119 protein-coding genes and 2 pseudogenes (2 of these 121 running past the window's edge) are annotated in these 115,343 nt (G+C 47.2%); 108 read left to right on the top strand and 13 right to left on the bottom strand.

Going from position 1 to position 115,343, the window contains the following annotated elements; translation table 11 throughout:
* The 22 genes from LCM29_RS02690 to LCM29_RS02795 all read left to right on the top strand — a co-directional run.
* Positions 1 to 1,449 carry the 3' end of a PolC-type DNA polymerase III gene (locus LCM29_RS02690; RefSeq protein WP_263600809.1) on the top strand. 2,826 nt of this gene lie to the left of the window's left edge, so only the last 1,449 of its 4,275 coding nucleotides appear in the window; its start codon lies beyond the left edge, outside the window; the stop codon is at positions 1,447 to 1,449.
* 113 nt (positions 1,450 to 1,562) lie between these two features.
* On the top strand, positions 1,563 to 2,039 hold the full coding sequence (gene rimP / locus LCM29_RS02695; protein ID WP_193343250.1) for a ribosome maturation factor RimP: 477 nt from the start codon (positions 1,563 to 1,565) through the stop codon (positions 2,037 to 2,039).
* A gap of 14 nt (positions 2,040 to 2,053) precedes the next feature.
* Positions 2,054 to 3,217 carry a transcription termination factor NusA gene (gene nusA / locus LCM29_RS02700; protein WP_214691843.1) on the top strand — a complete coding sequence of 388 codons (1,164 nt, stop codon included), beginning with the start codon at positions 2,054 to 2,056 and terminating at the stop codon, positions 3,215 to 3,217.
* Positions 3,214 to 3,489 (top strand): RNase P modulator RnpM, encoded by a 276-nt coding sequence (rnpM, locus tag LCM29_RS02705; protein ID WP_214875499.1) that lies wholly within the window; start codon positions 3,214 to 3,216, stop codon positions 3,487 to 3,489. Before nusA ends, rnpM begins: the two co-directional genes overlap by 4 nt.
* On the top strand, positions 3,486 to 3,782 hold the full coding sequence (locus tag LCM29_RS02710; RefSeq protein WP_015881428.1) for a YlxQ family RNA-binding protein: 297 nt from the start codon (positions 3,486 to 3,488) through the stop codon (positions 3,780 to 3,782). Before rnpM ends, LCM29_RS02710 begins: the two co-directional genes overlap by 4 nt.
* A 21-nt stretch (positions 3,783 to 3,803) precedes the next feature.
* On the top strand, positions 3,804 to 6,005 hold the full coding sequence (infB, locus tag LCM29_RS02715; RefSeq protein ID WP_224860699.1) for a translation initiation factor IF-2: 2,202 nt from the start codon (positions 3,804 to 3,806) through the stop codon (positions 6,003 to 6,005).
* Between the two features lie 18 nt (positions 6,006 to 6,023).
* Positions 6,024 to 6,371, top strand: coding sequence for a 30S ribosome-binding factor RbfA (gene rbfA / locus LCM29_RS02720; protein ID WP_015881430.1), 348 nt, complete (start codon positions 6,024 to 6,026; stop codon positions 6,369 to 6,371).
* Positions 6,372 to 6,413: 42 nt separating this feature from the next.
* Complete coding sequence (gene truB / locus LCM29_RS02725) at positions 6,414 to 7,328, top strand: tRNA pseudouridine(55) synthase TruB (protein WP_224860700.1); 915 nt, start codon at positions 6,414 to 6,416, stop codon at positions 7,326 to 7,328.
* 16 nt (positions 7,329 to 7,344) lie between these two features.
* Positions 7,345 to 8,271, top strand: coding sequence for a bifunctional riboflavin kinase/FAD synthetase (locus tag LCM29_RS02730; protein WP_214745417.1), 927 nt, complete (start codon positions 7,345 to 7,347; stop codon positions 8,269 to 8,271).
* A gap of 124 nt (positions 8,272 to 8,395) precedes the next feature.
* A complete protein-coding gene (rpsO, locus tag LCM29_RS02735; protein WP_074034662.1) occupies positions 8,396 to 8,665 on the top strand; it encodes a 30S ribosomal protein S15 in 270 nt (89 codons plus the stop codon).
* A 130-nt stretch (positions 8,666 to 8,795) separates the two neighbouring features.
* Positions 8,796 to 11,012 (top strand): polyribonucleotide nucleotidyltransferase, encoded by a 2,217-nt coding sequence (gene pnp, locus LCM29_RS02740; RefSeq protein ID WP_224860701.1) that lies wholly within the window; start codon positions 8,796 to 8,798, stop codon positions 11,010 to 11,012.
* A 51-nt stretch (positions 11,013 to 11,063) separates the two neighbouring features.
* Positions 11,064 to 12,281: a M16 family metallopeptidase gene (locus LCM29_RS02745; RefSeq protein WP_224860702.1), complete on the top strand. Its 1,218-nt coding sequence runs from the start codon at positions 11,064 to 11,066 to the stop codon at positions 12,279 to 12,281.
* A gap of 84 nt (positions 12,282 to 12,365) precedes the next feature.
* Complete coding sequence (locus LCM29_RS02750) at positions 12,366 to 13,826, top strand: UDP-N-acetylmuramoyl-L-alanyl-D-glutamate--2,6-diaminopimelate ligase (protein ID WP_224860704.1); 1,461 nt, start codon at positions 12,366 to 12,368, stop codon at positions 13,824 to 13,826.
* Positions 13,827 to 13,829: 3 nt separating this feature from the next.
* Positions 13,830 to 15,083 (top strand): lipid II:glycine glycyltransferase FemX, encoded by a 1,254-nt coding sequence (locus LCM29_RS02755; protein WP_224860706.1) that lies wholly within the window; start codon positions 13,830 to 13,832, stop codon positions 15,081 to 15,083.
* The gene (locus LCM29_RS02760; protein ID WP_224860708.1) at positions 15,080 to 15,733 is read left to right on the top strand and encodes a M15 family metallopeptidase; all 654 of its coding nucleotides are present in this window, start codon (positions 15,080 to 15,082) and stop codon (positions 15,731 to 15,733) included. The genes LCM29_RS02755 and LCM29_RS02760 overlap by 4 nt, the downstream gene beginning before the upstream one ends.
* A 94-nt stretch (positions 15,734 to 15,827) precedes the next feature.
* A complete protein-coding gene (locus LCM29_RS02765; RefSeq protein WP_074034657.1) occupies positions 15,828 to 17,495 on the top strand; it encodes a ribonuclease J in 1,668 nt (555 codons plus the stop codon).
* Positions 17,496 to 17,557: 62 nt separating this feature from the next.
* A complete protein-coding gene (locus tag LCM29_RS02770; protein ID WP_224860710.1) occupies positions 17,558 to 19,762 on the top strand; it encodes an FtsK/SpoIIIE family DNA translocase in 2,205 nt (734 codons plus the stop codon).
* Positions 19,763 to 20,163: 401 nt separating this feature from the next.
* A complete protein-coding gene (locus tag LCM29_RS02775; protein WP_074034655.1) occupies positions 20,164 to 20,883 on the top strand; it encodes a GntR family transcriptional regulator in 720 nt (239 codons plus the stop codon).
* A gap of 130 nt (positions 20,884 to 21,013) precedes the next feature.
* Complete coding sequence (locus LCM29_RS02780; RefSeq protein WP_214693960.1) at positions 21,014 to 22,102, top strand: BMP family lipoprotein; 1,089 nt, start codon at positions 21,014 to 21,016, stop codon at positions 22,100 to 22,102.
* 63 nt (positions 22,103 to 22,165) lie between these two features.
* On the top strand, positions 22,166 to 23,692 hold the full coding sequence (locus LCM29_RS02785; RefSeq protein ID WP_214745406.1) for an ABC transporter ATP-binding protein: 1,527 nt from the start codon (positions 22,166 to 22,168) through the stop codon (positions 23,690 to 23,692).
* Complete coding sequence (locus LCM29_RS02790) at positions 23,689 to 24,753, top strand: ABC transporter permease (RefSeq protein WP_214691853.1); 1,065 nt, start codon at positions 23,689 to 23,691, stop codon at positions 24,751 to 24,753. Before LCM29_RS02785 ends, LCM29_RS02790 begins: the two co-directional genes overlap by 4 nt.
* Positions 24,750 to 25,709 (top strand): ABC transporter permease, encoded by a 960-nt coding sequence (locus LCM29_RS02795; protein ID WP_074034652.1) that lies wholly within the window; start codon positions 24,750 to 24,752, stop codon positions 25,707 to 25,709. Before LCM29_RS02790 ends, LCM29_RS02795 begins: the two co-directional genes overlap by 4 nt.
* A 158-nt stretch (positions 25,710 to 25,867) precedes the next feature.
* On the opposite strand, the gene LCM29_RS02800 is transcribed toward LCM29_RS02795, so the two are convergent.
* Positions 25,868 to 26,116, bottom strand: coding sequence for a ferredoxin (locus tag LCM29_RS02800; RefSeq protein ID WP_074034651.1), 249 nt, complete (start codon positions 26,114 to 26,116; stop codon positions 25,868 to 25,870).
* A 142-nt stretch (positions 26,117 to 26,258) separates the two neighbouring features.
* On the opposite strand from LCM29_RS02800, the gene LCM29_RS02805 reads away from it, so the two are divergent.
* The 7 genes from LCM29_RS02805 (at position 26,259) to LCM29_RS02835 (ending at position 33,004) form a co-directional block, all read left to right on the top strand.
* Entirely contained in the window at positions 26,259 to 27,281 is a 1,023-nt protein-coding gene (locus tag LCM29_RS02805; protein ID WP_214875520.1) for a helix-turn-helix domain-containing protein, read from the top strand.
* The gene (locus LCM29_RS02810; RefSeq protein ID WP_224860712.1) at positions 27,265 to 28,692 is read left to right on the top strand and encodes a RecQ family ATP-dependent DNA helicase; all 1,428 of its coding nucleotides are present in this window, start codon (positions 27,265 to 27,267) and stop codon (positions 28,690 to 28,692) included. Before LCM29_RS02805 ends, LCM29_RS02810 begins: the two co-directional genes overlap by 17 nt.
* 41 nt (positions 28,693 to 28,733) lie before the next feature.
* On the top strand, positions 28,734 to 28,934 hold the full coding sequence (locus LCM29_RS02815; RefSeq protein ID WP_074034648.1) for a hypothetical protein: 201 nt from the start codon (positions 28,734 to 28,736) through the stop codon (positions 28,932 to 28,934).
* A gap of 128 nt (positions 28,935 to 29,062) precedes the next feature.
* Positions 29,063 to 29,926, top strand: coding sequence for a MerR family transcriptional regulator (locus LCM29_RS02820; protein WP_224860714.1), 864 nt, complete (start codon positions 29,063 to 29,065; stop codon positions 29,924 to 29,926).
* A 60-nt stretch (positions 29,927 to 29,986) separates the two neighbouring features.
* Positions 29,987 to 30,565: an adaptor protein MecA gene (locus LCM29_RS02825; protein ID WP_074034646.1), complete on the top strand. Its 579-nt coding sequence runs from the start codon at positions 29,987 to 29,989 to the stop codon at positions 30,563 to 30,565.
* Between the two features lie 97 nt (positions 30,566 to 30,662).
* Positions 30,663 to 31,589 carry a D-alanine--D-alanine ligase gene (locus LCM29_RS02830; RefSeq protein ID WP_224860716.1) on the top strand — a complete coding sequence of 309 codons (927 nt, stop codon included), beginning with the start codon at positions 30,663 to 30,665 and terminating at the stop codon, positions 31,587 to 31,589.
* A 146-nt stretch (positions 31,590 to 31,735) separates the two neighbouring features.
* Positions 31,736 to 33,004: a Glu/Leu/Phe/Val family dehydrogenase gene (locus LCM29_RS02835; RefSeq protein ID WP_015881453.1), complete on the top strand. Its 1,269-nt coding sequence runs from the start codon at positions 31,736 to 31,738 to the stop codon at positions 33,002 to 33,004.
* A 39-nt stretch (positions 33,005 to 33,043) separates the two neighbouring features.
* Here the strand turns inward: LCM29_RS02835 and LCM29_RS02840 are convergent, their stop codons facing one another.
* Complete coding sequence (locus LCM29_RS02840; RefSeq protein ID WP_224860718.1) at positions 33,044 to 34,024, bottom strand: YpdA family putative bacillithiol disulfide reductase; 981 nt, start codon at positions 34,022 to 34,024, stop codon at positions 33,044 to 33,046.
* A 51-nt stretch (positions 34,025 to 34,075) separates the two neighbouring features.
* Positions 34,076 to 35,047, bottom strand: a complete 972-nt coding sequence (locus LCM29_RS02845; protein WP_214745390.1) for an asparaginase — start codon at positions 35,045 to 35,047, stop codon at positions 34,076 to 34,078.
* 107 nt (positions 35,048 to 35,154) lie between these two features.
* Here LCM29_RS02845 and prsW point away from each other — a divergent pair, with 107 nt between their 5' ends.
* The 27 genes from prsW to LCM29_RS02980 all read left to right on the top strand — a co-directional run bounded on the left by prsW (position 35,155) and on the right by LCM29_RS02980 (position 56,834).
* Positions 35,155 to 35,811: a glutamic-type intramembrane protease PrsW gene (gene prsW, locus LCM29_RS02850; protein WP_074034642.1), complete on the top strand. Its 657-nt coding sequence runs from the start codon at positions 35,155 to 35,157 to the stop codon at positions 35,809 to 35,811.
* 14 nt (positions 35,812 to 35,825) lie between these two features.
* Positions 35,826 to 36,491: a flagellar brake protein gene (locus LCM29_RS02855; RefSeq protein ID WP_224860720.1), complete on the top strand. Its 666-nt coding sequence runs from the start codon at positions 35,826 to 35,828 to the stop codon at positions 36,489 to 36,491.
* 74 nt (positions 36,492 to 36,565) lie between these two features.
* On the top strand, positions 36,566 to 37,240 hold the full coding sequence (cmk, locus tag LCM29_RS02860; RefSeq protein ID WP_224860722.1) for a (d)CMP kinase: 675 nt from the start codon (positions 36,566 to 36,568) through the stop codon (positions 37,238 to 37,240).
* Entirely contained in the window at positions 37,237 to 37,860 is a 624-nt protein-coding gene (locus LCM29_RS02865; protein ID WP_224860724.1) for a lysophospholipid acyltransferase family protein, read from the top strand. Before cmk ends, LCM29_RS02865 begins: the two co-directional genes overlap by 4 nt.
* 156 nt (positions 37,861 to 38,016) lie before the next feature.
* Entirely contained in the window at positions 38,017 to 39,165 is a 1,149-nt protein-coding gene (gene rpsA / locus LCM29_RS02870) for a 30S ribosomal protein S1 (protein WP_214691862.1), read from the top strand.
* A gap of 138 nt (positions 39,166 to 39,303) precedes the next feature.
* Complete coding sequence (der, locus tag LCM29_RS02875) at positions 39,304 to 40,614, top strand: ribosome biogenesis GTPase Der (protein ID WP_214691863.1); 1,311 nt, start codon at positions 39,304 to 39,306, stop codon at positions 40,612 to 40,614.
* A gap of 17 nt (positions 40,615 to 40,631) precedes the next feature.
* Positions 40,632 to 41,657, top strand: coding sequence for an NAD(P)H-dependent glycerol-3-phosphate dehydrogenase (locus LCM29_RS02880; RefSeq protein ID WP_074034637.1), 1,026 nt, complete (start codon positions 40,632 to 40,634; stop codon positions 41,655 to 41,657).
* 94 nt (positions 41,658 to 41,751) lie between these two features.
* Entirely contained in the window at positions 41,752 to 41,952 is a 201-nt protein-coding gene (locus LCM29_RS02885; protein WP_074034636.1) for a DUF2768 family protein, read from the top strand.
* Between the two features lie 3 nt (positions 41,953 to 41,955).
* Positions 41,956 to 42,666 carry a hypothetical protein gene (locus LCM29_RS02890; RefSeq protein WP_214783674.1) on the top strand — a complete coding sequence of 237 codons (711 nt, stop codon included), beginning with the start codon at positions 41,956 to 41,958 and terminating at the stop codon, positions 42,664 to 42,666.
* Positions 42,667 to 42,775: 109 nt separating this feature from the next.
* The gene (locus tag LCM29_RS02895) at positions 42,776 to 43,048 is read left to right on the top strand and encodes an HU family DNA-binding protein (protein ID WP_074034634.1); all 273 of its coding nucleotides are present in this window, start codon (positions 42,776 to 42,778) and stop codon (positions 43,046 to 43,048) included.
* A 125-nt stretch (positions 43,049 to 43,173) separates the two neighbouring features.
* Entirely contained in the window at positions 43,174 to 43,746 is a 573-nt protein-coding gene (locus LCM29_RS02900; protein WP_214745382.1) for a heptaprenyl diphosphate synthase component 1, read from the top strand.
* 20 nt (positions 43,747 to 43,766) lie between these two features.
* Positions 43,767 to 44,468 (top strand): demethylmenaquinone methyltransferase, encoded by a 702-nt coding sequence (locus LCM29_RS02905; protein ID WP_214691866.1) that lies wholly within the window; start codon positions 43,767 to 43,769, stop codon positions 44,466 to 44,468.
* Positions 44,469 to 44,471: 3 nt separating this feature from the next.
* The gene (locus LCM29_RS02910; protein WP_224860726.1) at positions 44,472 to 45,434 is read left to right on the top strand and encodes a polyprenyl synthetase family protein; all 963 of its coding nucleotides are present in this window, start codon (positions 44,472 to 44,474) and stop codon (positions 45,432 to 45,434) included.
* 91 nt (positions 45,435 to 45,525) lie between these two features.
* Positions 45,526 to 45,945, top strand: coding sequence for a nucleoside-diphosphate kinase (gene ndk, locus LCM29_RS02915; RefSeq protein WP_214691868.1), 420 nt, complete (start codon positions 45,526 to 45,528; stop codon positions 45,943 to 45,945).
* 103 nt (positions 45,946 to 46,048) lie between these two features.
* On the top strand, positions 46,049 to 46,828 hold the full coding sequence (locus tag LCM29_RS02920) for a CheR family methyltransferase (protein ID WP_224860728.1): 780 nt from the start codon (positions 46,049 to 46,051) through the stop codon (positions 46,826 to 46,828).
* Between the two features lie 9 nt (positions 46,829 to 46,837).
* The gene (aroC, locus tag LCM29_RS02925; RefSeq protein WP_224860730.1) at positions 46,838 to 48,001 is read left to right on the top strand and encodes a chorismate synthase; all 1,164 of its coding nucleotides are present in this window, start codon (positions 46,838 to 46,840) and stop codon (positions 47,999 to 48,001) included.
* Positions 47,995 to 49,047: a 3-dehydroquinate synthase family protein gene (locus tag LCM29_RS02930; protein WP_224860732.1), complete on the top strand. Its 1,053-nt coding sequence runs from the start codon at positions 47,995 to 47,997 to the stop codon at positions 49,045 to 49,047. Before aroC ends, LCM29_RS02930 begins: the two co-directional genes overlap by 7 nt.
* The gene (aroA, locus tag LCM29_RS02935; protein ID WP_224860734.1) at positions 49,047 to 50,297 is read left to right on the top strand and encodes a 3-phosphoshikimate 1-carboxyvinyltransferase; all 1,251 of its coding nucleotides are present in this window, start codon (positions 49,047 to 49,049) and stop codon (positions 50,295 to 50,297) included. Before LCM29_RS02930 ends, aroA begins: the two co-directional genes overlap by 1 nt.
* Positions 50,298 to 50,326: 29 nt before the next feature.
* A complete protein-coding gene (locus LCM29_RS02940; protein WP_224860736.1) occupies positions 50,327 to 51,601 on the top strand; it encodes a tetratricopeptide repeat protein in 1,275 nt (424 codons plus the stop codon).
* Positions 51,602 to 51,624: 23 nt separating this feature from the next.
* Positions 51,625 to 52,158, top strand: a complete 534-nt coding sequence (locus tag LCM29_RS02945; protein ID WP_214691878.1) for a ReoY family proteolytic degradation factor — start codon at positions 51,625 to 51,627, stop codon at positions 52,156 to 52,158.
* A 160-nt stretch (positions 52,159 to 52,318) separates the two neighbouring features.
* On the top strand, positions 52,319 to 52,759 hold the full coding sequence (locus LCM29_RS02950) for a DUF2487 family protein (protein WP_224860738.1): 441 nt from the start codon (positions 52,319 to 52,321) through the stop codon (positions 52,757 to 52,759).
* Between the two features lie 110 nt (positions 52,760 to 52,869).
* Entirely contained in the window at positions 52,870 to 53,373 is a 504-nt protein-coding gene (locus LCM29_RS02955; protein WP_214691882.1) for a ubiquinol-cytochrome c reductase iron-sulfur subunit, read from the top strand.
* 15 nt (positions 53,374 to 53,388) lie between these two features.
* Entirely contained in the window at positions 53,389 to 54,060 is a 672-nt protein-coding gene (qcrB, locus tag LCM29_RS02960) for a menaquinol-cytochrome c reductase cytochrome b subunit (RefSeq protein WP_015881478.1), read from the top strand.
* Positions 54,061 to 54,093: 33 nt separating this feature from the next.
* Entirely contained in the window at positions 54,094 to 54,888 is a 795-nt protein-coding gene (locus tag LCM29_RS02965; RefSeq protein ID WP_074034621.1) for a menaquinol-cytochrome c reductase cytochrome b/c subunit, read from the top strand.
* 88 nt (positions 54,889 to 54,976) lie between these two features.
* Positions 54,977 to 55,594 (top strand): DUF1405 domain-containing protein, encoded by a 618-nt coding sequence (locus LCM29_RS02970; RefSeq protein ID WP_214691884.1) that lies wholly within the window; start codon positions 54,977 to 54,979, stop codon positions 55,592 to 55,594.
* 38 nt (positions 55,595 to 55,632) lie between these two features.
* The gene (locus tag LCM29_RS02975; RefSeq protein WP_214745364.1) at positions 55,633 to 56,316 is read left to right on the top strand and encodes a zinc metallopeptidase; all 684 of its coding nucleotides are present in this window, start codon (positions 55,633 to 55,635) and stop codon (positions 56,314 to 56,316) included.
* Positions 56,317 to 56,378: 62 nt separating this feature from the next.
* Positions 56,379 to 56,834 (top strand): GreA/GreB family elongation factor, encoded by a 456-nt coding sequence (locus LCM29_RS02980; RefSeq protein WP_224860740.1) that lies wholly within the window; start codon positions 56,379 to 56,381, stop codon positions 56,832 to 56,834.
* A 41-nt stretch (positions 56,835 to 56,875) separates the two neighbouring features.
* Here LCM29_RS02980 and LCM29_RS02985 read toward each other — a convergent pair whose 3' ends face one another.
* Complete coding sequence (locus tag LCM29_RS02985; RefSeq protein WP_074034617.1) at positions 56,876 to 57,751, bottom strand: YitT family protein; 876 nt, start codon at positions 57,749 to 57,751, stop codon at positions 56,876 to 56,878.
* A 112-nt stretch (positions 57,752 to 57,863) separates the two neighbouring features.
* Here LCM29_RS02985 and bshB1 point away from each other — a divergent pair, with 112 nt between their 5' ends.
* The 14 genes from bshB1 to nth all read left to right on the top strand — a co-directional run bounded on the left by bshB1 (position 57,864) and on the right by nth (position 71,497).
* Entirely contained in the window at positions 57,864 to 58,547 is a 684-nt protein-coding gene (gene bshB1, locus LCM29_RS02990) for a bacillithiol biosynthesis deacetylase BshB1 (protein WP_214745360.1), read from the top strand.
* A complete protein-coding gene (bshA, locus tag LCM29_RS02995; RefSeq protein WP_214783643.1) occupies positions 58,544 to 59,665 on the top strand; it encodes an N-acetyl-alpha-D-glucosaminyl L-malate synthase BshA in 1,122 nt (373 codons plus the stop codon). Before bshB1 ends, bshA begins: the two co-directional genes overlap by 4 nt.
* Positions 59,662 to 60,801 (top strand): CCA tRNA nucleotidyltransferase, encoded by a 1,140-nt coding sequence (locus tag LCM29_RS03000; RefSeq protein WP_214745356.1) that lies wholly within the window; start codon positions 59,662 to 59,664, stop codon positions 60,799 to 60,801. The genes bshA and LCM29_RS03000 overlap by 4 nt, the downstream gene beginning before the upstream one ends.
* Positions 60,774 to 61,736 carry a biotin--[acetyl-CoA-carboxylase] ligase gene (locus LCM29_RS03005; RefSeq protein WP_214691900.1) on the top strand — a complete coding sequence of 321 codons (963 nt, stop codon included), beginning with the start codon at positions 60,774 to 60,776 and terminating at the stop codon, positions 61,734 to 61,736. The genes LCM29_RS03000 and LCM29_RS03005 overlap by 28 nt, the downstream gene beginning before the upstream one ends.
* A 224-nt stretch (positions 61,737 to 61,960) precedes the next feature.
* Positions 61,961 to 62,794, top strand: coding sequence for a 3-methyl-2-oxobutanoate hydroxymethyltransferase (panB, locus tag LCM29_RS03010; protein WP_224860742.1), 834 nt, complete (start codon positions 61,961 to 61,963; stop codon positions 62,792 to 62,794).
* A complete protein-coding gene (gene panC, locus LCM29_RS03015) occupies positions 62,794 to 63,624 on the top strand; it encodes a pantoate--beta-alanine ligase (protein WP_224860744.1) in 831 nt (276 codons plus the stop codon). Before panB ends, panC begins: the two co-directional genes overlap by 1 nt.
* Before the next feature lie 5 nt (positions 63,625 to 63,629).
* The gene (gene panD / locus LCM29_RS03020; protein WP_015881490.1) at positions 63,630 to 64,013 is read left to right on the top strand and encodes an aspartate 1-decarboxylase; all 384 of its coding nucleotides are present in this window, start codon (positions 63,630 to 63,632) and stop codon (positions 64,011 to 64,013) included.
* A gap of 106 nt (positions 64,014 to 64,119) precedes the next feature.
* Positions 64,120 to 66,930, top strand: coding sequence for an ATP-dependent DNA helicase DinG (dinG, locus tag LCM29_RS03025; RefSeq protein WP_224860746.1), 2,811 nt, complete (start codon positions 64,120 to 64,122; stop codon positions 66,928 to 66,930).
* 63 nt (positions 66,931 to 66,993) lie between these two features.
* On the top strand, positions 66,994 to 67,179 hold the full coding sequence (locus tag LCM29_RS03030; RefSeq protein WP_015881492.1) for a YpmA family protein: 186 nt from the start codon (positions 66,994 to 66,996) through the stop codon (positions 67,177 to 67,179).
* On the top strand, positions 67,176 to 67,661 hold the full coding sequence (locus LCM29_RS03035; protein WP_224860748.1) for a hypothetical protein: 486 nt from the start codon (positions 67,176 to 67,178) through the stop codon (positions 67,659 to 67,661). The genes LCM29_RS03030 and LCM29_RS03035 overlap by 4 nt, the downstream gene beginning before the upstream one ends.
* 20 nt (positions 67,662 to 67,681) lie before the next feature.
* Positions 67,682 to 68,869: a pyridoxal phosphate-dependent aminotransferase gene (locus tag LCM29_RS03040; RefSeq protein WP_224860750.1), complete on the top strand. Its 1,188-nt coding sequence runs from the start codon at positions 67,682 to 67,684 to the stop codon at positions 68,867 to 68,869.
* Between the two features lie 20 nt (positions 68,870 to 68,889).
* On the top strand, positions 68,890 to 70,191 hold the full coding sequence (gene asnS, locus LCM29_RS03045; RefSeq protein WP_224860752.1) for an asparagine--tRNA ligase: 1,302 nt from the start codon (positions 68,890 to 68,892) through the stop codon (positions 70,189 to 70,191).
* 62 nt (positions 70,192 to 70,253) lie between these two features.
* The gene (locus LCM29_RS03050; RefSeq protein ID WP_074034606.1) at positions 70,254 to 70,838 is read left to right on the top strand and encodes a DnaD domain-containing protein; all 585 of its coding nucleotides are present in this window, start codon (positions 70,254 to 70,256) and stop codon (positions 70,836 to 70,838) included.
* A complete protein-coding gene (gene nth, locus LCM29_RS03055; RefSeq protein WP_214691920.1) occupies positions 70,838 to 71,497 on the top strand; it encodes an endonuclease III in 660 nt (219 codons plus the stop codon). The genes LCM29_RS03050 and nth overlap by 1 nt, the downstream gene beginning before the upstream one ends.
* 38 nt (positions 71,498 to 71,535) lie before the next feature.
* On the opposite strand, the gene LCM29_RS03060 is transcribed toward nth, so the two are convergent.
* Positions 71,536 to 72,387, bottom strand: coding sequence for a DUF3800 domain-containing protein (locus LCM29_RS03060; RefSeq protein ID WP_198930015.1), 852 nt, complete (start codon positions 72,385 to 72,387; stop codon positions 71,536 to 71,538).
* Between the two features lie 357 nt (positions 72,388 to 72,744).
* On the opposite strand from LCM29_RS03060, the gene recU reads away from it, so the two are divergent.
* The 8 genes from recU to LCM29_RS03100 all read left to right on the top strand — a co-directional run bounded on the left by recU (position 72,745) and on the right by LCM29_RS03100 (position 81,503).
* Positions 72,745 to 73,371 carry a Holliday junction resolvase RecU gene (gene recU, locus LCM29_RS03065; RefSeq protein WP_214783619.1) on the top strand — a complete coding sequence of 209 codons (627 nt, stop codon included), beginning with the start codon at positions 72,745 to 72,747 and terminating at the stop codon, positions 73,369 to 73,371.
* A gap of 20 nt (positions 73,372 to 73,391) precedes the next feature.
* Positions 73,392 to 75,998, top strand: coding sequence for a transglycosylase domain-containing protein (locus LCM29_RS03070; RefSeq protein ID WP_224860754.1), 2,607 nt, complete (start codon positions 73,392 to 73,394; stop codon positions 75,996 to 75,998).
* 80 nt (positions 75,999 to 76,078) lie between these two features.
* Positions 76,079 to 76,639, top strand: a complete 561-nt coding sequence (locus LCM29_RS03075) for a hypothetical protein (RefSeq protein ID WP_214691926.1) — start codon at positions 76,079 to 76,081, stop codon at positions 76,637 to 76,639.
* Between the two features lie 16 nt (positions 76,640 to 76,655).
* Positions 76,656 to 78,905, top strand: a complete 2,250-nt coding sequence (locus LCM29_RS03080) for a DEAD/DEAH box helicase (RefSeq protein ID WP_224860756.1) — start codon at positions 76,656 to 76,658, stop codon at positions 78,903 to 78,905.
* Positions 78,902 to 80,065 carry a ribonuclease H-like domain-containing protein gene (locus tag LCM29_RS03085; RefSeq protein ID WP_224860758.1) on the top strand — a complete coding sequence of 388 codons (1,164 nt, stop codon included), beginning with the start codon at positions 78,902 to 78,904 and terminating at the stop codon, positions 80,063 to 80,065. The genes LCM29_RS03080 and LCM29_RS03085 overlap by 4 nt, the downstream gene beginning before the upstream one ends.
* A complete protein-coding gene (locus LCM29_RS03090; RefSeq protein ID WP_214691931.1) occupies positions 80,062 to 80,607 on the top strand; it encodes a DUF1273 domain-containing protein in 546 nt (181 codons plus the stop codon). The genes LCM29_RS03085 and LCM29_RS03090 overlap by 4 nt, the downstream gene beginning before the upstream one ends.
* Before the next feature lie 4 nt (positions 80,608 to 80,611).
* Positions 80,612 to 80,908, top strand: a complete 297-nt coding sequence (gene gpsB, locus LCM29_RS03095; protein WP_214691933.1) for a cell division regulator GpsB — start codon at positions 80,612 to 80,614, stop codon at positions 80,906 to 80,908.
* 19 nt (positions 80,909 to 80,927) lie between these two features.
* The gene (locus LCM29_RS03100; protein ID WP_214783608.1) at positions 80,928 to 81,503 is read left to right on the top strand and encodes an NERD domain-containing protein; all 576 of its coding nucleotides are present in this window, start codon (positions 80,928 to 80,930) and stop codon (positions 81,501 to 81,503) included.
* Positions 81,504 to 81,536: 33 nt separating this feature from the next.
* Here LCM29_RS03100 and LCM29_RS03105 read toward each other — a convergent pair whose 3' ends face one another.
* Entirely contained in the window at positions 81,537 to 81,824 is a 288-nt protein-coding gene (locus LCM29_RS03105) for a hypothetical protein (RefSeq protein ID WP_224860760.1), read from the bottom strand.
* 95 nt (positions 81,825 to 81,919) lie between these two features.
* Between LCM29_RS03105 and LCM29_RS03110 the strand changes: the two genes are divergently transcribed.
* On the top strand, positions 81,920 to 82,171 hold the full coding sequence (locus LCM29_RS03110; protein ID WP_214691944.1) for a hypothetical protein: 252 nt from the start codon (positions 81,920 to 81,922) through the stop codon (positions 82,169 to 82,171).
* Between the two features lie 50 nt (positions 82,172 to 82,221).
* Here LCM29_RS03110 and LCM29_RS03115 read toward each other — a convergent pair whose 3' ends face one another.
* A complete protein-coding gene (locus tag LCM29_RS03115) occupies positions 82,222 to 83,760 on the bottom strand; it encodes an FAD-dependent monooxygenase (protein ID WP_224860762.1) in 1,539 nt (512 codons plus the stop codon).
* A 112-nt stretch (positions 83,761 to 83,872) separates the two neighbouring features.
* On the opposite strand from LCM29_RS03115, the gene LCM29_RS03120 reads away from it, so the two are divergent.
* From LCM29_RS03120 to LCM29_RS03180, 13 genes and pseudogenes are all read left to right on the top strand, one after another.
* The gene (locus tag LCM29_RS03120) at positions 83,873 to 84,496 is read left to right on the top strand and encodes an NUDIX hydrolase (RefSeq protein ID WP_224860765.1); all 624 of its coding nucleotides are present in this window, start codon (positions 83,873 to 83,875) and stop codon (positions 84,494 to 84,496) included.
* A gap of 40 nt (positions 84,497 to 84,536) precedes the next feature.
* Positions 84,537 to 84,737, top strand: coding sequence for a DUF2187 family protein (locus LCM29_RS03125; RefSeq protein ID WP_012726121.1), 201 nt, complete (start codon positions 84,537 to 84,539; stop codon positions 84,735 to 84,737).
* Between the two features lie 16 nt (positions 84,738 to 84,753).
* On the top strand, positions 84,754 to 85,938 hold the full coding sequence (locus LCM29_RS03130; RefSeq protein WP_224862730.1) for a DUF2157 domain-containing protein: 1,185 nt from the start codon (positions 84,754 to 84,756) through the stop codon (positions 85,936 to 85,938).
* Positions 85,935 to 86,387: a GDYXXLXY domain-containing protein gene (locus tag LCM29_RS03135; protein WP_224860769.1), complete on the top strand. Its 453-nt coding sequence runs from the start codon at positions 85,935 to 85,937 to the stop codon at positions 86,385 to 86,387. The genes LCM29_RS03130 and LCM29_RS03135 overlap by 4 nt, the downstream gene beginning before the upstream one ends.
* A gap of 238 nt (positions 86,388 to 86,625) precedes the next feature.
* On the top strand, positions 86,626 to 87,351 hold the full coding sequence (locus tag LCM29_RS15235; protein ID WP_318247813.1) for a 3D domain-containing protein: 726 nt from the start codon (positions 86,626 to 86,628) through the stop codon (positions 87,349 to 87,351).
* A gap of 106 nt (positions 87,352 to 87,457) precedes the next feature.
* A pseudogene (locus tag LCM29_RS03145) lies at positions 87,458 to 88,174 on the top strand (ABC transporter ATP-binding protein); the annotation flags it as partial.
* A 10-nt stretch (positions 88,175 to 88,184) separates the two neighbouring features.
* On the top strand, positions 88,185 to 89,690 hold the full coding sequence (locus tag LCM29_RS03150; RefSeq protein ID WP_214783590.1) for an ABC transporter permease/substrate-binding protein: 1,506 nt from the start codon (positions 88,185 to 88,187) through the stop codon (positions 89,688 to 89,690).
* Complete coding sequence (locus LCM29_RS03155; protein ID WP_224860771.1) at positions 89,687 to 90,559, top strand: diacylglycerol/lipid kinase family protein; 873 nt, start codon at positions 89,687 to 89,689, stop codon at positions 90,557 to 90,559. Before LCM29_RS03150 ends, LCM29_RS03155 begins: the two co-directional genes overlap by 4 nt.
* Positions 90,560 to 90,681: 122 nt before the next feature.
* A complete protein-coding gene (locus LCM29_RS03160) occupies positions 90,682 to 92,034 on the top strand; it encodes a sodium-dependent transporter (RefSeq protein WP_224860773.1) in 1,353 nt (450 codons plus the stop codon).
* A gap of 197 nt (positions 92,035 to 92,231) precedes the next feature.
* On the top strand, positions 92,232 to 92,954 hold the full coding sequence (locus tag LCM29_RS03165; RefSeq protein WP_214691961.1) for a 5-bromo-4-chloroindolyl phosphate hydrolysis family protein: 723 nt from the start codon (positions 92,232 to 92,234) through the stop codon (positions 92,952 to 92,954).
* Complete coding sequence (locus tag LCM29_RS03170; RefSeq protein ID WP_224860775.1) at positions 92,938 to 94,167, top strand: toxic anion resistance protein; 1,230 nt, start codon at positions 92,938 to 92,940, stop codon at positions 94,165 to 94,167. The genes LCM29_RS03165 and LCM29_RS03170 overlap by 17 nt, the downstream gene beginning before the upstream one ends.
* Before the next feature lie 51 nt (positions 94,168 to 94,218).
* A complete protein-coding gene (locus tag LCM29_RS03175; RefSeq protein WP_224860777.1) occupies positions 94,219 to 94,794 on the top strand; it encodes a deoxycytidylate deaminase in 576 nt (191 codons plus the stop codon).
* Between the two features lie 200 nt (positions 94,795 to 94,994).
* Positions 94,995 to 95,345 carry a hypothetical protein gene (locus LCM29_RS03180; protein WP_074034584.1) on the top strand — a complete coding sequence of 117 codons (351 nt, stop codon included), beginning with the start codon at positions 94,995 to 94,997 and terminating at the stop codon, positions 95,343 to 95,345.
* 151 nt (positions 95,346 to 95,496) lie between these two features.
* On the opposite strand, the gene hisJ is transcribed toward LCM29_RS03180, so the two are convergent.
* Entirely contained in the window at positions 95,497 to 96,315 is an 819-nt protein-coding gene (hisJ, locus tag LCM29_RS03185) for a histidinol-phosphatase HisJ (RefSeq protein WP_224860779.1), read from the bottom strand.
* A 110-nt stretch (positions 96,316 to 96,425) separates the two neighbouring features.
* On the opposite strand from hisJ, the gene LCM29_RS03190 reads away from it, so the two are divergent.
* The 9 genes and pseudogenes from LCM29_RS03190 (at position 96,426) to hisIE (ending at position 103,376) form a co-directional block, all read left to right on the top strand.
* A complete protein-coding gene (locus LCM29_RS03190; RefSeq protein WP_224860781.1) occupies positions 96,426 to 97,349 on the top strand; it encodes an ATP phosphoribosyltransferase regulatory subunit in 924 nt (307 codons plus the stop codon).
* A complete protein-coding gene (hisG, locus tag LCM29_RS03195; RefSeq protein WP_224860783.1) occupies positions 97,346 to 97,954 on the top strand; it encodes an ATP phosphoribosyltransferase in 609 nt (202 codons plus the stop codon). The genes LCM29_RS03190 and hisG overlap by 4 nt, the downstream gene beginning before the upstream one ends.
* Positions 97,951 to 99,168, top strand: a complete 1,218-nt coding sequence (hisD, locus tag LCM29_RS03200) for a histidinol dehydrogenase (protein WP_224860785.1) — start codon at positions 97,951 to 97,953, stop codon at positions 99,166 to 99,168. The genes hisG and hisD overlap by 4 nt, the downstream gene beginning before the upstream one ends.
* Positions 99,165 to 100,181, top strand: a complete 1,017-nt coding sequence (locus tag LCM29_RS03205) for a pyridoxal phosphate-dependent aminotransferase (protein WP_224860787.1) — start codon at positions 99,165 to 99,167, stop codon at positions 100,179 to 100,181. Before hisD ends, LCM29_RS03205 begins: the two co-directional genes overlap by 4 nt.
* Positions 100,168 to 100,755, top strand: a complete 588-nt coding sequence (gene hisB, locus LCM29_RS03210; protein ID WP_214783567.1) for an imidazoleglycerol-phosphate dehydratase HisB — start codon at positions 100,168 to 100,170, stop codon at positions 100,753 to 100,755. The genes LCM29_RS03205 and hisB overlap by 14 nt, the downstream gene beginning before the upstream one ends.
* Positions 100,752 to 101,339: an imidazole glycerol phosphate synthase subunit HisH gene (hisH, locus tag LCM29_RS03215; protein WP_224860790.1), complete on the top strand. Its 588-nt coding sequence runs from the start codon at positions 100,752 to 100,754 to the stop codon at positions 101,337 to 101,339. Before hisB ends, hisH begins: the two co-directional genes overlap by 4 nt.
* Positions 101,317 to 102,030, top strand: a complete 714-nt coding sequence (hisA, locus tag LCM29_RS03220) for a 1-(5-phosphoribosyl)-5-[(5-phosphoribosylamino)methylideneamino]imidazole-4-carboxamide isomerase (protein WP_214745297.1) — start codon at positions 101,317 to 101,319, stop codon at positions 102,028 to 102,030. The genes hisH and hisA overlap by 23 nt, the downstream gene beginning before the upstream one ends.
* Entirely contained in the window at positions 102,023 to 102,790 is a 768-nt protein-coding gene (hisF, locus tag LCM29_RS03225) for an imidazole glycerol phosphate synthase subunit HisF (protein ID WP_224860792.1), read from the top strand. The genes hisA and hisF overlap by 8 nt, the downstream gene beginning before the upstream one ends.
* A pseudogene (gene hisIE, locus LCM29_RS15240) lies at positions 102,739 to 103,376 on the top strand (bifunctional phosphoribosyl-AMP cyclohydrolase/phosphoribosyl-ATP diphosphatase HisIE). Before hisF ends, hisIE begins: the two are co-directional and overlap by 52 nt.
* Before the next feature lie 37 nt (positions 103,377 to 103,413).
* Here hisIE and LCM29_RS03240 read toward each other — a convergent pair.
* Positions 103,414 to 104,337, bottom strand: a complete 924-nt coding sequence (locus LCM29_RS03240) for a haloacid dehalogenase-like hydrolase (RefSeq protein ID WP_224860794.1) — start codon at positions 104,335 to 104,337, stop codon at positions 103,414 to 103,416.
* A gap of 85 nt (positions 104,338 to 104,422) precedes the next feature.
* Here LCM29_RS03240 and LCM29_RS03245 point away from each other — a divergent pair, with 85 nt between their 5' ends.
* The gene (locus LCM29_RS03245; RefSeq protein ID WP_285800662.1) at positions 104,423 to 104,977 is read left to right on the top strand and encodes a maltose acetyltransferase domain-containing protein; all 555 of its coding nucleotides are present in this window, start codon (positions 104,423 to 104,425) and stop codon (positions 104,975 to 104,977) included.
* Positions 104,978 to 104,999: 22 nt separating this feature from the next.
* Here LCM29_RS03245 and LCM29_RS03250 read toward each other — a convergent pair whose 3' ends face one another.
* The 4 genes from LCM29_RS03250 to LCM29_RS03265 all read right to left on the bottom strand — a co-directional run bounded on the left by LCM29_RS03250 (position 105,000) and on the right by LCM29_RS03265 (position 107,939).
* Positions 105,000 to 106,013, bottom strand: a complete 1,014-nt coding sequence (locus LCM29_RS03250; RefSeq protein WP_224860796.1) for a pyridoxal phosphate-dependent aminotransferase — start codon at positions 106,011 to 106,013, stop codon at positions 105,000 to 105,002.
* Positions 106,010 to 106,777: a transporter substrate-binding domain-containing protein gene (locus LCM29_RS03255; RefSeq protein ID WP_214745287.1), complete on the bottom strand. Its 768-nt coding sequence runs from the start codon at positions 106,775 to 106,777 to the stop codon at positions 106,010 to 106,012. Before LCM29_RS03255 ends, LCM29_RS03250 begins: the two co-directional genes overlap by 4 nt.
* A 118-nt stretch (positions 106,778 to 106,895) precedes the next feature.
* Positions 106,896 to 107,399, bottom strand: a complete 504-nt coding sequence (locus LCM29_RS03260) for a DNA topology modulation protein (protein WP_224862732.1) — start codon at positions 107,397 to 107,399, stop codon at positions 106,896 to 106,898.
* 33 nt (positions 107,400 to 107,432) lie between these two features.
* Positions 107,433 to 107,939, bottom strand: coding sequence for a hypothetical protein (locus LCM29_RS03265; protein ID WP_214783540.1), 507 nt, complete (start codon positions 107,937 to 107,939; stop codon positions 107,433 to 107,435).
* Positions 107,940 to 108,077: 138 nt separating this feature from the next.
* Here LCM29_RS03265 and LCM29_RS03270 point away from each other — a divergent pair, with 138 nt between their 5' ends.
* The 6 genes from LCM29_RS03270 to LCM29_RS03295 form a co-directional block, all read left to right on the top strand.
* On the top strand, positions 108,078 to 109,544 hold the full coding sequence (locus tag LCM29_RS03270; protein WP_224860798.1) for a phytoene desaturase family protein: 1,467 nt from the start codon (positions 108,078 to 108,080) through the stop codon (positions 109,542 to 109,544).
* Between the two features lie 10 nt (positions 109,545 to 109,554).
* Positions 109,555 to 110,013 (top strand): GNAT family N-acetyltransferase, encoded by a 459-nt coding sequence (locus LCM29_RS03275; protein ID WP_224860800.1) that lies wholly within the window; start codon positions 109,555 to 109,557, stop codon positions 110,011 to 110,013.
* Between the two features lie 58 nt (positions 110,014 to 110,071).
* Positions 110,072 to 110,503 (top strand): RicAFT regulatory complex protein RicA family protein, encoded by a 432-nt coding sequence (locus tag LCM29_RS03280; protein WP_012726155.1) that lies wholly within the window; start codon positions 110,072 to 110,074, stop codon positions 110,501 to 110,503.
* A 53-nt stretch (positions 110,504 to 110,556) separates the two neighbouring features.
* Positions 110,557 to 113,085, top strand: coding sequence for a DNA mismatch repair protein MutS (gene mutS, locus LCM29_RS03285; RefSeq protein ID WP_224860802.1), 2,529 nt, complete (start codon positions 110,557 to 110,559; stop codon positions 113,083 to 113,085).
* Positions 113,086 to 113,089: 4 nt separating this feature from the next.
* On the top strand, positions 113,090 to 114,907 hold the full coding sequence (gene mutL / locus LCM29_RS03290) for a DNA mismatch repair endonuclease MutL (RefSeq protein ID WP_224860804.1): 1,818 nt from the start codon (positions 113,090 to 113,092) through the stop codon (positions 114,905 to 114,907).
* Positions 114,908 to 115,072: 165 nt separating this feature from the next.
* Positions 115,073 to 115,343 carry the 5' portion of a 50S ribosomal protein L25/general stress protein Ctc gene (locus LCM29_RS03295; protein WP_224860806.1) on the top strand. It continues 383 nt past the right edge of the window, so the window shows 271 of its 654 coding nt (coding positions 1-271); it begins with the start codon at positions 115,073 to 115,075; its stop codon lies off the right edge, out of view.

The following is a 115,343-nucleotide window of genomic DNA, read 5'->3' on the forward strand; positions in this document are numbered from 1 at the left end:
AAAGGGGACAAAGTGCCAGATATCGATTTGAACTTCTCGGGTGAATATCAACCGCATGCCCACGCCTATACAAAGGTGTTGTTCGGAGAAGAATATGTATATCGTGCCGGCACGATCGGAACGATTGCGGATAAGACGGCATATGGGTACGTGAAAGGATATGCGACCGAGAACGACAAGATTTATCGAAACGCTGAGGTCGATCGTCTCGTCTCCGGGGTCACCGGCGTGAAACGGACGACGGGGCAGCACCCGGGTGGAATCATCGTTGTCCCTGACTATATGGACATCGCGGACATCTCACCGATTCAATATCCGGCGGATGACAACTCGTCTGAATGGAAGACGACACACTTCGACTTCCATTCCATCCATGACAACTTATTGAAGCTCGATATTCTCGGGCACGATGACCCGACCGTCATTCGGATGCTTCAAGACTTATCCGGGATCGATCCGAAAACGATTCCGACAGACGATCCGACCGTCATGAAAATTTTCTCCTCGCCAGAAGTGCTCGGAGTGACACCGGAACAGATCGAGTCGAAAACCGGCACACTCGGGATTCCTGAGTTTGGGACGAAGTTCGTCCGTCAGATGCTTGAAGAGACGAAACCGTCCACGTTCTCGGAGCTCGTTCAGATTTCAGGTCTGTCTCACGGGACGGATGTGTGGCTTGGGAACGCGAACGAACTGATTTATAACGGGACGTGTGAACTGAAAGACGTTATCGGTTGTCGTGATGACATCATGGTCTACTTGATTTACGCAGGGCTCGAACCATCGTTCGCCTTCAAAATCATGGAGTCCGTCCGTAAAGGAAAAGGTCTCACAGACGAGATGGAGTCAGAGATGCGAGAGAACGACGTGCCGGAATGGTATATCTCTTCTTGTAAGAAGATCAAATACATGTTCCCGAAAGCGCACGCGACGGCATACGTCTTGATGGCCGTTCGTATCGCGTATTTCAAAGTGCATCATCCTATCCTGTACTATGCGACCTACTTCACCGTGCGCGCCGGAGACTTTGACTTATCTGCAATGATCAAAGGTCCTCAAGCCGTCCGTAAAGCGATGTCGGATATTCGGGAAAAAGGTTTCGACGCGACAGCGAAAGATAAAGGACTGCATACGGTCCTCGAACTTGCCCTTGAGATGCTTGAGCGGGGCATGAAGTTCCAAAACATCGACTTGTATCGTTCAAGCGCGACAGAGTTCTTGATTGAGGACAATACGTTGATTCCTCCGTTCAATGCGGTCGATGGGCTCGGAACGAATGCGGCAAAAGCGATTGTCGAAGCGAGGGAGGAAGGACAGTTCCTTTCGAAAGAAGATTTACGCAAACGAGCGAAGTTATCGAAAACGGTCATCGAGACACTTGATACGATGAAATGTCTTGAAGGCTTGCCTGATGAGAACCAACTCTCATTCTTTGATTTTGGGGTGTAAGTTGCGATTTGTCGGGAAAATATGATATATTGGTATCGAACAAAGTTGGATACTACGACGGAAAGGAGTAGGGAACCCTACTCCTTTCTTGTATGTAAAAGCCAGAAGGAGGGATGAGAGTGTCCAAAATAACAGAAGTCGTTGAATCGATTGCGTTGCCAATCGTCGAACGAGAAAACATGGAATTGGTCGATGTGGAATTCGTAAAAGAAGGTCCAGACTGGTTCTTGCGCGTTTATATCGATAAACCAGGGGGCGTCGATTTAGACGATTGCGTCAATATCAATGAACAACTCTCGGAAAAACTGAACGAAACCGATCCGATTGAACAGGCTTATTATCTTGATGTCTCGAGTCCTGGTGCGGAGCGTCCGCTGAAAAAGCCGAGTGATTTCGAACGTGCTGTAGGCAAAAACGTCTACATGAAAACGTTCGCTCCGATCGATGGTGCCAAGGAGTTTGAAGGAATTTTGACGGCATATGATGGGGAAACGGTCGTGATCGAGACACGCATCAAGACGAGAAAAAAAGCGGTATCGCTACCGGTAGACAAAATTGCACAAGCCCGCTTAGCGGTCACGTTTAGTTAAGGAGAGGGAAGAAGATGGGTCCACAATTACTCACTACAATCGATCAGATTGCCAAAGAAAAAGGAATTGACAAAAATATTATTATCGACGCTCTCGAACAAGCGCTCATTTCTGCATATCGCCGAAACGTCGCGAACCCGAACGAGCATGTGAAAGTCGAATTCGACCAAGTGACGGGAGACATTCGTGTCTACGCACTTTTAGAAGTCGTAGAACGTCTCACACAACCAGACCAACAGCTCTCGCTTGAGGAAGCACATGAAATCGACCCGAACTATGAGCTCGGTGATTTCCATAAAGAAGAAGTCACACCAAGTGATTTCGGACGTGTTGCAGCGATGACGGCGAAACAAGTCGTGACACAGAAGATGCGTGAAGCGGAGCGTGAACGCATCTACAACCACTTCGCAGATAAAGAAGACGAAATCATGACAGGGATTGTGGAGCGTTTTGATCCACGCAACTTGTATATCGGTCTTGAGAACAACATCGAAGCAGTCCTTACTCCGAACGAACAAATGCCGAACGAGTCGTATCAGATTCATGACCGTATCAAGGTATACGTGACAAAAGTTGATTCGACGACAAAAGGTTCAGGTGCTGCGATTCAAGTGTCGCGTACGCATCCGGGACTTTTGCGCCGTTTGTTCGAACTCGAAGTGCCTGAGATTTCAAACGGAACAGTCGATGTCATGTCTGTATCGCGTGAAGCAGGTGACCGTTCGAAAATTGCTGTGCACTCGGATATCGTTGACCCGGTCGGCGCATGTGTCGGACCGAAAGGGCAACGTGTCCAAACGATCGTCGACGAGTTGAACGGCGAAAAGATTGATATCGTTCGTTGGTCTGAAGATCCGAAAGAATTCGTTCGAAACGCACTCAGCCCGGCGCAAGTCGTTGCCGTCTATGTCAATGAGCCTGCGAAGTCGACGACAGTCGTCGTACCGGACTACCAACTGTCACTCGCGATTGGAAAACGTGGTCAAAACGCTCGTCTCGCAGCAAAATTGACTGGTTGGAAAATCGACATTAAGAGCGAGACAGATGCGGAAGCACTCGATTTGTTCGATACGTTCGCTGAAAAAGTTGAATCAGAACCAGAAATTGTTCAAAATGAAGTTGAACAAGACTTATCAGATGCTTCAGTTGAAACAGCTGTGGTGAAAGAAGAGGAATGACCATGAAGCAAAAGAAACTTCCTTTGCGTAAGTGTGTGGTCACACAAGAAATGCTCCCGAAGAAAGAATTGATTCGTGTCGTTCGAACGCCTGAAGGTGACGTGGTCATCGATCAGACGGGTAAAGTGAACGGTCGCGGTGCCTACTTATCAAAAGATATCGATGTTGTTCGTCAAGCAGAGAAAAAACGAACGCTCGACCATCATTTGAAAGTGAAAACGAGCGATGACTTGTATGAGCAGTTGAAAGCTGCCGCAGGTGACGAATCATGAGTCAGTGGGAATCATTGTTAGGCCTTGCCGCTCGAGCAAGGAAAGTAACGATGGGAGAAGAGTTTGTATTAAAGGATGTGCGAGCGGGTCGTGCCAAGCTCGTCATTCTAGCCGGAGATGCAGGTGCCTCGACGAAAAAACGAGTCACCGACAAATGTGCATCTTATCAAGTGCCGCTGATTGAAGTGAGCGATCGCTATACAATCGGTGCTGCACTCGGTAAAGATATGCGTGTCGTCGTATCGGTGACAGAATCCGGATTTGCGAACAAGCTTAAGCAACTTCTCTCTTAACTATTAACGGAGGTGGATGCTTTGGGAAAACGCGTCTATGAATTTGCAAAAGAACAGAATGTAACGAGTAAGCAAGTCATTACTCAATTAGAAAAATTGAACAAACCGGTGAAAAACCACATGGCCGTCCTCGATGATGAGACAGTCAAACAGTTGGACCGTGTGTTCAATCCAGAAAAATATCGTGCTGAGAAGCAAGTTGAAGCGAAAGCGACTTCAACTTCGAACGAGCCGAAACAAGAGAAAAAAGAACAGTCACGTCCGCAAGCAACGCAACAAAACCGTGGCGGTCAAAACAACCGCGGTGGTCAAAATCGTAACGACAACCGTAACAACGATCCACGCAATAAAAAACGTGGAAAAGGGAAAGGTAAAGGCAAGCCGGTAAAAGCGGCCGTGCCACAAGAAGCCGATCCAAATTCGAAGACAAGTCAGCGTAAAGCGGCTCGTCTCGCTCAAGAAGCAGAGATGGGGAACGTCATCAAGTATGAGGATGTGCTCAGTGTCTCTGACCTCGCAGAGAAAATGAACAAAAAACCAAACGAAATCATTATGAAGTTGATGGGTCTTGGTGTGATGGCGACAATCAACCAGACACTCGATGACGAAACAATCGAGTTGCTCGCTTCAGAGTTTGGTTTTGAAGTAGAAAAAGAAGTCGTCGTCGATGAGACAGACTTCGAAACAGTTGAGATTGACTTCTCACAATATGACCTTGAAGAGCGCCCAGCGGTCGTGACAATCATGGGTCACGTTGACCACGGTAAAACGACACTTCTTGACTCGATTCGTAACACGAAAGTCGTTGCAGGAGAAGCGGGTGGAATCACGCAGCATATCGGTGCGTACCAAGTGTCTGTAAACGACAAGAAAATCACATTCCTCGATACGCCAGGTCACGCGGCGTTCACAACGATGCGTGCACGTGGTGCGGAAGTGACAGATATCGCCATTATCGTCGTTGCGGCTGACGATGGCGTCATGCCACAAACAGAGGAAGCGATCTCGCACGCGAAAGCAGCGAACGTTCCAATCATCGTTGCGGTCAACAAAATGGACAAAGAAGGGGCAAACCCTGACCGTGTCAAACAAGAGTTGACTGAGTTCGGTCTCATTCCGGAAGAGTGGGGCGGCGAAACGATTTTCGTTCCGATCTCTGCGATTAAAGGTGAAGGAATCGATGAGTTGCTCGAGATGATTCTTCTCGTATCTGAAGTCGAAGAATACAAGTCGACGCCAGACATGCCAGCTCGTGGATCAGTCATCGAAGCAAAACTCGACAAAGGTCGTGGACCTGTTGCAACGCTTCTCGTTCAACACGGTACGCTTCGTATCGGTGACCCAATCGTTGTCGGTAGCACGTTCGGTCGCGTCCGTGCAATGGTCAACGACATCGGTCGTCGTGTGAAACAAGTCGGTCCATCTACACCGATTGAAATCACAGGTTTGAACGATGTTCCACAAGCCGGTGATCAGTTCATCGTGTTTGAAGATGAGAAGAAAGCACGTGCAATCGGGGAAAAACGTTACCAACGTTACCTCGAGTCACAACGCCGTGAATCAGCGAAAGTCAGCCTTGACGATTTGTTCAGCCGTATTCAAGAAGGTGAAGTGAAAGACTTGAACGTCATCATTAAAGCAGACGTACAAGGTTCAGCTGAAGCATTGGCTGGTTCACTCCGCAAGATTGATGTCGAAGGCGTCAAAGTTAACATCGTTCACCAAGGTGTCGGTGCCATCACAGAAGGTGACGTCATTCTCGCATCAGCTGCGAACGCCGTCATCATCGGTTTCAACGTACGTCCTGACGGTAACGCTCGTTCGATGGCTGAACAGGAAAATGTTGAAATGCGTCTCCACCGCATCATCTACAACGCGATCGAAGAAATCGAGAGCGCGATGAAAGGGATGCTTGACCCTGAGTTCGTCGAAGAAATCACTGGTCAAGTCGAAGTCCGTGACGTCTTCAAAGTATCGAAAGTCGGTACGATTGCAGGTTGTTATGTGACTGAAGGTAAAATCACACGCGACGCTGGTGTCCGTGTCATTCGTAACGGAATCGTCGTATATGAAGGCAAGCTCGATACGCTTCGCCGCTTCAAAGATGACGTAAAAGAAGTTGCGACTGGTTATGAGTGTGGGATTAAAGTAGAGAAATTTGATGACATCAAAGTAGAAGATGTTATTGAAGCGTTCGTCATGAAAGAAGTCGAACGTAAATAATGTGAGGAGGGATCACGTATGAAAATTCGTGCCCAACGTGTTGCCGAGCAAATGCGTAAAGAGATTACAGATGTCTTGTTACGGGAAGTGAGTGACCCACGTACAAAGAACGCTACAATTACGAGCGTTGATGTGACAGGGGACTTACAACAAGCAACGGTCTACTATACGGTGCTCGGTGATGAGGAAGATGTGAAAGCAGAAACGCAAGCAGGTCTCGACAAAGCGAAAGGATTTATCCGTCGCGAAATCGGGAACCGCATCCGTCTTCGTAAAACACCAGAAATCTCGTTTGAATACGATTCTTCGGTCGCATATGGTAGCCATATCGATTCATTGATTCGTGATTTGAACAAAGACCAATAATTTGAAAGGGGAGACATCGTTCTCCCTTTTTTGTATGGAGGGATGAAGTTGGAACCGAACGGAGTGCTTGTACTCGATAAGGACCGAGGCATGACGAGTCATGACTGCGTGTTCAAGTTACGAAAGTTGTTTCAAACGAAAAAAGTAGGTCATACGGGCACGCTTGACCCGGAAGTGACAGGCGTATTACCAATCTGTTTAGGACGTGCCACGAAGTTATCTCGTTTTATCACGGATGAGGGCAAGCGTTACGTGGCCGAGGTGACAATCGGGACGGCCACTTTGACCGAGGACGCTCACGGCGAGGTCGTAGAACAGAAGACAGTCAAACGGAATGAGTTGGACGAGTCACAGATTGATCAAGCGATGCGGCAACTGGTCGGAACGATTGAACAGATTCCACCTTATTATTCAGCGGTCAAGGTCAATGGGAAGAAACTGTATGAGTACGCCCGCAAAGGCCAAACCGTGGAACGCCCCCGTCGGATGGTCGAGATTCACCGTCTGGAGCGGACGAGTGAGTTAACGTTTGAAGAAGGAGTATGTCGTTTCCAAATGGAAATCGATTGCGGAAAAGGGACGTACATTCGTACACTCGCTGTACAAATCGGTGAGAAGATCGGTTACCCTGCCCATATGAGCGAACTGAGACGCACGAGCTCCGGCTCTTTCGAAGAAGCGAACGCTATATCCCTCGAACAGCTACAGGCATTAGAGACGGTCGAAGAACGAATGGCGCATGTCATCCCACTCGAAGAGGTCATCAAACGTTGGCCAGCCATCACGATTCCAAAGAATCGGGAGCGGTATATTCGGAATGGTGGCAAGCTGAACGGCGTTTCGCTCGAATTTGATTTATTTACTGTCTATAATGAAGAAGGAATCCCTCTTGCTTTATATCGAAGACAAGATGGAACGACAGACGCTACAGTCGAGGTCATGCTGGCCATCGACTAAGGGGGAAATTGACAGTATGGAAACAAGACATCTCACCTATCCAGAAACGCCTGACCTGTATCCATCGGTCATGGTACTCGGTTTTTTTGACGGTGTTCATAAAGGACATCAAGCCGTGATCAATCATGCGAAGCGTGTCGCGGCGGAGCATAACCTTCCGGTGACGGTCGTCACGTTCGACCCACACCCGAAACAAGTGCTCTCAAACAAACCCGACGCGGTCCGTTATATTACACCGCTATCCCGGAAATTAAAACGAATCGAAGCGCTCGGGGTCGAGCGATGTCTCGTCTTGACGTTCACAAAAGAGTTGGCTGGATTATCTCCTCAACAGTTTGTCGATGATTATTTGATTGCTGCTGGAGCCGTACATGTGACGGCAGGATTTGATTACTCGTACGGCAAGTTCGGTGAAGGGACGATGGAGACTCTCCCATACCATTCTCGCGATCAGTTCACGACGTCCATTGTTACAGAACAGACGATAGATGGAGAGAAGGTATCATCGACGCGAATTCGTAAGCTATTGGCTGAAGGCCACGTTGATGCAGCTCAAGAGTTACTTGGTGCCCCATATGTCATCTGCGGTGAAGTCATTCACGGAGACGCGAGAGGCCGTACAATCGGGTTCCCGACAGCAAACGTGTTAATGGACGCCTCATATGTCATGCCACGGCTCGGCGTGTATGCGACACGTGTCACGCTCCCTGATGGTCGGACGTTCGAGGCAATGACCAATGTTGGGCGTCGCCCGACGTTCTATGAGACGGGAGCGGTCTCTGTCGAAAGTCATCTCTTTGACTTTTCGGAGGATTTGTACGGGCAAGTGATCGAGATCGAGTGGGTTCAGTATATTCGTAACGAGCGAGCGTTCGATGGATTAGATGCATTGGTCGCTCAACTGAAACAGGATGAGGTATCGGCACGCTCAATCCTATCTTGACTTTCGGTTGCGGTTACGCTATCCTTGTCAAGTACGCAAAGTACACCGTTTCGCTTGGCTGGTCGATTCACCAACGCCGGCTCGGCAACGCGGCAATTTTTAATTAAATGGAGGTGGAGAGGCAATGGCACTCTCAAAAGAACGTAAAAACGAAATTATCGCGGAATACGCGACTAAACAAGGTGACACTGGTTCACCGGAAGTACAAGTGGCAGTGTTGACTGAACAAATCAACACATTGAACGCTCACCTTCGTACACACAAGAAAGACCACCACTCACGTCGCGGTCTCTTGAAAATGGTTGGACGTCGTCGTAACTTGCTTACGTACCTTCGTAACAAGGACGTTACGCGCTACCGTGAATTGATTCAACGCCTCGGTCTCCGTCGTTAATCGATCGAGACTGTTTAACGGGCTGGGACAACGTCCTAGTCCGTTTCTTGTTTGTTAAGAGGAAAATGATTAGACATTCGTAAGATAGAGTTACATAATAAACTAGATAAGGTTTGAGAGGAGAATGTACATGTTAGGTACGAAACAAGTATTCTCTACAGAGTGGGGCGGACGCCCATTGTCTGTAGAGGTCGGTCAACTTGCGAAGCAAGCAAACGGATCGGCGCTCGTTCGCTATGGTGACACGGTCGTCCTTGCGACAGTAACGGCTTCAAAAGCACCAAAAGATTTAGACTTTTTCCCATTGACGGTCAACTATGAGGAAAAACTTTACTCGGTAGGTAAAATTCCAGGAGGATTCCTTCGCCGTGAAGGACGTCCAGGGGAAAATGCGATTTTGACATCACGTCTCATCGACCGTCCGATTCGTCCACTCTTCCCAGATGGATTCCGTCATGACATTCAAGTCATGATTTACGTCATGTCGAACGATCCAGACTGCTCGGCTGAAATGGCAGGAATGCTCGGAACGTCAATCGCACTTTCGATTTCAGATGTACCGTTTGATGGTCCAATCGCAGGTGTGACGGTCGGACGTGTTGACGGCGAATTCGTCGTTAACCCAACGACGGCTCAAATGGAGAAAACGGATCTTGAGCTTCAAGTCGCAGGTACATCGACTGCCATCAACATGGTTGAAGCTGGCGCGAATGAAGTACCAGAAGATATCATGCTTGAGTCGATCTTGTTTGGGCATGAAGAGATCAAGCGTTTGATTGCATTCCAACAAGAGATTGTTGATGCAGTCGGCAAACCGAAGTTTGAATATACGGTCTCGAAATACGATGAGGCACTCACAGCAGAACTTGAAGCAGCTCGACCTGAAATCGTTGAAGCGGTTCAAGTGGAAGAGAAACATGCTCGCGACGAAGCCATCAACGAAGTGATTGCGAAATACGTGGCGATGTATGAAGAGCGCCTTGCTGATGAGCCATCAAAACTTGGAGAAGTTTCAGGCATCTTGAACAAATTCGTCAAAGATGAAGTCCGTCGCTTGATCACGGTAGACAAAGTCCGTCCAGACGGTCGTCGCCCGGATGTCATTCGTCCGCTCGCATCAGAAGTCGGATTGCTTCCACGCGCACACGGTGTCGGTCTCTTCACACGCGGTCAAACACAAGTCATGTCGGTCGCAACACTCGGTGTCATCGGTGATGCGCAAATCATCGACGGAATCGGCTTAGAAGAGAACAAGCGCTTCATGCACCACTATAACTTCCCGCCGTTCTCGGTCGGTGAAGCACGTCCAGTCCGTGCACCAGGTCGTCGTGAGATTGGTCACGGGGCACTCGGTGAGCGCGCACTCTTGCCAATCATTCCGAAAGAAGCAGACTTCCCTTATACGATTCGTCTCGTCTCGGAAGTACTTGAATCAAACGGATCAAGTTCACAAGCTTCAATCTGTGGCTCGACACTTGCCTTGATGGATGCAGGTGTACCAATCAAAGCGCCGGTCGCTGGGATTGCCATGGGTCTCATCATGGAAGGGGAGCACTACACGGTCTTGACAGACATTCAAGGACTCGAAGACCACCTCGGCGATATGGACTTCAAAGTTGCCGGAACGAAAGATGGGATCACTGCCCTTCAAATGGATATCAAGATTGCTGGAATCACGCGTGAAATCTTAGAAGAAGCGCTTGAGCAGGCACGTGTCGGTCGTCTACACATCCTTGACCATATGCTTGAAACATTAGACACACCACGTACACAATTGTCGAAATATGCACCGAAAATCGTGACGATGACAATCAATCCGGATAAGATCCGTGATGTGATTGGACCAGGTGGTAAGATGATCAACAGCATCATCGACCAAACAGGCGTCAAGATTGACATCGAACAAGATGGTACGGTGTTCATCGCCTCGACAGACCAAGAAGGCATTGATCTTGCCATGAAGATGATCGGGGACATCGTTCGCGAAGTCGTCGTCGGTGAAGTATTTGATGCAACGGTACGCCGCATCGAGAAGTTCGGCGCGTTCGTCGAACTCTTCAAAGGAAAAGATGCACTCGTACACGTTTCAGAATTCAGTCTCGAGCGTGTCGCAAACGTTGAAGACGTTGTGAAGCTCGGTGATACGATTCAAGTTAAAGTCACGGAAATCGATGATAAAGGTCGTGTCAACGCATCGCATAAAGCGCTCATCTTAGAAGGATTGTCTCCTGAAGAGCGTGAAGCGTATGAAGCGAAACGGAAGGCTGCACGTGAAAGCCGTCCACCTCGTGAAGGCCGTCCGCCACGTCGTGACGGGGACCGTCGTCCACCGCGCTCGACAAATTAATTATTCTGGCCATCGTCTTGGTGCGATGGCCTTTTTCATAGGAGTGAGAATATGGAATGGATGACACTACAAAATGGTATCCGCGTCATCATCGAACCGATTGAAGGTTCTCGCAGTACGTCAACAGGTGTCTTTATTAAAGCTGGGACACGAACAGAGTCATTTGAAAACATCGGAATCAGTCATTTGATTGAACATATGTTATTTAAAGGAACATCGACGAAAAACGCGAAAGAAATCGCTTCCTTTTTCGATGAGCTTGGTGGAAGCGTCAATGCCTTCACCTCAAAAGACCATACTTGTTTTTACGTGAAGACGCTCGACGAGCATGCGGTCATGGCGCTCGACGTCTTGACGGACATGTTGTTTGATTCGGTACTCGATGAGACAGAACTTGAAAAAGAGAAACGTGTCGTCGTGGAAGAAATCAAAATGTATGAGGATACACCTGAAGATCTCGTACATGAGCTATTGGCAGTTGCGGCATATCGTGACGATATTCTCGCACAACCGATCCTTGGAACGGAGGAGAGCGTCAATCGATTGACACGCGACCAACTCGTCGACTATTTACAAGAACGGTACGTGGCAGAAGAAATCGTCGTCTCCATCGCAGGACATGTCTCTGAAGAGTTGATGGAGGCAGTGAAGCGTAGGTTTGCCAACATCCCTTCTAGGGAATCGTCGAAAGAACTCAATCAACCAGAACTGTTCCATGATACGTTGACGAAACGTAAGGAGACAGAGCAAGCACATCTCTGTTGGAACTATGAAGCCATCTCGGCAACGGATGATCGTTTACCGCACTTGGCACTGATGAACAACGCCATCGGTGCAACGATGTCCTCACGGTTATTTCAATCGATTCGTGAAGAAGAAGGATTGGCCTACTCGATTTACTCGTACTATACGACGTTCGCCGATCATGGGACGTTTACCATCTATGTCGGAACATCTCCAGACACGTTGAATCAAGTCGAAATCATTCTAGAAAGAGAATTGAAGCGTTTGTTCGAAGAAGGATTGACGGATGAAGAAGTCGATAAAGGGAAACGCCAATTGAAAGGTTCGCTCGTTCTCGGGAATGAAAGCTCGAGCGCACGGATGAATCGGAATGGTCGGAACTTGTTACTACTTGATGAAGTGGAGCCGATTGAACAAGTGATTCAAAAAGTGGAGAAAATCAAGCGTGATGAGGTCAATGCGTTGATTCGTGAAGTGTTGACACATCAGCCAGCGAAGTCATATGTCCTCCCAAACGAAGCGTGACTTGAAACCGAATTGTAAGTTCTCTACACTGATTAAGAGGTATTCTTTAGTTTGGATAGGATACAGGTGAAAGAAGGGAAAGACTTGAACTTAACGGACTTAGTGAAGACGATACAACTCATTAACCAACCAAATCTTGAAGGCATCGTGGTGACTCACGTGACAACCGATTCTCGGGAAGTTGTCCCGGGGACGTTGTTTGTCGCCATCAAAGGCTATACGGTCGATGGACATGAATATGCGGCTCAAGCTGTGGAACGAGGGGCAGTAGCGATTGTCAGTGAACGACCGCTCGAACTTTCCGTTCCAAACTTGATTGTGCGCGATAGTTCTCGTTCAATCGGTCTTTTGGCTTCGGCGTTTTATGCGTATCCTTCTGAACAGATGCGACTGTTTGGAATCACTGGAACGAATGGTAAAACGACGACGACCACGATTTTACGGGATGTCCTAGACGTCCTCGGACACTCGACTGGCCTGATCGGCACCGTCGAGGTACGAATCAATGACAAGGTCGTACCGAGCAAGAATACGACACCGCAAAGCTCAGAACTGCAACAACTACTGGCACAAATGCGTGATGAAGGTGTGACGGACGTCATGATGGAAGTCTCTTCACACGGTCTTGAGCTCGGTCGTGTCATCGGAACGGATTTTGATATCGTCGGATTCACGAATTTGACGCACGATCATCTCGATTTCCATGGAACGTTCGAAAACTATGCACGCGCAAAGGGATTGTTGTTCGCTCAACTCGGTCAAATGGCATCACGCGGGAAGGTTGCCGTCTTGAATGCGGATGATGCACAGAGCGCTCTCTATGAGACGATGACAGGTGCTAAAGTGTTGACATACGGAATCGACACAACGGCCGATTTGATGGCGTCAGAGATTGAACAGACGTTGTCTCAAACGAGCTTTGTGTTGAACTATCAAGGCACACGCCTACCGGTGACCGTACAGTTTATCGGTCGTTTCAACGTGTATAATTTATTGCTGGCGACAGGCTGTCTCCTCGCAGCAGGATACTCATTGGAGCAAATCGCTAAAGCACTTGAAATGATTCATCCAGCCAAAGGACGCATGCAGCGCCTAGACGTGCCTGGGTATAACGTATACGCAGACTATGCCCATACACCCGACGGCATCGAACAATGTTTGAAATCGCTCGTCGGTGTACCAAAAGAGAAGATTGTTTTTTTAATCGGTACAGGCGGAAACCGTGACGTGACAAAACGTCCGGCAATGGGTGAGATGGCATCGACTTACGCTGGGACAGTCATCATTACAACGGACGACCCGCGTTTCGAAGCATATGAATCGATTACAAAAGGAATTGCGGCCGGAATGACGCATGACAACTATGTGGAGATCGGTGACCGGGAAGAAGCAGTCCGATACGCAGCAACTTTAGCCAAACCAGATAATATTATCGTGTTAGCAGGAAAAGGGCACGAAAAATATCAAATTATCGGTAACGAGAAATTGCCACTCGACGAAGAGGCAATTGTCCGATCGACCATTTTGAATACGGAGGAAGCATGATTTATGGCAGTACAACCAGTTACGTTGACAGAAAAAGAACATGACGACTTCGTCAAAGCTCATGATCGTGGTGATTTATTACAACTATCAAGTTGGGGAGATGTAAAACGACAGAACGGATGGACGTCGGAGCGCGTTGCGGTTGCCCGTGATGGTTTAACGACTGGTGTGGCGTTATTGTTATTTAAGCGCGTGCCGAAGTTACCGTATACGTTATGTTATGCCCCACGCGGATTTGTAGTGGATTATGATGACGTGGCGTCTCTCCAGGCACTTGTAAAAGAAACGAAGCGAGTCGCTGCAAATCACAAGGCGATTGTCGTCAAAATCGATCCAAACATCGACCGTGATGAGATACCGGGTCTCTTAACGGAAATGGAAGCCGTCGGATTTCATCATAAAGGGTACGGGGGTGGCTTTGACTATGCGCAACCTCGTTTCACGATGGAGACGGATTTACGTCCAAGTGAAAAAGAAATCTTTGCGAAATTCCATCATAAATTTCGTTATAACGTCCGGTTAGCGGAGAAGAAAGGAATCGTCTGTAAAGAAGTCGGGCGAGATGGATTAAAGACGTTTGCCGACCTCATGAAAGTGACGGGAGAACGTGATGGATTTGCCATTCGAGGACTCGATTATTTTGAGAATCTATATGATTGTCTCCAACCGAATGATGCGCGACTCTTTTTGACAAAGCTCGAACCGAAAATTGCGCTTGATCAGCAACAAGCGACGCTTGAAAAAGCAAAAAAAGAGTTGGAAAAGATTGAACGTGGGTTAGAGAAGGAGACGGTCGAAAAGAAACGGACAAGCCTTCTTAACCGCAAAGAACAGACGGTGGCACAAATTCAAAAAGCTGAGCAGGCGTTACCTGAGCTCATCGAACTGAATAAGACTTATCCGGATGGACTCGTGTTGTCAGGTGGATTATTAACACTTGCAGGACGACGTTCGTATTACTTATATGGTGCCTCATCGAATGAGTTCCGTGAGTTCATGCCGAACCATTTGATGCAGTGGACGATGATGCAAGCGGCGAAAGAGAGCGGAGCTGAACGATATGACTTCGGCGGTGTCTCAGGCAGCACAGACCCAGATGATGAATATGCGGGTCTCTATGCCTTCAAGTCTGGATGGGGAAGTGACATGATTGAGAAAGTCGGAGAGTTCGACCTCGTTTTAAACCGTCCTCTTTATATGGCACTCGAAAAAGGATTACCAATCCTTAAAGGACTGCGGAAACGGTTAAGAAGATGAGGTGGACCGGCGTATTATCACTTGCGATGGTCGCCTTCTTGATTGGGATTGTGCTGGCTTATTTTTATATGCAGCCCCAACCTGTACCTTGGGTGGATGAGCCGACCTTTGAAGCGGACATGTGTGTGCGGGACATAGAGGCAGAAAATACAATTTTGGCAAGAACCAATATTGATTTCGACCGCCTTCACCCACAAGTTGCGGAACGGGGAGCAACCTTTGTGCGCTTGGCACATTCTTGTCTCGATCTCGAAGTTCGATTGACGTCAGGGTATCGTTCAGCAAAAGAACAGAACGCATTATATGCGCAAGGTCGGTCTGAACCTGGACAAGTTGTGACGAACGCAAAAGCAGGTCAGAGCTATCATAATTATGGACTTGCAGTCGACTTTGTCATCATCCATGACAATAAAACGGATTATGACTTAAGTACGGATCGCAATCGTAACGATATACCAGACTGGCAAGAGCTCGGAGAATTAGGAAAGGCGCTTGGTTTCGAATGGGGAGGCGACTGGAACTCATTCCCTGACTATCCACATCTCCAAATGGACTTTGACTTGTCCATCCGACAACTTGACGCAGGGAAACGCCCGGACAAAGAAGCGGTCGCACCGCTTGCCGATACTCTAAAACCTCTACTAGATTGAACGGAAATGTTGGCAATGAAGCCGTTTTCCGATACAATATTCAGTAGCGATAAGGGACGAAACAGAATATGAAACATTTAGGAGGTTTTTGTTAGTGTCAAAAAAGAAGACAGAGAATATTAGCGTCTTTGCGCTTGGAGGCGTAGGCGAAATCGGAAAGAACATGTACGTCGTGGAGCTAGACGACGACATCTTCGTCATCGATGCCGGTCTCATGTTTCCAGGCGATGAGATGCTCGGGATTGATATCGTCATCCCAGACATCACTTATTTAAAAGAAAACAAGGATCGCGTCCGTGCGATTTTCATCACACACGGTCACGAAGACCACATTGGTGGACTCAGCTACGTCTTACGCGATTTAAAACACGTTCCGGTATACGGGACAAAATTGACTCTCGGGTTAATTGAACTGAAATTAAAAGAGGCCGGTTTGTTGAAAGAAGTCGACCTTCGCATGATTGATGCCAAAACGAAATTGACTATCGCTGATCATCTCGTCACGTTCTTCCGCGTCAATCACTCGATTCCCGACTGTGTCGGTGTTTGTATTCAAACATCTCAAGGTGCGATCGTCCATACCGGAGATTTCAAGTTTGATTATACGCCAGTCGATGGGAAACAATCCGATTTCAATAAATTAGCAGCGATTGGACAGCGCGGTGTACTCGCGTTACTTTCTGATTCGACAAACGCAGAGCGGCCGGGTCAGACTGGTTCAGAATCGATTGTCGGTGCTGAATTGAACGATGTGATTTATCAAGCCGAAGGTCGTGTCATCGTAGCGTCATTCGCGTCGAACGTCCATCGCTTACAACAAGTTTTTGCAGCTGCAGAAGCGAATGACCGTAAAGTCGCGGTCGTTGGCCGTAGTATGGTCAATATCGTCGAAGTCGCACAAAAATTAAACTACTTACGTTTCAAAGCGAAGACGCTCGTCGAGTTGTCGCAAGTGAATCGTCTACCTGACAACAAGGTCGTCATCTTGACGACAGGGTCTCAAGGTGAGCCGATGGCTGCTTTGACGCGTATGGCACGTAACGCGCATAAGCAAGTGAACATTCGTTTGAACGACACAGTTGTCATTGCGGCGACACCGATTCCAGGGAATGAAAAGTCGGTTTCAAAAACGATTGATCTATTGTTCCGTTCTGGGGCAAACGTCATTTACAACCAACGTAAAGTCCACGTATCCGGACACGGTTCGGCTGAAGAGTTGAAGTTAATGCTCAACCTCGTCAAACCAAAATACTTCTTACCGATTCACGGGGAATACCGGATGCAAATGGCACACTCAAAACTCGCTGAACAAGTAGGTGTCAAACCGAACAACATCTTCATCGTCGAAAAAGGAGATGTCGTCGAGTTCACTGGTCGAAAAGCCCGGATGAGCCGAAAAGTTCCTGCAGGTAATGTATTGATTGATGGGATTGGCGTCGGTGACGTCGGGAACATCGTCTTACGAGACCGTCGTTTGTTGTCACAAGATGGGGTCGTGCTTTGCGTGGTCACATTGAATCGGAAACAGAAGAAATTGATTTCAGGACCTGAACTTATCTCACGTGGATTCGTGTATATGCGCGAATCAGAAGAAATGATTTCAGAGGCAAACCGTATTGTCACGAAACAGATTGAAAAGAGTCTGCAAGCTGGCAGTGATTGGACCGAATTGAAATCAAATATCCGCGAGCGACTTAGCGTCTTCTTATTCGAGCAGACGAAACGTCGTCCGATGATCTTGCCGATCATCATGGAGATTTAATGGAATGAGAGTGAGGCAAAAGTCATCTGACTTTTGCCTTCTTTTTTTAGGAGGAACTAAAAGTGGCTCAAAAAACGAGAAAGACACCCGTGAAGCGGAAGCGACCCGCAGCGCGAAACACGAGAAAACGGAAAAAACAACCGATTGCGCCACGTACATATGGATGGGGGATTTTCGTTCTTTCCATCGTCGCATTCGTATTTGCCTTTTTCGATTTCGGATGGATTGGTCGGCAACTCTCTGACTTGTCCGAATACCTGTTTGGTGGCTGGGGTGCGCTTACCTATTTGATGATTGCCATCCTGTTATGGATTATATTAAAACCGATGAAGCCGATGGAGCGGGCAGGACTGCTCAGTATGACCGCCTCATTTCTACTATTTGGAGATTTACTTTGGGGAGATAAGCGCGGTGGGGTCAACGGTGGACTTTATGACTTAAACCAATACTTATTTTCTGATTTCGGTCTCATCTTTTTAGGCATCGTCTGTTTTATCCTCGGTGTCTCCCTCTATGTGCCAACGATTTGGGGAACCATCTATCATCGCCTAGAGGAATCCGTAATGGCCGTGAAAAAAGAATGGCAATCGAGACCAAAAACAGAGAAAAAACAAGACAACAAGCAAAATCACGAACCGAAACGGTCGCGAAAACCATCGCCTGAGCCGATGCCGACGGAAGCCGATTTAGAGGTGGAGTCAGAATCAGATGTGGTCACGATGAATGACATCCCAATCGTCGGATTCAGTGAGAAAGTTGTCGCGGAGAAAAAAGAGGAGCCTAAAACGGAACCGTCTACGGAAACGGATGGATCCATCTCGACCGAGGAGATGATGATGACCGCGGCGCAAGACGTCTCAGACACGTATGAGCTCCCGCCGTTCACGAATCTGAAGGAACCGGTGATCACCGATTTATCTGGGGAAAATGCACGTTTGAAAGAGAATGCAGCTAAGTTAGTGAAGACGTTAAAATCGTTTGGTGTAGGGGTGAAAGTATTGAAAATTCACCTTGGTCCGACGGTCACGAAGTATGAGTTACAGCCGGACATCGGTGTGAAGGTCAGTCGAATCACGTCGCTTAGCGATGATCTCGCACTTGCGCTTGCCGCGAAAGATATCCGAATCGAAGCACCGATTCCGGGCAAGGCGGCGATTGGTATCGAGGTACCGAACCAGGAAGTCGCTCCAGTCTGTCTTCGTGAAGTGCTTGAAGCAGACCCAGTGAAACAAGACGATTCAAAACTGCTCGTCGCACTCGGACGAAGCATTAGTGGCGAGACTGTCGGCATCTCACTAAACAAAATGCCGCACTTACTCGTGGCAGGGTCGACAGGTTCCGGTAAATCAGTCTGTATCAACGGGATGATTGTATCCATCTTGATGCGTTCTCGACCGGATGAGGTCCGTCTCATGATGATTGACCCAAAAATGGTCGAACTCAATGTTTATAACGGTGTGCCACATCTGTTGACGCCGGTTGTCACAGACCCGAAAAAGGCGGCACAGGCTTTGAAACAAGTCGTTGCCGAGATGGAAAGACGATATGAGCTCTTCAGTCGATATGGTGTCCGTAACATTGAAGGATACAATGAACTCGTCGATAAGTCCGATGATGAGGATGCAAAACGTCTACCGTTCATCGTCGTCATTGTCGATGAGTTGGCAGATTTGATGATGGTCGCTTCAAATGACGTTGAGGACGCCATCATGCGACTCGCGCAAATGGCACGGGCCGCAGGGATTCATATGGTACTGGCGACGCAACGCCCGTCGGTTGACGTCATTACAGGGGTCATCAAAGCAAACATCCCGTCTCGCATCGCATTTGCGGTCTCATCACAAACCGATTCCCGGACGATTTTGGACGGAGGTGGAGCAGAAAAACTGCTTGGGCGTGGCGATATGCTCATGCTTGCTAATGGGATGAACAAGCCGGTACGTGTCCAAGGAGCGTTCGTCTCCGATCAAGAAGTCGAAACGGTCGTCAATCACGTCATCGCACAGCAACGTGCGCAGTACGTAGAAGCGATGATGCCGAAAGAAGAAGAGGTGACGACGATTGACTCGGACGATTCATTGTTCGGAGAAGTCATTCAATTCATCGTTACCCAGGAAACGGCTTCGACCTCAATGATTCAACGAAGATTTAGAATTGGTTATAATCGGGCAGCGCGTTTGATTGACTCGCTTGAAGAGGCGGGATACGTAGGTCCATCAGAAGGTTCGAAACCAAGGAAAGTATTAATTCATGAACAAGACGAATAAATTTAAAAACGAACGATTGTATACATAGATATACAATCGTTCGTTTTTTGTTCCTTTTTCTACGATATGGAAATATTCGCGCAAATCAGAGAGGTTCGCTATAATATAAATGTAATATAGCACATATGTCCTATAACGTTTATTAGTACATACTTTTAAAAACTACTGAAACGATTACATTTTTTAATAACGTTTACATTTTACAAAAGTTTTTCAAACTGAATCGAAATGGGTAAAATGGACTCAGAGGTACGGTTGGAGATGGTTTTTTAAAATATTTCCTTGATTCCGAACAAAAACTATTGCGTTCTAATTCTCGAATCCCTATACTTAATATTGGCAAGGACATTCATACGTCAGATGTCTGAGCACTGGTAAGTAAATTAAAGGTGGTGAGGCCAATGTCGATTAAGCTCGATCATCGATTGCTCTATCTTCGAGTGATTGAGAAAATTAAGCAAGATATCGACGCTGGTGTCTATCGTGAAGGTGAGAAGTTACCTTCAGAGTTCGAGCTTTCGAAGCAACTCGGAGTAAGTCGAGCGACACTTCGTGAAGCGCTAAGAATTCTCGAAGATGAGAAATTTGTCGTGCGAAAACATGGGGTAGGGACATTTATTAGTTCTAAACCGCCATTCACGTCAGGAATTGAAGAATTGTTCAGTGTCACTGATATGATCACACGTGCAAAAATGACACCAGGAACGAAAGTATTGGTGGCCGAGAAAGTGTTGGCAACAGAGAGAGAAGCCGAGCGTCTCAAGATTGAGCCGAACTCACCGATTTATCGGATTGTTCGAATTCGATATGCGGATGACACACCGGTCGTTTATTGTGTCGACAAAGTGCCGGCCCATCTCGTCTCGAATCCCGAGGCATTGACTGAAGGGAAGTCTTTGTTTGACTCTCTCGAAAAAGAGGTAGGACGTCGAGTCGCATACGCAATCACGCACATCGAACCGAGCGTCAGCTCTGAAATTTCGTCACAACTTCAGACGGACCAACCGTTACTCGCTTTAAAACAATTGCATTACGATGAGAGTGATTTACCATTGCTCGATTCGGCCAACTTTTTCCGAGCTGATCGATTCGACTTCCACGTCGTACGTAAACGAGTGTAACCGAACAGTTTTTTGACGGAAAAGTTATTTTTGGGGAACAGCGTGAAAGCGCTTTCTTATACCGGTGTAAAGACTACTGATAACATGACAACAAAATTTGTTATGAACCGAAAGGGGAAACACGACGATGATGAACAAAAAGAAAACGATTCTCTCAGCTTTAGCAGCAGGACTCACACTCTCTACAGTACTCGCAGCATGCGGTGGAGATGACAACGAAGGCGGCTCATCTTCAAACGGCGAAGGCGGCGAGGGCGGCGACTTCAAAGTAGCAATGGTTACAGATACTGGCGGTGTTGATGACAAATCATTCAACCAATCTGCTTGGGAAGGTCTCACGAAATTCGGTGAAGACAACAACTTGACTGAAAACGAAGGATACAAATACCTTCAATCAGCTAAACAAGCGGACTACCAGCCAAACTTGCAACAATTGGCTCGTGACAACTTCAACTTGATCTACGGTATCGGCTTCTTGATGGCTGAAGACGTACAAAAAGTTGCTGAGCAGTTCCCAGACAATAACTTCGCAATCGTTGATATGGTTGTTGACGCTCCGAACGTTGCTTCAATCACGTTTAAAGAGCAAGAAGGTTCATTCCTCGTTGGTGTCATTGCCGGTCTCACAACGACAACTGATAAAGTCGGTTTCATCGGTGGAGTAGAATCAGACTTGATCAAGAAGTTTGAAAATGGATTTAAAGCGGGTGTCATGGCTGTTAACCCAGAAGCAACAATCGACGTGAAGTATGCAGAAGACTTCAACTCGGCTGAAAAAGGAACAGCAATCGCTTCAGGTATGTACGGTTCTGGATCGGACATCATCTATCATGCAGCTGGTGGTACAGGTGTAGGGGTATTCACAGAAGCGAAAAACCGTAAGAAGAACGGCGAAGAAGTTTGGGTAATCGGGGTTGACCGTGACCAGTACGAAGAAGGTCTTCCAGAAGACGTTACGTTGACTTCAATGGTTAAACGTGTAGATACAGCTACTTATGATGTATCGAAACAGACGATGGACGGAGAATTCCCAGGCGGCGAAATCATCGAGTTCGGTTTGAAAGATGACGGTGTCGGCATCGCAGAAACTTCTGACAAGCACGTTTCACAAGAGATTCTCGATAAAGTTGAAGAATACCGTACACAATTGGTTGACGGAGAACTCACTGCACCAGCAACTGACGCTGAGTTCGAAGAGTTCATGAAAAACGTAAAATAATTCATTTGAGTGAAGGGGGGACCCATGTGGTCTCCCTTTACTTAAAGTTAGGGGTGAACTTCCTTGGAATATGTAATTGAAATGCTAAATATTCGCAAAGAGTTCGGTACGTTCGTTGCGAACGACAATATCACACTCCAATTGCGCAAAGGAGAAATCCATGCGCTTCTCGGAGAGAACGGGGCGGGGAAGTCGACGCTCATGAACGTGTTATTCGGTCTCTATCAGCCTGAAGGCGGAGAGATTCGTGTGCACGGAAAGAAAGTGGATATTGAAAACCCGAACATCGCCAACGAACTTGGGATCGGGATGGTCCACCAACACTTTATGCTAGTTGAAAAATTCACAGTCACTGAAAACATCATCCTTGGACTTGAGCCAAAGAGCGGTGTGACGATAGACCGTGCGACAGCCCGTAAAAAGGTCATGGATATTTCAGAACAGTATGGACTTAAGATTGATCCAGACGCGAAGATTGAAGATATTTCAGTCGGCATGCAACAGCGTGTAGAAATCTTGAAGACGCTCTATCGCGGGGCGGATATTTTGATCTTCGATGAACCGACGGCAGTGTTGACACCACAAGAGATTCAAGAACTTATCCAAATTATGAAACGTCTGATTGCTGAAGGTAAGTCGATCATCTTGATTACGCACAAGCTGAAGGAAATTATGCAAGTCGCAGACCGATGCACGGTCATTCGCCGCGGACGTTATATTGGTACCGTTGAAGTGGACGAGACGGTTAACGAAGATAGTCTTGCTGAAATGATGGTCGGGCGTGAAGTTAATTTCGATGCAGAGTATTCGAAAGCCGACCCGCAACAAGTCGTTCTCGACGTTCAAGGGCTTGTCGTCAAAGACAGTCGTGGTTTGAAAGTTGTTGAAGGATTAGACCTTCAGATTCGTGCTGGAGAAGTGCTTGGTATTGCCGGAATTGACGGTAACGGTCAGACGGAACTGATTGAAGCGATCTCTGGGCTCAAGAAACCGGAGTCGGGTAAAGTTTTGCTCAATGGAAAAGATGTGACGGGGCATACGCCACGTAAAATGACGGAAGCTGGAATCGGACACATTCCACAGGACCGTCATAAACATGGTCTCGTCCTTGACTACTCGATTCGTGACAACATGGTTCTTCAAACTTATTATAAAGAACCATTCTCGAAACGAGGACTCATGAATTATAAAGCTGTGGCAGAGAAAGCGAAGGCGTTGATTGAGAAGTTTGACGTCCGAACTCCATCCATCGATGTCCCGGCTCGTGCCCTTTCTGGTGGTAACCAACAGAAAGCAATCATTGCCCGTGAGGTCGATCGTTCACCTGATTTACTCATCGCAGCACAGCCGACGCGCGGTCTTGATGTCGGTGCGATTGAATTTATTCACGAACAACTCGTTAAAGAACGTGAAAAGGGCCGTGCCGTCTTGCTCATTTCGTTCGAACTTGATGAGATTTTACACGTATCAGACCGCATCGCCGTTCTTTATGAAGGAAAAATCGTAGGAATTCGTGATCCGAAAGAGACGACGGAACAAGAGCTTGGTTTCTTGATGGCCGGCGGTCAGAGAGGGGACGACAAAGAATGAAAAAATTAAGTTTAAATCAACTTCTCATTCCATTCCTATCAATCATTTTAGGACTTCTCGTCGGAGCCATCGTCATGCTGATTGGTGGATACGACCCGATTCAAGGCTTCATCTCCTTGTTTGAAGGGATGTTTGGAAGCCCATATGCCGTCGGGGAGACGCTACGAGCAGCAGCACCACTTATCTTCTCGGGTCTCGCGGTTGCTTTCGCATTCCGGACGGGGTTATTCAACATCGGGGTAGAAGGTCAAGTATTAATCGGATGGGTAGCAGCTGTATATGTAGGGATCAACTTCGATTTGCCGATGTTCATCCATTTACCGCTTGCGCTTCTCGCAGCGATGGTCGCGGCCGCACTTTGGGCTTTCGTTCCTGGATTCTTGAAAGCGAAGTTTTACGTCCACGAAGTTATCACATCCATCATGATGAACTATATCGCGCTATACACGACGAATGCGATTTTGCGTAGCGTCATCGGTGTGACGAACGAGCGTACTGACTCAATCAATGAATCAGCATCGCTTGCATCACCTTGGTTGCAAGAGTTGACGACGTACTCACGTCTTCACTGGGGTGTCCTCGTTGCAGTACTCGCGGCGATTGTGTACTACTACATTCTTCAGCGTACGACACTCGGTTATGAGTTGCGTGCAGTCGGTTTCAACAAACATGCCTCTCAATATGCGGGGATGAGCGTTGACCGTAACATCGTCCTTTCGTTTGTTATCTCAGGGATGTTTGCAGGTCTCGCTGGTGCGATGGAAGGTCTCGGGACGTTCGGTAGTATGACGCTCTCTGCATCGTTCACAGGTGTCGGTTTTGACGGGATCGCAGTAGCCCTTCTTGGTGCCAACACAGCAATCGGTGTCATTCTCGCAGCGATTCTATTTGCTGGATTGAACATCGGTGGATTGGCGATGCAGCTCGGTGCGAACGTACCGTCTGAACTTGTCAAAGTCATCATCGCAGCAATCGTCATCTTTGTGGCATCTGGTTATGCCATCAACTATGTCATTGAGAAACTTAAAGGAAATCGTAAGAAAGGAGTGGAGAAAAAATGAGCTTCTTAGAAGTCCTCTATATCGTCGTACCGGTTGCACTTGCCTATGCGACTCCACTCATTATCGCAGCACTCGGTGGGATTTTCAGTGAACGCTCTGGTGTCGTCAACATTGCCCTTGAAGGGATTATGATCATCGGTGCCGCAACAGGGATCATCACGACGCTCACGTTAACAGACTTAGGAGCCGGTGTATTTAGCCCATGGATCTCCTTGCTCGTTGCGATGGTAGTCGGTGCACTATTCTCTCTCTTCTTGGCTGTCCCGGCCATCCTATGGCGTGCAGACCAAACAGTTCTTGGAGTAGCAATCAACATGCTTGCGATTGGTCTCGCCATCTTCGTTGTGCGTGTGCTTTACAACAAAGGTCAAACTGACTTTATCGAGTACCGTATTGCGAAAGAAAATGTACCATTTTTATCAGATATTCCTGTTCTAAAAATGTTCTTCATTAACGTGCAATACACGTCATTCGTTGCCATCGCTTTAGCGTTTGTCGTCTGGTTCGTTATCTTCAAGACGCCATTTGGACTTCGTCTTCGTTCAGTCGGAGAACACCCGATGGCCGCTGACACGATGGGGATCAACGTCACAAAAATGCGCTTTATGGGCGTCATGCTCTCTGGTGCATTTGGTGGTCTTGCCGGAGCGGTATACGCCGTCACGGTTACGACGAACTTCAGTGGAACGACAATCGTTGGTCAAGGGTTCTTGGCGATTGCTGCAATGATCTTTGGGAAGTGGAATCCGCTCGGAGCGCTCGGCGCTGGATTGTTCTTCGGGTTCGCCCAAGCGTTATCGATTATCGGAAGCAACTTGCCTGTCATCAATAACGTGCCGCAGCTTCTACTTTTGATTGCACCTTACGCACTCACGATTCTTGCGCTCGCTGGACTCGTCGGTCGTGCAGATGCACCGAAGTCGGTCGGTATTCCATATATTAAAGGAAAACGTTAATCCAGAATAGGACATATGTCCATTTCGGAAAGGTTGTTTGGTGCTTAAGCCAAACAACCTTTTTTGTTATACTTGGCTAGAGCTGTCATGATTAGAGTGGGATAGAGCAGTGAATAAAAAAGACATATCGGTCATTTGACCAATATGTCTTTGCAAGTTTATTCGTACTTTAATGCATCGCCATCGAACGATTCATCTGCCACTTTGATTGAATCGGTCGGGCACCCTTCGAATGCATCCATCATGTCTTCGTACAACTCATCAGGGATTTCCACAGTACCTGTGTTGTCATCCATCAAGTTGAATGCGAGACCCTCATCATCGTAATCGTAAATATCTGGTGCTGCTGCGCCACAAGCTCCGCATGCGATACATGTATCTTTATCGACGATAGTAAATTTTGCCATGATAATAACCCTCCAAACGGTTCGTTTCTCTTAGAAATCAATCTACTGTCTACGAGTAATTGTAGTCTACATACCCAATTATTTCAATGAGGAAACGAGTGTCTTTTTGGTAGGATAATGATTTTTTTAAGGATGTGACGACTTGGTTCATTTAGCAGATGGAGTTTTACTGCTGGCCATTAAGCGATTAAATGGGGAACGGAGTGAACGTAGCCTGTTCCATGTCTTGAACGGAAAGCGCTCGGCAACGACGTTACAAGATGCGTTCTTTTATGAGCTAGAGCCTGTTTTTGGTCAATTTCCTCAAACGACGTACTCATATGAATCTTTGTTAAAAGGATTTGAAAAGCGGGGATGGCTGGACCGTAAACAGTTTAAACTGACAGAAGCGGGAAACCTATTGTCTTCACCTGAAACGGTAAAGGATTTATTCAATCGTTTAGGGGGAGAGCGCCGTGATTATAATGCGACGACGTGGAAACGTTTGAGCCTCTTTGTCCAGACATTCATGTCTAGGGAACATGAGAGGACGTTTTATCCCGTTCAAGCCGATCGACCTGCGGAACAGTGGGTCAAACAGTTGTTACAGATCGATCGAGATTGGAAGGTGCTTATGCAAACATTCCATCATGAGATCGAGGATGCACTTGACATCATTGGGGACCCATATGCGACAGCGGTCGTCTATCGATTCACGGGAGCCTTCGAGACCGGTCTGACCTATGAACAAATCGCCAGTCTACTTGATGTCGATGCAGAGACGGCTCGCCTCTATTTTTTAGCAGGATGGAATGAGCTGTTAACTGTGTTACCGAAAGAGGCGAAGCTTCGGGGTTTCACGTACGGACTATCGACTGAACGTATGACCTATTCAGCACGTGAATCGTATGATCTCTTCCTCAAAGGCTATTCGTTTCAACAAGTTCAATCGAGCCGCCGACTACGAACGAGCACGATTGAGGATCATGTGGTAGAGATGGCGATGTATTTAGATATCTTTCCCCTCGATCAATTTGTTCCGAGCGACGATATCGTCACCATCGAGAAACTGCGAGACCCAGAGAGCTGGGCTTTGAAACCTATATTTGAAAAGATGGGCAACGTGAGTTACTTTCAAATACGCCTTGTGTTCGCAAGGTTGAAACGAGGTGAGACATTTGTATGAATCGACATTGAAACGCGTGTTCGGATATGATTCATTTCGTCCTGGGCAGCATGAAATCATCCACTCCGTTGTAGAGGGACAAGATGTATTAGCCGTCATGCCGACAGGGGCAGGGAAGTCGTTGACGTTTCAACTCCCTTCGTACATCAAGAACGGGGGATTGACGGTCATCGTCTCGCCTCTCCTCTCCTTGATTGAAGACCAAATGCTCCATATCCGAGAGCGGGGAGAACGTGGCGTCGCACGTTTGACGTCGATGGAGTCTTCTGAAGAAAAGCAAGAAATCATCAATCACTTGAAACGTTATCGATTTTTATATCTCTCCCCCGAACAGTTGGCCGTTCCGTACGTTACACGCGCACTCTCAAACGTGAAGATTCAAATGCTCGTCATTGACGAGGCGCACTGTATCTCACAATGGGGTCATGAGTTCAGACCGGAATATGCGCGTTTAGGCGAACTACGTAAACAAATCGGGAGTCCTCAGTGCATGGCCGTCACGGCGACGGCACCGGAGAGTGTGAAGCAAGATATTATTGAAAAGTTGGCACTCTTTTCACCTGAGCAGTTCGTCCATTCCGCGAATCGACCAGAAATTCGATTGATGGTCGAACGACTTGAAAAAGAGAAGAAACTTGATCGGCTAAAAGAATTGGTCCGAGATGTTCCAAAACCTGCAGTCGTCTATACGGCGACACGTCGGGAAGCCGAGGCATTGGCGTTTGAACTAGAGGACGCGTTGTTTTATCACGGTGGTATGTCAACGGAAGACCGGCGGCTCGTACAATCTCAATTTTTACGGAATGAAGTGTCGGTCATGGTGTGTACGAGTGCATTCGGGATGGGCGTGAACAAAGACAACGTCCGCTCTGTCATCCACTATCAAATCCCTGCGACGGTGGAAGCATATATGCAGGAGATTGGTCGTGCAGGTAGAGATGGAGCAGCGGCGTTTGCTGTTCTCCTTTATGCGGATGGGGATGAACGCATTCAGCAGTTTTTAATTGACGGTCAATATCCAAAAGACGAAGAGATCCGCTTAGCATACTTTGAGTGTGAGAATGGCACGAAACTTTCGCAATTACCCCGTTTATTAAGAATGAACGAAGAAGACCCGAAATTCCTTCTTTTGAAGCAGATGCTGTCTGAACGCTCGCTTCAAGAGGCGCTCGATTGGGTAAAAGAAAGAAAACGTGATCGCTATCGTCAGCTCGGACAGATGATGGATTATGCACTTATCCGAACGTGCCGACGTGATTATTTACTCCGTTATTTTTCGGAGCCGACAATCGACCAAGAGGAATGTTGTGATGTGTGTGGGACGATTGAGTTCCCTGAGACACCGCAAATCGTTCGAAAAAATGTGACAGAATGGAAAATACGGTTGACGCAAATCTTTTCCTTTGAATAATATCATAGTAAAATGATAAAAAAGGTAAAGGAGGGCATACGTTGCGACATCGGAATCAGGCAGATTCTTTGCGCGAGCAGTTGGCGGACACGTTGCCGTCTCGATCGGAGAGGCAAGAGCATGAACGGAAGAGGAAGTTAAATGATAACTTGATGAAGCGCCCGTTGGCGATGACTCTAACTTTCGCCATGTTAGCGATTATTCTCATTTTCATATATATCGGGCGAGATGCCATTTTTTAAGAAGGGTACGGACATGGTCCGTGCCTTTTTTTATTTTGGGAAAATACTCGATTGCACAATAAAAGGGGTAAACCTTTTCAATTGAGGATATACTTATATCATAGAACGAATAAGAGAGGAGGGCGGAGATGCCGAAATACTCCATTAAGACTGTGGCGACGTTGACCGGTGTCAATCCAACGACCATTCGAGCATGGGAACGGCGATATCAATTTATCGTACCGAGCCGAACCGAATCAGGTCACCGCCTGTATTCAGATCAAGATGTCGAGAAAATTAAGTGGGTGGTAGACAAGCAAAAAGAGGGATTGACGGTCTCTCAAGCCATTCAACAACTCCACCAAGCTCCTGAACCAGAACCGAAGTTTGCGAAGCTTTACGATGAAGAGTTGAAGGATGCCCTGCTTCAGGCATTGCTTTCTTTTGATGAGCGGACCTCGCATGATCTAATTAATCGTGCGTTTAATACGTTCAGTTTTGAAAAGGTGACAAAAGATATCATCGGACCGTTACTGATGGATATTGGTTCAAAGTGGGAGCAAGGAACGATTACGATTGCCCATGAGCACTTCGCCACGGCGTTTTTACGAGCGCGTCTTTCTACGTTGTCACTTCAAATGCCGATGAATCCGTTTCTTCCACGAGTCACTTGTGTCTGTGCACCGGGTGAGATGCATGAAATTGGATTGCTGTTCGTCACACTTTATTTGCGTCAACATGGGTACGACGTCATCTTTTTAGGAGCGGGCTTCCCGAAAGAAGATTTAAGTAAGGCGCTGCACGACATTAACACATCGTGCCTTATTTTTGCATGCACCTTGACGGACAATATCCCGAACTTGTTAGAGGCGATGGAATATATTCAAGAAGAGCATCCTACATTAAAGATTGGGGCGGGTGGATACGCGGTCAGCCTCGAACGGAGTCAGTTCGATGATGCATTTCTTGGCGATGCGCCAGAAGAGTGGACGAAATGGTTATCAACTATTTGACACGGGATTAAAACGGGAGTAGCTTATTAGTAGGATTGAATATTCACTGGAGGTTTTCGATTGAGATTTGAAAAACAAACAAAAGAACATCTTCGTGTATATGTGACTGCGAATGAGCTTTCGTTACGTGGAATCGCCATCGATACGATCGTGGGGGAAAACGGTCAACAGCTGTGGAAAGAATTACTTGAGACAGCAGAGAGTGAATACGGGTTTTCTCCGCAAGGAGCGGTCGATTTGAATGTGACGATGTTTCCACGCGATGGTCTCGTCATCGATGTTCAAAAAGGTGAGGCCATAGCAGAGCTTGATGTCGAGCAAGTTGAGATTCGACTCACAATTGATGTCATTCATCATTTGATTTATCAGTTTGATGATATCGAAGATGTGATTAACGCGTCGATTCAACTGTTTCCACATATACATGAAACTGAGCAGGGTGGAGCACTTTATCACTATGAGGGACGGTACTATCTCCACTTCGTGGAAGTGCTACCCGAGAAAGTGGAAGAACGTCTCGCTGCCATTTTGTCCGAATATGGTAAAACGACTACGGTCAGTCCGTACGTCATGATGGAATATGGAAAAACGATTCAAACTGAACAGGCTGTGAAAGAGCTGTACGATGCATTCGCATAAGTACGGCTTTTTTTACTTTTCTGTTTCTATTGTTTTTGATATGTCCGTGTTATGATTAGACATGAATTTTCAGTAGTTAGTTGAAGGAGAGATTGGAATGAAGGTCGCTGTATTGTATGGTGGAGTGTCAGGAGAACGTGAGGTATCCCTCACAAGTGGACAAGGGATGATTGAGGCATTGACGGAGCGTGGCCATGAGGTCACGGCAATCGATTTTCATCCAGAACGCGCGAACGAGTTATTGACGTTAGATGTCGATGTCGTCGTCAGCGCATTACACGGGAAATATGGCGAAGATGGTCGCGTCCAATCGTTGCTTGAAATGGCGGGAATCCCTTACACGGGGTCAGGTGTCCTAGCATCTGCTCTTGCGATGGATAAGGCACGAGCGAAAATCATCTTCGCAGCATCAGGCATCCGTGTGGCGCGCGACGTGTTAATTGAATCTGTGGATTCGATTGATGCGAAAGTAGCTGAGTGGGGAAATGAGTTTCCGTGTGTCGTCAAGCCTGCACAAGAAGGTTCTTCGAACGGTTTGACAATTGCGATGGACGAGTCGATGTTACGTGCGGGAATTAATCGAGCATTTTCATGTGATTCAGCAGTATTAGTCGAGCAGTACATTAAAGGAAAAGAATTGACGGTACCGGTCATCGGAAACTTCGGGAAAGAAGAAGCACTTCCTGTTATTGAAATCATTCCAAAAAATGAGTTTTACGACTACGAGTCGAAGTATACAGAAGGTGGTTCGATTCATGTTTGTCCAGCCGAAATCTCGGATGAGTTGACGATGGAAGTGCAACAAGCGGCTGTCATGGCTCACCGTGCGCTCGGTTGCTCAGGGTACTCACGTTCAGATTTCCTCGTATCGGAATCGGGTGAAGCGTATATTTTAGAAACGAACACGCTGCCTGGAATGACGCCGTTGAGTCTCTTCCCGGACAGTGCGAAAACAGTCGGAATCTCGTATGGCGAGCTTTTAGAACGCTTTATGGAGCTAGCACTCGAACGCGAGTCGAAGTAAGACATCTGGATCATTCCACACTTCAAGAAAACGCTTTCATTATTTTTGTAAAACCCTTTCAAATTGAGCGTGTATCAGCTATACTTTTAAACGAATACGAGGTTAATTCTTGGGGGAGAATTGACAATTTAGGGGAGGAAACCTTCATGATTACGGATCAAGAAAAAGGTCATCAAAAACGAAAAAACATCTTGGAATCGACACAAGAGGTAATTCACGAAGCTTTAGATAAACTCGGCTATCCAGATGAGATGTACGAGTTATTGAAAGAACCGCTTCGCATGCTGACCGTTCGGATCCCAGTTCGCATGGATGACGGCTCGACAAAAATCTTTACGGGTTATCGCGCTCAACATAACGATGCGGTCGGACCGACAAAAGGGGGAATTCGGTTCCACCCGAGCGTAACTGAAGTAGAAGTCAAAGCATTATCTGTATGGATGAGTTTAAAGGCGGGGATTGTTGACTTGCCATACGGTGGGGGGAAAGGCGGAATCGTCTGTGACCCACGTGAAATGAGTTTCCGTGAAATCGAACGATTAAGCCGTGGTTATGTGCGTGCCATTAGCCAAATTGTAGGACCGACAAAAGATATCCCTGCTCCGGACGTGTTCACGAACTCGCAAATCATGGCATGGATGATGGATGAGTATAGCCGAATCGATGAATTCAACTCACCAGGTTTTATTACAGGTAAACCGCTTGTACTTGGCGGTTCGCACGGTCGTGAAACTGCGACTGCGAAAGGTGTAGCCATCATGATTCGAGAAGCGGCACTCCGCCGTGGCATCGAACTGAAGGGTGCCCGTGTCGTTGTTCAAGGATTCGGGAACGCGGGTAGCTTCCTTTCGAAATTCATGTACGATGCCGGAGCAAAAGTGATTGCGGTCAGTGACGCTTACGGTGCGATCCATGACGAGAATGGCTTAGATATCCCGTACTTGTTAGACCGTCGTGATTCATTCGGTACGATTTCGACGCTCTTCAAAAACACAATCTCGAATAAAGAGATGTTAGAACTTGACTGTGACATTCTCGTGCCAGCTGCTATCGAGAATCAAATCACGGAAGATAACGCCGATGCCATTAAAGCTTCCATCGTAGTGGAAGCGGCGAACGGACCGACGACGAACGAAGCGACGAAAATTTTGACGGAGCGCGGAATTCTCCTCGTGCCAGACGTATTGGCATCAAGTGGTGGGGTCACGGTTTCTTACTTCGAATGGGTACAAAACAACCAAGGTTACTACTGGACGGAAGAAGAGGTCGAGGAAAAACTTGAAAAAGTACTCGTTCATTCGTTCAACACTGTTTACAACACATCTTCAGCCCGCAAAGTCGATATGCGTCTCGCTGCCTATATGGTCGGTGTACGTAAGATGGCGGAAGCGTCACGTTTCCGCGGTTGGGTTTAAATCAAAAAGTTCGGTCAACGCGTGTTGACCGAACTTTTTTTATACTTTAATACGATTTGCGATCGTGTCTGCGATGGCTTTTCCATGGAAGCGACCGTTCTCGATAAAAATCTTATTCGCATCGTTGCCGGCAGCGACAACGCCAGCGATGAACAAATGCTCGACATTCGTTTCGAACGTTTCCTCATCAAACGTCGGAACACCGCTCTCCTGATCGATCGTGATTCCCGCATTTTCAAAAAGGTGATGGTCTGGTTGATACCCTGTCATCGCGAGGACGTGATCGGCATACACATGCTTCTTTTCCCCATGTTGGTGATAATAGACACCATCTTCGGTAATGCGATCGATTGTCGCCTCAAATTCCATTCGAACTTTTTCATGTCGGACGAGTGAGTCGAAGTTAGGGAGAACCCATGGCTTCACGGAAGGACTGTAGGAGTCACCGCGATAAAGCACTGTTACATATGCTCCAGCCTTTTCGAGTTCGATTGCCGCATCGACTGCAGAGTTCTTTCCACCGATGATGGTGACGTGTTGTCGATAGTACGGATGGGCTTCGTGGAAATAATGGTGGACATGTGGTAACTCTTCACCAGGCACATCGAGCATGCGAGGACGTCCATAATATCCTGTGGCTAAAATCACATAATCCGCCTCGCGAACGATTTCCCCACGACGCTCGTGTCTAGACGTCACGACGAACCGATCGTCGATTTTCTCGACTGATTCCACGGTCTCGAACGGATGGACGTTCAATCCGGTACGGGTGACGACTTCCCGATAGTAGACGAGTGCATCTTGTCGCCGTGGCTTTAAATCTTTACATATAAACGGGATGTCCCCGATCTCTAACAGGTTTGCAGATGAAAAGAACGTTTGATGGGTCGGATATCGATAGATTGCATCAACGATATTTCCTCGTTCAATTACCGTACAAGAAACCCCAATCTTCTCTAACTCGATGGCCGCTGATAGACCACATGGTCCAGCACCCACAATAATCGCTTGTTTATTCACTGAAAATCACCTCTTTGCTCATTGTATGGAAGGGAATGCGGAAGCGCAAGGTTATTGCTGGAAGCTAAAGCTATGCTCCATCACGGATTGAGAAGAACCGGATTCGAGTTCCACGAGTAAACGCAGGCGAGCTTTTTGCGAATTTAGCCCGTTCGAGAAAATGATCCCCATCTCTTTCAATTGTTTCCCACCACCAGCATACCCGTATACGTCTTGGACGATTCCGTTAAAGCAACGGCTAACAATCACGACGGGAATTTCCTCGACCAAACGTTCAAGTGCCGGCAATAGTGTCGGTGGGACGTTTCCTTGCCCTAACACTTCGAGGACGAGTCCGTCGTATCCAAGTTCCATCACCGATTCGAGCAAATCAGGCTCCATTCCCGCAACGACTTTTAACACAGCTACCCGTTTTGAGATGGACGGAATCATTTTAGGCTGTCTCGTTGCCGGTTGACTATAGATGAGTACGTGATCCTTTGTGACCATACCCACGTTTCCGAAATGAACTGACTTGAACGTATCGACGGATGACGTATGTGTTTTTGTGACGTTGAAGGCCGAGTGTATCTCTCCGTTAAATACGACGAGTACGCCTTTTCCGCGAGCCGATTCACTCTTTGCGACCCGAAGAGCGGTAATTAAATTGAATTCACCGTCTGAACCGACTTCATTCGAGGAACGCATCGCTCCTGTCAAGACGATTGGTACAGGCGCACCGAGCGTAATCTGCAAGAAGTAAGCCGTTTCTTCAAGCGTATCTGTTCCATGTGTGATCACGACTCCGTCATACGTGTCCTGCGTCAATTCATGTTGAATGAATTGGGCCAGTTCAAGCATTTTGTCGGGTGTCATATGTGGAGATGGAATATTTGAGAAATGCTTTGTCGTAATGTGGGCGATGTCCGTCGCCTTCGGAAGTGTAGCGTCGATTGGATTCACATCGCTCGGTTCGACGTGTCCTGTACCGGATTGGGACATGGCGATTGTACCGCCTGTGTGAATAAGTAATAAATGATTCATAAATGACCTCCTAATTATTTTTATGGATATTTCCATTTTCTAGGCGTTACACACTTTTTCTTTCAGACAATTCAGTGTATGCTAATGAGAGAAAGGAGAGATGCGTCATGATCGCAATCGCCTTGTCTGCGGTGGCACCAGGGCTTGCCCTTCTTTCCTACTTCTATCTTCGCCATGAATTGGAAGCAGAACCGCTCGGATATGTGATTCGTTCTTTCGTGGCCGGGGCCGTTCTCGTTTTCCCGATCATGTTTATCCAATATGCGTTCGTTGAAGAAGGGGTGCTGACTGGTCCGTTTTGGCAGGCATATGTCACCACTGCCTTACTCGAAGAGTTTTTTAAGTGGTTTATGATTTATTATACAATATATATACATAAAGTCTTTGATGATTACTACGACGGGATTCTCTATGCGGTCGCCTGCTCATTAGGCTTTGCGACGTTAGAGAATTTTTTATACTTATGGGTGTACGATTCATTAGAAATCGCGATTTGGCGCGCCATTTTACCGGTGAGCGGCCATGCATTGTTTGCGGTTGTCATGGGCTATTGCTTGGGGCGTGCCAAACATTCGGCACGTGAGCGGGTGTGGCTGTTTATGGCAGTCTTTTCTGCAACGGTCATCCACGGGACGTTTGATTTGATCTTGATTTTAGAACCGAATCATAAGTTGCCGGCCGTGCTCTATATCGTCATTTTATGGATGGTTGCACTTCTGCTTGTACGAGCAGCCAATCTGTCCAATCGTCGTCAATTTAAATAAAGGGGAACATGCGTATGCTGAAAGAAGGACAAGAATTACGAATCGAAGTAGAAGGACGGAATGAGGGGAAAACAAAGATTGCGGCCATAGTGGATCAAATCGTTTGGATTGAATCACCAAGTGACACGACGACGCTTAAAACCTTCTTCTTACATGAAGAAGAAGAGATGCGTGTTTACTTTTTCAAAGGGGATAACCAATTGTTCGCATTTGATACGAAAGTTGCGAAACGAATCAGTGATGCGCAGATGACGATTCGCTATGCTTTCAAGATGCCGGATGAGAAGAAAATCAAACGAATTCAACGACGTGAATATTTGCGCGTCCCTGAAATGATTGATGTGACAGTTGTTGCGGCAGATGGAGCAGACTTCGAATCGTTCGAAACGACGTCGCTTGACGTATCGGCAGGCGGTATGAAAATTATTGCGAACCGTGTGCCCGTTGAAGTAAACGAATCGCTCATCGTCGTTTTCCGAATTGAAGATGAGCAGGGTGCGCCGCAACTCTTTCGTGTGAAGAGTCGTTTAGTACGTATACATAAACAAGAAGTGAAACAAGAGCTTTCTTTGGCATTCGAAGATTTGACCCCTCGTGATCAGGAGACGATTTTACGATACTGTTTCCGCGTTCAACTTGAAGCGCGTAAGCGGACAGGGTCTGTATTTTCTTCAAGATAAAAAACTGTTATGATGTTCTCGGGATTATAGACCGAGAGGAGGAGGGTATCGGGCACACTCGATACCCGTTTTGTATGAAAAAATCGTTACAAATTGCTTTAGATGGACCGGCTGGTGCCGGGAAAAGTACAATCGCCAAGTCGTTGGCGAAACAATTGGGGTATGTCTATATAGACACAGGTGCGATTTATCGAGCAGTCACATATCGTGCTTTAAACGAGAAGATAAATCTTGAAGATGGTCCCGCACTCGCGAAGATGATCGAGAACATGTCGATTCGTCTCGTGCCATCTGAAGAAGGGCAACGTGTATTCGATGGCGAACAAGAAGTGACAGATGTCATTCGTTCTAGTGAAGTGACGAATAATGTGAGTTTTGTCGCCCGTCAATCGGAAGTACGGGATGCCTTGATGGATTTACAGCGTGATTTGGCGAAGCATGGCGGTGTCGTCATGGATGGGCGCGATATCGGCACGCATGTGTTACCGAACGCAGATTTGAAAGTGTTTATGACTGCCTCGGTCGAAGAACGGGCACGCCGTCGTCATGATGAAAATGTGTCAAAAGGAATCCCGAGTGATTACGAGCGATTGAAGGAAGAAATTGCTCTTCGTGACAAACGTGATTCAGAGCGCGAGGTCGCGCCTCTCCGTCAAGCTGAAGATGCTCATTATCTCGATACGACGACGTTGTCGATTGATGGGGTCGTCTCGGCGATTGAACGATTAATTGAAGAGGTGAAAGCATGAGTAAACCGTTGAACAATGGTCCGTTTGGAATGTATCGGATGGCTAGGGCCGTCGTGAACATCATTCAACTCGCATCGTTTCGCGTCGAATTCATCGGACGCGAACATGTCCCAAAGGATGGATCGATTCTCGTCTGTTCGAACCACCAATCAAACTGGGACCCGGTCCTCCTCGCATGTGCGATTCCGAAAGAACGTCCATTACGATTCTTTGCGAAAAAAGAGCTTTTCAGCGTTCCTGTATTGAAGCATATTTTGAACCGTGCGGGACAAATTCCTGTATCGCGTGGGGAAGGTGACCGTCAGGCGCTTCGAGTTGTTCTTCAAAAGCTAAAAGAAGACGAGGTCATCTCGATTTTCCCTGAGGGTACACGTTCAAAAGATGGGACGTTAGGAAAGGCGCAAGCCGGGGTTGGTTTCTTTGCGATGCGTTCAGACGCGCACATTTTACCGATTGCCATCATCGGTAGATATAAGTTTCGTGCGAAATTGCGTGTCGTCATTGGAAAGCCGATTGATTTGGCTCCTTTGAAGGAACGTAAGGCAAACGCACAAGAGGCGGCTGACTTAATCATGGATACAATTGCCGACCTCTATTTGAAACATTCATTCACGAAGTAATTATAGGGTTTGAGGAATTGAGGTTTAAACTTCTTTCAATAGAGGTACAATCTTCATAACGCCTTGACAAATTCTCGGAATTATAAGAGATTTATACTAGGTGTAAGCGCCTCAGGGCGCTCCTTTTTGTACTCATCGTGAGGGGGTAGTGTTGGAATGGTCGAAGAAATGAAAGATATGCCTGATTTTGAAATTAATCGTGGTCAAATTGTGACCGGAACAGTTGTCAAAATCGAGGACAAGCAAGCGCTGATCGATATCGGTTATAAAACCGAAGCGATTTTGCCAATTAGCGAAGTATCAAGCATGCATCTAGACGATTTAAACGAATCACTCCAAGTGAACGACGAGATTCGTGTCAAAGTTAAAAAAGTCACGGACGAAGAAGTGGTCGTTTCGAAAAAAGACGTCGATGCTGAAGCAGCATGGGATCGAATTGTCGAGAAATTCGAATCGGGCGAAGTGTTTGAAGTGATGGTGAAAGATAAGGTCAAAGGTGGTCTTGTCGTCGATATCGGAATCCGTGGATTTATCCCGGCATCTCTTGTCGAAAGTCACTTTGTCGAAGACTTCTCGTCTTATTTAAACAAACCAATTACCGTAAAAGTCGTCGAGATTGATCGCGAAAAAAATCGCGTCATCTTGTCACATAAAGCAGTTGTCGAAGCAGAAATGAGTGCCAAGAAATCAGAGACGCTTGAATCGCTCGAAGTCGGTCAAGTGATCGAAGGAACGGTTCAACGTTTGACGGACTTCGGTGCGTTCGTTGATATCGGCGGTGTGGACGGTCTCGTCCATATCTCAGAAATGGCGCACAGCCGTGTTGAGAAGCCGAGCGATGTCGTAACAGAAGGCGACCGCGTCAAAGTGAAAGTCCTTGGTCTCGACTTGGATAATGAAAAAGTGAAACTCTCGATTAAAGAGACACAACCAGGTCCGTGGGAAACGATTGAAGGGAAAATTCAACCGGGTGATGTGATCGAAGGAACTGTCAAACGTCTCGTGACGTTCGGTGCTTTCGTCGAGGTCGCACCACAAGTGGAAGGTCTCCTTCATATCTCGCAAATCGCGAACCGTCACATCGCAACGCCATCTGAAGTGTTATCAGAAGGCCAAGAAGTGAAAGTTAAAGTATTAGACGTTCATCTCGATGATAAGAAAATCTCATTGTCGATGCGTGCACTCGAATCATCTGAACCGACTCGTCAAGATGATGATCAAGCGTTACTCGACGAATACAGCGACCAAGGAGGATTCTCTGTCTCTGAATTGACAGGTGATGAATCTTCGGACGACTCTAAATAAGATGATCGTTCAAGCGGGAGTCATGCTCCCGCTTCTTTTTGTATGGTCACTTAATTTTGCCTGTGATATGATAGGTAAGTTGCGTTTCGAAATGTTGAAATGATGAAATTTTGATAGAAAGATTAGTGAGGTGTTGTTATGGGAATTCCAGCAGTGGCCATCGTTGGCCGCCCGAATATCGGGAAATCCACAATTTTTAACCGCATCATCGGAGATCGTGTCTCAATCGTCGATGATAAACCAGGTGTCACACGTGACCGTATTTATGGTACAGGAGAGTGGCTCAACCGTAAGTTCCATTTGATTGATACAGGTGGGATCGAAGTAGGAGACGAGCCGTTGCTCGTACAAATGCGTCATCAGGCTGAACTTGCCATCGATGAGGCGGATGTTATTATCTTCATGGTGAACGGTCGCGAAGGCATCACAGCAGCCGATGAAGAAGTAGCGAACTTGTTGTTCCGTTCGAACAAACCGATTGTCCTTGCCGTCAACAAAGTGGATAACTTTGAAATGAGAGATCTCATGTATGAGTTCTATTCACTAGGATTCGGCGATCCGTTCCCGATTTCGGGTACACATGGCTTAGGACTTGGTGACTTGTTGGACCAAGTGTTCGAACTTGCTCCTGAAAAGGATGAATTTGAATATAACGAAGACGTCATTCAGTTCTCGTTGATTGGTCGTCCGAACGTCGGGAAGTCTAGTTTGACGAACTCGATCCTTGGTGAAGATCGTGTCATCGTGTCAAACATCGCTGGAACGACTCGCGATGCGATCGATACACCGTTCACACGTGACGGACAAGAGTATGTCATCATCGATACGGCTGGTATGCGCAAACGCGGAAAAGTATACGAATCGACAGAACGTTACAGCGTCATGCGCGCGCAAAAGGCGATTGAACGCTCAAACGTCGTCCTCGTCGTCCTCGATGGTGAAGAAGGAATCATCGAACAAGACAAACGTGTTGCAGGTCTCGCCCATGAAGCCGGGAAGGCGATTGTCATCGTCGTCAACAAGTGGGATGCAGTCGAAAAAGATGATAAGACGATGAAGAAGATGGAAGAGGAAATTCGCAAAGAATTCTTGTTCCTTGATTATGCACCGATTGTCTTCTTGTCGGCACTTACGTCGAAACGGTTGCAAACATTGTTGCCTGTCATCAAGCAAGTGGCAGAAACACATCGTCGTCGGATTTCGACGAGCGTATTGAACGATGTCATCGTCGATGCGGTCGCGATGAACCCGACACCGACAGATAAAGGACAACGTTTGAAGATCAACTACGCGACTCAAGTTGCCATCGAGCCGCCGACGTTCGTCTTGTTCGTCAACGATCCTGAATTGTTGCATTTCTCGTATAAACGTTATTTAGATAATCAAATTCGTAAAGCATTTGACTTCACCGGGACGCCGATTCATATCGTGGCTCGTCAGAAAAACTAATAACGGGGGTGCCACTTATGGCAAATGTAGCTGTCATTGGAGCGGGAAGTTGGGGAACGGCCATCTCGCTCGTATTAGCGGATAATGGTCATGACGTCCTGCTCTATGGACGTGAACAAGAGCATGTGGACGAAATCAATTCGTCTCATACAAACTCGTTTTATTTGAAAGACGCACCGTTACCGGAATCGATTCGGGCCACGACAGATTTGAAGGAAGCGCTCGACGGACGCAACATCGTCTTCCTTGTCGTCCCAAGCTCGGCGATTCGTCCTGTCTCGAAACAGTTGAACACCATGTTGAAGGAACCGGTCACCATCGTTCATGCCGCAAAAGGGATTGAACCGAAAACGCACAAACGCCTTTCGGAGATCATTGCGGAAGAAATCGATCCGTCGAAACGTCGGGCTATCGGTGTCTTGACTGGACCGACTCACGCTGAAGAAGTTGCAGTGCGGAAACCGACGACAATCACGATTGCTTGTGAGGACCTCGATGTCGCTGACGAAGTGCAGGAGCTGCTTACAAACGATCAATTCCGTGTCTATTTGAACTCGGATGTCGTTGGTGCCGAGTATGGTGGGGCGCTTAAAAATATTATCGCCCTTGCTGCAGGTATGACTGATGGACTTGGTTATGGGGACAATGCAAAAGCTGCCCTTATGACACGTGGGATTGTGGAAATTGCTCGACTTGGAGTGAAGCTCGGAGCCAATCCGGCCTCTTTCTCTGGATTGACAGGAATCGGGGATTTGATTGTGACGGCGACGTCGCAACATAGCCGAAACTGGCGGGCCGGCAATGCGATCGGACGCGGCGAAAAACTTGAAGACGTTCTTGGAAACATGGGAATGGTCGTCGAAGGTGTCCGTGCCTGTGAAGCGGCACACTCGCTCGCGAAAGAAGCTGGGGTCGAAATGCCGATCACGGAAGCGCTCTATAACGTGCTATTTGAAGGGAAGAGCCCTCATGATGAAGTGAAAAAACTTATGAGACGCCCACAGAAGCACGAGATGGAACAAGTATTTCATTTTGAAGAATAATACTTCGGAGAGGAACTGACGTTTTCGTTCAGTTCCTCGCTTTTTTTTGCTACACTTGAAGTCTGGAGAACATAGAGAAAGTAGGGGGATAGACGTGACACCGTCACTCATCAAAATGTGGATTTCATTTGCGGGGATTGGTGCTTTTGCCATCGCTGCACTGATGGTCGCCATCAGTCACACGAAACTGACCGGATGGTTTGCGACACTTGTGCGCCTGATTGCGTTCATCATTTTCTTATTTGGGACAGTTATTATGATTTTTGTCGTCGTCTCAGGACCGACGGGAGGATAGACCATGAAAAAGAGCATTATCGCTGTTAGTGTACTGTTAACGACTTTGTTGGCAGGATGCATGTTTCCGGACTCGGAACGAGCTAACAATATTCCGTACGAAGACCAATTGAATACCGTACAAAGTGCGGTCGATGCATATCGTGAACAATCTGGCGTCTTGCCCATTAAAACAAAACCAGCGGAAACGCCGCTCATGGAGCGTTATCCAATCGAGTTTGCCCGTCTCGTACCAGGATATTTAGCAGACCCTCCAGGGAATAGCTTTGAGGGCGGTGGGTTGTTCCAGTATATTCTCGTCGATGTCGAAACGGAACCGACCGTCAAATTGATTGATTTGCGTGTATCGGAGCGTCTTCAACAGCTTCAGACAAACATTAATGCGTTCCGGGCAAAAGAAGGGAAGTTTCCGTTCGATGGCTCGCTCGGGAAAAACCAGTTCACGCTCGATTACGACAAAATATTTGTCACAGAAGAACCGGTCATTCCAAGTCCGTACTCGGATCGTGAACTCCCGATCTACGTGGACGGTACCGGACAACTATTTGTGGACTATCGAGAAGACGTGAAAGAAGCGCTTCGAAATACGGATGAGTCGCCAGAAATCGGCGAAGACATTCGTTATTTGCTGTATGAAGACGCTCCATTCGCCCCTGCTTATTCACAAGGCTATACAATAGATGAACAAGGAGAAGTTGTTTTTTTAAACAACTGAGCTTGTTTTGATGGTGAATGTCGTGAATTCACGCAAAAAATGTTGTCATATCAACGTTTGTACGATATGATTAATCCCGTAAACTCCTAGTGAGAGGAGGTGAATCGTGATGAACAAAACTGAATTGATCCAAGCAGTAGCGGAGAAAGCAAATGTTTCGAAAAAAGAAGCTACAGTAGTTGTAGAAGCTACTTTCGAATCTATCACTGAAGCACTCCAAAACGGTGAAAAAATTCAATTGATCGGTTTTGGTACTTTTGAAGTTCGTGAACGTGCTGCCCGTAAAGGTCGTAACCCACGTACAAAAGAAGATATCGAAATCCCAGCGAGCAAAGTTCCTGCATTTAAAGCAGGTAAAGCGCTCAAAGATGCGGTCAAGTAATCTGCAATACATAAGTCGCCGAAAGGCGGCTTTTTTGTTTCGTTTGCGAGTTCGAATGACGTGAATGTGACAAAAATGTGCTATACTATGTCAGAATGACAATGAAGTGGACGAGGGGGGATAGCATGGAACAGTTGACAAATGAATTCGTTGTCACAGACCTTGCTCGTCAAATCCAACAACGTATGAATCATCCCTATTTGACGAAACACGAGGTTGTACCAGCGGTCGACATGCTGTTGCTTCGTTGGATGGTCGAGATGATTGATTTGGAATCGATTGAGCATCGACAACTCGTGATGGCAACTTATTTCGCTCATCAGGCGCTCGAATTACATGATCAAGTGAACAGTAGTCCGAAAGGGTCGCTAGAGCGCCAATTAAAAGTGCTCGCGGGCGATTTTGCCTCGGCTCAGTTTTATAAAATCTTGACGGCTTTCCCAGCGTCGTATAGCGATCGATTCGGACAGTCTGTACAACGTGTCAATGCTGCAAAATGTACATTACTGCTCGATAAAAACGTCTCGATGAACATTTGGATCGAAGCGAACGTCGGATTGATTCAAACACTTTCCGAACTGATTGAACAACCTTATTTGACAACAAGTGGGAAACGAATGATTGATAAGAAAGCGACAGCGCTCAGACAGGACCAAAAGGAGCAGCTTCACACGTTGCTCGCGCACGCGGTCGCTTAGAACGGAAAGGATGTTACGCGTTGCAACCGATAGAAAAAGAGCAAAAAGTATACGAAGTATTTCAGTCCATTTCTCCGAGCTACGATACGATGAACTCGATTATCAGCTTCCGACTTCACAAATGGTGGCGTCGGACAACGATGAAGAAAATGAACGTCTTTCCGGGGGCTAAATGTTTAGATGTTTGTTGTGGCACAGCCGACTGGACGATTCAATTGGCTGAAGCTGCAGGGAATACGGGGGTCGTCAAAGGTCTCGACTTTTCAGAGAATATGCTGAAAGTTGGAGAAGAAAAAGTAAAATCAATGCCGACGATTGAATTACTACACGGGAATGCGATGGCACTACCGTTTGGGGATCATTCGTTTGATTACGTTACAATCGGATTCGGACTTCGGAACGTTCCCGACTACATGACGGTTTTGCGTGAAATGCATCGTGTTTTAAAACCGGGTGGGACGGTCGTCTGTCTTGAAACGAGTCAACCGACGGCACCCGTCTTTAAAGAATTGTATCGATTCTACTTTGGGACCGTCATGCCTTTGTTCGGCAAAGTGTTTGCCGGATCATACGACCAATACAAATGGTTACAAGAATCGACCGATCAGTTTCCTGACCGTCTGACGCTTAAACGCATGTTTGAAGATGCCGGGTTCGAACAAGTCGAAGTGAAGACATTCTCCGGAGGTGCATGTGCCATGCATCTAGGAAAGAAGTGGTGAAACATGTCTTTGAAGCGACTTTACCGTCACATGAACCGAGAGATTGATCAAATCGATCAATTTTTATCAACTCGAGTCAGGACGGACCACCCTGTTATTGAATCGGCATCTCGCCAACTACTCGATGCTGGTGGTAAACGCATCCGACCAGCTTTCGTTTTATTGAGCGCGGGATTCGGTGAGACGAAAGATATCCGTTTGACGAAAGTTGCCTCAAGTCTTGAGTTGATTCATATGGCATCGCTCGTTCATGACGATGTCATCGATGATGCGATGCTGCGTCGGGGGAAACCGACCGTCATGGAGCGTTATGATGAGACCGTTGCGATGTATACCGGAAATACGTTATTCGGAGAGGCGATTCGTCTCGTATCCGAAATCGATTCCCCGGAAGTGATGCGAATCATGGCGGACACGATGGAACGAATTTGTGTCGGCGAAATCAATCAAATCCAAGATCAATATGACTGGGGTCAATCACCTAAGCGATATTTAGATCGAATTGCACGAAAGACAGCCCTTTTGATTGAGACGAGTTGTGCGGCAGGTGCTGTTATTTCAGGGGCGTCACCTCAAGTCGTCAAACAGCTAAGCCTATTCGGATACGACATTGGGATGGCATTCCAAATGACCGATGACTTACTCGATTTCACGGCAAAGAGTTTCCAACTCGGGAAACCGGTCGGAGAAGATTTAAGGCATGGGCATAAGACATTGCCGCTGCTCTATTCATCGGAGGACCCGACCTTTTACGAGCGTCTTCGTCAAGTGAGTGCATCGACAGACATGGAGATGACAAAATCACTCGTTCGTGAAGTGCAACGAAATGGAACGTTAGAACGAAGCCAACGCACGATTGACCGATACGTTGAACGCGCCATCCGACGACTCGATGGGTTGCCAGATGTGCCTGACAAACGATCTTTGATTGAAATTGCTCAATATATCGGGAAGCGTAAATGGTAAATGCCCATGTAACCCCTTTCAAAAATGTGCAGGAGCGTGTACACTAAATACGTACAACGTACACATTTATTGACTTAGGGGGATTTGGGGAATGGAAAAGACATTTTTAATGGTTAAACCGGATGGGGTAAAACGTGGATTGATTGGGGAAATCATCTCACGCTTTGAAAACAAAGGATATACATTGAACCGTCTCGAAATGGTGACACCGTCAGTTGAGGTCGCAGAGGCACACTATGCAGAGCATAAAGAAAAGCCGTTCTTTGGTGAATTGGTTGAGTTTTTGACTTCTGGTCCGGTCGTCGCGATGGAATGGGAAGGGGAAGACATCGTAGCCGTCTCTCGTCTCATGATTGGGAAGACAAAGCCGCTTGATGCACAACCTGGAACGATTCGTGGTGATTTTGCATCGACGATGTCACAAAACGTAATTCATGGTTCTGATAGTGTGGATAGCGCGGAACGCGAATTGGCACTTTGGTTCGCAGGAGTTGCCTCACACGTTTCATGACTTTTCGAAGGGACGGGGAAACCTGTCCTTTTTTTGATTCCCTTTTAAAAGCTTGTGGTCAGAAGAAAGAGGAAATGAGAAAGAATTGAGGTTGAAATTGGTGATGAATGATTATGCCATCTTCGTAAAAAAGTTTTATATCAAGTCTGGAATTGACTTGAATTTATATAAAGAGGCGCAGATGAAGCGTCGGATGGTCGCCTTACGTGAAAAGAAGGGATACGCGTCGTTCCTTGAATACTTAAATGCGATGGATACAGATCGCCAGCTCTATGAAGAGTTCCTTGACAGAATGACGATTAACGTGAGTGAGTTTTATCGCAATCCGATACGTTGGCAACAGCTTGAGGAAGATATCCTGCCTCACCTAATTCGCTCGGGTCAAGGGAAACTCCGTGTGTGGAGTGCAGCGTGCTCGACAGGAGAGGAACCATACTCGCTCGCCATGTTATTGTCTAAACATCTGGCACCTTCTCAATTTTCCATTATGGCCACTGATTTAGATGACATTGTCATCGAAAAGGCGAAACAAGGGAAGTATCACGAACGTGCACTGATCGACTTGCCAGATGAGTTTAAAAACCGATACTTTACGCGTCGTGGAGACGACTATTTCATTTCGGATGAAATCAAACAACTCGTGACGTTTAAAAAACACAATCTACTAGCGGACGTGTATGAACGTAACTTTGATTTGATTGTTTGTCGAAACGTATTGATTTACTTTACGGAAGAAGCGAAAGAAAAAGTATATACGTCGTTTCAACGTGCCCTTCGTCCAGGAGGAATCTTGTTTGTCGGTGGAACCGAACAAATCTTCCAGCCGAAGCGTTACGGCTATGCGATGAAACAAAGCTTCTTTTACGAAAAAATAGATGGATGAGGTGAACAGATGCGCTATTTGACAGCTGGTGAATCACACGGTCCGGGACTGACGGTCATCATTGAAGGTGCCCCTGCCGGTCTCGCTATAGATATAGATCAAATAAACCTAGAGTTGAAAAAACGTCAGTCGGGATATGGACGAGGGCGTCGCATGCAAATCGAGTCAGATCAAGTAGATGTTCGTTCTGGTATACGTCACGGTAAAACGACAGGCGCACCAATCACATTCTGGATTGAGAATAAAGACCATACCCATTGGAAACACGTCATGCAAGCCGAGCCAATCGAAGATGATGTCGAAATCAAGCGCCGAGTCTCGCGACCGAGACCAGGGCATGCCGACTTGGTCGGTGGGATGAAGTATGACCATCGCGATTTGCGGGATGTTTTGGAACGTTCGAGCGCAAGGGAGACGGCGGCACGCGTCGCCGTCGGTGCCTTTTGTAAACAATTGCTTCAACAAGTCGGGGTGTCGCTCTTCAGTTACGTCAAAGTGATTGGTGGAGAACGGGCAGAGATACGTACGTTTGAATCGCTTCAAGAAGCAAAAGAAGTGATCGACGCCTCACCCGTTCGGACGCTTGACGAAGTAGCGGCTGAGCGGATGATGCGTCGCATCGATGAAGCCAAGGAAAATGGAGACTCGATTGGCGGCATCGTCTGTACAGAAGTCCATGGTGTCGTACCAGGTCTTGGTTCATATGTGCAGTACGACCGTAAATTAGATGCGAAAATCGCGCAGGCGGTCTTAAGTGTCAACGCATTTAAAGGTGTGGAGTTTGGAGATGGTTTTGAAATGGCATACCGTCCCGGTTCTGAAGTGATGGACCCGATTGCTTATGAAGACGAAGGATATACCCGACTCAGTAATCACCTCGGTGGCTTTGAAGGTGGGATGACAACGGGTATGCCGATTGTCTGTTCAGCCGTCATGAAACCAATCCCGACGCTCTATAAACCTCTTCAATCAGTCGATATTGATACGAAAGAGGCATTCCTCGCTCAGATCGAACGGAGCGATTCTTGTGCTGTCCCTGCAGCATCACTCGTCGTCGAGGCGGTCATCGCGTTTGAAATGGCGAAGGAAGTATGTGAGACGTTCGGTCATGATACGATGGATCGAATAAAACACCGAATCGATGAGTATCGAGAGGAGTTACGAGTATGGTGACTATTCCAATCGCGGCATCGACCCCGTATCAGGTTATCGTCGACGATCAAGATCGCTGGATGGAAACAAGTGATTGGTCACGTTACCCGATGCTTTGGGTCGTCACAGATGAACGGGTCGACGCACTTTACAGGGAATCGTTCCTTACAAAGTTGAAGCAAGTCCATCCATGCGTCGTCTCATCTGTCGTCAAGGCGGGTGATGCGTCGAAGTCGTTATCGCAACTCGAACAGCTCGTCACAGAAGGATTGAGACACGGATGCGACCGTCATACTCTGATTGTCGCTTTCGGTGGCGGGATGATTGGTGATTTGGCCGGTTTTTTAGCGAGTGTCTACATGCGTGGTGTGCCTTACATACAAGTCCCGACGACGATTTTAGCACACGATTCGGCTGTCGGTGGTAAAGTCGCCGTCAATCATCCGCTTGCGAAAAATGCGATCGGCTCATTCTATCAACCGATTGGTGTCTATTATAATGTTTCTCGACTTCATACCTTGCCGATCCAAGAAGTTCGGAGCGGTCTCGGTGAACTATTGAAACATGCGTATTTATCACGTTACGTCCTCGAATCCTCTTTCGAGGACGACTTGTTTTCCGCTCTTTCTGAACATCAGGAATTGGATTGGGTCACATGGCTCGCACGCGGCATTGAAGTGAAACGAGCAGTTGTCGAGAAAGATGAGCAAGAGCAAGGTATTCGCGCTTGGCTGAACTTCGGGCATACGTTCGGTCATGCGCTTGAGTCCGTCGAAGCGTACCGTATCCCTCACGGAGAAGCGGTGTTACATGGGATGGTGTTTGCCTTTTTACTATCGGGAGACGAGACACGGGCGAAACGATTGTTTGATTGGATTCGTCTGAACGATGTCACACCGATTGACTGGAAACCGTTCGAGCAATATGTCGAAAAAATGGTTCGGGATAAAAAGAATCGTCATGGCGAAATTCGGTTCGTCTTGCTCCGTGACACGATTGTCGTTGAATCTGTGCCGCTCGAGCACCTTGAACATACATTTGAACAGATGAAAGGATGGTGGGAATGATGAGTTTAAACGGTTCAATCCGTGTGCCGAGTGATAAGTCGATCACTCATCGTGCGCTTTTATTCGGCATGATGGCGACTGGGACGACGCGCGTCGTGCATCCACTTCTCGGGGCCGATTGTCGCTCTACGCTTGACATCATTCGATCACTCGGAGCAGAAGTGATTGAAAAACAAGACGAACTCCTCATCACGGGGATCGAGTCACCGCGTTCGGCAAGATTAGACTGCGGGAACTCAGGGACGACGATGCGCTTGTTGATTGGACTCTTATCGGGGTATGATGGGTCATTTGAACTCGTGGGAGATGAGTCATTGTCAAAACGTCCGATGCGACGTGTCAACGCACCACTCCGTGAAATGGGAGCGGACGTGAAAGGTGATCTGGCGCCGATCGTGATTGAAGGAAAAACGCTACAATCCATCGACTATACGTTACCGGTAGCGAGCGCCCAAGTGAAATCGGCTGTCCTCCTTGCCGGGTTACGTGCGGAAGGGACGACGATTGTTCGTGAACCGATATTGTCTAGAGACCATACTGAGCGAATGTTGCCGCTCTTTGGGGCGCAGCTCACTGTTGATGCGGAAAAAGGGGAACGAATCATTCGTGTCGAACCTTCTCGACTAAGCGGCGCGACGGTCGATGTACCGGCAGACCCTTCGTCGGCTGCCTTCTTCTGGGCAGGGGCGGCCATCGTGCCGAATAGCTCCGTCACGACGACGGACGTCTGTTTGAATGAGACGCGAATCGGATTTTTGCGGACGCTCGAACGGATGGGGGCACACGTCATCATCTCCAATGAACGAACCATCGGGGAGGAATTGGTCGGTGACGTCACGGTGACGACAAGTGAACTGTCTGGCACGGTCATAGAAGGGGATATGATCCCGTCACAAATCGATGAGTTGCCGTTATTCGCATTCGTCGCTTCACAGGCAAATTCTCCGTCAATCGTGAAAGACGCAGCGGAACTGAGAGTGAAGGAGACGGACCGGATTGATGTGGTCGTCTCGGAGTTGCGAAAATTGGGGGTGGACATCGTTGGAAAAGAGGATGGATTTATCGTAAAACCGAGTCGTCTTCATGGCGGAAACGTCTCGGCTCATGGTGACCATCGTCTGTCGATGATGTTACAAGTCGCTACACTCGTCACGGATGAAACGATCCAGATTGAAGGCATTGATGCGTCCGATGTCAGCTATCCCGGCTTCCGTCAAGATTTACAACAGATTCAACGTGAGATAGAATAACGACAAACCGAAGGCCAGGAGGACGAAACATGCTAGATGAAGCAGCATTAACACATATTATCGAGATGCTTGAATCAGGAGAGACTGAACATGCTCTTGCACATATAGAAGAACTTGAGAAAGATGGGTCGGATGATGATCGCTTAGCGATTGCTGATTTGTATTTAGAGCTTGGTCTTGCTGACCGAGCGACAGAAGTCCTTTCAAAATTGTACGTGGATTATGAAGGTGACCCAAACGTCGCCCTTTCACTTGCAGAGGCATATTTAGACAGTGACCGTGAAGAAGAGGCGATTGCTGTTTTAGAGAAGGTCAAGTCAGATGACGCGGAGACGCAAGTGAGAAGTCTCGTCTTATTAGCTGATTTGTATCAATCTCAGGGGCTCGATGAGGTAGCCGTGAAAAAATTGATGGAAGCTCTTGAAAAGAATCCAGACGAACCATTACTCATCTATGGGTTGGCGGAATTGTACGCATCAACGGGGTCGTTCGAGCAGGCCATCCCGCTCTATGCACGTTTACCTAAAATGAATTTGCCGTCCGAGATCGATTATCAAGCGGACTATGCGGAAGCACTCACAATGGTTGGGTCGTTCGAAGAAGCGCTCGACGAGTATGAAAAAGCAACACATCGTAATTTAAATACCGTCTTCGGACATGCGATGACAGCACATCGAATCGGTCGAGAGGAAGTTGCCATCAAGCAGTTTAAAGAGCTTCAGGCGATGGACCCGGACTTTACCTCGCTCTATCTTCCTTACACCGAAGCATTGGACGCGAATGGACAGACGGAAGAAGCGCTTGAAATCGTCGATCAAGGAATCACGCGCGACGACTATAATGACGAACTTCGTCACGTCAAAGCGAAATTGTTCCTCAAACTCGGTAATCGCGATGGGGCCGTTAAAGAGCTTCGAGAAGCACTCGTCTTGAATCCGGAATCACTACAAGCGACAGAATTGATCTTATCGATTTTATTCGAAGCAGGAGAAATCGATGACGTCCTCGAAACAATAGATGCACTCGAAGATCATACGACGTCCCCGCTGATGACTTGGTACAAGGCGAAGGCGAAATATGAGCTCGAGGAATATGACGAAGCTGTCAGTTTATATGCCTCGATTGAGCCGATGATGAAAGAGGACGTGTCATTTGTGACAGAATGGGCTACACTGTTGATAGAGGAAGGTCGTAGACAAGACGCGAGACGTGTGGTCGAGCAATCGCTTGCACTAGTGGTCGATCTTGAAGATCGCCAAGTGCTCGAAGACCAGCTCGAACAATTGTCTGATGACGTAGAATGATAAAGGGAAGGGAATGAGGTCAGATGGTCGAGCGGAAACGGAATTTTTTGAAGCGATTTGTCGCTCATCATACACTTCGGAAACGTGAAGCGAAATGGATTCTTGACTACTGGTTGAGACATCCGGATAAGCTTGGCAACGTTCATTTCGTAACAAACGCCTCGGTCTCGCCACGAAGTCTTGTGATGACGGCGTACGGATTTGACGGTGAACCGTTTCGATATCGACGGGGAGACCTTGTGACCATGAATCCTGAAAAGGCTTATCATGACATCCGTCTGCACGATGGGCCAATTTATGTGGAATTGAATTTTCAAGGCATGATGATTGATGAGAATTGGATTGACATCGTGGAGCAAAATCCGTTTGAACCGGTGGCGGAAGTGAAAGATGAAGTATCGTCTTCTGCTCAGACGGTCATTCAAGCTTCCGTTGCCCAATTCGAAGAAGAGCGTTTATTGATTGAAATCGATAAAGCACTCGACCGTCGGGACGAGAACTTATTCCGCAATTTGACGAGTCAACTCCACCAAGTACGGGAATCTAAATTATTTTGAAAAAAACAAGCGCTTCCGTTCCGGTTGGCGCTTGTTTTTTGGTATATTAATAACGTAGGAATACACAATTATTTCACAGTTCGTTCATAAGTTTGAAACGTGAACGAAGTCATGTACGATACAATAGACATGATGAGATAAGTTGGAGAGGAGGGAAAAGATGAGGTTCGATAGTCAAGGGGCACTGCGCTCGATTGCCGAACGACAATACGTCGATACGCTCATCGTTCCGCTCGCAGAATTGGCGTTTGGTGAGGATATGGTTCGTAAAGCCGAAAGCTATGAAGTCATTCATGCTGTCACGGTCGAGACAGAACGTCAATTATCTGGTCGGACGATGCTCAGCCCAACGCTCAGTTACACCGATGTGGAAGCTGGTGTGGAACTGGTGAAAGATGTGGTGGCAAAAGCGGAATCATCCGGTTTTTCTCACGTTTTGTTTATTGCGTCAGACGTCCGTTTCAAGCCATATGATTTGCCGATTTTGTTCGTACCACCGCTTGCGCTAGGAGCGATGTCGAGCGATCAGGCGCACACGATGGTTCAAAATTTTGCGACACAAGTTATCACGGAACTTTCGAGCCGTTGGATGGCGACATGAAGCGGTTGACGTAGAGGTTTTATTGATATACTATTTTGTTGAGTGAGAAATTTTTGTGAAGAATGCATAAAGAATTATGGGGTTATGCACACGAATGAGGGGGGAACGAAATGGCTCAAAATGGGTCAAAAGTCACGCGCCGTCAGTTCTTAACGTACACACTGACTGGAGTAGGTGGCTTTATGGCGGCAACATTGATCAGTCCGATGGTCAACTTTGCGATTGATCCGGTTTTGAAAAAATCTGGAGCAGGCGACAAAGTAAAAGTAATGAGTCTTGATGACATCACGACTGAGCCGCAACGTGTCGACTTTAAGAAACAAACACAAGATGCTTGGTACGAATTTGAAGAAACGCTCTCAGCATGGGTATACAAAACAGAAAGTGGCGAAATCATCGCACTCTCTCCGATTTGTACACACCTCGGCTGTCAGGTAGCTTTTGCGGGTGATCCGACTCGTCCACAAGAATTTTTCTGTCCGTGTCACTTAGGACGTTACGAAAAAGATGGAACGAACATTCCGGGTACACCACCAACAGCACCACTTGCACGTTATGAAAAAGAAGAAAAAGATGGCTTCCTATACCTAGGTAGCCCAATTTCACAGAAGTGAGAGGGGGACTAGTCGATGTTACAAAAAATTTATGATTGGGTCGATGAGCGCGTAGACATCACACCGCTCTGGCGCGATATCGCAGACCACGAAGTACCAGAACACGTCAACCCTGCCCATCACTTCTCTGCATTTGTCTATTGTTTTGGTGGTTTGACGTTCTTTACAATCGTCATCCAAATCCTTTCAGGGATGTTCTTGACGATGTACTATGTACCAGATATCATCAACGCGCACGCGTCGGTATACTATTTGCAAAATGAAATCGCACACGGACAAATCGTTCGTGGGATGCACCACTGGGGCGCATCCGTTGCAATCGTCATGTTATTCTTACATACGCTCCGCGTGTTCTTCACGGGATCGTATAAGAAGCCACGTGAGCTTAACTGGGTCGTCGGTGTTCTCTTGTTCTTCGTCGTCTTGGCGCTTGGACTCACAGGATACTTGCTTCCATGGGACATGAAAGCATTGTTCGCAACGAAAGTTACGCTTCAAATCGCTGAAAGTGTACCGGTCATCGGTGGTATTGCGAAGACACTTCTCGCCGGTGGTGAGATTGTCGGGGCGAGCACGCTCGCACGATTCTTCGCCATCCACGTCTTCTTCTTACCGGCGGCATTGTTCGGACTATTGGGAGCCCACTTCTTGATGATTCGTAAACAAGGGGTTTCTGGACCGCTATAAGCCGATTCGAGGAGAAAAAGGAGGAGAAACGATATGCATCGCGGTAAAGGGATGAAATTTGTAACCGACTCTCGAGTAGGAATCTCGAATCGGAAACAAAACATTGCAAAAGACTATTCAGAATACCCAGGACGCACAGAGGCGTTTTGGCCGAACTTCTTGCTTAAAGAGTGGATGGTAGGGTCGGTCTTCTTGATCGGCTTCATCGCTTTGACAATCGTCGAAGCACCACCGCTTCAAAATATCGCCGATCCAACGAACACGTCATACATTCCATTACCGGACTGGTATTTCTTGTTCTTGTATCAATTACTCAAATATCAATTCGCTGCAGGAGACTGGATCTTGCTTGGTACGGTCATCATTCCAGGTTTGGCGTTCACGGCACTTCTCATCGCACCTTGGCTTGACCAAGGTCTCGAGCGTCGTCCGGCGAAACGTCCAGTCGCCATCAGTTTCATGTTGCTCGGTATTCTCTCGGTCTTCTACTTGACTTGGGAATCTGTTCAAACGACACACTGGGATCAAGTCCACGCTCAAGGTGAACTTCAAATTCCAGGTGAAGGTCCTGAAATTGATACAGCTGCACCAGGATATGAGATTTATTCAGCTCAATCTTGTGTGAACTGCCACGGTCAAAACCTAGAAGGTGGAGCAGCAGCTCCAGCACTCGTCGGAACACAGTACACAGCTGAAGAGATTGCGGATATCGCTGTAAACGGGATTGGGACGATGCCTGCTGGTCAGTGGGACGGCTCACCTGAAGATTTACAAGTACTATCTGAATTCATCGCTTCATATGGTGAGGGCGGCGAAAATAACGAGTAAGCCATAAAGTGTAGCCTGAGAAACCAGGCTACACTTTTTTACTTATGTATTCGTATTGCGATAAACTGAAGAAAAAAGGATTGAGAACATGAACCCGACGTTTTTAAACACTTTCTTAATGAATCGAATCGTACTGACGCTATTATTTGTGATCAACTTAGGCGGTACGATTTACGGTTATATTTGGTATGAGCCTCAGCTGCGGGACACACCATACGTCTATTGGCCGTTTGTCCCGGACAGCCCGACAGCATCCCTCTTCTTTACAATCGTCCTCGGATTATGGATCGTGAATAAGCGTTCACCATTATTCGAGACGCTTGCATTCATTACCTTAATCAAATACGGGGTCTGGGCCGTCATCATGAATATCATGTTTTTAGGGACGTTACCCGTGGATGCACCGACCATCACCATCTTAATGGCGGTCATGTTGATGGTTTCTCATGGAGCGATGGCGCTTCAAGCACTGATCTACGCACCTTTTATGAAGTGGACCATTACATCGTTTGTCTGTACATTGATTTGGGTAATTCATAATGACGTAGTTGATTATGTGCTCGGTCAATGGCCTCGCTATCCGTCACTCGCGGAACATATCATGTGGATCGGCTACGGCTCGTTTTGGTTAACGGGATTATGTTTTTTTATGGGATATGCGTTCGTCCTACGCCCTTCGCTTGAAAATAAGTTCATAAGAATGTAAAATCAAATTATCAAATACACGCAGAGGTGAAATAGAAAATGTCATTAGGTGGCTATATTTTCTATCTTGCACTGATTATGCTCATCCCCTTATGGGCCCAGATGCGAGTGAAAAGCACGTACAAACAGTTTTTAAAACAGCCGCTTCAAAGCGGTGTCACCGGCGCACAAGTCGCTGATTTCATCATGAAACAAAACGGTGTCCACAACGTACGAATCGAGATGGTCGATGGACTCATGAGCGACCACTATGATCCGGTCAATAAGGTCGTCCGTCTCTCTCGTGAAGTGTATCAAGGTTCGACGATTTCGTCGGCAGCCATCGCGGCCCACGAGATCGGTCACGTCATTCAAGATGCGACCGACTACAAGATGATGCGCGTTCGACATAGCCTCGTTCCAGTTGTCAACATCACGTCGAACTTGTCGTTCCCATTGTTACTCGGTGGTTTCTTGTTCGGTGCACTCGGATTGGCACAACTCGGTGTCATCATGATGCTCGGTGCGGTCGTGTTCCAATTGATCACGCTCCCGGTCGAGTTCGATGCGTCGAAACGAGCGATGGCTCAGTTGACGTCACACGGCATCGTGACGGCGACAGAAGAGTCTGGCGCACGGAAAGTATTGAATGCCGCAGCATGGACGTATGTGGCTGCAACACTCGTAGCCGTTGCCGAACTCATCCGTTTGGCGCTCATCGTCTTCATGCCACGTGAGGAATAGAACGAAATCCCGTCAAGAATCGGCGGGATTTTTTTATTTTTTGATGAAAGGAAATGTTGTTGATGAAACCGCAACTGACAGAGTACGGTCATGAGCAATTGAAAAATAAACTAGCCATGTTAAGACAGGCTCGGACAGATGCGCGTGAACGTATACGTACAGCGCGGAAATTTTGTGATTTTCGAGAAGATGTCACCTATACTGAGGCGGTACGGGAATATGAGCGGGTAGAGGCGGATATTCAAGACCTTGAGCGCCTGCTTGCCGACGTGACAATCGTCGAATCCGAACAGTCAGAAGTCGTGACATTCGGGAATCGGGTCGTGATTCGTGAAGGCGACGAGGATACCGAGAGTTATCGAATCGTGAGTGAGGCAGAAGCGGATCTAGAACGAGGAAGCATTTCGATGACATCACCACTCGGTCTTAGTTTGATGGGGGCGACAATTGGTCAAACGATTCAAATCGAAACGCCAGGAGGCACGATTCAAGTTGAGGTGCTCAACATTGAGCCATAAAAAATCGCCCGTTCATTCCTGTGAACGAGGCGATTTTTTGCTTATTTCAGCGGCATTCGATTCTCATCGAACGTAAAGCCTTCTCCGCCCACTTCATAGACGTGATGGAATGTGACGAACGCATGGGGATCGATCTGTTTGACGATCGTCTTCAAGCGATTCACTTCATTTCGCCCGACGACGACGTACAGCACTTCAAGTTCACGGTTCGAATAGCCACCTTTGGCAAGTAGTCTTGTCGTGCCGCGATTCATCGTCGCATGAATACCGTCGGCGATGGCAGTCCGGTGGTCGCTGATGATCATCGCCGCCTTACCGGCATACGTTCCTTCTTGCATTGAGTCGATGACACGTGCCCCGATGTAAACGGCGAGAAGCGTATACATCGCCTCGCGGATATCGAGATACGTCAAACTGAGAACGATGACAAAGAAGTCAAAGATGAGGAACGTCTTTCCGATCGACCAGCCGATATAGCGTTGTACGAGTCGCGCGATGATATCGACGCCACCAGTCGTTCCGCCATTGTTAAAGATGATTCCGAGTCCGACTCCGATAAAGAGACCGGCAAACAAACTTGCGAGCACCATGTCATCCGTTAGGTCGATGACGAGTGTAGAATATTTAGCGATGAGTGCATACCAAAGTGAAAATGAGAACGTCCCGATAAGTGTATAGACGAAAGTCGTTCGCCCTAACAACTTATAACTCATGAAAAAGAGTGGGATATTTAACGCCAAGTTCGTGATGGAAGGCGAGATATCAAAGAGACCCCGAAGAATCAAGGTGATCCCGGTGAACCCCCCCTCTGCCAAGTTGTTTTGGACGTTGAAGTGATAAACGCCGAATGCAAAAATAAAAGAACCTATTAAGATGAAAATAATATTTCGAACACGAATCGGTAATTGTACCGTCATTAGGTTCACCTCCCCTTAGATAGAGTACTCGAAAAACAGTTCGATTGACTACCCTGAACATATGACATTCAGAAACGAGTCGGCTATACTTTTCAAAGAAGAGGTGATGTAAATGAAAGTAGTAGCCATCGGGGCACATCCAGATGATATCGAGATTGGGATTGCAGGGATGACCGCCCAATGGACGAAAGAGAAGATTGAGGTCGTATACGTCGATTTGACGAGAGCGGAACTTTCTTCAAATGGTGATGTAGAAACGAGACAACAAGAAGCCAGTATGGCAGATGACGTGCTTGGTGTCCGTCGAATCAATCTCGGATTTAAAGACCGGGGAATTGACGGGGGAGAAGAACAGCTCAAGGCAATCGTCTCCTTGATTCGACGTGAGCGTCCAACGCACTTATTGTATCCATATGAAGTCGACCGCCATCCCGACCATGCGGCATGCGCTTATCTCGTGACAGAGGCGTTATTCAACGCGGGTATTCGAAAATATTTACCGGAGCTTCCGGCATATCGACCAGAAAGTGTGTATCAATATATGATCAATGCACATGTCGAGCCGGATGTATGCGTTGATATTAGTGACACGATTGAAGTGAAGACACGGGCACTCCAATGTTACGCTAGCCAGTTCACTCCAGTCGATGGGGTGAAAACACCGCTCACCGATGCATACGTGGAACGGGTCATTGCCCGTGAACGCCATTTTGGGAGTTTGATTGGCGTGTCGTATGCGGAAGGGTTGAAACGGGTGCGACCGTATGTCGTCAAACGGGCAGGTGAGCTCACATGACGTATCGAATCGGAATTCTTTGTTATCCATCTGTCGGTGGTTCGGGGATTTTAGCGACGGAACTCGGCATGAAGCTTGCGGACCGAGGACATGACGTTCATTTCATTACGAGTAGTATGCCGTTTCGTTTGAACGCCTATCATCCGAATATCACGTTCCACCAAGTCGAAATCAACCAATATTCAGTCTTTCGCTATCCACCGTACGATATGACACTCTCCGCGAAAATTGCGAGTGTCATCCAGTCGTTCGGGCTCGATGTCATTCATGCGCATTATGCCGTACCACATGCCGTGTGTGCCGCGCTCGGTCGGGAGATGGCCGGTGTGAAGACGCCGATCGTCTCGACGCTACACGGAACCGATATCACCGTTCTCGGTGAGGATGAGGAATTGAAACCGGCGATTTTATATGGGTTGCGCCAATCCAACGCGATTACTGCCGTCTCGCACAGTTTGAAACGGGAGACGGAGGAGCGGATTGCTAGCAATTTGCCGATTCAAGTCATTCACAACTTTATTGATGAATCGGTGTACACTCCACAATTCGACCCAACCTTACGGGAACGATACGGCTTGACGATAGACGACCGGGTCGTGATCCATATTTCAAACTTCCGTCCCGTCAAACGCGTCGACCTCGTCCTCGAGGCGTTCGACAAGATGGACGTTCCAAATAAAAAACTGTTACTCGTCGGAGACGGCCCGCTCATGGGTGCCATGCGCCGCCTCGTGACGGAGATGGGTCTTGAAGATCAAGTCATCTTTGCCGGGAAACAAGAGCAAGTCGCTGCACTGCTCTCCATTAGTGACGTCCATGTTCTCTTATCAGACAAAGAGGCGTTCGGACTTGTGGCACTCGAGGCGATGGCAACGGGAGTCCCGTCGGTCGTCAGTGACGCCGGCGGACTACCTGAAGTGATCACGGACGGTGAGGACGGGTTCGTCGTTCCACGAGGCGATGCAATGAAAGCCGCTATGGCCATGCAACAGCTGTTGACAGACGCAACGTTACAGGAGCGTTTCAGACAAAACGGGTTGGTGAAATCGAAACGATTCGCCTCACAAGACATCGTGACACAATATGAACGCTTGTATGAACAGGTGGTGACATCATGACAGAATGGGAGTATGCAAAACAGATCATTGAGACGATTGAACGACATGGCGGCGAGGCGTATATCGTCGGTGGAGCCGTTCGGGACTATGTCCTTGGGAATTTGCCCGATGATATCGATTTGGCCACGTCCCTCTTCCCGGAAGAAGTGATGGCACTGTTCCCGAAATCGGTCCCGACCGGTATCGAACATGGAACGGTCACGGTCATCATCGACCATCATCCGTTCGAAGTGACGACATTCCGGTCGGAAGGATCATATTCAGATTCAAGACGTCCGGACCATGTCGCACTCGGTGTATCGCTCGAAGAAGACATGTTACGTCGTGACTTCACAATGAACGCGATGGCGTTTCATGACGGACAAGTCGTCGATTTATTCGGAGGGCAACACGATCTAGATGAACGCATCATTCGCACGGTCGGGAGTCCTTTCGAGCGGTTTGGTGAAGATGCCCTTCGCATCATGCGTGCGCTCCGTTTCATGTCTCAGCTCGACTTCACGTTACACGAAGAATTGCGTCACGCAGCGAGTTCACTTAGTCACAAACTTGAACAAATCGCAATGGAACGCATCGCAATCGAGTTTGAGAAATTGTTGACGGGACCGGCCTATCGAAAAGCGTTAGCAGAGATGGTCGAGCTCGGCATCCATCGTCATCTACCGAATGTGACGACCGAACTGATGCAACGGGTGCAACAAGATGATCGCACTCCAGTGAATGCGGTCAGTGGGTGGGCCATCTTCCTCTATCACGCAAAAGATGAGGCATGGCTACTGCCATGGAAACGATCGAATGCAATCAAGCGGGAGGCTCGAGTGCTTGCGCAGCTCTGTGAGACCGGACTCGATGTGATGACGGTTTACACGACGGATGAGCGGACTCTCTCGACTTATTTTAAAATGAATGGTGAACCAGACCGCAGTCGTGAACTGAAGGAGTCACTCCCAATCCAGTCCCGCCAAGAACTGAAATTCAATGGACGGGATGCGCTTGAACTCGGTGCGACAGGCGAGGCGATCAAGCATCTATTGCTTGATCTCGAACGACGTGTCATTTCACAAGAGATTCCGAATCACGGGACCGTATTAAAAGAGGAGGCGAGACGATGGCTTCAACGCGCGGGCGTGTCTTGACGTTATTACAAAATGGGGAAGTATGGAGCGGACAAGAATTGGCGCGCCAATTGAATATTTCACGTACCGCTATTTGGAAGCACATTGAAACGTTGAAGCAAGACGGATATGCGATCCATACAATCCCCCGTAAAGGATATCAACTGATTGAACAGAGTGACCGTCTGGATGAACCAGCATTTGTCTCATTCCGTAAAGGTCGATTCGGTCAGACGGTCCATGCGTATGAACAAGTCGATACGACACAACGAATCGCCCATGAATTGGCGCAACAGCATGTGTCGGAAGGAACGATTGTCATCAGTGAAGAACAGACTGCCGGACGAGGACAACTCGGTCGTCATTGGCATAACCCAAAACATGTCAATATTGCGGCGAGCATCATCTTAAGACCGGATTTGCCGATTCGAGATGCATCGAAACTCACGTTGATGGCAGCGAGTGCATTCGCACGGGCGCTCAACCATCAAAATCTTGATGTCATGATCAAGTGGCCGAATGATTTATTATTGAATGGGAAGAAAATCGGTGGCATTTTGACAGAGATGCAGACGGAGGGTGATCGGATTCAGGCTGTCATCCTAGGGTTCGGGATGAACGTCAATGGTGAGGAGATTCCAGACGAGTTAGCTCATCGGGCCACTTCTCTTTATCTAGAGACCGGAAAGCGATTCCGTCGAAGTGAACTGTTGGCTGAACTACTGGCTGAACTTGAAGTCGAATATGACCGATTCCTCGAAAGTGGTTTTGATCCAATCCGGATCAATTGGATGCAACATGCCGCCTACTTGAATGAAAAAGTCACGTTGAACGCTTCTCGTACTTCTCGTACAGGGGTCATGCGAGGGATTTCCGAAGAGGGCGCATTGCTTCTTGAAGAAGAAGGAAAGGTTGAACCCGTCTACTCTGCTGAGATTGCAGTGTGGAATGATTGATGAAAGCGAGACCATCGACTATACTTAATGTGTCGGACGCTATCAGTTTTTGAAGTGTACCGCGCTTGCAGACTGTCACAATCAGTTGTCTGCCTTGATCATTTTGACAGGGACAGAAGGACACTACTCATGAAAACCATGAAATTGTTTTTCGTGCGCCTTCTTGCCAACCGTGTAAGAAGGCGTTTATTCTTTCCTGTCTCCACGTTTAGGAGGAGAAACAGATGCACACGATGACTTCATTATTGAAAAAGATGAACGAGCAAGAAAAGCTCGTCATGTTGACGGCGTATGATTACCCGTCAGCCAAACTTGCCGAAGCGGCAGGGGTCGATTTGATTTTGGTCGGCGATTCTCTTGGGATGGTCGTCCTCGGGTATGACTCGACGATCCCGGTGACGACAGAAGATATGCTTCACCATTCGAAGGCAGTACGCCGTGGAGCGAAAAACACATTTGTCGTGGTGGATATGCCATTTGCGACATACCATGGTGATTTTGACCGAACACTTCAGGCTGCGTCCCGTCTCTTCCAAGAAGGACATGCGGATGCGATCAAACTAGAAGGTGCGGGTGAAGTTCTTCAGACGATTGAACGACTCACTCAAGTAGGAATGCCTTGTGTTGCCCATCTAGGGTTGACCCCGCAATCGGTCGGTGTGCTAGAAGGGTATAAAGTGCAAGGGAAATCCCTTGAGGCGGCAGAGACACTGCTTCAAGATAGCTTGGCTGCCGAACGTGCCGGTGCGAAAATGCTCGTCCTTGAGTGTGTACCGCATCAGTTGGCGAAACGAATCGCAGAAGAGTTGACGATTCCAGTTATCGGAATCGGTGCCGGGGCAGAGGTAGACGGACAAGTACTCGTCTATCATGACGTGTTGAAATATGGCGTGGACCGCTTACCGAAATTCGTTCAGGCATATGCCGACGTGAATGAAGTGGCGACAGATGCCATCCGCTCTTATGTGGAAGAGACGAAAACTGGACAATTCCCGCTTGAACGTCACACGTTCACGATGGATGAGTCATTGCTCGACTCGCTGTATGGAGGAAAATGATGAAGATTGTATCAACAGTTGAAGAGTTACGTCACACGTTGCCAACGGATCAAACGATTGGTTTTGTGCCAACGATGGGATATTTGCATGAAGGACATATGAGTCTCGTTGAGAACGCACGACGTGAGAATGACGTCGTTGTCATGAGTATTTTCGTTAATCCGACTCAGTTCGGTCCGAACGAAGACCTCGACCGATATCCTCGTGACTTCGAACGAGATGAAAAATTGGCACGAGAAGCCGGTGTCGATCTTCTCTTCTATCCGACGACGGAGACGATGTACCCGCTTGATATGGCGCGCGTCACTGTTCGCCAAGGGGCAAATGTCTTATGTGGGGCGAGTCGTCCCGGCCATTTTGATGGTGTGTTGACAATCGTCTCGAAATTATTTAACCTTGTTCAACCGACCCGTGCTTATTTCGGTCTGAAAGATGCCCAGCAAGTGGCACTCATCGAAGGGTACGTCCGAGACTATTTTGTCCCGGTCGAGATTCGACGCTGTCCGATTATTCGTGAGGAGACAGGACTAGCCAAATCTTCTCGGAACGTATATTTGTCAGACGTTGAAAAAGAAGAAGCGAGTCAAATCTTTAAAGCGTTGACGACAGCGAGAGAAACACTTGAGGCAGGTCATGATCTTGAACAAGTGAAGCAACGACTGATCGAACGATTACACGAGATTCCGAACAGTCAGATCGACTATGTCGAACTCGTTGACTACCCGACGCTTGCTGACGCTTCAAGCGATTCGAAAGAAATATTGATGGCGGTGGCCGTTCAGTTTGAGCGAGCCCGATTGATTGATAATGTGATTTGGAAGAAGGGATGAATCCAATGATTCGTACATTTATGCACGCAAAGCTTCATAAAGCAACAGTGACAGAAGCAAACTTACACTACGTCGGTTCGATTACAATCGATGAGGATTTGATGGATGCAGTCGGCATCATGGAAAATGAACATGTGCACATCACGAACAACCATAATGGCGCTCGTATCGAGACGTATGTCATCAAAGGCGAACGTGGTTCTGGTGTGATTTGTTTAAACGGTGCGGCAGCAAGACATTTCCAGGTCGGTGATGTTGTCATCATCATGGCGTACGGTCAAATGACTGCAGAAGAAGCGAAAACGCATCGTCCAAAAGTAGCCGTATTGAACGAGCAAAACGAGGTCGATCAACTTCTTTACGAAGAAATCGCTCACACGATTTTATAAAACATTCGGGGGTGTCGACAAAGGCATCCCCGTTTTTTCGTCGTTCGTTCTATGGTAAGATGAGACAGACAGAAAGCACGAGCGTGCCTAAGATGGGATGGATGTTATGGACACGTATGTGATTGTGGATATAGAGACAACGGGTCATTCCGTAAAGTCCGGTGATGAACTGATTGAGTTTGCGGCGGTCGTTGTACAAGATGGTGAAGTGATCGAGCGCTACAGCACCTTGATTCGACCGGGTCGACCAATCCCACCTTTTATTACGCAATTAACAACGATTAGCGATGATGACGTAAGTGATGCACCAACATTTGAAGAAGTGATTCCCGACATTTGGAAAATGCTAGATGGACGGGTATTTGTCGCGCATAACGTCGCATTTGATTTAACTTTTTTAAACGAGAGCCTTGAACAAGCTGGCTATCTTTCGTTTCAGGGGAGAGCCATTGATACGGTTGAACTCGCTCGTATCCTCTACCCGACACTTGAGAGTCACGCCTTAGAAGCATTATCCGAGACGTTCGACCTTGTACATACAGACGCACACCGCGCACTCAGTGATGCGGAGGCGACAGCCGAGCTTTTTATCCGAATGCTCGAGCGCTTGCGCAACTTACCGGTCGTGACATTGAAACGACTTCGCGACTTGTCTGAGTCGTGGACGAGTCACGTCGAGCCGTTGCTCGATGAAATCATCCTCGAGGTTGGGATTCGACCAGACGACGAAACGCGTTTTGATATTCATCGAAAGATTGCGTTACACCGTCCAAGCGATACGTTCGTTCCGGCAGAAGAACGAGAGCCATTTGAACCGTTTCTCCTTCGCACAATCGAAGAAACGCTCCCGTCAATCTTTGATCAATTTGAGCCGAGACAAAGTCAATTTGAAATGATGCGTCACGTCTATAAAGCGTTAGACGACGAAGAAACGTTGTTAGTCGAAGCGGGGACGGGAACCGGGAAGACGTTGGCGTACTTAATCCCGAGTGCCCATCATGCACTTGAGACGAAGCGCCCTGTCGTCATCAGTACGCATACGATTCAATTACAGGAACAGCTCCTGAACCGGGATTTGCCGGTACTTCGACAAATCTTTCCGGAAATTGAATTCACCTTGTTAAAAGGAAGACGGAACTATATTGATTTACGTAAATTCGAGATGGTACTCGATGAGTCGAATGATGGATTGTTGGTTTCGATGTGTAAGGCGATGGTACTCGTCTGGTTAACCGAGACTGAGACGGGGGATTTAGAGGAACTTTCATTCCCAGGATCTGCGACACAAGGTCCAGCTTCTTTTAAACGGTTGATTCAAGCTGATGCTTCAAGTGAATTCGGACGGTTCGACCCTTGGTATAGCCGAGATTTCTTCACAAAAGCCGTCCTCCGTTCGAAAGAAGCAGATTTGATTGTGACGAATCACGCGCTCTTGTTCTCTGATTTACAACATCAGGCAGGTATCTTACCGACCGATACACCGCTCGTCTTAGACGAGGCACATCAAGTCGAAGAAGTGGCCTCTCACCATTTCGGTGTGACGTTTGATGCCATCCAATTTGATCGGTTGTTCAAATGGTTCGGATACGGTGCGGACGGGAAGTTTCATTCTCGGATCATTCAGCTAGCCGATTTGACGTCTGTGACAGAAGAGGCAGAAGCATTCAGTCAACAGATTGATTCTGCGCTCGCACGGGTCGAGGAAGAGCTCGAAGACCTCTTGACGGCACTACAGTCGCTAGGAAAGAAAAAAGAACCTCGGCAAACTGTTCGATTCGAGCGAGAAGGCGCATCATTCAGACCGATTCGTGAAGTGGCGAATCGATTAGAGGACAAGTTACGTACACTACGGACGTCACTCAGACATCTACATCGACTGCTCGATGAGCGTAAAGAACACATGACGTTCAAACAACGCGCGCTTTTGAGTGATTTGAAAACATTGATTAGCGACGTCCGTGAGCTCGAAAGTGTCATTTATGAGACGATGCTGACACGTAATGATGATGCGGTCAGTTGGGTCGAGTTGAATTTAGGAAACCGTAAGTTGACATCGGTCTACACGCAACCGGTTGAAATCGGTCCGTTGCTGCACGAACGATTATTTAAGAAGAGACCGACGATTTTGACGTCGGCGACGATGACGGTCTCGGGCAAATTTAGTTTTATGGAACGACGACTCGGACTTGAAGGAGAACCGGTCAGACGAGTCGTATTGCCTTCGCCGTTCAACTTTAAAGAACAGGCAAAACTGTTTGTTCCGTCAGACTTCCCATTGATCAATGATGTGCCGCTTCCTCAGTTCGTCGATCAGACCGCTCAATCGATTGTTCAAATTGCAAACGTGACAAAAGGACGGATGCTCGTCCTCTTCACCTCGAATGAATTGTTACGTCTCACTTACGAACAAGTAAAAGATCATCTCGACCCTTCGTATACGCTACTTGCACAAGGAGTCAGTGGGGGATCGCGAAGCCGATTGACGAAACAGTTCAAGCGGATGGAACAGTCGATTTTATTCGGGACGGCCAGCTTTTGGGAAGGTGTCGATATTCCGGGTGAGGCGTTGACCTGTCTCGTCATCGTGCGTCTGCCGTTCGCGCCGCCCGATCAACCAATCATGCAAGCACGTTCGGAAAAAATTGAATCGATGGGGAAATCTCCATTCTTCGAACTTTCGCTTCCTCAAGCAGTCATCCGTTTCAAACAAGGTGTCGGACGATTAATTCGATCGAAATCGGACTACGGTGCGATTTTTGTGTTCGATCGTCGGGTCGAGACGACTCGTTACGGGAAACAGTTCATCAATAGCTTACCGAAGGTGGACCGGATTGAAGGGACGCTAGAGACATCTCTATCCGAGTTAGAATTGTTTTTAGATGAAAAGGAAAACTCTGTGGCAAGAAATGATAGATAACGCTAGGCATCATGATGTTATCGTTTTATAATGATACGTATAGGTTTTGGAGGAGGAGTCAACATGAATTCGAATATTGAGACGCTTGCGAGTGTACGCATCGAACCGACTGCGGACGTTTATAAGATTGTCGATTTATTGAATCGGACGTTAAAAAGTCAAGATTTGATGTTCGGCCTTTCGCTTGAGAAGAAAGTGAATGATCCGAAGAAGGAAGAGATGGTCTTCACCATCTATCGTACAGAATGACCAGAAAAACAAAATGGATCGTCTCGTTACTGGCGGCACTGCTCGGTGTCGTCCTTGTCTTTAGCGTGATGTATCGATTCACGATTGGACACACAGAAAATCAAAAAGAGCAACTCATCGAGCAAGCGATGATTCGATTGAACGAGGAATCGCCAGACGTTCAAGTAGGGCAAGGAGAGCTGTTCAATGGGACAGAGGCATACGTCGTTTTTCCGGAAGCGGACGGAGACTCGATTTGGTTCGTTCCACTCGATGACGAGTTCGAGATTGAACAACGTGAAATTGGTGAAGTGAATGCGAATGACGTCTGCGCTCGTTCTGTCGAAGATACAGGCGGACAACTTATCAGTTGTAAGTACGGATTCGACGAGAGAGCACTCGTCGAAGTGGTCACAAAGGCAGACGCATCTTATACGTATTCGTATTACACGTTACAGACTGGAGAGTTTATTCGACGCGTCCAATTGACCGATCAAATGTGACGAATTAGAGGGGGATAATGATGGAACATCTATTAGCGAAACGAGTGAAACAACTCACGCCGTCGACAACATTAGCGATTACAGCTAAAGCAAAGGCGCTTAAGGCTTCAGGCAAAGATGTCATTGGACTCGGTGCAGGTGAGCCTGATTTCAATACACCGGAACGAATCATCGATGCTGCGTGTCAAGCGGCTCGTGATGGCGATACGAAATATACACCATCAGGCGGTACTGTCGCGTTGAAGGACGCCATCATTGAAAAAACGAAGCGAGACAGCCAGTTGACGTTTGGGCGCAATGAAGTAATGGTCGCTTCAGGTGCAAAACATGCGCTCTACGCATTGTTCCAAGCGATTTTAGATGAAGGTGACGAAGTCATCGTCCCGACACCTTACTGGGTCAGTTATCCAGAACAAATCAAACTCGCTGACGGTGTACCTGTATATGTCGATACAAATGAAGACACATCCTTCAAATTGACACCTGAACTTCTCGAACGTGCAATTACAGATCGTACGAAGGCAGTCATTTTGAACAGTCCTTCAAACCCGACAGGAATGATTTACACGAAAGAAGAGCTACAGGCACTAGCTGATGTCGTTCTTCGACATAATCTTCTCGTCGTGAGCGATGAAATTTATGAGAAGTTGATTTACGGTGACGCTGAATTCGTATCGATTGCGACATTACCCAACATGCGTGAACGTACGATCATCATCAACGGTGTCTCAAAGTCTCATGCGATGACAGGGTGGCGTATCGGATATGCCGTTGGTGATGCGACAATCATCAGCGCGATGACAAACTTAGCTTCCCACTCGACATCAAACCCGACATCTGTCGCTCAGGCGGCAGCGGTTGAGGCATACAATGGACCACAGGATGATGTAGAGATGATGCGTCAGTCGTTTGAAGAGCGACTCGACATCGTTTACAACCGTCTCGAACAAATTCCAGGAATCACTTGCTTGAAGCCACAAGGTGCATTTTACTTATATGCCAATGCGAAAGTTGCCGCGACTGAGAGTGGATACGACACAGTCGATGCTTGGTGCGAGGCAGTACTTGAAGAGGCAAACGTGGCACTTGTTCCAGGCTCTGGTTTTGGACAGGAAGACTACGTACGATTATCATATGCAACAGAATTAAAACGCGTATTAGAAGCGCTCGATCGAGTAGAAGACTTCATTACGAAGCGCACTCGATAAGCGAAAGGATGGAAATGAATATGACAACAATTTCGATTAACCAATTTAAAGACTATGAAGGACAGACGGTCCGCGTCGGAGCTTGGATTGCCAACAAACGTTCTAGCGGGAAAATTGCATTCCTTCAACTACGTGACGGTAGTGGATTTGCACAAGCGGTCGTCGTGAAGGCTGACGTCTCCGAAGAATTGTTCACTTTTGCTAAAGGTGTGACACAAGAGACTTCTGTCTGGGTGACAGGTAACGTCAAGTCGGATGGTGGACGTACACCACTCGGATTTGAATTAGAAGTGACAGATGTAGAAGTGATTGCAGAGTCAGTGGATTACCCAATCACACCGAAAGAACATGGAACAGAATTCTTGATGGATAACCGTCACTTATGGCTCCGTTCACGTCGCCAACACGCGATTATGAAAGTGCGTAACGAAATCATTCGTGCGACGTATGAATTCTTTAATAAAGAAGGATTCGTCAAAATCGATCCGCCAATCCTTACGAGCAGTGCACCTGAGGGCACGACAGAGTTGTTCGAGACAGACTATTTCGGTCAATCCGCTTACCTCTCACAGACGGGCCAATTGTATATGGAAGCCGCTGCAATGGCACTCGGTAAAGTATTCTCGTTCGGACCAACTTTCCGTGCAGAGAAATCAAAAACGCGTCGTCACTTGATTGAGTTCTGGATGATTGAGCCAGAGATGGCGTTCTTCGATCACGACATGAACCTTGAGATTCAAGAGCAATACGTCTCATATATCGCACAATCAGCGCTTGAGAACTGTAAGGATGAACTTGAATTCCTTGGACGTGACCTTGAGAAGTTGGCACAAGTGAAGGCACCTTTCCCACGTGTCCGTTACGAAGAGGCAATCAAATTCTTGAAATCAGAAGGATTCGACGATATCGAATACGGCGACGATTTCGGTGCACCGCATGAGACGGCGATTGCTAACGCGCACGACCAGCCAGTTTTCATCACGCACTGGCCAAAAGAAATTAAACCGTTCTACATGAAAGTGGACCCTGAAAATCCTGAGCTCGTTCTTTGCGCAGACTTGATTGCACCAGAAGGATATGGAGAAATCATCGGGGGGTCTCAACGTGAAGACGATTACGACCGTCTAAAAGAGGAGATCATTAAAGAAGGTCTTGATGAAACAGATGCATACGACTGGTATCTCGAGCTTCGTCAATACGGTTCGGTCCCACACTCTGGTTTCGGACTCGGACTCGAGCGTACGGTTGCATGGATTAGTGGAATCGAGCATATCCGTGAAGCCATTCCATTCCCACGTTTATTAAACCGAATCCACCCTTAACGATTAATCGGGGAAGACGTCATGTCCTCCCCGATTGATGTGTCTTAGAAAGGAAGTGCGACATGGATGCACATCAATTGATTCAATTATTCGAGCAAAGTCCGGTCGTTATTCCGCGCAAACTGTTCACTGACGCTAGACGACTCGACTTATCGCCTGTCGAATTCAGTCTCATCGTCCATCTTCTTGAAATGACGGGGGAAGGCATCGTCATGCCACTCCCGAGCGAGTTAGGGAAACGGTTGAACGTCTCTGAGAATGAGGCGCGTTCTGTGTTACTCGGCTTGTTGCAAAAAGAATTGATTGCCATTGACGCGTCAGGGAATAGCGAGCGATATAGTCTATTACCCTTATTTGAGGCGTTACAAGGAGAAGAAAAAATCGCACCGCAACAGACGCTGAATGAAAATATCATCCATACGTTCGAACGAGAATTTGGCACAATCACTCCGTTTGAAATTGAACAAATCGTCGGGTGGATGACGGAAGATAATTTCAGCGAAGAACTAATTATGGCCGCGTTACGCGAAGCGAAACTTCGGAATGTTCGAAACTTCAAATACATGGATAAAATCTTACGCGTCTGGCAGGACCATCAAGTCGAGACGCTTGAGGATGTCGTGGAATATCAACGGAGGAATAAATGATGTTGACGAAAGTCCAGTTACAAGAAGTGTCTGATACGATGAGGCAAATGTTCCCGGATGCGCATTGCGAACTGACGCATCAAAATCCATTCGAATTAGTGGTCGCCGTGGCCCTCTCCGCCCAAGCGACGGATGCCCTCGTCAACAAGGTGACACCGGGCTTATTTGAAGCGTTTCCGACAGTCGAAGCGATGGCTGCGGCAGACGTTTCGGAGATTGAGGCGTTGATCAAACGCATTGGATTGTATCGGAACAAAGCGAAGAACGTGAAGGCACTCTCTGAAAAAATCGTGAACGAGCATGGCGGCATCGTGCCGTCGGACCGGGCATCACTTGAGGCCCTTCCAGGTGTCGGTCGTAAAACGGCCAACGTCGTCCTGTCGGTCGCGTTCCATGAACCGGCCTTTGCGGTCGATACCCACGTCGAGCGGGTGTCGAAGCGTCTTGGCATTTGCCGCTGGAAAGATAACGTCCGTCAAGTCGAGGATACGTTGATGAAGAAGTTCCCACGAGAGGAGTGGTCACAACTCCATCATCAATTTATTTTCTTCGGACGCTATCATTGTAAAGCCCAGAGACCTGCCTGTGAGACGTGCCCGCTTCTTCATATGTGTCGGGAAGGAAAGAAACGAATGAAATCCGCGAAAGTCACGACATAAAAAATGCATCGGCACATGTGTGTCGATGCATTTTTGTGTTAATGATTCCAAGGATGGTCGCTCCACTCACGACGCTTTTTCGTGATGGGTACCTTTTTGAAGCCCCAGTTGCGGAAATCTTGGTCTGGACTTTCTTTACGAATGTAAATTTTGTCCTTGATTGCTTTAAAGATTCGGTTCTCGTCCCCATAATGGACGAACCGTGGTTTTACCTCGATCACACCTCGACGGACACGTGAAAGTGGGAGACAGACGAGGTCAGCGATTTCTAAACCGGATTGATACATCGTGTTCTGTTTCTCAGAGAAGATGAACCCTTTAATTTTTTGACGACTCTTTTCGACATCGAGATGGACCGTGCCCGAGTTGAAAATATCAAAAAATGCTTTTTGAATGAGTAAGTTCTGGTAATCATCTCGTGATTCGAGGACGACGCGTGCACTGACCGCCTCTGTTTCCTCTAAGAACGCATAGAACGACTTCATCAAGTGGGCGAAGGCGACTACATACGGATCTTTTGGCGTCGAATAAAAGTCATGTAGTTTTTGTTTATCGACTTCAACACTGACGATGGTACAATCGATTCCTCGCAAAAAATCAGGTAGCTTGTCCCAAAAATCACGCAACATGTCGATCGTGATGCCATCTTCTTTCCCATAAGGATGCTCGGCTTTTAAAATTTCTTTTAAATGAAGCGGGATTTGCTCGGTTTTAAAAACATCTCGCTTGAACGCGTGAAGACGTCGCTTCAATTCACATGGCATTCCAGTCTCATCCGCATCGATTGAATATTTGTACTCCATCAGAACACCAGTCAAATTGAACTGCGTGTTTCCTTTCGGTGTACCTGTTTCGTCGACGAACATGACATACTTCTTTCCACTTTCCATCCAATCCCTCCAAAACGGCTTAACAGTAACGTCTTTAAGCATTCTATTTTATTTCCGAATGATGATTCGGTCAATCAATTGCACAGGTATTGCACACTTTTTTTCAGAATGACATCAATTAGGTTTATCAATGTACAATCTTGGTTAAACAGAAGAGGTGCTATTATCATAGAAAAACAATCAAGTCTTACGTGACGAGAGCTTTTCAATTTGGATACACAATCGCTTACATACTAGTTTAACATACGGGAGTTTGGTACGATATGTGTTGCGGTAAATCCACACAAGTGTCGACCGACAGAAGTCGACAATCAGACCTGAGACGGAAGGAACGAGTGGACCGACCTGTTAATATGTATGTATGGGGTGACGACATTGTTCCATTATCCAAACGGTAAAAAAGCAAAAGTGACAAAGACACCAAAGGAGGAAGGAATTTCGAAACAACCCTCGAATTCTCCAACCTATGCGAATCGCGGAATGAATTTGGAGACATTGTTGAATGAAACGAATGAATTTTATCGAATCCATCAACGAGCCGTCATTCATAAGAAACCGACACCGCTACAAATCGTCAAAGTCGATTACCCCAAACGAAGTGCAGCCAAGGTGACGGAAGCCTATTTCAAACAGGCATCTACGACTGACTATAATGGGGTGTATCGCGGCAAGTACATTGACTTTGAAGCGAAAGAAACGAATAATAAGACGTCGTTTCCGCTCGGCAACTTTCACGAGCACCAGATTGAACACATGCGCGAGTGCGAACGCCATGGAGGGATTTGTTTTGTCATCATCCGCTTTAGTCGCTATAATACGCAATATGTATTGACCACGGAACAACTTGTTCAGTGGTGGGAACAACGATTGACGGGACGCAAGTCAATTCCACTTCGTTTTATCGAAGAGGAAGCGATTGAAGTTCCGACGAGAGCCTTGCCGTCGATTGACTATTTGGCGGTGCTCGATCAATGGCTCGATTGAATAGAAGGAGTGAACCATGAATGGAGCGAAGTAGGGTCGCACGTCGACAAGATTCGACGACGAATAAACGCAAAAAAACTGGGAAACAACCAAAGACGAAAAGTAAAAAACCGATGTGGAAACGCATCTTTTTATTAGGTTTCTTATTATTTATTGCAGCAGTCATCGCGTTCGGGGCATATACCGTATATGCGATTGCAACGGCACCAGAGCTTGACGAAGAAAAACTCGTCGATACGTATCCGATTCAGCTAATCTCTGCTGAAGGTGAACCACTCGAAGGAGCCGGTCAAATTCGAGAATACGTCTCCATCGACGATATTTCAGAAGTGATGCAACAAGCGGTCGTCTCGATTGAGGACCGTCGTTTCTACGAGCACAACGGAATCGACTTACGTCGGATCGGTGGCGCAGTAGTGGCCAACTTGACTGACGGTTTCGGTGCAGAAGGTGGGTCAACCATCACACAGCAGTTAGTGAAACAGTCGTTTCTTTCAACAGACAAAAAGTTGAAGCGTAAGCTTCAAGAGCAGTGGCTCGCGCTCAAACTTGAACGTGAGTATACGAAAGAACAGATTTTAGAGATGTATTTAAATAAAAACTACTATGGTAGTGGTGGATACGGTGTACAAACCGCATCGAAGCGCTACTTCAACAAACCGGTCTCTGAGGTCAACTATCAAGAAGCGGCAATCCTTGCAGGTCTTCCGCAACGTCCAAGTGCATACGATCCAATCAATGGTGACCAAGAGTTGACGCGTTATCGCCAAGAACAAGTCTTGTCTGCGATGAAGCGAGACGGTCACATTTCGGAAGAACAGTATAACGAAGCGCTTGATGTTGCCATTGCTGACGTCATCTCACCTGGTGAAGAGACGGAAGAAGAGGCGTTCACACGTGCGATTTATTCACGTGTCCAAGCAGAGCTTGAAGAAGATTATGGTCTTGAACAATCAGACATCTATGGCACAGGTTTGAAAGTATACACGTCAATCAATAAAGAACTTCACACAAAGTTTAATAGTGACATTAAGTCTGATAATGTAAACATTCCTAATGGTGCCTTTCCATCAGATGAACTTCGTATGGGTGCAACCGTGCTGAATACGAAGACGGGTGAAATTGTTGCCATCATCGATAGTCAACAGGCGAAGCAAGCTGATAAATATTATATTGATTATTCAAATGAAAAATATCAGATTGGATCCACGGCAAAACCGTTCTTTGACTATGGACCAGGTATTGAAAATGGACAATGGTCAACAGGAAAAATGTTACTTGATGCAGCATTTCCAGAAGGAAAACCAAGGAACTACTACGACGGTTATCGCGGTATGAACACGATGCGTCAATATTTGAAGATTTCAGCGAACACGCCGGCAGTTCGAGCATTCCAAGAAGTGCGAGATGAGTATGGACAAGAAGCCATCGAATCGTTTGTGAAGAACGTTGGAATTGAACCAGAGTATCCTAAGGGCGGCGATGAACTGCTTGAATCAAATGCTTTGGGTACGGCACAAGCGAGCACAACCCAAATGGCTGCAGCGTATGCAGCGCTCGGTGCGAACGGTATGTATACAAAACCTCACTTGATTCAAAAAATCGAATTTAACGACGGTTCAAGCATCAATTCGCCAGTCAAGGCGAAGCAGGCGATGGAAGACTATACAGCCTACATGTTGACAGACATGTTGCGTGATGTTGTAAGTGCCGAAGGTGGAACGTATGAACCAGGTGCATTCCCATGGGATGTAGCTGGTAAAACTGGAACAACAAATGATGAACAATATAAATGGTTTACAGGGTATTCAACCGATTACTCGATTTCGGTATGGACAGGAAAAGTTAATAAAGAAAGTAATAATAAACCGAACTACGCCCAATACTATTTCGAGTATATGATGCAACAGGTGACGAACGCGACGGGTCAACCAGATCGCTTCCAACGTCCAGACTCTGTCTTGTCACTCGGGAATGAACTTTATGTCAAAGGGACGAAGCCAAAAGATCTTCAACCTGAGAAATTGACTGCTCCAACAGGCGCAAGCGTCAACTATGATGAAGATTCACAAGCCGGTTCTGTCTCATGGTCATACGATTTTGATGGTGCACAAGCAGATGGCTACTCAGACATCTCATTCACCGTGACGCAACAGTCAGCCGAAGGCGGTGAACAAGTCGTCGGTACGACGGGAGAGACGAGTATCGATATCGCAAACTTGGCTGAAGGGGACACAACGTTCACCATCGTCGCCAAGGCGACAAACCCATTGACGGGTGAACAGCAATCTGCCCCGGCACAAGCAAGTTACTCCATTGAACCAAAAGAAGAACCGAAGGATGAGGAAGAAGAAAGTCCTTCTGACGAAGAGAATAACGAAGACAACCCATCGGACGAGAACAACGGTAACGGTAACGGGAACAATAACGGCAATGGTAACGGAAACGGTGAAGATACCACTGACGAACAAAATCCTGATGAGCCAGCGACCGATGAAGGAACGAATGAAGGAACAGACCAACCGACTGACGGAGACGATGAAGGTGCTCCGCTAGAAGGTCAATCGAATAATGAATCGCCAGCCACGGAACGTGGGAACGGCAATTCGAATAACGGAAATAACTAAGGAAGGCAGGGCGACATTGTGCGCCCTGTTTTTCGTATGACTTTGTTATAATGGAAAGAAAGGGAACAGGATGGTGACACATGGTTCAACTCTCTTTAAAGCGAAAGATGAAAGTGTTATTTGTTATGGATCGACTGCAAGACGACGATTTCGGCGTACCGCTCAGTGGACATCTCGGATTAAAGCTTTCCCATTTGTTATTAAAAGAGTCGATTCCACTCGGACGTCTCATCCAAGACCAAACCGTCGCTGAAGCAATTGGACATTCTTACTTAAAACGAATCGGAGTCGAAACGATGTTCACGGGTGAGGAATCCTACTATCCAGACTTACTTCGTGGCAACCGTCAACAGTTATCGACAGACGAAGATTATTATAAAACGGTGCAACGCTACGCCAAACATCTATTAGCGGTTCATTCGAAATGTACGAAGCTACATACCATTGTCTTATTCGGTCGATCGACACAACGTCTATTTTCAGACGCGCTCATCCGCCTCGAAGAAGAGAATGCACATGTGGCTGATACGTTTCAACACATGACCATTTTAAAAATGCCCGCTGTATCGAGAATGATACGAGATGAACGGATTCAATCGATCCGACAAACCGTAGTCGAACTTGCACCTTCGAACTCATAAAAAAGAAGGTGAACTGATGCGAAAATCACGCTCCGTCGAAGAGATGATTCAAGAATTAAAAGAAGACCATAGCTTTGCCAAAAACGTTCGTCATTGGCATACAGTCGATGCACGTCCGGCACAATATGCACCCATTCCAGAGCAAGTACCGGAACAGTTGACGAACGTATTGAAAAATCGGGGAATTGAGCAACTGTATACGCACCAAGCTGAGGCTGTGAAACAAACGGCTGCCGGTCATTCGACCGTCATTGTGACCCCTACCGCATCAGGGAAAACATTGTGTTATAACTTACCGGTACTTTCAAAAATGATTGAAAAACCGACAGCACGTGCACTTTATCTATACCCGACAAAAGCGCTCGCCCAGGACCAAAATAGTGACTTGATGGAGATGGTCGAGGCACTTGAAGGGAATTTTCGATGCTTCACGTATGATGGGGATACGTCTCCCGCTGCCCGAACGAAAGTCAGGGATGCGGGGAATATCGTCATCACCAATCCGGATATGTTACATTCCGGTATTTTACCGCACCATACGAAATGGATTCGTCTATTTGAAAACTTAGAATACATCGTCGTCGATGAGTTGCACACGTATCGTGGCGTGTTTGGCAGTCATGTGGCCAACGTATTTCGCCGATTGAAACGAATTTGTGCCTATTATGGGAGTCACCCAAAATGGATTATGACTTCTGCGACGATTGCAAACCCGCGAGAACTCGCCGAATTATTGACGGAAGAAGAAGTCGTATTGATTGACCGAAACGGGGCGCCACAAGGGAAGAAACACCTCGTCTTCTACAATCCTCCTGTCGTCAATGAGGCGCTCGGAATCCGAAGAAGTGCAACGCTTGAGACGAAACGAATCGCGTCGAAGCTTGTTGAAGCGAACATCCAGACCATCGTCTTCGCACGTTCACGTGTCCGAGTCGAGGTGCTTCTGACGTATTTACAAGAACTGACACGACGAGAACTCGGACCAAAGTCAATCGTCGGGTACCGAGGCGGTTATCTTCCTTCTGAACGACGTGAGATTGAACGGCGCTTACGAAATGGCGAAATCAAAGCAGTCGTATCGACGAACGCGTTAGAACTCGGTGTGGATATCGGTCAATTGCAAGCATGTGTCCTCAATGGCTATCCTGGAACCGTCGCCTCACTCTGGCAACAAGCGGGTCGTGCCGGTAGACGTCACTCGGAATCGCTCGTCGTATTCGTTGCATCGTCTTCCTCGCTTGACCAGCTTGTCGTCGAACAACCTGATATGATTTTAGACCGTTCGCCGGAAGCGGCTCGTCTTGACCCGAACAACTTGATCATTTTAGTCGACCACATGAAGTGTGCCGCATTTGAACTACCGTTTCAAAAAGGAGAGCGCTTCGGAACGGTCGACACGGAGGATATTTTAGATTTCCTGACAGACGCACAAGTGCTACACGAACGAGCGAATAAATACTATTGGATGACCGATTCATTCCCGGCGCACGATATCTCCCTTCGAACGAGCGACCAAGAGAATGTCGTCATTGTCGACCAAACCGCGAAGCATCAAGTAATCGGTGAAATGGACACGTTCAGCGCGATGACCTTGTTACATGATGAAGCTATTTATTTACACGGAGCTGAACAGTATCAAGTCGAAAAATTAGACTTTGAAGAGAAGAAGGCGTTCGTCCGTCGCGTCGATGTCGACTACTATACGGATGCGAATCTGGCAGTAGAACTAAAAGTGCTCGAAGAGAACAAGACGGATGGTGCAAAAACGTTTGGTGAAGTGTCGGTCATTGCGATGGCCACGCTCTTTAAAAAAATCAAATTCGGGACGCATGAGAATATTGGATCAGGGCCGATTCATCTTCCGGAGCGAGAACTGCATACGACGGCGACATGGTTCACACTAGATGAACGCTTTGCTTATTCGGAGGCAGATCTTGAAGATCAACTCGAAGCGGTCAGTGACTTATTCAGACGGCTTGCACCGCTCTATCTCATGTGTGATACGCTCGATTTATTTACAACCATTCAAATGAAGTCGACTCATACGAATAAACCGACCGTTTATTTATATGACCGTTATCCTGGTGGCATCGGTCTCAGTGAGGCGCTCTATAAAGATGCAGACATGGTGCTCGAGGCAGCAGAGCGGACGGTATCGGATTGTCCTTGTGAGAGTGGATGCCCTCGCTGTGTCGGTATGATTGGATATGGAGACTTCAAGCATCAAGTCATCCGTCAGTTACAAGCTTTGAAAGGATCGTTATGAAAGCAAAATTATCAAGATTGATTAAAACGAAAGAACCTGTCGAACGCCCGCGCGTTACCTCACCTGATGAAGTGGAACAACAGAAATGGACTGAACAAGGTGGGGAAATTTTAACGTTCGAAGGAGAATGGTGTGTACGAATCCGAAACACCTATCCGCTTGATGAAATTTATCACGACTATGCGTTCGGAGACGCCAGACGAATGATGCAGAAAACGGAACATCCGTTTTTCGCGGTCGACTTAAAACCGGATCAAGTCTTGTTTATGGATACAGAGACGACCGGATTACGTGGGTCCGGGACGTCGATTTTCTTGATCGGATTTGCACGGATTCGTGCGGAACAGCTTGAAATGATTCAGTATGTCTTGCCTCATCCTGCCTTTGAGACTGCTTTTTACTATCATTTTCTACAGGACATCGGGGATGAGGTACGGTTCGTCACCTATAATGGAAAATCTTTTGACTGGCCACAAATCAAAACGAGACATACGTTTGTCAAATCACGGGTAAAAGCATTACCTTCCGTCGGTCATGTCGATTTACTACATGCGGCAAGACGATTGTTAAAACCGCGATTAGAATCGGTGTCGCTCAAAGCGGTCGAAACGTATTTCGGTCACGGACGAACGGACGATCTACCTGGATTTTTAGCTCCGATGCATTATTTTCAGTACGTCAAAGAGCGCAACCCTGAGATTCTCATGCCGGTCCTTGAGCACCATCATGCGGATTGTTTGAGCCTCGTCTCTCTTTACACGCGACTCAGTCAACTCGTCATGACTCCTGAGACCGATTTCGGAGAAGAGCGTGCGCATTGGTTGCATGACCTAGGGGAGCAGGAGCAGGCACTTAAAGAATTCGAACAGCTGTCTGACCCTTCGAAACGAGCCATCATGCGGCAAGCGCTCTTATTGAAACGAACAGGTCGTATGGAGCAAGCAATTCCGCTCTTTGAATCGTTGCATACGATTGAAGGGTATGTGGAGCTCGCCAAGTACGCAGAGCATAAACAGAAGGACGTGGCACTCGCGATTGATTACACGGAACGAGCCATCGAACTGCTCGAGCAAAAGCGCACCGTTTTACGTCAAACCGTTAATCGCGAGAAGGCCGAGCTCGAACATCGGCTTGCCCGTCTAGAAAGGAAGCGATCATGAAAGTTGTAGCCGTCACAGGATATCGTCCCCATGAACTTGGGATTTTCAAAGCGGATCATCCGGGGATCGACATCATTCAAGAAGCTTACCGCAAAAAAATCCTTGAAGTCATTGAATTAGGCGCTGAATGGTTCATCTTTAGTGGAACGAACGGTTGTGAATTATGGGCCGGACAAGTATTGTTAGAGTTAAGAGAAACATATCCGATTAAAATTGCGGTATTTCCTCCGTTCTTAAATATGGACGAACGCTATAAACCGTTCGAACAAGAATTGTTTGTTCAACTTCAACTCGAAGCAGATTTCTTTGAACCGTTGACGCAACGTCCATATGAGGATCCGAGTCAATTACGCGCAAAAACTGCATTCTTTTTAGATAAAGCAGAAGGATTGATTACCTTGTATGACGAAGAAACGGAGGGAAGCCCCCGTTTTCTAGTCGAAGGGGCTCGGCGAAAGCCGAATATGGAGGTCTTTCTCATCACACAGGAAGATTTGCGTGTCATTGAGGAAGAAAAACAATGGGAACAACAATGGGAGTGATACGATGCAAACCGAACTAACGGCAGAGGCAATTTATAAACAAGAATTTAAAACGGCATTACGAGGCTACTCGCAAGAAGAAGTCGATCAATTTTTAGATGTCGTCATCCGCGATTATGAAAAGATGGCGAAAGAAATCGAACGGCTTCAGAAAGAAAATGATTCATTGCGTCGCGAATCGGCACCAGTGGCAGAACCTACAAAACCAGCGCAACCTGTTGCGTCGAACTATGATATGTTACGTCGCATTTCAAATCTTGAAAAAGCAGTCTTCGGAAAGCAAGTGGGACCAAGCGAATAAGGAATAGGGGGTGGAGTGAATGTTGCAAGTGTTAACGGCTACGGAAAAACAACCCGTTAAACAACAATCAAGAAAGCTGTTTCGAACGAAAGAAGAAGTGATGAAAGCACCGACAAGCTATACAGATCGTCTCGTCGAAAACATCAGGCACACCTGTCGATTTGATTGGATGATGATTGAACAAGTCGAATTTGGCGAGGATCTCGTTCATTACGTGCTCGTCGGACCGAAAGGTGTATTCTTGATTCAATTAAATCGAACTCCAGCCCCTGTCCATTTGACGAACCGCGAGTGTCGAACGGAAACATCTATGGGATGGAAGCATATCTACCCACATCCTCTCACAGAGCTAGAGCGAATGACGAAACAAGTACGGACACGGTTGAAAAAGGAATGTGGGCAAGCGATTCCTGTCTATTCATTCTTGATTTTCCCGGAGACGGAACAGTTGAAGCTTAAGCGGGTCAAGGCCAATTGTGGGGATTCTTTCGCATTCGTCAATCAGGTCATCAGCAAAACAAATCTTGAGACGTTGACAGAACCGCTCGTTAAACAAATTGCCTACTATTGCTCTGAACGACAAGTACATAAATAAGAAGAAGGCCAAATATTGTATTTGGCCTTCTTCTTATTTCAAGAGTTCTCTTGCCTTTGCCGCATCATCTCGATGAACGAATAGTGCGACACGGTCGTCTAAGTTTTTCGCGAGCGGCTTTAATAACTTTCCGGTCGGAAGTCCTTGCTCGATGCGACAGGTGAGTCCCTGTTCTGTCAGGTAATGATAGTCACCTAGAAGTTCTTCCCCTTGTTTCCCGAACGCTTCACCGAAGCGAATCCATTTTAAGTTCCGAATCGTCCGAATCGTCACTAAAATGACGAACAAGATGGCAAGTACAATGATGAATAATGTTTCCAACGCATTCAACCCCTTCTTTACACAAGTTTAATAGGGTGGCGAGTTGAAAGCAATACGAACTGAACGTTATACTAAAATGGAAAAGAGGGGATTATATGAAAAAACCGATTCAATCAAGACGAGAGGCCATTTCGCTTCTTGAAGATCAGCAAGTACTCTATATTCGCATTCACAATGGGCAAACGGGCATGATCAAGTCGACAGAGGAAGGGATTATCGTTGCCATCCCAAATGAGGAGACTGACAAGATTGATTTTCGCAAGCTAGAAGATATCGAAGCGTTCGAAGCATTCTATGACTTGACGCTCTCAAAACCAGGTATTCTGTATGTAAATGTTGAAGAGTAAATGACATGGAGAGCTTCACCAATTAGGTGAGGCTCTCCATTTATAAACTTTTAAGATGATGGAAGCCAGACGGCCAACTTCTCTTGCAGCGGTTTTAGACGGACGTGATGTTGCTTGTGCAATAAATAACCGTCCGGACGAATGACTAAAATACCACGTTTCATAAACAGGGACTTGGCGAGTTCATTCCCTTGGTCGAAAAATGGACGACTCGTCTTCGACAAGGTGATGGTCTGAATGAACGGATGATGCTGATTTAAGTACTCATAGATTGACGTCAAATCACGTTTGCCATCGTCGAAAACGAGTACTTGGAAGCGACCGTCGGCAATCTCTGAAATCTTCGTCCGGAATCCATCATCTGTTCGTAAAATTTCCGTCTCTGGGAATATCTTCCCTTCTGCGACGCGGCGAAACGGCATGCGTAGCGTTTTTGGATAGGATAGATGAAGTTGAGAGATCCGTTCCGTGATTTTTTGATTGACGAGATTGACGCGAGTGAAGACATCTGCCCCAATCGCTTGAAACGGTAATAGCATCGGCAACGTCGTCTGAAGCATCACAGTCGCGACATTTGTCGTCTGTAGTACATTTCTGGCAACATGTTCACGCTCATTCCGATACGTCGAGACGACTTGATGCGGTGCCCCCGTCTTCAAATGGAGCCATAGTTTCCAGCCCAAGTTGAATGCATCCGCAATCCCGGTATTCATTCCTTGCCCCCCGACCGGTGAGTTGATATGGGCGGCATCACCCATTAGAATGACGCGATTATGGATGAACGTATCGACCATCCGGTTATGAACCCGAAAGAGCGAGAACCATTCGACATTGTGTATGTGAACGGGCATATGACTACGTTGCTCCACGAATTGTTGGAGGTCTGATTCGACAAACGACTCATCGGTCCGTAGGTTTCCTGTGATTCGAATCGTTTCATCCGTGAGTGGAAATACTTCGAGCACCCCTTGGTCCGAGAAGAAAATGTGAACCTCTTCGCGAGAAATCGGCCAATCGGCTTTCAAATCTGCCAATACCCACGCCTCTTTGAACGACTTTCCACTGAATGGGAGGGCGAGCATTCGACGAATCGAACTATTGGCGCCATCAGCAGCAACGACATACTTCGCTTCGACCGAACGATGAGTTCCGCCTTCAGCAGTCAAATGAGCGATTGTACGCGATGGATATTGAGTAATGGAAGAGAGTGATTCTCCACGCTTCACCGAGTGACCATGTTTTTTTAAGGCCTGTTCTAGAATTTCTTCTGTTTCATTTTGACGAAGTAGTGTCACGAACGGATAAGGGGTGACAAGTTTTGAGAACTCGAGCTTTGCCGTCCATTGACCTGAGAAGTAGAGATTCCCTCGCTCAATCGTCCGTGCCCGTTCGAGCACTTCTTGTGCAACATCCAAACGAGAAAACACTTCGATTGTACGCGGTTGGATTCCGATGGCTCGAGAATTATCCGACGGGGTCGTTTTTCGATCGATGATTTGAAATGATACGCCATATCTGGCTAAGGTGAGGCCGAGTGTTAGGCCGGTTGGTCCGGCTCCAACGATTAGTACATCCACTTGTTCGTCCAAAGTGATCAACTCCTATCATTAATAATGATATTTCCGACATTGGCAGCGATTAAACGAAAAGTGGGGTATAGAACGGTATAGGATATTCGATGACGGAAGGTGAGTGAACAGTGTGCAGCCATGGATCAAAGAAAAGCAAATTCGAGATAGCTTTACAATGGAAGAAGATTATGAACAGACGGCAGCGGTTTTGATACCGCTCGTTGAAATAGAAAAAGAGTGGCACGTCGTCTTTGAAGTACGTGCCCATACGATGCGACAGCAGCCTGGGGAGATTTCATTTCCCGGTGGACGACTTGAAAAAGGGGAGACGCCTGTCGAAGCAGCCGTTCGAGAAACGTGTGAGGAGCTCGAGCTTGACTCCAGTCAAATCGAAGTCATCGGAAAATTGAGGCCGCTCGCCACGCCCCATCGACAATTGATTTATCCCTTTGTGGGCATGTTGGCGGAGTTGCCGACCGTAAAAGAGACAGATGAGGTCGATCATTTGTTTACGGTACCGGTATCCACCTTGCTCATGATTGACCCGTTTCATGGGGAGATGGAATGGACGATGAACCCAGATCAAAATATTCCGTTAGACCGATTGGCGAATGCTAAAGCGTACAAAAAACGGGTAATTAAAATGAGAGAACCTTTTTATGAACATGAGGACTATATCATTTGGGGACTTACTGGAAAATTTTTGACACAATTTATTCAACGCATAAAAGAAAACGTATTCAAACCGACATAATTTCGTTATAATGATAGAAACAAATTTAGATTGGAAGTGAATGGGTGTGTCTGAAGAATTCCTCGTAGGTGATATCGTGAAGTCGACTCGTGAAGGATGGGTCGCAGAAGTGACCGCCGTACTGACCAATACTGTAATCGGAGACGTATCGATTATGGAAGAGTTCCAACAGCTCGGACTCGAGTTTGAGAAACAAGTTTTACTAAAATCAGAATTAGAATTGATTGAACGCGCCAGCTGACCTTTTTCCGAAAGGGATGATTCAGGTGTCCATTGACAAAAAAGTACGTGAATGGCAAGAGGCGGGTTTGTTAGATGAAGCGACCGGTAAAAGACTAGTCGACTATGAACATAAACAACGGGCGGCTAGTGGGCAACATGATCACAAGCCGCCTGTTTTAGTCATTGTCGGATCGATTTTACTGGCACTCAGTCTATTCAGCTTCGTCGCAGCCAATTGGCAGGCGATTCCCGACCTTTTGAAGATTGGATTATTTCTCATTTTTATGGTTGGATTTTATGTGTTTGCCGAACGGGTCCGATTGAAAACCCCAAGGTACGTGACATTATTGCGAGTACTAGGATTCGTCTTTTTTGTAGCGACCATGGCGGTCATCTTTACTACGTATAACCTTTCGGGGCAGTTGACGTTTCTATTTTGGATTTTGTTCACAATGGCAGTCCTTCACCGAATCATATATGAGCACATCATCTTTTCGGTGATCTCCGCTATCGCCGCATTTATGGCCGTTACGAACAGTTTCGAAAGTCTCGGATTGACGTTGATCGGATTTGCACTCATCGTGACATGGGTATGGTTCCATTTTGTGGAAGAATCGTTAGACCGAACGTTCGCTTGGCTTACCTTTTATGGCATTCTCAACATTTTTGGACAATATGTCGACTATGAAGGTAGACTATGGCCACTCTGGTCTCTTGTTATTCTACATGTGCTGCTTCTCATTTATCGAAAACAAGCTGCATGGCAAGCTGTATATTTGTTCGTCGCAGCCATTCTATCCATCGGTTATTTGGTGAACGTCACGGAAAGCTGGCTCTCTCAAAGACCGCCTTCGATTATAGAGGCTACGCTTTTATCCATTGCGCTCGTTGCCGTCTACTTGATTCATCGTCGGAGCGATTTGATGTGGGTAAGTTTGCTCGCAGTCATCCCGTTCGCGTTGTTCGAGGACTCTGGTGTTCTTTTGGCGGTATTAATTGAAGTGATTGCATTGGCTTATCTCGTTCGTCAAGACATGACGAGACAACGAACCATCTTTGCCTTCATCTATTTCTTAGTCGTCCAAATGACGATTTATTTCATTTACGTTTGGGACCGTCTCGATATATCTCTCTTCTTCTTGATTGGTGCACTGATCGTCTTTGCGTTGTCACTCGGATTATGGTGGCGTAATCGTACGAGAAGGGATGTGACGACATGAAACGGTTGTCAACGTGGATCATTCCTGCCGTCCAAGTCATGATTGCGATTTTGTTTGTCATCCTTGTTTACGCCATATCGTGGGTGGGGGAGACATACACGTTCAAGGGTACCTCGTTCGAACCGTATGATCCGTACTTTGGGGACTCGATTTATCTGGAGTACGATGAATTCGAAGGACGCCAAAATGTGGAGACGGGAACCGTTTACGTCTCGTTTAAACAAGGGGAAGATGGTTTTGCTGTCATCGACCGAGTCGAGTCAAAACCATTTTTCGGAGGAGTGCGCGCGAACTATTATGACCGTAACCTTTATATAGAAGAAATGGGATCGTATCGTGTCCCTCTAGATGAAGTGGATAGGGTCGAGGGTGAAAAATCGTTCACAGTCGAAGTCGATGTTGCACCGTGGGGAATGCTCAGATTGCATGATTTAAAGCCAATTGAATAAGTAAACCGCATGACAGGGAGATTACAGGTTTGTTACAAGACTCATTGTAACGAATCTGTAATTTTTTTGTGAAGCCTAGTAATATCAACGTTTTTTGCAATTGTTACAATCTGTAACCACTTTTGAAGTCATATGTCAGGAATGTTTCACTTCGTTAAAATGGCTACTCGAATGTGACGGGTCGTGGTAAATTAACATCTGTTCGTTACATAACGAGAAAGGTGATGACCTTACTACGATGAAATTCATTAAATATATGATTCTATTTGGAACCGCGATGATGGGAATGTTCACATTTGTCGATCAAGCAGATGCTGCTCAGATCGGGATCGGAACAGAACAGAAGATTGTCCAAAATCCTCTTGAACTTGAACGACAAGCGATCGAAGAAGAACGACAAAAAGAAATCGCTCGCCAAAAGAAAATTGCTGAAGAAAAACGCATCGCTGAAGAGAAACGTTTAGAAGCAGAACGTCTCGCTGCTGAAAAAGCGAAAGCAGAAGCGGAAGCAGAGAAAGCAAGACTTGCTAAACTCGAAGCAGAGCGTAAAGCGGAAGAAGCGCGTAAAGAAGAAGAACGTGCGGCAGCACAACAAGCAGCTGCTTCTTCGAGCAAGAAAACAACGGCAACACCGGTGTCTACGTCGCCGAATAAGAAAGTCATTACAGTCGAATCGACAGCATACTCAAATGATGTGGCTGACAACAAAGCTTATGGCGGTCGTGTCTTAACAGCAACCGGCCATGATGTCACAGATTCAATCTACTATAATGGGATGCGCATTATCGCTGTCGATCCGGCGATTATTCCATTAGGTTCTAAAGTCCATATTCAAGGTGTCGGTGACGCGATTGCCCTTGATACGGGCGGTAGAATCAAAGGACATATCGTCGATTTACTCGTCGATTCAAAACAGGATGCCATCCAGTGGGGGCGTCGACATATTCAAGTTACGCTTTATTAATGATGAGGTTCTCCGGAAGGAGAGCCTTTTTTTGTTTAACAAAGCAGAAAATAGGGCAAAATACTATTTGAATTTCCATTTTGGAAATAGTCGAGGAGGGATTAGGTTGATTGAGTTTCGTGATGTATCAAAACGTTATGAGGACGGGACGTTAGCCGTCAAAGAATTAAGCTTAACAGTAGAAAAGGGAGAAATCTTTGTATTGATCGGACCATCCGGTTGTGGAAAGACTACAACAATGAAAATGGTGAATCGTTTAATTGATCATACGGATGGAAAGATTCTAATCGATGGAAAAGAGATCTACCAGTTCAATATTTTCGAATTGCGTCGTAACATCGGTTACGTGCTCCAACAAATTGCTTTATTCCCCCATTTGACAGTGGAAGAAAACATTTCTGTCGTACCTGAACTATTGAAATGGAAAAAAGAAAGAACAAAAGACCGGGTGACGGAATTGATGAAAATTGCCGGTCTCGATCCAAAACTACGTTCGAAGAAGCCTTCGGAACTATCTGGTGGTCAACAGCAACGCGTCGGTGTATTACGCGCCTTAGCGGCAGACCCGGACGTCATCCTTATGGATGAACCGTTCTCTGCACTTGACCCGATAAGCCGTGGCCAATTGCAAGATGACATCAAACGACTAAATGACGAACTCGGTAAGACGATTCTTTTTGTCACACACGACATGCAAGAAGCGATGAAGCTCGGGGATCGTATTGCGTTAATGCGTGATGGGGAACTCATGCTAGTCGGAACACCAGAAGAAATCTTGGCGAGTGAAGACCCGTTCGTCTTAGAATTTACACAACGTGGAAGAGGTGAGCTGGATGCTTGAGACGTTCCAAAATAGACAAGGACAGCTTGTCGAGGCACTGATTGAGCACTTACAGCTCTCTGTCGTATCGCTATTGATTGCCGTCTTAATTGCCGTACCATTAGGGATTTGGCTGACGCGCCGTAAGAAGATCGCTGAAACCGCCATTGGCGTCACTGCGATTATTCAAACGATTCCTTCGCTTGCCTTGCTTGGATTGATGATTCCGCTCGTCGGGATTGGGGCATTACCTGCCATCATTGCGCTTGTTTTATATGCGCTCCTACCGATTTTACGAAACACATTCACTGGTTTGAATGAAGTGGACAAATCGTTACTTGAAGCAGCTCGAGCTTGTGGGATGAAACCGAATCAAAGTTTGATGAAAGTCGAACTTCCGCTCGCCTTACCTGTTATCATGGCAGGTATCCGTACAGCGATGGTCCTCATCGTCGGTACGGCGACACTTGCCGCTCTCGTCGGTGCAGGCGGACTCGGTACGCTGATCTTGCTCGGGATTAACCGAAATGACAATTACTTAATTCTATTGGGTGCCATCCCAGCTGCCATTTTAGCCCTCCTGTTTGACTTCTTGTTACGTCAGATGGAAGGTGCGACAGCGACACGTAATAAGACGAAATTGATTGCCGTCTCTACCGTACTCGCCCTCATCATCATCACACCGCTCGCATTTGGTCGCTCGCAAGAGACAGACCTTGTCGTAGCTGGGAAACTCGGTCCAGAGCCAGAAATTCTTATGAATATGTATAAGTTGTTGATTGAAGAAGAAACAGATTTGACTGTATCGGTGAAGCCGAACTTTGGGGAGACGACATTTGTATGGGGCGCCCTCCAATCTGGTGATGTTGACATTTATCCAGAATTCACCGGAACGGCACTCGCGAGTCTCGTCAAGGAAACACCCGAATCAAACGATGCCCGTGAAGTATATGAACAAGCTAGAGAGGCGCTTGCTGAAGACGGGTACGTCATGCTCGAACCGATGCAGTTTAACAATACGTACGCACTCGCAATCCCACGTGACTATGCAGAGGCAGAAGGCATTTCCGCCATTTCAGATTTACGAAACGTTCAGTCTGATATACAAGCCGGATTCACACTTGAATTTACCGACCGTGAAGACGGATATCCAGGACTTCAAAACGAGTATGGTCTTGATTTCCCATCCGTCGTCTCGATGGAGCAAAAATTACGCTATCGTGCCATTTCACGAGGAGATGTCAATTTAGTAGACGCTTATGCAACGGATCCTGATATCGCCGAGAACGACCTTGTCGTTCTAGAAGACGATCGACAGTTCTTCCCGCCATACCAAGGGGCACCGCTCTTGAAAGAAGAGACGCTTGAAGAGTATCCAGAAATTGAAGATGCACTCAATCAGCTCGCAGGTAAAATCACAGACGAACAAATGTCTGAATTGAACCGTCGTGTCGCGTACGGAAATGAACGCGCCTATGATGTAGCGAAAGACTTCTTAGAACAGGAAGGGTTATTATGAGAGCATTGATTATTTCGAATCCGAAGTCCGGTACGAGCGAAACGATGCTCGGGGAAGTCATCGGAACGATTGAATCGCTCTATGAAGAAATCATCATCAAGAAGACACAAGAAATCGGGGACGCACTTCGATTTGCAAAAGAAAGTGGATCGTTCGACCATCTCATTGTCATCGGGGGAGACGGTACACTCAATGAAGTAGTCAATGGGTTGATGACGTTAGAGCTTGAGGAGCGACCGACAATAGGAATCATTCCTGCAGGGACGTGTAACGACTTCGCACGAGCGCTCGAACTTCCTATTCAACCAACACAAGCCGCGAGCATCATCAAATCGAACCATGAGCAACATGTGGACGTGATTCAAGTAGATGAGATGTATGCCCTCAATTTCGTTGGAGTCGGATTGATTGCAGATACGTCACGTCAAATCGACCCGGGCGAGAAAGAATCTTTAGGTTCAATCGGCTACTTTCTTGCAACTATCCGCCAATTTCGTGAAGCAGACCCATTTCAGATTCGGTTACGTCGAGGAGATGAACTTCTTTACGAAGGAGACGTCAGCTTCTTATATGTAGGGAACGGGAGTTATCTCGGAACCGTACCGACGAAATTGGAGACGCAATCGTTTTCGGATGGCATGTTAGAAGTCGTTCACAGTTCGTCTATTGGATTTCCGATGATTCGACAATTGTTAGCCCAACAGCTCGGTCTCGATCAAAAATCAGAGGAGTGGAATCACTTTCAAACTTCATATGTCGAAGTTGAGTTGAATGAGCCACAAGTCATCGATATCGACGGTGAACATTTTGAAACAGATCACTTAGCAATCCAGATTCGAGAGCAGGCTCTCATGTTTTTAACGCCATAAAGCATCAACAGAGAAAAGTATTCAGACTTTTCTCTGTTTTTATGTTGTCCTGACCCTTGAACCGTGTTAGTATTTCACTATTATTATGAAAATGAAATGAAAAACAGGAAGTAGGGGTAATCATGGCGCAAAACTCATTCGCCTCAAAAATTGGATTCATTCTAGCTGCCGCAGGGTCGGCAATCGGTTTAGGTGCGATATGGAAATTTCCATATGTCACTGGAACTAGTGGGGGCGGTGCCTTTTTACTCATGTTTTTGGCGTTCACATTATTACTTGGTCTGCCATTATTGATTGGTGAATTCATCGTTGGACGTTCAACTCAAAAGACGGCACTTCTTGCCTTCAAACAATTAGGGCATGGTCGTTGGAGTATTATCGGTTATTTAGGAGTCATCGCATGTTTCTTGTTGCTTTCCTTCTATAGTGTTATTGGAGGATGGGTCCTCATTTATATCGGTCTCGGTTTGAGTGGGACATTAAGTGGGCGTACAGCTGACGAGTTCGGAGATGTATTCGGAAATGTCGTGTCAACACCTGGCATCGCGGTGCTCGGACAATTCTTATTCTTATTGATCACGTTATTGATTGTCTTACGCGGGGTCGAAGCAGGGATTGAACGGATGAGCAAAATCTTAATGCCGCTCTTGTTCATCAGCTTCATCGTACTCGTCGTCCGTTCATTGACACTTGACGGAGCGATGGAAGGAGTCCGCTTCTTCTTACAACCTGACTTCTCTGCATTGACGGGTGAATCGGTACTATTTGCCCTAGGACAAGCCTTCTTCTCCTTATCGTTAGGGGTAGCAGCGATGTTGACATATGCGTCTTATATCAAGACGAAAGGAACGTTGAACCGTTCTGCGAACATGATTGTTCTATTGAACATCACGGTTTCACTCTTAGCTGGACTTGCTATTTTCCCGGCAGTCTTCGCTTCAGGACTTGATCCGGCTGAAGGTCCGGCGTTACTGTTCGTCGTATTACCAGCTGTCTTTAACCAAGTACCACTTGGCGGGTTCTTTATGGTGTTGTTCTTCCTCTTATTCGCGTTCGCATCGATCACGTCGTCAATCGCGATGTTAGAAGTTGTTGTCGCGGGTGTGACAGATCGGTTGAACGAAAAGAAATCGACTTGGACGAAGAAGCAAGTAACCGTGACGGCAGCCATTCTCGTTTTCGTCGTAGGCGTTCCATCTGCATTGTCATTCGGACTATTGAGTGATTTACAGATTTGGAATGGGCGTACGTTCTTCGATACAATGGATTACCTCGTCAGCTATATTTTAATGCCGGTCGGGGCGCTCTTAACATCGATCTTTGTCGGATACGTCGTCGATCAACGTATTTTGAAAGATGAGATTCAAACGTCAGAACCGGGTAAGAAGCTTTATCCGATCTGGCATGCGCTCATTCGCTACGTCATTCCCGTGACAGTAGCCATTGTTATGGTATCAACGTGGGTCACAACATAATAGACAAACCGTAGGCTTAAAGGTCTACGGTTTTTTTCATAGCACAACGGGAAAGAAGTCGATATAGGTACTCGTTTTTACACCTGTGGACGGAGGGAACAACGAATTTTATTATGCTAAAATGATAGGGATGACGAAACTTTTTTTGATAGGTTTCGTAATGTACAATAGAAGTAACATGAGATGAGGTGAAAAGAATGAAAACATGGATGAAATGGGCCCTGACAGGGGCAGTCATATACTTTGCCATCAACGTATTCGATTTCTCCTGGTTATTCATTATAGTAGGGGCGCTCGTCTTGAATGAAGTCTGGTCGACGAACAAGCGCAAAAACCGTCAACGAACACCGACAATGGTCGCGAAGCGTGCCAAGAAAAAACTGTTGCTCGATGAGGACGAACCTTTCTCAGGTTCAAGAATCCTCAAGCCGATTGAGGAACCCGTCCCGGCGCGTCAATTCGAGGCGACGGACGATTTAGAACTTCAATTTTTGCAACGGACGATTGAACAAGGGTATGAGAAGCTACAACAGATTGACCGCGTCCTTCCTGAAATCAAAGATGTGGAAGTAAGGCGTGAGATGAAAGCTGTCTCCAAAGAAGCACACGAATTGTTCGAAGAACTTTTCGAAAATCCACAAGACGCAAAACATGTTCGAGACTTGTTCACATTCTACTTAGATTCCCTCGTCTCGGTCGTCTTGAAATTTAAAGAACTTGAAGGAAAACGAGTCGTCATTCAAGAAGAGACTCGAGAGCAATTAATCACGAATATGCGACTAATTGTCGATAAATTTAAAGAACAACGCGGACGTCTTCTTGAAGATGACGCCGTAGACTTCGAACGCGAACTGATCATGATGGAGCGAGTCTTATCTGATCAGCCGGAAGGGAGAAAGAAACATGACTTCATCGAATGAAACGAACTGGCAGTCATGGCCGGAAGAAGAGCTGACATCTGATACGAAAACGAAAACAGAAACAGAGGGATTTAGCGACCCATCTGTGGAATGGTCATCTGTTTCACAACCTCACGAAGTACCTGCCATCCAAGCCAAGCCAGACGTGCCTCAAGAGCACCGTGAGCGAATTACACGATTGGCGGAGTCGATTGATATTAAAAAGACAGATTCGGTCATGTTGTTTGGCTCGAACGTTCAACGTGAACTTTCACAATTCTCTGACCAAATTCTGACGGAAGTTCGAATGAAAGATGGCGGGGAGGCGGGGAAACTCTTGTCTGACTTAATGCAGAACGTCCGAAAGATGGACCCGGACATGCTTCAACCGGAGAAAAAGAGTTTTATGGACAACATCCCGCTCATCGGTCGTGCAAAGAAGAAAGCCGAAAACTATAAGCTTCAATTCGAAAAAATGAACGTCTATTTGGAAGAGGTCATCCATAACCTCGATCGTGCTAAGTTCGGTCTGATGAAAGATATCACGATGCTCGATCAAATGTATGATAAGAATAAGCGGTATTTCGAAGAGTTGAACGTCTATATCGCTGCGGGTGAAACGAAACTTGATCATGTACGTGAACATGAAATCGCGCCACTTCGTCAAGAAGTCGAAATTTCAAAAGATCAGTCTAAACTTCAACAGTTGAACGATATGATTCAATTGGCAGATCGTTTTGAGAAGAAGCTACATGATTTGAAATTGAGCCGTACCATCAGCCTGCAGATGGCGCCGCAAATCCGAGTCATCCAACAGAATAACCAAATTCTCGCTGAGAAAATCGAGTCAGCGGTCGTCAATACAATCCCGCTTTGGAAGAACCAAGTCGTTCTCGCGCTCAGTTTGACACGTCAGAAGACGGCGCTTCGCATGCAACAGGACGTGACGAAGACGACCAATCAGTTGCTTGAGCAGAACTCGAAGATGCTCAAAGACTCTTCGATTGAAATCGCTCAAGAAAATGAAAAAGGGATTGTCTCTGTGGAATCCCTTAAAGTCGCCCACGAGAATTTACTCTCGACACTCGATGAAACATTACGCATTCAACAAGAAGGTAAACAAAAGCGTCGTGACGCTGAACGTGAACTCGACCGGATGGAGCATGAGCTCAAAGAAAAAGTCATTGAGATTGCCTCAAAAAATAAAGAACTGCCAAAAGATACAGGATATTAAGAAGGGAAGTCTGAGCAATCAGACTTTCCTTTTCTACGAGGAGGGGCTTACATGGAGAAACAACGATTGTGGGACGAGACGTGGTTATTGTTCGCCGATATGATGGCAGAACGACATTCGAAATGTGCATCGAAAAGTGTTGCCTGTGTCATCGTCAAAGATGAAAAACCAATTTCAATTGGTCTAAATGGTACACCTTCTGGTCATACGAACTGTAATGAGATTTATATCAAGCAAGAAGACGGCTTCTATAAGCATGCCGACTACGTTGCATCATCGGATCTCGATATGATCAATGAGCCCGCCCGGCTCATCCGGGATGCTGTGACATATATCAAATGTACGGACCCGTATGATCATCATCACTGGTCGAAGCAACATGAGATTCATGCCGAAATCAATGCGATCGGAAAATTGGCTGCTGATTCGACGAATGCGTTCGGTGCGACAGCCTACGTTACTCATTCACCGTGTCATGCCTGCTCTCTTGCTCTGATTGCAGCGCGCGTCGCCCGCGTCGTCTATGCGGTCGGATATGAGCATGGTGACGGTTTAGAATTAATGCGTGAGAGTGGGATTGAAGTGTTACATATGCCACTTGAAAAAATGTACAAAAATACATTGTAAACGTTTTCATTAGATGATATATTATTAATGTACTGCCAATGGTGTTTTACTCTTCCATTATTCGCCCCTCTTCGGAGGGGCCTTTTTTGTTGTTCAAAATGAAGTGAGACAAACTTTACACATAATGTTCAATATTTCACAATATACTCTCTAAAATCTCTTATATAATAAAAGTAGATTCAGGAGAGGGGAATTTGTTCATGGAAAAACACGTTCGCTTTACAGATGGTGCATATGAAGTAGAAGCGTTAATCACGCTTGAAGAAGTATGGGAAGATAAATTTGCGATTGGCATGCATCAGGAATTGGCAGTCAAATCGTTGACCATCAATGGAAATGAAGTTTCTGAGATTAAGCATGTCCGTGCACTTCTTCGTTACTATCCGACACTCGGGGTGTCAGGCATTTTGTTAGCACTTGATAAGGCAGCCGCTGAAATCGTTGCTTTATCAAAAGATCAAGATCCTGCCCTTCAATATGTTGAACTTGTAGCCCTCCAAATGGATGAGGCAGCGACAAACGACTTGAAAACTTTATACGCAGCGATGTGATTTTAATTGGGTGAACCATTTCACCCAATTTTTTGTTGCATCTATTCTTCGTTATGGTATGATATTTACAGATGAAGAAATGGAACGCCATATCGTTGTCAACCATAAGCATGGGGATCTAGATAGCTAGATCGCTGTCAAAAAGCCACGTTCATAGGAACGTGGCTTTTTTTTGTGCAATGATGTCGAAACCAGCGGCTACATCTTTAGCGAGGTGAGCATCTGATCCTAACGTGAAAGGGATGTTCAATTGGCTCGCATCTTTGGCGAGTCCGGCGACGTATGGCTCACCACAATCAGGTTTTCTAAGTCCTGCGGTATTAAAATCGAGGCCGAATCCTCGATCGGCAATCGCTCGCAAGAGACGTTCTTCCTCTTGTCTGACTGCTGAACGATCCCAGTCATAATTTTTTTGATATTTGATCGGTAAGTCGATGTGTCCAATCCGAGTGACTTGAATCGTTTCCCATGGAAAGCTGAGACTACGTTCAATCGAGTCATAATAAGCTTTCATCGCGTTTTCGAACGAACCGAGTGCTTGAACGAGGTCGTCAAACGTTTCAGCAGAATAATCTACTGGCATATATACACCATCTATTAATAAAAAGTGTTGGGACAAGATGACTTCATCAAGTAGAGGAGCATATGGTTTTAACAAAGCAATCGTCTCTTCTTCTAGATGTGGCAACAAGTCGACTTCTAGCCCGACTTTAATGCCAATGACCTCTTGATACTGTCTTTTCATCTGATGCAACGTATTAAGGTAGTCAGGAAGGAGGTCGATCGACATCGCGGAGTCTTGATTCGGCACTGGATCGATAAACGCCTGTGGGAACGGTGCATGTTCTGTGAACGTCATCGTTTGCAGGTTTTTTTCAATCCCGACTTGAATATAGTGTTCAATCGGGTCTTTTGTACCGTGTGGACAATATGGGGTATGCACATGACCATCATGGGTAAAGTTAAACATCTGTTACACGTCCTTTTCAGTTCAATTGGTTGACAGGTGTTTCTCTGTTTGATAAATTTAACACACTACTTTAGTTTGGTAAAGTGATAATAAGATAAAGGGTGGTTATCATGATTTGGTCAAATTCGAAAGGTTCAATTCCAGAAGGATGGTATGAACTACAATCAGGAGACGTCATTCGACCAAAACGGTGGATGCTGTCATTTTTAGAAAAGGCAGAGGCGAGCGGTTATGCCGTCATCGACCCGCCGTTACTCGAATACTATTCACACTATCAAAATTTGGCGCTCTTTGACGAGTCGGCCTATTATCGTTTATTCGGGAATGACGGGGAACTCCTCGTCATGCGCCCTGACTATACATTGCAAATCGCAAGAAAGTTAGCAGACGGTCATGAACCGATGCGTGTCGCGTACGCCGGAGCTGTCTACCGTCGGACGGTCAAACATTCCGGTCAACCACATGAACGGCAACAGCTCGGACTTGAGTGGGTCGACGGGGAAGAGAAGGACAGTCATCTTATCGAATCATTTCTCGATATGACGGAAGGAGTCCTGCCGACTGAACGTTTGACAATTAAAATCGGATCAGCGGCTGTCATCTCGCTCATCGCGAAAGAGACAGGCATTCAAGAACGGACATTCCGAAAAATCTTAGCACTTCGAAATTTAGAGTCGTTACGTGAGTTAGCAGAGACGTATCGCTATCCATTGATTGCAAAGCTACCGTTTTTAATTGGGAATTCAGCGCTCGAAGAATTACGGGCTGAGGCACCAGAGTCTCTAAACGATGCCATTGATGAAGTCGATGAGGCCGTACAACATTTGCGTGCAATCGGTCTAGACGTATCGTACGATTTCGGTCAAACGGGAGATTTCGATTACTATTCAGGTTTGACCGTGACGGGAAGTGTAGAAGGAAAGCGTGTCCTTTCAGGGGGACGATACGATTCCCTATATGGTCATTTCGGACACTCAAGACGAGCGTTCGGCATGTCACTCGATTTAGAACAGTTAGATGAGGTGATCAAATGAAGGTAGCGGTTGCGAAAGGACGAATTGAAAAAGCAGCTCGTCAATTTTTTGTCGAACGTGATTTACCCGTTTGGCCAGAGAAGCGGGGACGTGAACTCACAGTAAAAGCAGGAGATCATGAATTTATTTTCGTCAAAGGGGACGACGTCTATAAATATGTGATGCACGGAGCGGCTGATGTCGGAATTGTTGGTGGAGATATTTTACGAGAGAAAACGCCAGGTGTACTTGAAGTCGTCGACTTACCGTTTGGACGCTGTCGGATGGCCGTATGTGGTCCGAAAGTTCGACGTAATGGCACAAAGAAATTAAAAGTGGCGAGTAAATATCCGAATATCGCCATCTCACACTTCGCGTCAAAGCGACAAAATGTAGAAGTCATCGCGTTGAATGGGTCTGTGGAGCTCGCTCCGTTAACAGGACTAGCGGATTGTATCGTCGACATCGTCGAGACAGGTGCAACGTTAGCAGCGAATGACTTAGAGGAATATGAAACGATTTTTTCAATCAATGCAAAATTCATCACGAGCGAAACGGCTTTGGCAGAGCAGCCTGACGAATTAAAGACATGGATTCGAAAGCTGAGTCAGGAGGAGAATGCATGAGTACAGAAACGAATCGATCACGGCGAGAAGCTTGGGCGGAAGCGGTCAAACCAATCGTAGAAGCGGTTGAGGCACGCGGAGATGAAGCACTCCTTGAATGGACGCGTCAATTCGATGGGGTAGACCAAATCGAGTCTGTCGATTTGTCTCGCTTTACCCCGCCGGCAGCGTATGCTGAACTGACGGAAGCGTTGACCTTAGCGGCAGAACGAATTCGCGCCTTCCACGCGCATCAAGTACGTCAAGATGATGTGTTCGAAGATACGATGTTCCGACTCGGTAGACGTTATATGCCGCTCGATTCGGTCGGTGTCTACGTACCAGGTGGGACAGCCGTCTATCCGTCGAGCGTCCTGATGAATATCATTCCGGCGAAAGTGGCCGGTGTCAAACGAGTCGTCATGGTCACTCCACCAAAAGCAGATGGGATTGACATTTCCCTCTTGATTGCAGCAAAAATCGCAGGGGCAGATGAATGTTTTCTAGTCGGAGGCGCGCAAGCCGTTGCCGCACTCGCATATGGGACGGAAACGATTCGTCCGGTCGATAAAATTGTAGGACCCGGAAATGCGTATGTCGCGACGGCGAAGGCGCTCGTCTCGCACATCGTCGGCATCGACTCTGTAGCCGGACCGTCCGAAGTGTTGATCATTGCCGATGAAACGGCAAATCCGAAGTGGGTCGCGGCGGATCTTCTCGCACAAGCAGAACATGACGTAGAGGCGACGGCTATCGCACTCGTCACGACAGAAACGCTTCGTGAAGAAGTCGAACAAGAACTTGAGCGTCAACTTTCGCTCTTACCACGACAAGAGATCGCTAGGGAGTCATTGAAACGTGGCGGAGTCATCGTTCGATCACTAGAAGATGCCATCGAGTACGCGAACACGATGGCTGCGGAGCACGTCCAGTTGGCCGTCAAAAATCCTGAAACGTTGATGGGTGCGATACGTCACGGCGGGTCGTTCTTCCTCGGTCACGAGGCGGCGGAAGCGTTCGGGGATTATATCGCTGGACCGAACCATGTCCTTCCGACAAGTGGGACGGCGCGATTCTCGAGCGGATTGTCCGTCGATGACTTTTATCGCCGTCAGACGTTCCTTGAGATGACAGAGCTTGATGAGGCGATCACAAAGGCTGCGATTCGAATCGCAAAACAAGAACAATTAGAAGGACATGCCCGTGCCATGGCTGTTCGGATGGAGGACGTATGAGACGAAATTATCAGAACATCCCGCGATATGTGCCCCATGCCGTATCAGGATACGCGCTCAATCAAAATGAAAGTCAATATCCGTTACCAGAGCGGCTTGAACGGGCTATTCGAAACGTTTCACTCGAGGCGCTCAGCCGTTATCCGGTCGAAGAATTGCTTGCTTTAAAAGCGAGTTATGCGAACTATGCGGGAGTCGAGACGACGCAACTGATGGTCGGAAGTGGAAGCGACGAGCTGTTGGCCATCTTAAGTCAGGCCATTTTAGATACGGAAGACCGTGTGGTCGCACCGGCTCCAGACTTCTCGATGTATGGCATATACACACAGATTGCGAGAGGGCACTTCATGCAACCGGATAAGCATGGATTGAGTTACGATGCGCTAACCGAACTCATTCAAACGAATGAACCGAAGCTCGTTCTGATTTCGAATCCAAATAACCCAACCGGTAAGATGTGGACACTTGAAGAATTGTCGGACATTGCGACACGTGTCCCTTATCTCGTTGTGGATGAAGCCTATATCGATTTCACGATGGAGGATTCATTTGTGTCTCGCTTGAACGAGCATCCGAACGTCATCATTTTACGGACGTTATCAAAAGCGTTCGGTCTTGCGAACCTTCGAATTGGATTCATGATTGCGTCAGAAGAAATCATCGAACAGATCGACCGGTTCCGTTCACCGTTCAACGTGAGTGGACTCAGTGCCGCGGTCGCCAACGTTGTATTGCGTGATGAGACGTATATCCAAGAGTCGATTCAGTTCCATACGGCGCAACGTGAGAAATTAACCGAGTTGTTACGACCGATCGGTGAGATTTTACCGAGCCGTGCCAACTTTATCTATGTCAAAACCGATGACAGTGAAGGGTGGGCATCCCGCTTCCTTGAAAAAGGCGTCCATGTACGTGCGTTTCCGGATGGATTACGTGTCAGTGCAGGGACAGATGAGGCGTATGCCTATATCCGACAAACGATTGAAGAGGTGAATTCTGTTGAGAACAGCTGAACTAAAGCGTGAGACGAAAGAGACAAAAATTGAGATTCGAGTCAATCTAGATGGAACAGGAGAAAGCACCATCCAAACAGGAGTCGGCTTTTTTGACCACATGTTGACGTTACTTGCTTTTCACAGTCAGATGGACTTAGAGGTGAAAGTCGAAGGTGATACATGGGTCGATGCCCACCATACAGTGGAAGATGTGGGGATTGCACTCGGTCAACTCATTGCGAAGTCTCTCGGAGACAAAGTCGGGATTCGTCGCTATGGAACGAGTTATATGCCAATGGACGAGACGTTAGCGCGAGCGGTCGTCGATGTGTCGGGACGTCCCTTCCTTGTCTATCAAGCGGATATTCGCAATCCGAAGCTTGGGGATTTTGATACCGAGCTCGCTGAGGAATTCTTCCGAGCGGTTGCCATGAACGGTCGACTCACGCTTCACCTCGCGGTCCTGTATGGATCGAACTCACACCACATGATTGAAGGGTTGTTCAAAGCGTTCGGACGAGCACTTGCTGAGGCGGTCTCGAGCGATGGGACGGATCGTCTCCCTTCTACGAAAGGATGGATTGAAGGATGAAAGTAGCGGTCATCGATTATGGAATGGGTAACGTATTTAACGTCGAACGTGCGTTGCAGGCCATCGGTTGCTACGTCGTGATTACGAATGATGCAAGCCAAATTGAAGAAGCGGACGCCATTTTACTTCCTGGGGTCGGTGCTTTCCCGCAAGCGATGCAATCACTCGAACAGACGGGGCTCATCCCGCTATTACAAAAGATAGCGACGGAAAAGCCGTTTTTAGGAATCTGTCTTGGGATGCAGCTCCTGTTTGATTCGAGCACGGAAGGCATGCCGACAAAAGGTCTCGGGTTGATTCCGGGCACGGTTGAGCGGATGCGCGCGAAGCGTCTTCCACACGTTGGATGGAACTCGATTCTTCGCGATGAGGACGTCTACTTTGTTCACTCTTATCACGCCGTGACGGACGATGCCAATATCGTGGCGGAAGCGGAATATATGGGAGAGCGTGTTCCCGCGATTGTTCAAAAAGGACTCGTCACAGGCATGCAGTTTCACCCGGAAAAAAGTGGGGCGTTCGGTCTCAGTTTACTTCAAGAATGGAAGGAGGCGGTCGAGCGTGAAATTACTACCCGCCATTGATTTAATTGGAGGCAAGATTGTCCGTTTGACGGAAGGCGATTTTTCGACGGAAGAACAATACGGTGACCCGTATGAATTATTAAAAGCGTGGCAAGGAAAAGTGCCGATGATTCACTTGATAGACTTAGAAGGGGCTAAGGCAGGCGAACCGCGTCACTTAGATGTCGTCCGTTATGCGAAGTCTCTTGGCTTTCTCGTACAGACGGGTGGTGGGATTCGTTCAGAAGCCTCACTCGATGCGGTCATGGAAACCGGTGCGGACCGTGTCCTCTTAGGGACAAAAGCATTTACGGATCCTGACTTTTTAGACAAGGCGATTGAAAAGTATGGCAAACGAGTTGCTGTGGCACTCGATGCATATGACGGAAAGGTCGCCATCAACGGATGGCAGGAAGCGACAAAGCTCGATGACATCTCGGTCGCTCAAGATCTCGTCAAACGAGGGATTGAGACGATTCTGTATACGGACATCGGATCTGACGGAAAACTGAATGGTCCGAACGTTGCGCGCATGAAGGCGCTACGCCAAATCGTCAACGTCACACTCATTGCCTCAGGCGGTGTGACGACCGAAGAGGACGTGAAGGAACTAAAAATGGCTAAGATTGATGAGGCCGTCGTTGGGAAAGCGCTCCTCTCCGGTAAAGTAAGTATCGATGAACTGATTGAATGGGAGGCGCGTTATGCTTAAACGCAGAATTATTCCATGTCTCGATGTGAAGGAAGGCCGTGTCGTCAAAGGGATTGAATTCGTTCAACTACGAGACATCGGTGACCCGGTCGAAATCGCGAAGTATTATGATGAGTCCGGAGCCGATGAACTCGTCTTTCTCGACATCACGGCAAGTACGGAACGCCGCCAGACGATGCTAGATGTCGTCAGTGCAGTGGCACGGAAAGTATTCATCCCGTTGACGGTCGGTGGAGGAATTCGTTCACTTGATGACATCTCGTCATTATTAAAAGCAGGAGCAGATAAAGTATCGTTGAACACGCTCGCTGTCGAATCCCCAAGTCTCATTCGAGAAGCGGCCGATCGTTTCGGGTCACAATGTATCGTCGTTGCGATCGACGTGAAATTTGAAGACGGGGAATACTATGTGTACACATATGGCGGTAAACAGAAGACAGAACTGTTAGCGGTCGAATGGGCGAAACAAGTGGCCGCACTCGGGGCGGGTGAACTTCTTGTCACGTCCATGAACCAAGACGGAAAGCAAAGCGGATATGACCTTGCGATTTTAGAACGACTTCGCGAAGTCGTCGACATTCCGATTATCGCCTCAGGTGGGGCGGGGAATGCCGAGCACGTAGTCGAAGCGCTCGAGAAGGTCGATGCCGCACTACTTGCCTCCATCTTACATGACCGAAAAACGACAGTAGAAGAGGTGAAGCACGTATGCACGAGTCACAACTTGCCGATGCGGTTCGTTTCGACGAAAATGGATTGATTCCCGCCATCATCGTCTCAGAAGAAGACGGGGCCGTTCTCATGCTCGGATATATGAACGATGAGGCCATCCGTCAGACGCTACGTGAACGGGTCGTGACATTCTGGTCTCGTTCAAAAGGTCGGCTATGGATGAAAGGGGAGACGAGCGGCAACACACTTGACGTCGTCAGTATCCACGTCGACTGTGACCAGGATGCGCTTCTTGTTCGTGTCCATGCGAATGGTCCGACTTGTCATACCGGAAATCGAAGTTGTTTCTTTACGGAGGTGAACGTATGATTCATGAATTGGAGCAATTGATTCAATCAAGAAAGAATGAACCAAAAGAAGGTTCATATACGACGTATTTGTTTGAACAAGGCGTTGAAAAAATTGCGAAGAAGTTCGGTGAAGAATCGTTCGAGGTCGTGATTGCCGCAATGACGGACGAAGATTTGGTCGAAGAATCGGCCGACCTTCTGTATCACCTGCTCGTCTTATTGGCAGCTAAAGGTGTGCGCTTAGAAGATGTAGAAGCGTTACTTGCCAAACGTCACGGCACGACGACGCCTGCGAAGCCTCGTCGAGACGTCACGGAATGGTAAAGCAAAAGGAAGGAGCGCGTCTCCTTCCTTTTTTGTGTCAACGATTGACCGAGGCAGCCATGCGAATGTATGTATGACGTCGCCCGCGAATGGCAATTGAAAGTGCCTGAATGTTCTCTGGTACGGCAATCCCAGACAATCCGGCGTCACCGATATGGACGATATCTGCGCCTCCACGCTTTGAAGAGAGTGCGATCTCACGAACAGTCGCCACATCAGCCCCTTCTTGAGATGTCCCGATTGCGGCTAACGTGAGTGCTCCGAGTGCTTGCAGTTCTTGTACGAGTTCGTGGAATGCCTCTTCACGGACACCCGGAACGGTTCCTGGAGCTGGCAGAAGAATAATGTCTGCCCCTGCTTCAACGAAGCGGATATATGCGTCGCGATCTAACACGCTGCCGACACCGGCCTGATGCATCTTTCCGGCAATGATGACGCCAGCGAATTCACGACGCCCTCGGATAATCGCTTGTTCGATTGCTTCATTCGTAACCCCGGTATTCGGGTTGCCTGTCAGACAAACGAAATCAATCCCGAGTTCAGACGCTTTTTGGAACGCTTCGACTGAAGCGAGTCTGCCTCGTTTCACTTCGTTCATCTCAGACGATTTCTCTGAAAAGTCGACAGGTTCTAAATTGATTCCAATCGGTAACCCAATCAGTCTCTTTAGCTCCAGAATCGGATGGTCACTCATCTCATCACCTGGCATGTCGCCGAACAGCGCGTGACTTTCAAGTCCTTTAATGTAAGGATGGAACACATCTAACATGTTCAATAAAATCAAGTCGGCACCGAACGCTCTTGCCAGTTCTGCATTCGTGACTTCTGGGTAGAGCGGTTGCACCGTCGGGATGACCTCCGCCATGACCGTTCGTCCTTCTGCTTTTCGAATCGACCCGACTAAATCTTGACGATTAAACGTGATAAAATCACTTGCCCGACACTCTAAAATACGTTTCATCACATCTTCCTCCTTCTGCTCATCCTTGTCTCTATTCCCTAAATGATTTGAAAATCCTCTATACTGAGTGTAAGGAGGGATTATGATGACGGAAAAAGAGAAGATGATTCGTGGTGAATTATATTTAGCTGGTGATGAGACGCTCGTTAAAGATCGGAAGCATGCCCGGCGATTGACCGAGCGATTCAATCGTTCCGGGATTGATGATTTGACTGAACGGAAAGAAATTCTTAGTGCGTTACTCGGTTCGACGAAAGAGTCGTATTACATCGAACCGAACTTCAAATGTGATTACGGGTACAATATTCACTTGGGTGAACGATTCTATGCGAATTTTGACTGTGTCTTTTTAGACATTTGTCCCATCACTTTCGGGGATGACTGTATGCTTGCACCAGGTGTACATATCTATACGGCGACACATCCGATTGATCCGATTGAGCGCATCTCTGGGTATGAGTTCGGAAAACCCGTGACGATTGGAGACCGGGTATGGATCGGTGGAGGGGCCATCATCAATCCGGGTGTGACGATTGGAGATGAGGCAGTCATCGCATCTGGTGCAGTCGTCACAAAAGATGTGCCACCACGGACGGTCGTCGGAGGAAATCCGGCGCGCGTGATCAAAACGATCGACTGACAAAAACTCCTGAACATGAGGTTCAGGAGTTTTTTACGTGACTTGTTTCCTTGTATTGCTGAATAGCTGTATGTGCGAGATGAAGTGCCGCTTCGTCACCGATGGTCACTCGAATGCCCGTCGGTTGTTTCGAAGTGTGTACGTTCAATGCGGTCAATTGTGCCCATACTGCTTCGGGTTGCTCGAGCTCGATATACAAAAAGTTTGTCGAGGCAGGGAGGACGTGACCAATTGATTCAAAAGCGGATACCCACTTTTGCCGCATCTCGTCATGCCATTCGATTGTTTCTTGAAGATAAGTTGCATCTTTTAAGAAGATGTTGCAAATCTTTGCACTCACCCCGCTAATGTTGAACGGTGGGATGAATTGACGGAAATAGTGAGCGAGTTCGTTGTTTGTCACCATGAATCCAATTCGTACGTTTGCCAATCCGAACGCTTTTGACATCGTGCGAAGGACGATGAGATTCGGATGGTTTGCAATGAACGGGATCATGCTGTCATCCGGTGTGAAATCCATATACGCCTCGTCCACCACAAGGTAAGGAACGAGTGAGGCGAGATGCGTCAACTCTTTCACGGTCCACAGCTTCCCGGTTGGATTGTTCGGGTTCGAGAGAAGAAGAAGCTTCGGATGATGCGTCTCGATTGCTTCTACAATTCCCTCATATGATAAATCATTGGCTTGAACATGTTGCCCGTGTGCGATGGTCGTGAAGATTGGATACATCGAAAAGTCAGGCGCCGGGGACAAGACGATGTCATTTGGTGCGAGTAATGCTTGCGTCACGACATGAATCATCTCATCACTCCCACAACCGACGAGCAGTTGCTCAGGTGTCACACCGACATACGCAGCGTAGCGTTCGAACAACTCATTGATCGGTTCGACCGGATATTCGTGTAAGTCATGATACGTCAACGAATCAAGCTGGCTCTTGATTCGTTCAGGTAACGGGAACTGACTTTCATTTTGATTTAACCGATGTCCCGTCGGATAAACGACGGGATAGATCGGCAGCTCGACTTGTCTCATTCAGTCGGCTCCATCGAGAACCATTTTTTCACCAATTCATCGATTTCGCCAGACTCCATCATCTTGTTCAATTCTTCGTTGAACTGGTCGCGTAACTCATCATCTAACTTAAATGCAGCAGCTGAACCTTTTTCGCCATCCTCTTTTAAAGCGAATGTATAGAAGCTGTCATCTTGATCTAGATACTTTTGCGCGACCGTGTCTTCGATGACCATTGCATCGATTCGACCTGTATTCAATTCTTGAACGATTTCAGGGATCTTGTTCAACGATACGAGTTCAGCGTCAGGCGCTTGTTCTTTTGCGATGTTTTCTTGAATCGAAGCCGTTTGGACACCGATTTTCTTACCAGACAAATCTTCGATTGCCTGAAGCGACTCATCTTTTGTCATGATCAAGTTTGTCGCGGAAAGATAGATGTCTGAGAAGTCCGCATTCTCTTTACGCTCTTCTGTTGGCGTCATTCCTGCCATGACGAAGTCGACACGCCCGCTATTCAAGGCTCCGAGTAAGCTACCGAAGTCCATATCTTCAATCTTCAATTCGTAACCGAGACGTTCTGTAATCGTCTCTGCAATTTCAATATCAAATCCGACGATCGCATCTCCGTTTGCCGTATCGACAAATTCATATGGGAAGTAATCGGCGCTCGTCCCCATGACGAGCGTTTTTTGCTCTGTCGCTTCACCTTCTGTTTCTTGACTACATGCACCGAGTAAAGCCGCGCTTAACATAAGTGTACCTGCTAATAACCATTTTTTCATATGTGTATAATGCCTCCCTGTTGTAGATGAGACTAAGTGTATATGTATGATTATTAATTGTAAAGCATAAAAATACAAAAAATATTAAAAAGAGAAACGCTTTTGAAATGAAAGCGTTTTAAATTGATTTCAAGTAGTTTCTGACTGCTCGTGACGATTTCAAATGTATCAAATTAGGTTTTGTCGGATGTTGTTGAATTTGTCGTAACAGTTGTGACCGTTGAACGTCAGGAAAATTCCAAACCCATTTGAGGAATGCGAAATCGAGCTTTTCCTCACAGGAAGCGCCCATATCCGGTCGCGTCGTACCACGATATCGGACGACTCGTTTGAGGACGCGGTATACACAAACGATTCGCGGGAGGTCGATCAAAATGACGGTATCTGCTGCCTGTAAACGTAAATCAAGCGTGTTCCCGAAGTTTCCATCGATGATCCATTGATCTTTCTTCACGAGTTGTTGTTGAATATCGATTCGTTCCTCTCTCGGCGCCATCACCCATCCCGGTCTCCACATGAGAGCATCCAAATGATAGACATCGAGGTGTAATCGTTCACCGAGTTGACGGGCAAGTGTTGACTTTCCTGCACCGCCTGAACCGATGATGAGGATTCGTTTCATGCTTGTATTGCGATTAATCGGTAAGTTGCTCATCTATTCTTGTTCATCCTCCAATACAATCCATTTCTTCAATTGCTCATCCTCTTCATAAATGACCCGGACATCCATCTGTCCGATGACGAGTCGTTGTTCCGAACTGAACATGACGATCGGATAGTTCGTTGACACGGGTTTGTCCGTCTCGAAAATAGGACTATGCGCCTGCATCGCGTAATACCCGTCCGACCTCGTGTTGGCAGCCCCTGCATCAATCTGTGTCACATGGTCAAATCCTCTCAGTCTGAGCACATAACTATAAGACGTTCTCGCTCCTTGCTCGAGACGCCATTCTTCGATGATGGCTGATTTGTCGTCCACCGATCGCTCTTCTAGCACTTTCTGTACCGTATACTCTTTTTCGTAAGGAATCATCTCCTGGATGCTGACGACTGTCATCGTCGCGAGCTTGAGCGATTCCTCGGAAGGTGGGGTAATCAGTATACCAATAAAGATGAGGATAGGAATCAATAAATAAACCATGACACGACTACGCATTTTCATCACCTTACCTTTTCAGACTGTAAACTATTTCTGCATAAGAGAATCAGTTCCCTTCAAAAGAACGCTGGAATCTCAAAAACCGATTCATTTCTTCAATTTTTTAAAGGAGCAGGTATGATACAGATAGGAGGGATGTACATGAAAATCGGGGTCATAGGTGGAGGTGTTGCGGGCTTGACGGCAGCTGCGCTCGCGCAACAAAAAGGGCATGATGTCATCGTCTTTGAAGCGTCGCGTGAATGGGGCGGGTGTGCCGGCAAGTTTCAACGGGGTGACTATTTGTTTCCTGCAGGCGCCACACTCGGTATGGGGTTCGAACGAGGAGGGGTCCATCAGCGGGTTCTTGAAACATTAGAAGAATCGGTCAAGGTGACGTTACTGGACGAGGTGATGGACATTCATCTGCCTGACGTCACCGTCATTTACTATCGCGACCGCAATCGCCTTCTTGAGGAGCTCAGTCGCGTGTTCTCAGAGCATTATGAGGCAATCCATGCGTTTTACCGCGAAGTGTGGGGAGACTTTGAGAAGATTCGTCCGTTGTTTCAAGAGTTGCCGGCACTTCCGCTTCGCACGACATCAGACATGGTTTACGCGCTGAAAGGTTTTCGACCGAATCAAATCACAGCGCTCCTAAAACTCCAGCGGCCACTCGGTGACACGTTGGTCCGTCATGGATTGAACGGTACGATGTTCGAGCGATTTATCGATGGAATCCTGCTCGATAGTTTGCAGACCGGTGCGAAAGAAGCGAGTCATTTACTCGGTGCAGTGGCGCTGTCGGTCTATCACGAAGGAGCGTACTATGTGGAAGGTGGGCTGTATCAATTGGCTCATGCGTTAGAGCGAGCCGTCCGAACGTTTGGTGGCGAGACGAAATTAGGGAGAGACGTCCAGTCCATCGAACGAGTGACGGATGGATGGCTCATCACCGATCGAAGAGGACGACTTGAACTGGTCGATGTGATTGTTTCCGCCATCCCGATTGAGCGGACGAGCGAACTTCTCAAAGGACAGGAACAACGACGCTTCAAACGACAATATCGAAGACAGTTGAAGCAGTCTCAATGGGGCACGTTCAGCCTCTACCTCGTCTTGCCTGAGGATGTCTGTCAACAGAAACCACTATTTCAACAAATCTATCACGAGCGATTACCGAGTGGGCATGCGTTCATATCCATGTCGGCGCCGGATGACGTGTTGCGCACAGAAAAACCGGAACGGACCATTACGGTATCCACACATATCGATTTATCAGAATGGCAACATTGGAAAGACCGAGCGGCATATGAGAAACTAGAACAAGATTGGACCAATCGTCTCGTCGACGTCGTCGCGACTGGATTTCCCGATTGGGACCGTGAATCGTCACTTCTCCTTCCTGGTGGACCAGGTGCATGGGTGAAGTATACGAAGCGACCGCATGGGGCAGTCGGGGGGTATGCCCAGACGCCAAGCCAGGCGTTGTTCCGTGCCGCGAGTTATCGCACAGACTTGCCGAACTTTTATGTATGCGGGGATACCGTATTTCCAGGGGCGGGGACGATTGGCGCAATGACGAGCGGGTTACATGTTGCCCGAGCACTCGGGGTGACGATTGATTAGGGGGATATTGATGAAGAAAAAAACATTTGATGAACTGACAACATTGGAATTGTATCGCTTACTGGCGCTACGGACTGAGATTTTCGTCGTCGAACAGAACTGTCCGTATCAAGAAATCGATGGAAAAGATGAACAAGCCATCCATTATTGGATCGAAGAAGATGGAGAGATTGTCTCTGGGCTTCGTGTTTTGACGGAAGCCTCTCCAGTCGCCATCGGACGTGTCGTCACGAAAGCGACGCATCGAGGGAAAGGTCATTCTCGTAAGCTGATGGAAGCTGCAATTAAGGATTTTGGTCATGAGACGCTCTATCTGCAAGCTCAGACATATGTGGAACCTTTTTATGCCTCGTTTGGCTTCAAACGGACAAGTGATGTGTATCAAGAAGATAGTATTCCACACGTCGATATGTTACGAGAATCAACGAATCCCGCTAGTACCGTTTCCGAATCGTTCATGTTAGAATGAGAAAGAACATTCACGTGCCTTTGAGCACGATTACATCATAGACATAAAGGGGTTTACAATGGTGACCGATCAACAAGTAATTGCAAAAGCAAGAGAATTGGCAGACGTATTAGCACAAACACCAGAAGTGGCGCGTTTCAAAGAAGCGGAAGCGAAAGTGAACGGAAGTGACCGCGTACAGACGTTGATTAAACGAATCAAATTCTTACAAAAAGAAGCCGTCAACTGTAAGCACTACGGCAAGACGGAAGCACTTGCGAAAGTCGAGCAGAAGATTGATAAAGCGATGGAAGAACTCGATTCAATCCCGGTCGTTCAAGCGTTCCAGGAGACACAAGTCGAAGTGAACGATTTGCTTCAATACGTGACGGTCACGCTCGCGAACTCCGTGACGGATCGCATCATCGAATCGACGGACGGAGACGTCCTTGCAGGGAAGACAGGGAGCGGCATGGCGGCTGAACAAGCACGCGGCGGCTGCGGATACTAAAACGACACAGCTGGCCGATGGTCAGCTGTTGTACTTTCTAGAGGTGAATTAACATGCAAGAAGTCCATCAGACACCAATGATGAAACAATATTTCTCAATCAAGGCAGACTATCCGGACGCCTTTTTATTCTATCGACTCGGTGACTTTTACGAGTTGTTTTTTGAAGATGCACAAATTGTCGCGAAAGAGTTAGAGCTCACGCTCACTTCTAAAAATGGGAAACAGGCTGAGCATCCGATTCCCATGTGTGGTGTCCCACACCATTCAGCGGCAATCTACATCGAACAGTTGATCGAAAAAGGTTTTAACGTCGCCATCTGTGAACAGACGGAGGATCCGAAGGCAACGAAAGGGCTCGTGAAACGGGAAGTCATTCAAGTGATCACGCCAGGTACATACATGGCATCACTCAGCGAAAAAGAGAACCGTTATCTCGTTGCCATCTCGGACGTCGCGGGACGTTTTGGGATTGCTCGAGGTGACGTGACGACGGGGGAATCGTGGCTGACGACGCTCTCGTCAGAAGAAGCCGTCTTACGAGAAATCGAAGGATTGCTTCCGAACGAGGTCATCGTTGAGGATGAACGACTCGCTGACTTGTTAAAACAGACCGGCATTCCTCTCTCGATTCAAGTGGACAAGCGGGAGAGTCCACTCGCACAAGGTGCGAAAGACGAGGCGCAGCGCTCGGCATTTGAGTTGCTGTTCGCCTATCTCACGAAAACACAGAAGCGTTCGCTCGATCACTTGCAACCGGCTGTCGCCTATGAGGTCGAACAGCATATGCAGCTCGACGCCAATACGGCCAGAAACCTTGAACTGTTTCGTTCCGCTCGTTCGGGAGAACGGAAAGGGTCACTCCTTTCACTACTTGATGAGACGACGACGGCAATGGGTGGTCGTTTGTTGAAACGCTGGCTTGAACAGCCGCTCTATACAGAACAAGGCATCAAAGAGCGACAGGACGCCGTCGAAAACTTAGTGGACGACTTCATGTTGCGCGATCAACTACAGGAAGAGTTGAAGCGAGTCTATGACATCGAACGCCTTGTCGCTAAAGTTGGGTATGGGACAGCGAATGCGCGAGATCTCGTCCAACTTCGCGACACGCTCGAGCGGATGCCTTCTGTCCGGTCACTCTTACAAACAGTGAAAGCGGATCGCTTGCAGCAAATTGAACAGAATCTCGACTCGTTCGAGACGTTGAGTGAACAGCTCCGGACTGCACTCGTCGACTCACCCCCGATTTCGACGAAAGAAGGCGGGATGATTCGTCACGGGTATTCAGAAGAGCTCGATGAACTGCTAGAAGCGAAAGCGAACGGGAAATCGTGGATTGCCAACCTCGAACAACAGGAACGTATCGCAACCGGCATCAAGTCGTTGAAAGTCGGTTATAACCGCGTATTTGGTTACTACTTGGAAGTGACGAAGGCGAATGCGAAGTTGCTCGAAGAAGGGCGTTATGAGCGGAAACAGACATTGACGAATGCGGAACGATACATTACGCCTGAGCTAAAAGAGAAAGAAGCCCTCATCTTAGGAGCGGAAGAGAAGAGCTGTACGCTCGAATATGACTTGTTTGTCGCACTTCGAGAAGAAGTGAAGACGTACACGAAGGCTCTTCAGCAATTGGCCCGTTCACTCAGTGAGTTGGATGTGCTCCTCGCCCTTGCCGTTGTAGCGGAAAGACGAGAATATGTACGCCCGAAAACTACATCGCACGTACAAATCGAACGCGGCCGTCACCCTGTCATTGAGACGGTCTTGCCGCGAGGTGAGTATGTCGCTAATGACTTGACACTTGACGACACACGTCAAATGTTACTCATCACCGGACCGAACATGTCCGGTAAATCGACGTATATGCGTCAGTTTGCGTTGATTGCGATCCTTCATCAAATCGGTTCATTCGTCCCGGCAGAAGCAGCGGAACTCCCGCTCTTTGACCGCATCTTTACACGGATCGGTGCGGCGGACGATTTGGTGAGCGGACAGTCGACGTTCATGGTCGAGATGACCGAGACGCGACAAGCCGTCACAGAGGCGACGAGCAATAGTCTGATTCTATTGGATGAGATTGGTCGAGGGACGTCAACGTATGATGGGATGGCACTTGCACAGGCAATTGTCGAGTATATTGCCTCAACAATCGGAGCGAAGACACTCTTCTCGACGCACTATCATGAACTGACGGTGCTCGAGGATTCGATTCCGACACTTGAGAATGTTCATGTTCGGGCGATTGAGCGGGATGGGCGTGTCGTCTTCCTCCATGAAGTGCATCCAGGACGTGCGGATAAATCGTATGGGATTCACGTGGCGGAATTGGCCGAACTCCCAGATTCATTGATTGACCGGGCACGGACGATTCTGTCAGAACTCGAATCCGAAGCAACGAAACCTGCTTTGAACGAGCAAACCGCTCCACCTCAAGTGGAAGAAGTCAGTCAGTTGTCATTGTTCGAGTCGAATGACGCTGTTCGAGAACAGCTGCTCAAACTCGATCTATTGGCAATGAATCCAATCGAAGCGATGCAGGCGCTCTACGAACTGCAACAGACCGCAAAGAAAGGGTGAGTCGATGGGAATCATTCGAGAGTTACCGGAACAACTCGCGAACCGAATCGCAGCAGGGGAGGTCGTCGAACGACCGGCTTCCGTCGTCAAAGAATTAGTCGAGAATGCGATTGATGCGGGAGCGACGAAAGTGGACGTCGACTTACAAGAGGCGGGCATTCGTCTCATCAAAGTGCGTGACAACGGACACGGGTTCCATGAAGAAGATGCAGCACGAGCCTTCTTACGACATGCGACGAGTAAAATCCGGGACGAGCATGACTTGTTTCGTATTCGGACGCTCGGTTTCCGTGGTGAGGCACTCGCCTCGATTGCGTCGGTCAGTCACGTCTCGTTGAAGTCAAAACGAGCAGATGAAGACGGTTTTGAGATGACGCTTGAAGGCGGTGTCGTAAAGGAGACGAATCCAGCGGCGACGAACGTCGGGACCGAAATCGCGGTCAGTCAGCTCTTCTTCAATACACCGGCACGGCTGAAATATTTGAAGACATCGGCGACGGAACTCGCGAGCATTACCGACACGTTGAACCGTTTGGCACTGTCTCATCCAGAGATTCGCTTCACCGTCTTTCATGAAGAGAAAGAACTGTTGCGAACGAACGGGAATGGAGACTTGAAGCAAGTCATGCTCGCCATCTATGGTCGCCAAGTCGCCGCACAAATCGTCACGGCCTCGAGTAAAACGAACGACTATACACTGAGCGCGCATCTCGTGCGCCCGGAAGTGACCCGTTCGAACAAACAATACGTGACCCTCATCTTAAATGGCCGAAGCATCAAGAACTTTGCACTGACACAAAGCGTGCTTGAAGGCTATCATACGCTCTTACCGATCGGTCGCTATCCGATTGCCGTGCTCGAAGTGAAGATGGACCCGATGTTGATTGACGTGAACGTCCATCCGACGAAACGTGAAGTGCGCTTGTCGAAAGAAAAAGAATTATGTCAGCTCATTCGAGAGACCGTTCAATTGACGCTCCGTGAGCAACGTCTTATTCCGTCTGTGAAACAAGAGCCAAAACCAAAACGAGAGACACCGTCCGAACAGTCGAAACTCGACTTTTCGATGGAACCGCAACCTAAACAAGTAGACACGGTCGAGTGGAATTATCCGATTCCTCGGGAACGAAAAGAGTCGATCACGTCTCCTTCCCAATGGAATCCGGCGCCGCTCGTTCACGAACCAGAGCCAGAGATGCTCCAGGCAGAACAGGTTGAGGAAACCGATCGTCAGTCCGAACGTCTTCCGGCGCTAGATGTTATCGGACAACTGCATTCAAGTTATATCATCTGTGGAGCGGAAGACGGGATGTACGTGATGGATCAACATGCTGCCCAGGAACGCATCAAGTATGAATTGTTTTATGAGCAGTTAGGACGTCCAGAAAAAGAGTATCAACTCCTGTTGATTCCGTTGACGTTGGAGTTCACACAGGAAGAGACGCTCGCCATCGAAGAAGTGCTCTCCCTTCTAGCGGAAGCTGGTATCACGTTAGAACCGTTTGGGGGAAACACGTTCCTCGTGCGCGAGATTCCGACATGGTATCCGCAACATGACTTAGAGGGTACAATTCGTGATCTAGTGGAGATGGCGATTCAACAACGTTCGATTGACATCGCGAAATATCGTGAGGAAGCATCAATCCTCATGGCGTGTAAACGATCGATTAAAGCGAATCATCCTCTCAATATGGACATGATGCGACAATTGATTGATGATTTAGGTCGTACGACGTCTCCATTCACTTGTCCGCACGGTCGCCCGATTCTCGTGAAGTGGAGCACGTACGAACTCGAGAAGTTGTTTAAACGCGTCATGTAATCGTCTTGTTACTTTGTTTTAATACGATGTAACGTTTATTTACAAGTCCTCATGGGAAAACTATACACATGTCACTCAACGCATCGAGGTTGAGAGGTGGCTTTTTCACTGCCTCACCCTCAAGATGTCGACATGAAATGTATATCCATGTAGGAGGAAAAGAAAATGACGAACAAACTTCAAGTATCAAAACGAGAATTACGCCCACGGTCACTACGCACGAAGTTGCGTAACGAAGGAAAAGCGTTAGGAGTTGTCTATGGTTATAAAGTAGATAGCACACCAATCGTGTTTGACGAGATGGACCTTCGTAAAATTCTTCGAGACCACGGTGACAACGCCTTGATTGAACTCCATTTCGATGGAAACAAGATCAACACGCTCGTGCACGGATCAGAAACAGATCCGTTCACAAACTTCTATCAGCACGTCGAAT

Origin of the sequence: Exiguobacterium aestuarii (genome assembly GCF_020171655.1) — a bacterium.
Classification (GTDB): domain Bacteria; phylum Bacillota; class Bacilli; order Exiguobacteriales; family Exiguobacteriaceae; genus Exiguobacterium; species Exiguobacterium aestuarii_A.

What these genes read in the sequence shown, in the direction of transcription:
- der (WP_214691863.1), top strand. Translation starts at nt 39,304, where the DNA reads ATGGGAATTCCAGCAGTGGCCATCGTTGGCCGCCCGAATATCGGGAAA.
- LCM29_RS03030 (WP_015881492.1), top strand. Translation starts at nt 66,994, where the DNA reads ATGAATTCGAATATTGAGACGCTTGCGAGTGTACGCATCGAACCGACT.
- nusA (WP_214691843.1), top strand. Translation starts at nt 2,054, where the DNA reads ATGGGTCCACAATTACTCACTACAATCGATCAGATTGCCAAAGAAAAA.
- LCM29_RS02920 (WP_224860728.1), top strand. Translation starts at nt 46,049, where the DNA reads ATGAATGATTATGCCATCTTCGTAAAAAAGTTTTATATCAAGTCTGGA.
- LCM29_RS03000 (WP_214745356.1), top strand. Translation starts at nt 59,662, where the DNA reads ATGACAGAATGGGAGTATGCAAAACAGATCATTGAGACGATTGAACGA.
- LCM29_RS02775 (WP_074034655.1), top strand. Translation starts at nt 20,164, where the DNA reads ATGTCGATTAAGCTCGATCATCGATTGCTCTATCTTCGAGTGATTGAG.
- gpsB (WP_214691933.1), top strand. Translation starts at nt 80,612, where the DNA reads ATGCAAACCGAACTAACGGCAGAGGCAATTTATAAACAAGAATTTAAA.
- hisG (WP_224860783.1), top strand. Translation starts at nt 97,346, where the DNA reads ATGAAGGTAGCGGTTGCGAAAGGACGAATTGAAAAAGCAGCTCGTCAA.
- LCM29_RS03180 (WP_074034584.1), top strand. Translation starts at nt 94,995, where the DNA reads ATGGAAAAACACGTTCGCTTTACAGATGGTGCATATGAAGTAGAAGCG.
- LCM29_RS02845 (WP_214745390.1), bottom strand. Translation starts at nt 35,047, where the DNA reads ATGAATCATTTATTACTTATTCACACAGGCGGTACAATCGCCATGTCC.
- panD (WP_015881490.1), top strand. Translation starts at nt 63,630, where the DNA reads ATGATTCGTACATTTATGCACGCAAAGCTTCATAAAGCAACAGTGACA.
- recU (WP_214783619.1), top strand. Translation starts at nt 72,745, where the DNA reads ATGTATGGGGTGACGACATTGTTCCATTATCCAAACGGTAAAAAAGCA.
- prsW (WP_074034642.1), top strand. Translation starts at nt 35,155, where the DNA reads ATGATCGCAATCGCCTTGTCTGCGGTGGCACCAGGGCTTGCCCTTCTT.
- pnp (WP_224860701.1), top strand. Translation starts at nt 8,796, where the DNA reads ATGTTAGGTACGAAACAAGTATTCTCTACAGAGTGGGGCGGACGCCCA.
- LCM29_RS02760 (WP_224860708.1), top strand. Translation starts at nt 15,080, where the DNA reads ATGAGGTGGACCGGCGTATTATCACTTGCGATGGTCGCCTTCTTGATT.
- LCM29_RS03060 (WP_198930015.1), bottom strand. Translation starts at nt 72,387, where the DNA reads ATGGAAAGTGGAAAGAAGTATGTCATGTTCGTCGACGAAACAGGTACA.
- LCM29_RS03070 (WP_224860754.1), top strand. Translation starts at nt 73,392, where the DNA reads ATGGAGCGAAGTAGGGTCGCACGTCGACAAGATTCGACGACGAATAAA.
- LCM29_RS03110 (WP_214691944.1), top strand. Translation starts at nt 81,920, where the DNA reads ATGAAAAAACCGATTCAATCAAGACGAGAGGCCATTTCGCTTCTTGAA.
- panB (WP_224860742.1), top strand. Translation starts at nt 61,961, where the DNA reads ATGCACACGATGACTTCATTATTGAAAAAGATGAACGAGCAAGAAAAG.
- LCM29_RS03125 (WP_012726121.1), top strand. Translation starts at nt 84,537, where the DNA reads ATGGGTGTGTCTGAAGAATTCCTCGTAGGTGATATCGTGAAGTCGACT.
- LCM29_RS02795 (WP_074034652.1), top strand. Translation starts at nt 24,750, where the DNA reads ATGAGCTTCTTAGAAGTCCTCTATATCGTCGTACCGGTTGCACTTGCC.
- aroA (WP_224860734.1), top strand. Translation starts at nt 49,047, where the DNA reads ATGAGTTTAAACGGTTCAATCCGTGTGCCGAGTGATAAGTCGATCACT.
- rnpM (WP_214875499.1), top strand. Translation starts at nt 3,214, where the DNA reads ATGACCATGAAGCAAAAGAAACTTCCTTTGCGTAAGTGTGTGGTCACA.
- LCM29_RS02830 (WP_224860716.1), top strand. Translation starts at nt 30,663, where the DNA reads ATGAAGGTCGCTGTATTGTATGGTGGAGTGTCAGGAGAACGTGAGGTA.
- LCM29_RS03205 (WP_224860787.1), top strand. Translation starts at nt 99,165, where the DNA reads ATGAGACGAAATTATCAGAACATCCCGCGATATGTGCCCCATGCCGTA.
- LCM29_RS02835 (WP_015881453.1), top strand. Translation starts at nt 31,736, where the DNA reads ATGATTACGGATCAAGAAAAAGGTCATCAAAAACGAAAAAACATCTTG.
- LCM29_RS03040 (WP_224860750.1), top strand. Translation starts at nt 67,682, where the DNA reads ATGGAACATCTATTAGCGAAACGAGTGAAACAACTCACGCCGTCGACA.
- qcrB (WP_015881478.1), top strand. Translation starts at nt 53,389, where the DNA reads ATGTTACAAAAAATTTATGATTGGGTCGATGAGCGCGTAGACATCACA.
- LCM29_RS03050 (WP_074034606.1), top strand. Translation starts at nt 70,254, where the DNA reads ATGGATGCACATCAATTGATTCAATTATTCGAGCAAAGTCCGGTCGTT.
- LCM29_RS03005 (WP_214691900.1), top strand. Translation starts at nt 60,774, where the DNA reads ATGGCTTCAACGCGCGGGCGTGTCTTGACGTTATTACAAAATGGGGAA.
- LCM29_RS03175 (WP_224860777.1), top strand. Translation starts at nt 94,219, where the DNA reads ATGGAGAAACAACGATTGTGGGACGAGACGTGGTTATTGTTCGCCGAT.
- LCM29_RS02880 (WP_074034637.1), top strand. Translation starts at nt 40,632, where the DNA reads ATGGCAAATGTAGCTGTCATTGGAGCGGGAAGTTGGGGAACGGCCATC.
- LCM29_RS03150 (WP_214783590.1), top strand. Translation starts at nt 88,185, where the DNA reads ATGCTTGAGACGTTCCAAAATAGACAAGGACAGCTTGTCGAGGCACTG.
- LCM29_RS02985 (WP_074034617.1), bottom strand. Translation starts at nt 57,751, where the DNA reads ATGACGGTACAATTACCGATTCGTGTTCGAAATATTATTTTCATCTTA.
- hisH (WP_224860790.1), top strand. Translation starts at nt 100,752, where the DNA reads ATGAAAGTAGCGGTCATCGATTATGGAATGGGTAACGTATTTAACGTC.
- aroC (WP_224860730.1), top strand. Translation starts at nt 46,838, where the DNA reads ATGCGCTATTTGACAGCTGGTGAATCACACGGTCCGGGACTGACGGTC.
- LCM29_RS02975 (WP_214745364.1), top strand. Translation starts at nt 55,633, where the DNA reads ATGTCATTAGGTGGCTATATTTTCTATCTTGCACTGATTATGCTCATC.
- truB (WP_224860700.1), top strand. Translation starts at nt 6,414, where the DNA reads ATGAAGTTGGAACCGAACGGAGTGCTTGTACTCGATAAGGACCGAGGC.
- LCM29_RS02755 (WP_224860706.1), top strand. Translation starts at nt 13,830, where the DNA reads ATGGCAGTACAACCAGTTACGTTGACAGAAAAAGAACATGACGACTTC.
- LCM29_RS02910 (WP_224860726.1), top strand. Translation starts at nt 44,472, where the DNA reads ATGTCTTTGAAGCGACTTTACCGTCACATGAACCGAGAGATTGATCAA.
- LCM29_RS02980 (WP_224860740.1), top strand. Translation starts at nt 56,379, where the DNA reads ATGAAACCGCAACTGACAGAGTACGGTCATGAGCAATTGAAAAATAAA.
- LCM29_RS03170 (WP_224860775.1), top strand. Translation starts at nt 92,938, where the DNA reads ATGACTTCATCGAATGAAACGAACTGGCAGTCATGGCCGGAAGAAGAG.
- LCM29_RS03155 (WP_224860771.1), top strand. Translation starts at nt 89,687, where the DNA reads ATGAGAGCATTGATTATTTCGAATCCGAAGTCCGGTACGAGCGAAACG.
- mutL (WP_224860804.1), top strand. Translation starts at nt 113,090, where the DNA reads ATGGGAATCATTCGAGAGTTACCGGAACAACTCGCGAACCGAATCGCA.
- rpsA (WP_214691862.1), top strand. Translation starts at nt 38,017, where the DNA reads ATGGTCGAAGAAATGAAAGATATGCCTGATTTTGAAATTAATCGTGGT.
- LCM29_RS03085 (WP_224860758.1), top strand. Translation starts at nt 78,902, where the DNA reads ATGAAAGCAAAATTATCAAGATTGATTAAAACGAAAGAACCTGTCGAA.
- LCM29_RS03130 (WP_224862730.1), top strand. Translation starts at nt 84,754, where the DNA reads ATGATTCAGGTGTCCATTGACAAAAAAGTACGTGAATGGCAAGAGGCG.
- LCM29_RS03255 (WP_214745287.1), bottom strand. Translation starts at nt 106,777, where the DNA reads ATGAAAAAATGGTTATTAGCAGGTACACTTATGTTAAGCGCGGCTTTA.
- LCM29_RS02890 (WP_214783674.1), top strand. Translation starts at nt 41,956, where the DNA reads ATGAAAAAGAGCATTATCGCTGTTAGTGTACTGTTAACGACTTTGTTG.
- LCM29_RS02800 (WP_074034651.1), bottom strand. Translation starts at nt 26,116, where the DNA reads ATGGCAAAATTTACTATCGTCGATAAAGATACATGTATCGCATGCGGA.
- bshB1 (WP_214745360.1), top strand. Translation starts at nt 57,864, where the DNA reads ATGAAAGTAGTAGCCATCGGGGCACATCCAGATGATATCGAGATTGGG.
- LCM29_RS02955 (WP_214691882.1), top strand. Translation starts at nt 52,870, where the DNA reads ATGGCTCAAAATGGGTCAAAAGTCACGCGCCGTCAGTTCTTAACGTAC.
- LCM29_RS03260 (WP_224862732.1), bottom strand. Translation starts at nt 107,399, where the DNA reads ATGAAACGAATCCTCATCATCGGTTCAGGCGGTGCAGGAAAGTCAACA.
- LCM29_RS03280 (WP_012726155.1), top strand. Translation starts at nt 110,072, where the DNA reads ATGGTGACCGATCAACAAGTAATTGCAAAAGCAAGAGAATTGGCAGAC.
- LCM29_RS15235 (WP_318247813.1), top strand. Translation starts at nt 86,626, where the DNA reads ATGAAATTCATTAAATATATGATTCTATTTGGAACCGCGATGATGGGA.
- LCM29_RS02730 (WP_214745417.1), top strand. Translation starts at nt 7,345, where the DNA reads ATGGAAACAAGACATCTCACCTATCCAGAAACGCCTGACCTGTATCCA.
- LCM29_RS02710 (WP_015881428.1), top strand. Translation starts at nt 3,486, where the DNA reads ATGAGTCAGTGGGAATCATTGTTAGGCCTTGCCGCTCGAGCAAGGAAA.
- hisJ (WP_224860779.1), bottom strand. Translation starts at nt 96,315, where the DNA reads ATGTTTAACTTTACCCATGATGGTCATGTGCATACCCCATATTGTCCA.
- LCM29_RS02895 (WP_074034634.1), top strand. Translation starts at nt 42,776, where the DNA reads ATGAACAAAACTGAATTGATCCAAGCAGTAGCGGAGAAAGCAAATGTT.
- bshA (WP_214783643.1), top strand. Translation starts at nt 58,544, where the DNA reads ATGACGTATCGAATCGGAATTCTTTGTTATCCATCTGTCGGTGGTTCG.
- LCM29_RS03275 (WP_224860800.1), top strand. Translation starts at nt 109,555, where the DNA reads ATGAAGAAAAAAACATTTGATGAACTGACAACATTGGAATTGTATCGC.
- LCM29_RS03270 (WP_224860798.1), top strand. Translation starts at nt 108,078, where the DNA reads ATGAAAATCGGGGTCATAGGTGGAGGTGTTGCGGGCTTGACGGCAGCT.
- LCM29_RS03100 (WP_214783608.1), top strand. Translation starts at nt 80,928, where the DNA reads ATGTTGCAAGTGTTAACGGCTACGGAAAAACAACCCGTTAAACAACAA.
- LCM29_RS02970 (WP_214691884.1), top strand. Translation starts at nt 54,977, where the DNA reads ATGAACCCGACGTTTTTAAACACTTTCTTAATGAATCGAATCGTACTG.
- LCM29_RS02945 (WP_214691878.1), top strand. Translation starts at nt 51,625, where the DNA reads ATGGTCGAGCGGAAACGGAATTTTTTGAAGCGATTTGTCGCTCATCAT.
- rpsO (WP_074034662.1), top strand. Translation starts at nt 8,396, where the DNA reads ATGGCACTCTCAAAAGAACGTAAAAACGAAATTATCGCGGAATACGCG.
- rbfA (WP_015881430.1), top strand. Translation starts at nt 6,024, where the DNA reads ATGAAAATTCGTGCCCAACGTGTTGCCGAGCAAATGCGTAAAGAGATT.
- LCM29_RS02865 (WP_224860724.1), top strand. Translation starts at nt 37,237, where the DNA reads ATGAGTAAACCGTTGAACAATGGTCCGTTTGGAATGTATCGGATGGCT.
- LCM29_RS03240 (WP_224860794.1), bottom strand. Translation starts at nt 104,337, where the DNA reads ATGAAACGTATTTTAGAGTGTCGGGCAAGTGATTTTATCACGTTTAAT.
- LCM29_RS02790 (WP_214691853.1), top strand. Translation starts at nt 23,689, where the DNA reads ATGAAAAAATTAAGTTTAAATCAACTTCTCATTCCATTCCTATCAATC.
- LCM29_RS03165 (WP_214691961.1), top strand. Translation starts at nt 92,232, where the DNA reads ATGAAAACATGGATGAAATGGGCCCTGACAGGGGCAGTCATATACTTT.
- hisD (WP_224860785.1), top strand. Translation starts at nt 97,951, where the DNA reads ATGAGTACAGAAACGAATCGATCACGGCGAGAAGCTTGGGCGGAAGCG.
- LCM29_RS03035 (WP_224860748.1), top strand. Translation starts at nt 67,176, where the DNA reads ATGACCAGAAAAACAAAATGGATCGTCTCGTTACTGGCGGCACTGCTC.
- LCM29_RS03090 (WP_214691931.1), top strand. Translation starts at nt 80,062, where the DNA reads ATGAAAGTTGTAGCCGTCACAGGATATCGTCCCCATGAACTTGGGATT.
- LCM29_RS03080 (WP_224860756.1), top strand. Translation starts at nt 76,656, where the DNA reads ATGCGAAAATCACGCTCCGTCGAAGAGATGATTCAAGAATTAAAAGAA.
- LCM29_RS03265 (WP_214783540.1), bottom strand. Translation starts at nt 107,939, where the DNA reads ATGAAAATGCGTAGTCGTGTCATGGTTTATTTATTGATTCCTATCCTC.
- LCM29_RS02855 (WP_224860720.1), top strand. Translation starts at nt 35,826, where the DNA reads ATGCTGAAAGAAGGACAAGAATTACGAATCGAAGTAGAAGGACGGAAT.
- LCM29_RS02900 (WP_214745382.1), top strand. Translation starts at nt 43,174, where the DNA reads ATGGAACAGTTGACAAATGAATTCGTTGTCACAGACCTTGCTCGTCAA.
- nth (WP_214691920.1), top strand. Translation starts at nt 70,838, where the DNA reads ATGTTGACGAAAGTCCAGTTACAAGAAGTGTCTGATACGATGAGGCAA.
- LCM29_RS02745 (WP_224860702.1), top strand. Translation starts at nt 11,064, where the DNA reads ATGGAATGGATGACACTACAAAATGGTATCCGCGTCATCATCGAACCG.
- ndk (WP_214691868.1), top strand. Translation starts at nt 45,526, where the DNA reads ATGGAAAAGACATTTTTAATGGTTAAACCGGATGGGGTAAAACGTGGA.
- dinG (WP_224860746.1), top strand. Translation starts at nt 64,120, where the DNA reads ATGGACACGTATGTGATTGTGGATATAGAGACAACGGGTCATTCCGTA.
- LCM29_RS02950 (WP_224860738.1), top strand. Translation starts at nt 52,319, where the DNA reads ATGAGGTTCGATAGTCAAGGGGCACTGCGCTCGATTGCCGAACGACAA.
- LCM29_RS02820 (WP_224860714.1), top strand. Translation starts at nt 29,063, where the DNA reads ATGCCGAAATACTCCATTAAGACTGTGGCGACGTTGACCGGTGTCAAT.
- LCM29_RS03190 (WP_224860781.1), top strand. Translation starts at nt 96,426, where the DNA reads ATGATTTGGTCAAATTCGAAAGGTTCAATTCCAGAAGGATGGTATGAA.
- LCM29_RS02930 (WP_224860732.1), top strand. Translation starts at nt 47,995, where the DNA reads ATGGTGACTATTCCAATCGCGGCATCGACCCCGTATCAGGTTATCGTC.
- LCM29_RS03160 (WP_224860773.1), top strand. Translation starts at nt 90,682, where the DNA reads ATGGCGCAAAACTCATTCGCCTCAAAAATTGGATTCATTCTAGCTGCC.
- LCM29_RS02965 (WP_074034621.1), top strand. Translation starts at nt 54,094, where the DNA reads ATGCATCGCGGTAAAGGGATGAAATTTGTAACCGACTCTCGAGTAGGA.
- LCM29_RS03075 (WP_214691926.1), top strand. Translation starts at nt 76,079, where the DNA reads ATGGTTCAACTCTCTTTAAAGCGAAAGATGAAAGTGTTATTTGTTATG.
- cmk (WP_224860722.1), top strand. Translation starts at nt 36,566, where the DNA reads ATGAAAAAATCGTTACAAATTGCTTTAGATGGACCGGCTGGTGCCGGG.
- asnS (WP_224860752.1), top strand. Translation starts at nt 68,890, where the DNA reads ATGACAACAATTTCGATTAACCAATTTAAAGACTATGAAGGACAGACG.
- LCM29_RS03135 (WP_224860769.1), top strand. Translation starts at nt 85,935, where the DNA reads ATGAAACGGTTGTCAACGTGGATCATTCCTGCCGTCCAAGTCATGATT.
- LCM29_RS02780 (WP_214693960.1), top strand. Translation starts at nt 21,014, where the DNA reads ATGAACAAAAAGAAAACGATTCTCTCAGCTTTAGCAGCAGGACTCACA.
- LCM29_RS03245 (WP_285800662.1), top strand. Translation starts at nt 104,423, where the DNA reads ATGACGGAAAAAGAGAAGATGATTCGTGGTGAATTATATTTAGCTGGT.
- panC (WP_224860744.1), top strand. Translation starts at nt 62,794, where the DNA reads ATGAAGATTGTATCAACAGTTGAAGAGTTACGTCACACGTTGCCAACG.
- hisF (WP_224860792.1), top strand. Translation starts at nt 102,023, where the DNA reads ATGCTTAAACGCAGAATTATTCCATGTCTCGATGTGAAGGAAGGCCGT.
- LCM29_RS03250 (WP_224860796.1), bottom strand. Translation starts at nt 106,013, where the DNA reads ATGAGACAAGTCGAGCTGCCGATCTATCCCGTCGTTTATCCGACGGGA.
- LCM29_RS02940 (WP_224860736.1), top strand. Translation starts at nt 50,327, where the DNA reads ATGCTAGATGAAGCAGCATTAACACATATTATCGAGATGCTTGAATCA.
- mutS (WP_224860802.1), top strand. Translation starts at nt 110,557, where the DNA reads ATGCAAGAAGTCCATCAGACACCAATGATGAAACAATATTTCTCAATC.
- rimP (WP_193343250.1), top strand. Translation starts at nt 1,563, where the DNA reads ATGAGAGTGTCCAAAATAACAGAAGTCGTTGAATCGATTGCGTTGCCA.